General features: G+C 71.7%; 86 protein-coding genes, 8 tRNA genes and 1 pseudogene. 69 read left to right on the top strand and 26 right to left on the bottom strand.

Annotated elements, in window-relative coordinates:
* Positions 1-146: 146 nt before the first annotated feature.
* Complete coding sequence (locus ACZ53K_RS34585) at positions 147-836, bottom strand: DUF4097 family beta strand repeat-containing protein (protein ID WP_468844653.1); 690 nt, start codon at positions 834-836, stop codon at positions 147-149.
* Positions 837-1113: 277 nt separating this feature from the next.
* A complete protein-coding gene (locus tag ACZ53K_RS34580; protein WP_468844650.1) occupies positions 1114-2037 on the bottom strand; it encodes a sigma-70 family RNA polymerase sigma factor in 924 nt (307 codons plus the stop codon).
* A gap of 217 nt (positions 2038-2254) precedes the next feature.
* Here ACZ53K_RS34580 and ACZ53K_RS34575 point away from each other — a divergent pair, with 217 nt between their 5' ends.
* Entirely contained in the window at positions 2255-2698 is a 444-nt protein-coding gene (locus ACZ53K_RS34575) for a carboxymuconolactone decarboxylase family protein (RefSeq protein WP_468844669.1), read from the top strand.
* 66 nt (positions 2699-2764) lie between these two features.
* On the opposite strand, the gene ACZ53K_RS34570 is transcribed toward ACZ53K_RS34575, so the two are convergent.
* Positions 2765-4003, bottom strand: a complete 1239-nt coding sequence (locus tag ACZ53K_RS34570; protein ID WP_468844647.1) for an MFS transporter — start codon at positions 4001-4003, stop codon at positions 2765-2767.
* A 398-nt stretch (positions 4004-4401) separates the two neighbouring features.
* Here ACZ53K_RS34570 and ACZ53K_RS34565 point away from each other — a divergent pair, with 398 nt between their 5' ends.
* Positions 4402-4845, top strand: coding sequence for a CGNR zinc finger domain-containing protein (locus tag ACZ53K_RS34565; RefSeq protein ID WP_468844644.1), 444 nt, complete (start codon positions 4402-4404; stop codon positions 4843-4845).
* 111 nt (positions 4846-4956) lie between these two features.
* On the opposite strand, the gene ACZ53K_RS34560 is transcribed toward ACZ53K_RS34565, so the two are convergent.
* Positions 4957-6180 carry a beta-ketoacyl-[acyl-carrier-protein] synthase family protein gene (locus tag ACZ53K_RS34560; protein ID WP_468844641.1) on the bottom strand — a complete coding sequence of 408 codons (1224 nt, stop codon included), beginning with the start codon at positions 6178-6180 and terminating at the stop codon, positions 4957-4959.
* A 406-nt stretch (positions 6181-6586) separates the two neighbouring features.
* Here ACZ53K_RS34560 and ACZ53K_RS34555 point away from each other — a divergent pair, with 406 nt between their 5' ends.
* The 3 genes from ACZ53K_RS34555 to ACZ53K_RS34545 all read left to right on the top strand — a co-directional run bounded on the left by ACZ53K_RS34555 (position 6587) and on the right by ACZ53K_RS34545 (position 11166).
* Positions 6587-8809: an NADP-dependent isocitrate dehydrogenase gene (locus ACZ53K_RS34555; RefSeq protein WP_468844639.1), complete on the top strand. Its 2223-nt coding sequence runs from the start codon at positions 6587-6589 to the stop codon at positions 8807-8809.
* 330 nt (positions 8810-9139) lie between these two features.
* Positions 9140-10498, top strand: coding sequence for a sensor histidine kinase (locus ACZ53K_RS34550; RefSeq protein WP_468844667.1), 1359 nt, complete (start codon positions 9140-9142; stop codon positions 10496-10498).
* Entirely contained in the window at positions 10495-11166 is a 672-nt protein-coding gene (locus ACZ53K_RS34545; RefSeq protein ID WP_468844637.1) for a response regulator, read from the top strand. Before ACZ53K_RS34550 ends, ACZ53K_RS34545 begins: the two co-directional genes overlap by 4 nt.
* A gap of 31 nt (positions 11167-11197) precedes the next feature.
* On the opposite strand, the gene ACZ53K_RS34540 is transcribed toward ACZ53K_RS34545, so the two are convergent.
* Positions 11198-12331 (bottom strand): FAD-dependent oxidoreductase, encoded by a 1134-nt coding sequence (locus tag ACZ53K_RS34540; protein WP_468844635.1) that lies wholly within the window; start codon positions 12329-12331, stop codon positions 11198-11200.
* Positions 12332-12463: 132 nt separating this feature from the next.
* On the opposite strand from ACZ53K_RS34540, the gene ACZ53K_RS34535 reads away from it, so the two are divergent.
* A complete protein-coding gene (locus ACZ53K_RS34535; protein ID WP_468844632.1) occupies positions 12464-13090 on the top strand; it encodes a TetR/AcrR family transcriptional regulator in 627 nt (208 codons plus the stop codon).
* A gap of 4 nt (positions 13091-13094) precedes the next feature.
* On the opposite strand, the gene ACZ53K_RS34530 is transcribed toward ACZ53K_RS34535, so the two are convergent.
* The gene (locus tag ACZ53K_RS34530) at positions 13095-13865 is read right to left on the bottom strand and encodes a LysR family transcriptional regulator substrate-binding protein (protein WP_468844630.1); all 771 of its coding nucleotides are present in this window, start codon (positions 13863-13865) and stop codon (positions 13095-13097) included.
* A gap of 58 nt (positions 13866-13923) precedes the next feature.
* Between ACZ53K_RS34530 and ACZ53K_RS34525 the strand changes: the two genes are divergently transcribed.
* Complete coding sequence (locus ACZ53K_RS34525) at positions 13924-14328, top strand: DUF5997 family protein (protein ID WP_468844628.1); 405 nt, start codon at positions 13924-13926, stop codon at positions 14326-14328.
* 142 nt (positions 14329-14470) lie between these two features.
* On the opposite strand, the gene ACZ53K_RS34520 is transcribed toward ACZ53K_RS34525, so the two are convergent.
* Positions 14471-15475: a MerR family transcriptional regulator gene (locus tag ACZ53K_RS34520; RefSeq protein WP_468844625.1), complete on the bottom strand. Its 1005-nt coding sequence runs from the start codon at positions 15473-15475 to the stop codon at positions 14471-14473.
* Positions 15476-15481: 6 nt separating this feature from the next.
* Positions 15482-16150 carry a HEAT repeat domain-containing protein gene (locus tag ACZ53K_RS34515; protein ID WP_468844623.1) on the bottom strand — a complete coding sequence of 223 codons (669 nt, stop codon included), beginning with the start codon at positions 16148-16150 and terminating at the stop codon, positions 15482-15484.
* Between the two features lie 274 nt (positions 16151-16424).
* On the opposite strand from ACZ53K_RS34515, the gene ACZ53K_RS34510 reads away from it, so the two are divergent.
* From ACZ53K_RS34510 to ACZ53K_RS34475, 8 genes are all read left to right on the top strand, one after another.
* Positions 16425-17663 (top strand): DUF6801 domain-containing protein, encoded by a 1239-nt coding sequence (locus ACZ53K_RS34510; RefSeq protein WP_468844621.1) that lies wholly within the window; start codon positions 16425-16427, stop codon positions 17661-17663.
* A gap of 123 nt (positions 17664-17786) precedes the next feature.
* Positions 17787-20549 (top strand): NACHT domain-containing protein, encoded by a 2763-nt coding sequence (locus tag ACZ53K_RS34505; protein ID WP_468844618.1) that lies wholly within the window; start codon positions 17787-17789, stop codon positions 20547-20549.
* Positions 20550-20675: 126 nt separating this feature from the next.
* Positions 20676-21704 carry an N-acetyl-gamma-glutamyl-phosphate reductase gene (gene argC / locus ACZ53K_RS34500; RefSeq protein ID WP_468844616.1) on the top strand — a complete coding sequence of 343 codons (1029 nt, stop codon included), beginning with the start codon at positions 20676-20678 and terminating at the stop codon, positions 21702-21704.
* On the top strand, positions 21701-22855 hold the full coding sequence (gene argJ, locus ACZ53K_RS34495) for a bifunctional glutamate N-acetyltransferase/amino-acid acetyltransferase ArgJ (RefSeq protein WP_468844614.1): 1155 nt from the start codon (positions 21701-21703) through the stop codon (positions 22853-22855). Before argC ends, argJ begins: the two co-directional genes overlap by 4 nt.
* Entirely contained in the window at positions 22852-23802 is a 951-nt protein-coding gene (argB, locus tag ACZ53K_RS34490; protein WP_468844612.1) for an acetylglutamate kinase, read from the top strand. The genes argJ and argB overlap by 4 nt, the downstream gene beginning before the upstream one ends.
* Positions 23799-25040: an acetylornithine transaminase gene (locus tag ACZ53K_RS34485; protein ID WP_468844609.1), complete on the top strand. Its 1242-nt coding sequence runs from the start codon at positions 23799-23801 to the stop codon at positions 25038-25040. The genes argB and ACZ53K_RS34485 overlap by 4 nt, the downstream gene beginning before the upstream one ends.
* An 8-nt stretch (positions 25041-25048) precedes the next feature.
* Positions 25049-25591: an arginine repressor gene (locus ACZ53K_RS34480; protein WP_030999552.1), complete on the top strand. Its 543-nt coding sequence runs from the start codon at positions 25049-25051 to the stop codon at positions 25589-25591.
* Positions 25592-25681: 90 nt separating this feature from the next.
* Positions 25682-26851, top strand: coding sequence for an amidohydrolase family protein (locus ACZ53K_RS34475; protein ID WP_468844606.1), 1170 nt, complete (start codon positions 25682-25684; stop codon positions 26849-26851).
* 382 nt (positions 26852-27233) lie between these two features.
* Here ACZ53K_RS34475 and ACZ53K_RS34470 read toward each other — a convergent pair whose 3' ends face one another.
* On the bottom strand, positions 27234-27644 hold the full coding sequence (locus ACZ53K_RS34470) for an ATP-binding protein (protein WP_468844603.1): 411 nt from the start codon (positions 27642-27644) through the stop codon (positions 27234-27236).
* Positions 27645-27807: 163 nt separating this feature from the next.
* Here ACZ53K_RS34470 and ACZ53K_RS34465 point away from each other — a divergent pair, with 163 nt between their 5' ends.
* Positions 27808-28893, top strand: a complete 1086-nt coding sequence (locus ACZ53K_RS34465) for an XRE family transcriptional regulator (RefSeq protein ID WP_468844600.1) — start codon at positions 27808-27810, stop codon at positions 28891-28893.
* A gap of 180 nt (positions 28894-29073) precedes the next feature.
* Entirely contained in the window at positions 29074-29601 is a 528-nt protein-coding gene (locus ACZ53K_RS34460; RefSeq protein ID WP_468844598.1) for a GNAT family N-acetyltransferase, read from the top strand.
* A gap of 71 nt (positions 29602-29672) precedes the next feature.
* On the opposite strand, the gene ACZ53K_RS34455 is transcribed toward ACZ53K_RS34460, so the two are convergent.
* A tRNA-Pro gene (locus ACZ53K_RS34455) sits at positions 29673-29746 on the bottom strand.
* 161 nt (positions 29747-29907) lie between these two features.
* Here ACZ53K_RS34455 and ACZ53K_RS34450 point away from each other — a divergent pair.
* From ACZ53K_RS34450 to ACZ53K_RS34425, 6 genes are all read left to right on the top strand, one after another.
* A complete protein-coding gene (locus ACZ53K_RS34450) occupies positions 29908-30279 on the top strand; it encodes a DUF488 domain-containing protein (protein WP_468844596.1) in 372 nt (123 codons plus the stop codon).
* A 145-nt stretch (positions 30280-30424) separates the two neighbouring features.
* Positions 30425-31618, top strand: coding sequence for an argininosuccinate synthase (locus ACZ53K_RS34445; RefSeq protein ID WP_468844593.1), 1194 nt, complete (start codon positions 30425-30427; stop codon positions 31616-31618).
* A 105-nt stretch (positions 31619-31723) separates the two neighbouring features.
* Positions 31724-33151 (top strand): argininosuccinate lyase, encoded by a 1428-nt coding sequence (argH, locus tag ACZ53K_RS34440; RefSeq protein WP_468844591.1) that lies wholly within the window; start codon positions 31724-31726, stop codon positions 33149-33151.
* A gap of 166 nt (positions 33152-33317) precedes the next feature.
* A complete protein-coding gene (locus tag ACZ53K_RS34435; protein ID WP_468844588.1) occupies positions 33318-33869 on the top strand; it encodes a TetR/AcrR family transcriptional regulator in 552 nt (183 codons plus the stop codon).
* Positions 33866-35452 (top strand): MFS transporter, encoded by a 1587-nt coding sequence (locus ACZ53K_RS34430; RefSeq protein ID WP_468844585.1) that lies wholly within the window; start codon positions 33866-33868, stop codon positions 35450-35452. The genes ACZ53K_RS34435 and ACZ53K_RS34430 overlap by 4 nt, the downstream gene beginning before the upstream one ends.
* A 218-nt stretch (positions 35453-35670) precedes the next feature.
* Positions 35671-37602 (top strand): bifunctional metallophosphatase/5'-nucleotidase, encoded by a 1932-nt coding sequence (locus ACZ53K_RS34425; protein ID WP_468844664.1) that lies wholly within the window; start codon positions 35671-35673, stop codon positions 37600-37602.
* A gap of 93 nt (positions 37603-37695) precedes the next feature.
* Here ACZ53K_RS34425 and ACZ53K_RS34420 read toward each other — a convergent pair whose 3' ends face one another.
* Entirely contained in the window at positions 37696-38364 is a 669-nt protein-coding gene (locus ACZ53K_RS34420) for a lysophospholipid acyltransferase family protein (RefSeq protein ID WP_468844582.1), read from the bottom strand.
* Positions 38365-38615: 251 nt separating this feature from the next.
* Here ACZ53K_RS34420 and ACZ53K_RS34415 point away from each other — a divergent pair, with 251 nt between their 5' ends.
* The 3 genes and pseudogenes from ACZ53K_RS34415 to ACZ53K_RS34405 all read left to right on the top strand — a co-directional run bounded on the left by ACZ53K_RS34415 (position 38616) and on the right by ACZ53K_RS34405 (position 41067).
* Positions 38616-39755, top strand: coding sequence for a glycerophosphodiester phosphodiesterase (locus ACZ53K_RS34415; protein WP_468844580.1), 1140 nt, complete (start codon positions 38616-38618; stop codon positions 39753-39755).
* A 117-nt stretch (positions 39756-39872) separates the two neighbouring features.
* Positions 39873-40394 (top strand): annotated as a pseudogene (locus ACZ53K_RS34410) (sigma-70 family RNA polymerase sigma factor); the annotation flags it as partial.
* Positions 40395-40536: 142 nt separating this feature from the next.
* On the top strand, positions 40537-41067 hold the full coding sequence (locus ACZ53K_RS34405) for a GNAT family N-acetyltransferase (protein WP_468844578.1): 531 nt from the start codon (positions 40537-40539) through the stop codon (positions 41065-41067).
* Positions 41068-41107: 40 nt separating this feature from the next.
* Here ACZ53K_RS34405 and ACZ53K_RS34400 read toward each other — a convergent pair whose 3' ends face one another.
* Both ACZ53K_RS34400 and ACZ53K_RS34395 read right to left on the bottom strand, forming a co-directional pair.
* On the bottom strand, positions 41108-41560 hold the full coding sequence (locus ACZ53K_RS34400) for a hypothetical protein (RefSeq protein WP_468844575.1): 453 nt from the start codon (positions 41558-41560) through the stop codon (positions 41108-41110).
* A complete protein-coding gene (locus ACZ53K_RS34395; protein ID WP_468844572.1) occupies positions 41553-41921 on the bottom strand; it encodes a hypothetical protein in 369 nt (122 codons plus the stop codon). Before ACZ53K_RS34395 ends, ACZ53K_RS34400 begins: the two co-directional genes overlap by 8 nt.
* Positions 41922-42094: 173 nt before the next feature.
* Between ACZ53K_RS34395 and ACZ53K_RS34390 the strand changes: the two genes are divergently transcribed.
* The 9 genes from ACZ53K_RS34390 (at position 42095) to ACZ53K_RS34350 (ending at position 54767) form a co-directional block, all read left to right on the top strand.
* Positions 42095-42742, top strand: coding sequence for an HAD family hydrolase (locus tag ACZ53K_RS34390; protein WP_468844569.1), 648 nt, complete (start codon positions 42095-42097; stop codon positions 42740-42742).
* A 386-nt stretch (positions 42743-43128) separates the two neighbouring features.
* Positions 43129-44190 carry a methionine ABC transporter ATP-binding protein gene (locus tag ACZ53K_RS34385; RefSeq protein WP_468844567.1) on the top strand — a complete coding sequence of 354 codons (1062 nt, stop codon included), beginning with the start codon at positions 43129-43131 and terminating at the stop codon, positions 44188-44190.
* Positions 44187-44960 carry a methionine ABC transporter permease gene (locus tag ACZ53K_RS34380; protein WP_468844565.1) on the top strand — a complete coding sequence of 258 codons (774 nt, stop codon included), beginning with the start codon at positions 44187-44189 and terminating at the stop codon, positions 44958-44960. The genes ACZ53K_RS34385 and ACZ53K_RS34380 overlap by 4 nt, the downstream gene beginning before the upstream one ends.
* A gap of 102 nt (positions 44961-45062) precedes the next feature.
* On the top strand, positions 45063-45923 hold the full coding sequence (locus tag ACZ53K_RS34375) for a MetQ/NlpA family ABC transporter substrate-binding protein (protein WP_468844562.1): 861 nt from the start codon (positions 45063-45065) through the stop codon (positions 45921-45923).
* A 193-nt stretch (positions 45924-46116) separates the two neighbouring features.
* Positions 46117-46752 carry a GNAT family N-acetyltransferase gene (locus ACZ53K_RS34370; protein ID WP_468844559.1) on the top strand — a complete coding sequence of 212 codons (636 nt, stop codon included), beginning with the start codon at positions 46117-46119 and terminating at the stop codon, positions 46750-46752.
* Positions 46753-46980: 228 nt separating this feature from the next.
* A complete protein-coding gene (gene cbiE / locus ACZ53K_RS34365; RefSeq protein WP_468844554.1) occupies positions 46981-48195 on the top strand; it encodes a precorrin-6y C5,15-methyltransferase (decarboxylating) subunit CbiE in 1215 nt (404 codons plus the stop codon).
* Between the two features lie 237 nt (positions 48196-48432).
* Positions 48433-52431 (top strand): nicotinate-nucleotide--dimethylbenzimidazole phosphoribosyltransferase, encoded by a 3999-nt coding sequence (gene cobT, locus ACZ53K_RS34360; RefSeq protein WP_468844551.1) that lies wholly within the window; start codon positions 48433-48435, stop codon positions 52429-52431.
* A gap of 217 nt (positions 52432-52648) precedes the next feature.
* Positions 52649-53872: a uroporphyrinogen-III C-methyltransferase gene (gene cobA / locus ACZ53K_RS34355; RefSeq protein WP_468844549.1), complete on the top strand. Its 1224-nt coding sequence runs from the start codon at positions 52649-52651 to the stop codon at positions 53870-53872.
* A 55-nt stretch (positions 53873-53927) separates the two neighbouring features.
* Positions 53928-54767: a TrmH family RNA methyltransferase gene (locus tag ACZ53K_RS34350; protein WP_468844546.1), complete on the top strand. Its 840-nt coding sequence runs from the start codon at positions 53928-53930 to the stop codon at positions 54765-54767.
* A 25-nt stretch (positions 54768-54792) separates the two neighbouring features.
* Here ACZ53K_RS34350 and ACZ53K_RS34345 read toward each other — a convergent pair whose 3' ends face one another.
* Positions 54793-55212, bottom strand: a complete 420-nt coding sequence (locus tag ACZ53K_RS34345) for a nuclear transport factor 2 family protein (protein WP_468844543.1) — start codon at positions 55210-55212, stop codon at positions 54793-54795.
* A gap of 117 nt (positions 55213-55329) precedes the next feature.
* Positions 55330-56787, bottom strand: coding sequence for a serine/threonine-protein kinase (locus tag ACZ53K_RS34340; RefSeq protein WP_468844541.1), 1458 nt, complete (start codon positions 56785-56787; stop codon positions 55330-55332).
* A 203-nt stretch (positions 56788-56990) separates the two neighbouring features.
* On the opposite strand from ACZ53K_RS34340, the gene ACZ53K_RS34335 reads away from it, so the two are divergent.
* The 4 genes from ACZ53K_RS34335 to ACZ53K_RS34320 all read left to right on the top strand — a co-directional run bounded on the left by ACZ53K_RS34335 (position 56991) and on the right by ACZ53K_RS34320 (position 59322).
* Complete coding sequence (locus tag ACZ53K_RS34335) at positions 56991-57251, top strand: hypothetical protein (RefSeq protein ID WP_468844539.1); 261 nt, start codon at positions 56991-56993, stop codon at positions 57249-57251.
* 202 nt (positions 57252-57453) lie between these two features.
* Complete coding sequence (locus ACZ53K_RS34330; protein WP_468844536.1) at positions 57454-57660, top strand: hypothetical protein; 207 nt, start codon at positions 57454-57456, stop codon at positions 57658-57660.
* 195 nt (positions 57661-57855) lie between these two features.
* Positions 57856-58971 carry a phosphotransferase gene (locus tag ACZ53K_RS34325; RefSeq protein ID WP_468844533.1) on the top strand — a complete coding sequence of 372 codons (1116 nt, stop codon included), beginning with the start codon at positions 57856-57858 and terminating at the stop codon, positions 58969-58971.
* Between the two features lie 63 nt (positions 58972-59034).
* Positions 59035-59322 (top strand): TFIIB-type zinc ribbon-containing protein, encoded by a 288-nt coding sequence (locus tag ACZ53K_RS34320; RefSeq protein ID WP_468844661.1) that lies wholly within the window; start codon positions 59035-59037, stop codon positions 59320-59322.
* Between the two features lie 78 nt (positions 59323-59400).
* Here ACZ53K_RS34320 and ACZ53K_RS34315 read toward each other — a convergent pair.
* The 5 genes from ACZ53K_RS34315 to ACZ53K_RS34295 form a co-directional block, all read right to left on the bottom strand.
* A tRNA-Val gene (locus ACZ53K_RS34315) sits at positions 59401-59472 on the bottom strand.
* A gap of 34 nt (positions 59473-59506) precedes the next feature.
* A tRNA-Val gene (locus ACZ53K_RS34310) sits at positions 59507-59578 on the bottom strand.
* A 48-nt stretch (positions 59579-59626) separates the two neighbouring features.
* Positions 59627-59698: transfer RNA gene (locus ACZ53K_RS34305), tRNA-Val, on the bottom strand.
* Position 59699: 1 nt separating this feature from the next.
* Positions 59700-59773, bottom strand: a tRNA-Cys gene (locus ACZ53K_RS34300).
* 34 nt (positions 59774-59807) lie between these two features.
* A tRNA-Gly gene (locus tag ACZ53K_RS34295) sits at positions 59808-59880 on the bottom strand.
* Between the two features lie 177 nt (positions 59881-60057).
* On the opposite strand from ACZ53K_RS34295, the gene ACZ53K_RS34290 reads away from it, so the two are divergent.
* From ACZ53K_RS34290 to ACZ53K_RS34280, 3 genes are read left to right on the top strand one after another with little or no spacing between them, the layout of a single operon-like run.
* Positions 60058-61128, top strand: a complete 1071-nt coding sequence (locus tag ACZ53K_RS34290; protein ID WP_468844530.1) for a chorismate-binding protein — start codon at positions 60058-60060, stop codon at positions 61126-61128.
* The gene (locus tag ACZ53K_RS34285; protein ID WP_468844528.1) at positions 61125-61949 is read left to right on the top strand and encodes an aminotransferase class IV; all 825 of its coding nucleotides are present in this window, start codon (positions 61125-61127) and stop codon (positions 61947-61949) included. Before ACZ53K_RS34290 ends, ACZ53K_RS34285 begins: the two co-directional genes overlap by 4 nt.
* A 35-nt stretch (positions 61950-61984) precedes the next feature.
* Complete coding sequence (locus tag ACZ53K_RS34280) at positions 61985-62815, top strand: GNAT family N-acetyltransferase (RefSeq protein WP_468844525.1); 831 nt, start codon at positions 61985-61987, stop codon at positions 62813-62815.
* Between the two features lie 31 nt (positions 62816-62846).
* Here the strand turns inward: ACZ53K_RS34280 and ACZ53K_RS34275 are convergent, their stop codons facing one another.
* Positions 62847-63371: a DsbA family protein gene (locus tag ACZ53K_RS34275; RefSeq protein ID WP_468844523.1), complete on the bottom strand. Its 525-nt coding sequence runs from the start codon at positions 63369-63371 to the stop codon at positions 62847-62849.
* A 259-nt stretch (positions 63372-63630) separates the two neighbouring features.
* Here ACZ53K_RS34275 and ACZ53K_RS34270 point away from each other — a divergent pair, with 259 nt between their 5' ends.
* Together ACZ53K_RS34270 and ACZ53K_RS34265 are read left to right on the top strand one after the other, a co-directional pair.
* A complete protein-coding gene (locus tag ACZ53K_RS34270; RefSeq protein WP_468844520.1) occupies positions 63631-64107 on the top strand; it encodes a hypothetical protein in 477 nt (158 codons plus the stop codon).
* Between the two features lie 216 nt (positions 64108-64323).
* On the top strand, positions 64324-64497 hold the full coding sequence (locus ACZ53K_RS34265; protein WP_468844517.1) for a hypothetical protein: 174 nt from the start codon (positions 64324-64326) through the stop codon (positions 64495-64497).
* 45 nt (positions 64498-64542) lie between these two features.
* Here ACZ53K_RS34265 and ACZ53K_RS34260 read toward each other — a convergent pair whose 3' ends face one another.
* Together ACZ53K_RS34260 and ACZ53K_RS34255 are read right to left on the bottom strand one after the other, a co-directional pair.
* The gene (locus ACZ53K_RS34260; RefSeq protein ID WP_468844514.1) at positions 64543-65109 is read right to left on the bottom strand and encodes a CGNR zinc finger domain-containing protein; all 567 of its coding nucleotides are present in this window, start codon (positions 65107-65109) and stop codon (positions 64543-64545) included.
* Positions 65110-65345: 236 nt separating this feature from the next.
* Positions 65346-65759 (bottom strand): SsgA family sporulation/cell division regulator, encoded by a 414-nt coding sequence (locus tag ACZ53K_RS34255; protein ID WP_003987206.1) that lies wholly within the window; start codon positions 65757-65759, stop codon positions 65346-65348.
* 190 nt (positions 65760-65949) lie between these two features.
* On the opposite strand from ACZ53K_RS34255, the gene ACZ53K_RS34250 reads away from it, so the two are divergent.
* The 4 genes from ACZ53K_RS34250 (at position 65950) to ACZ53K_RS34235 (ending at position 67329) form a co-directional block, all read left to right on the top strand.
* A complete protein-coding gene (locus ACZ53K_RS34250; RefSeq protein ID WP_468844510.1) occupies positions 65950-66417 on the top strand; it encodes a TIGR02611 family protein in 468 nt (155 codons plus the stop codon).
* Positions 66418-66491: 74 nt separating this feature from the next.
* Positions 66492-66563, top strand: a tRNA-Val gene (locus ACZ53K_RS34245).
* Between the two features lie 87 nt (positions 66564-66650).
* The gene (locus ACZ53K_RS34240) at positions 66651-67112 is read left to right on the top strand and encodes an SRPBCC family protein (RefSeq protein WP_468844507.1); all 462 of its coding nucleotides are present in this window, start codon (positions 66651-66653) and stop codon (positions 67110-67112) included.
* A 145-nt stretch (positions 67113-67257) separates the two neighbouring features.
* Positions 67258-67329 (top strand) — tRNA-Val (locus ACZ53K_RS34235).
* Positions 67330-67419: 90 nt separating this feature from the next.
* On the opposite strand, the gene ACZ53K_RS34230 is transcribed toward ACZ53K_RS34235, so the two are convergent.
* Positions 67420-68145: an exonuclease domain-containing protein gene (locus ACZ53K_RS34230; RefSeq protein WP_468844505.1), complete on the bottom strand. Its 726-nt coding sequence runs from the start codon at positions 68143-68145 to the stop codon at positions 67420-67422.
* Between the two features lie 186 nt (positions 68146-68331).
* On the opposite strand from ACZ53K_RS34230, the gene ACZ53K_RS34225 reads away from it, so the two are divergent.
* The 6 genes from ACZ53K_RS34225 to ACZ53K_RS34200 all read left to right on the top strand — a co-directional run bounded on the left by ACZ53K_RS34225 (position 68332) and on the right by ACZ53K_RS34200 (position 74999).
* The gene (locus tag ACZ53K_RS34225; RefSeq protein ID WP_468844502.1) at positions 68332-68898 is read left to right on the top strand and encodes a DUF4365 domain-containing protein; all 567 of its coding nucleotides are present in this window, start codon (positions 68332-68334) and stop codon (positions 68896-68898) included.
* Entirely contained in the window at positions 68898-70088 is a 1191-nt protein-coding gene (locus ACZ53K_RS34220; RefSeq protein WP_468844500.1) for a hypothetical protein, read from the top strand. The genes ACZ53K_RS34225 and ACZ53K_RS34220 overlap by 1 nt, the downstream gene beginning before the upstream one ends.
* Before the next feature lie 177 nt (positions 70089-70265).
* Positions 70266-72245, top strand: coding sequence for a threonine--tRNA ligase (thrS, locus tag ACZ53K_RS34215; protein ID WP_468844498.1), 1980 nt, complete (start codon positions 70266-70268; stop codon positions 72243-72245).
* A gap of 76 nt (positions 72246-72321) precedes the next feature.
* On the top strand, positions 72322-72879 hold the full coding sequence (locus tag ACZ53K_RS34210; RefSeq protein WP_468844496.1) for an HIT family protein: 558 nt from the start codon (positions 72322-72324) through the stop codon (positions 72877-72879).
* Positions 72880-72966: 87 nt separating this feature from the next.
* The gene (locus ACZ53K_RS34205; protein WP_468844494.1) at positions 72967-73791 is read left to right on the top strand and encodes a polysaccharide deacetylase family protein; all 825 of its coding nucleotides are present in this window, start codon (positions 72967-72969) and stop codon (positions 73789-73791) included.
* Positions 73791-74999, top strand: coding sequence for a YncE family protein (locus ACZ53K_RS34200; RefSeq protein WP_468844492.1), 1209 nt, complete (start codon positions 73791-73793; stop codon positions 74997-74999). The genes ACZ53K_RS34205 and ACZ53K_RS34200 overlap by 1 nt, the downstream gene beginning before the upstream one ends.
* Positions 75000-75062: 63 nt before the next feature.
* On the opposite strand, the gene ACZ53K_RS34195 is transcribed toward ACZ53K_RS34200, so the two are convergent.
* Together ACZ53K_RS34195 and ACZ53K_RS34190 are read right to left on the bottom strand one after the other, a co-directional pair.
* Positions 75063-76733, bottom strand: a complete 1671-nt coding sequence (locus ACZ53K_RS34195; protein ID WP_468844489.1) for a hypothetical protein — start codon at positions 76731-76733, stop codon at positions 75063-75065.
* Between the two features lie 131 nt (positions 76734-76864).
* Positions 76865-79066, bottom strand: coding sequence for an elongation factor G-like protein EF-G2 (locus ACZ53K_RS34190; RefSeq protein WP_468844487.1), 2202 nt, complete (start codon positions 79064-79066; stop codon positions 76865-76867).
* A gap of 219 nt (positions 79067-79285) precedes the next feature.
* On the opposite strand from ACZ53K_RS34190, the gene pgsA reads away from it, so the two are divergent.
* The 15 genes from pgsA to ACZ53K_RS34115 all read left to right on the top strand — a co-directional run bounded on the left by pgsA (position 79286) and on the right by ACZ53K_RS34115 (position 95621).
* Entirely contained in the window at positions 79286-79999 is a 714-nt protein-coding gene (gene pgsA, locus ACZ53K_RS34185; RefSeq protein ID WP_468844484.1) for a phosphatidylinositol phosphate synthase, read from the top strand.
* A 5-nt stretch (positions 80000-80004) separates the two neighbouring features.
* A complete protein-coding gene (locus ACZ53K_RS34180; protein ID WP_468844659.1) occupies positions 80005-81036 on the top strand; it encodes a phosphatidylinositol mannoside acyltransferase in 1032 nt (343 codons plus the stop codon).
* Positions 81033-82193, top strand: coding sequence for a glycosyltransferase family 4 protein (locus ACZ53K_RS34175; protein ID WP_468844481.1), 1161 nt, complete (start codon positions 81033-81035; stop codon positions 82191-82193). Before ACZ53K_RS34180 ends, ACZ53K_RS34175 begins: the two co-directional genes overlap by 4 nt.
* Positions 82194-82844: 651 nt before the next feature.
* Positions 82845-83390 (top strand): hypothetical protein, encoded by a 546-nt coding sequence (locus ACZ53K_RS34170; RefSeq protein ID WP_468844479.1) that lies wholly within the window; start codon positions 82845-82847, stop codon positions 83388-83390.
* Positions 83391-83538: 148 nt separating this feature from the next.
* Positions 83539-84468, top strand: a complete 930-nt coding sequence (gene pdxS, locus ACZ53K_RS34165) for a pyridoxal 5'-phosphate synthase lyase subunit PdxS (RefSeq protein WP_468844477.1) — start codon at positions 83539-83541, stop codon at positions 84466-84468.
* A 26-nt stretch (positions 84469-84494) separates the two neighbouring features.
* Entirely contained in the window at positions 84495-85085 is a 591-nt protein-coding gene (pdxT, locus tag ACZ53K_RS34160; RefSeq protein WP_468844475.1) for a pyridoxal 5'-phosphate synthase glutaminase subunit PdxT, read from the top strand.
* A 104-nt stretch (positions 85086-85189) separates the two neighbouring features.
* On the top strand, positions 85190-85942 hold the full coding sequence (locus tag ACZ53K_RS34155; protein WP_468844472.1) for a YebC/PmpR family DNA-binding transcriptional regulator: 753 nt from the start codon (positions 85190-85192) through the stop codon (positions 85940-85942).
* A gap of 146 nt (positions 85943-86088) precedes the next feature.
* Positions 86089-86712, top strand: a complete 624-nt coding sequence (ruvC, locus tag ACZ53K_RS34150; protein ID WP_468844470.1) for a crossover junction endodeoxyribonuclease RuvC — start codon at positions 86089-86091, stop codon at positions 86710-86712.
* The gene (ruvA, locus tag ACZ53K_RS34145; RefSeq protein WP_468844468.1) at positions 86709-87329 is read left to right on the top strand and encodes a Holliday junction branch migration protein RuvA; all 621 of its coding nucleotides are present in this window, start codon (positions 86709-86711) and stop codon (positions 87327-87329) included. The genes ruvC and ruvA overlap by 4 nt, the downstream gene beginning before the upstream one ends.
* 112 nt (positions 87330-87441) lie before the next feature.
* Positions 87442-88542: a Holliday junction branch migration DNA helicase RuvB gene (gene ruvB, locus ACZ53K_RS34140; protein WP_468844656.1), complete on the top strand. Its 1101-nt coding sequence runs from the start codon at positions 87442-87444 to the stop codon at positions 88540-88542.
* Between the two features lie 162 nt (positions 88543-88704).
* Positions 88705-89268, top strand: coding sequence for a preprotein translocase subunit YajC (yajC, locus tag ACZ53K_RS34135; protein ID WP_468844466.1), 564 nt, complete (start codon positions 88705-88707; stop codon positions 89266-89268).
* Positions 89269-89417: 149 nt separating this feature from the next.
* A complete protein-coding gene (secD, locus tag ACZ53K_RS34130; protein WP_468844463.1) occupies positions 89418-91181 on the top strand; it encodes a protein translocase subunit SecD in 1764 nt (587 codons plus the stop codon).
* 1 nt (position 91182) lies between these two features.
* Positions 91183-92340, top strand: coding sequence for a protein translocase subunit SecF (gene secF / locus ACZ53K_RS34125; protein ID WP_468844461.1), 1158 nt, complete (start codon positions 91183-91185; stop codon positions 92338-92340).
* Positions 92337-92885 carry an adenine phosphoribosyltransferase gene (locus tag ACZ53K_RS34120; RefSeq protein WP_468844459.1) on the top strand — a complete coding sequence of 183 codons (549 nt, stop codon included), beginning with the start codon at positions 92337-92339 and terminating at the stop codon, positions 92883-92885. Before secF ends, ACZ53K_RS34120 begins: the two co-directional genes overlap by 4 nt.
* A 219-nt stretch (positions 92886-93104) precedes the next feature.
* Entirely contained in the window at positions 93105-95621 is a 2517-nt protein-coding gene (locus ACZ53K_RS34115; protein ID WP_468844457.1) for a RelA/SpoT family protein, read from the top strand.
* The last annotated feature ends 128 nt before the right edge of the window (positions 95622-95749 follow it).

The raw sequence follows: 95749 nt of genomic DNA, 5'->3' as shown, positions 1-95749 counted from the left end.
CTTGTAGTTTGTTGTCTGGGGGGGGGAGGCTCGGTGTGCTGTTTTTTTTTTTTTTTTTTCCCCCCCCCCCCCCCCCCCCCCCCCCCCCCCCCCCCCCACGACGGCACCGTGACCCGTGTCCGGTGACCGGTGTCCCGTGCCCCGTCTCAGCCCTGCTTGACCGTGATGGCGCCGTTCGACGTGGTGAGGTCGAGCCGGTACGTACCGGCCGGATCGTTGGGAACGCCGAGACTCTTGTGACCGTTGTCGGTCTCGGCCGATATTCGGTAGCGATCGCGCTGCCCGCCCGGAACGGCGAGGGTGATCGCACCGTTCGACGTCTCGGCCCGGACGTTCTGCGGCGTTTCCGTGGCGAGGTCGACGGCGCCGTTGCTGGTGTGTGCCCGTATCCCGTCCCCCTTCAGACCGCGCCCGTGGATCCGGCCGTTGGACGTACGGACGTCCACCGTGCCGGACACGTCCTTCAGATTCACCGCGCCGGAACTGGTGGTCACTCGTACCGCGCCGACCCCCGAGAGATTCACCGCACCGGCCGAGGTCTGGCCGTTCACGGCAAGGCCCGCCGGCACATCGACCGTGTAGTGCACGGAGCAGTCGCTCCCGCAGCCGCCGAGCACCAGCACACCCTTCTCCACGTGGTGGCTCGCCTTTTCGGGCCGGTCGCCCCGATACCGCAGCTCGCGGTGGACCGACACCGCGCCGAGGGACTTCTTGCCGCGCAGGATGAGGCCGCCGGAACCGCTGTCCAGGCGTACGGACTTGATGTCGGCGGAGAGTTTGGCGTCGTCCTCGTACGTGGAGCGGCCCATCAGCCCGCACGCGCCGAGCCCGCTCACGGCGACACCGGTCAGCGCAACGGCCGCGAGGACACGGAGACGGACTCGGGGACGGACACGGACACGGAGATGACGACGCACGGTTCCCCCTGGTGCAGTGCATGGTGCGCCGCGCACGGGTCGCTTGCGCGGTGCGGTTCGCCGCGCCTTCCGGTGCGGTGATCTTTAGATTAGAGCGGCGTCCACGGCCGCGACATGGGGAAAACCCCACCTTTCACCTGCGGAACACCACAGCGCCCTCGGCAGACGCCGAGGCAGCCGCAGACAACCGGTCACCTCAAGGGCGGGCCGTCAGATCCAGTTTCCGCAGCCGCTCGGGATCGGCGAGGATGTCGATCGCGACGATCTTCCCGCCCGTGACCGTCAGCCCCATCACGGACACCGGCACCCCGTCGGCGACCGTGACGACGCCCGCGGCCCCGTTCACCAGCGCATGCCGGGCGCCATGCGCGAAGCGGCGGAAAGCGAGGGCCCGTTCGGCCACCTCGCGCGCCCCGCGGACCGTCCTGGGCAGGCCGGGGAAGCCGGCGCCGGTGTCGGCACGGAGCACCACGTCCGGATCGAGCACCGCGAGCAGCCCCTCGAAGTCACCACCGCGTGAAGCGGCGAGGAACGCGTCGACCACCTCCCGCTGCCGGGCGAGGTCGGTGTCCGGCGCGGCGGCCGTGCTCCGCACCCGGCGGCGGGCCCGGCTGGCGAGTTGCCGGGCCGCGGCCGGCGTACGCCCGACGACGGGCCCGATCTCGTCGAACGGCACCGCGAACATGTCGTGCAGGACGAACGCGAGACGTTCGGCGGGCGCCAGCGTCTGGAGCACCACCAGCAGGGCGAGGCCGACCGAGTCGGCCAGCAGGGCCTGGTGCTCCGGATCGGCCCCGTCCGCGCCGCTGCCGCTGCCGTAGCCGTGGTCGTTGCCGATGAGGGGGTCGGGTACCCGTACGTCGGACACGTGTACATCGAGGGGCTCCTCGCCACGCGCCGTACGTGTCCGCAGCGCATCCAGGCACACCCGGCCGACGACGGTCGTCAGCCAGCCGCCGAGGTTGCCGACGCCGCTGACGTCGGAGCGGCTGAGCCGCAGCCAGGCTTCCTGTACGGCGTCCTCCGCCTCGCTCAGTGAACCGAGCATCCGGTACGCCACCGCCCGCAGATGCGCCCGGTGCTCCTCGAAGCACTCTGCCAGGAAATCTTTCTCGTCCACGTGTCACATTCTCCCGTCGCGTTCCGTCAGTACGTTGACGAACCGTTTCCCCGGAATGTGACAGGGCGGGGCGATGTGACAGGCCGGCCCGATAGGCGACAGGAGCCCCACCATGCAGAAAGCGGATATCGCGAATAACGCGGACAATGCAGGCAACACGGATAGCACGGACAGGGTGGAAGAAGCGCAGGCCACCCACTCCTCCGTACAAGCACGCATGCAGAACCCGGCGCTGCTCCTCCCCGGCGTCATGGACCCGGTCCTCGCCGTCCTCAAGGCGGTCAAGAAGGCCGGAGTCCCGCAGACGACACTCGACCTGGTTCACCTGCGGGCGAGCCAGATCAACGGATGCAGCTACTGCGTGCACGCCGGCACCGTCCAGGCCCGGAAGGCCGGCGAGCGCGACGAGCGGCTGCACACCGTGGCGGCCTGGGCCGACGCCCCCTTCTTCACCCCGGCCGAGCGCGCCGCGCTGGCGCTCGCCGAGGCCGCCACCCGGCTCAGCGACCGTACCGATCCGGTTCCGGACGCGGTCTGGAACGAGGCGGCGGCGCACTACGACGAGCAGCAACTCGCCGCCCTGGTCCTCATGATCGGTATGACGAACCTCTTCAACCGCATCAACGTCCCCACCCGGCAGGTCGCGGGCCTGACCTGGTGACGCCCCGGCCCGGCCGGGTCGGTCGAAGCGGAAGCGGAAGCGGAAGCGGAAGCGCTGCACACTCGTTCACGTACGACGCGGGCGCGTCCGGCACTCCCTGCGCGCCCGGCTCCGCGTACGACCTCGCCGGTACGTCATCAGCGTGCATCCGGTGAAGAGCAGACCGGCGAGGATCTGCAGCCCGGCGGCCGTCACGAGGGCGCCGGGCAGCGAACGGGCGGCGACCGGCCCGGCGAGGCCCGCGCCGAGGGCGAAGCCGGTGATCTTCAGGCTCGCGCCGGTGGTGAAGACCTGGCCGCGCAGCTGCTCCGGCGCCTCCCGGTGGCGTACCGCGAACAGCGCTGTGAGCTGCGGGCCTTCGCCCAGCCCCACGAGGACGGCGGCAGCGGTGAGCAGGGCGGGCGGGCCGGTGGCAGCCGTCAGCAGGAGCGCGACGGCGAGTACGGCGGTGCTGCACCCGAGCACGGTGTCCGGGCGCAGCAGCGTGGGGCGGCGGGCGAGGAACGCGTTGGCCGCGAGGGCGGAGGCCGCGATGACGGAGAGCAGGAGGACGCCGTGCCGGGCGTCGCCGAAGGCGCGCGCCCCGAGCAGCGGGCTGCATGCGGTCAGCACGCCCTGGCCCGTACAGGAGACCACCGAGGTCACGGTCGCACGGGCCAGGGGAGGGGTGTGGCGGACAGCCCGTAGCCCGGCCGCGAGAGTGGCCACGATCGACGCGGAAACCGGCTCCCGGCGCGCGCTTGGCGGCACCGTGGGCAGCGCGTACGCGGACGGCACCGCGAGGCAGATCAGCACGCCGGACATGAGCACGGCGGCTGCCGCCCCGGCCGCGCCCGCGACGAGCCCGGCCAGGGCGGGGCCCGCCAGCGCGGCGGCGTTGAACGTCATCGCGTCGAACGCGGTGACCCGCGGCAGAAGTCCGGGCGGTGCGACACGCGGCAGCTGCGCGGTCCAGCCGCCGGACAGGGCCGGCCCCAGCAGCCCGGCACCGACCGCGACGAGCACCGTGACCACGAGCGGTACGCGCCCCAGGCTCAGCAGGACGACGGCCAGAGCCGCCGCGTACCCGGCGAGCGCGCCCGCCAGCAGATGGCCTGGCCTCCCGGAACGGTCCAACAGCACGCCGAAGAGCGGGCCGCCGACCGCCGCCGCGACCGTGATCCCTGCCAGCAGCGCCGGTCCTGTGGCCGCCGAGCCGGTGAACGCCGGCCCGGCCACCAGCAGGGCGGGCCCCGACATCTCGTCGCCCGCGCGCGCCAAGGACGCGCCGGCCAGGGCGGACCCCACCGCGAAACGTTTCCGCATGGGCGTCACGCTAGGTACGTAACGGAAACCTTGGCCAGATGCGTTACATGCGGGCGGCGCCCGCACTAACGTCGACACCCATGCAGCCCGCTCAGCCCGCTCAGCCCGCCGGGTCCGCCCGATCCGCTCAGCCTGCCGGGTCCGCCCGATCCGCTCAGCCCGCCGGGTCCGCCCGATCCGCTCAGCCCGCCGGGTCCGCCCGATCCGCTCAGCCCGCCGGGTCCGCCCGGCCCGCCCGGTTTGCCCAGCCTCCACAACCCGCGCGGCCCGAACGATCTCCGCAGGCCGCCCACCGTGAACGGCTCACCCGCCATTCGGTACAGGCCACCGCCCGTCGTACCGCCGCTCTCGTCAACGCCTTGGCCGGCGAGGCGCCGTCGCCTGAAACGATCGCAGCAGTGCTGCACGAACACGGCGAGCCCGACACCGTGGCCGATGGCGGGCTGTCCGCCGCCGACGTCGCGGAGATGCGCTCCGCTGCCCTGCTGCTGCGCGAGGTCTTCGCGGCCGACGGCACCGACCGTGCCGTGGAAGCGCTGAACCGTCTCCTCCGGCGGACCGCCGGTGCTCTCCGCCTCACCTCGCACGACGGTGAGAGTCCCTGGCATCCGCATCTGGACGGTGCCGACGACGCCCCGTGGGGCGAGTGGTTCCTCGCCTCGTCGTGCCTGTGCCTGATGGCGCTGATCTGGAACCATCAGCGCCCGCCCGGCGGCGTCTGCGCCTCGCCCACCTGCGGCAACGTCTACCTCGCCGTGGGCAGCGGCCTTCCGCGCCGCTACTGTTCCCGGCGCTGTGCGACCCGGGAGCGGGTGGCGGCGCACCGGCGCGCACGGGCGTGATCGGCGCTCACGGGCGTGACCCGAAAGCGCCCTCCGGCCCGTGACGATCACCGTGCTCACTCTCCGCGCCCCGTCTCCCCGCTCGGCCTCCGCGCGAGTCCCGCCAGCCCCTCAAGGCGCCGCCGTGAAGACAAGACACGCATTGTGCCCACCAAAACCGAAGGAGTTCGTGAGGGCGGCGGTCAGCGCGCCCTTCCGCGGCTCGCCCGTGACGACGTCGAGGCCGATTTCCGGGTCGAGGGTGTCGACGTTCCGCGTCGCGGGCACGATGCCGTCGCGTACGGCGAGGAGCGCCGCGAGTGCGCCGGCCGCTCCGGCCGCGCCGAAGAGGTGGCCGGTCATCGACTTGGTGGCGGTGACGGACGGGTGGCTGCCGATGGCCTCCGTGATCGACCGGGCCTCCGCCCGGTCGCCCGTGGGGGTGGACGTCGCGTGGGCGTGTACGTGCTCGATCTCGTGCGGGGACAGCCCGGCGGCGGACAGGGCCATGCGCATCGCGCGGACCTGGCCCTCGGGGTGGGCGGCCGTGATGTGGTGGGCATCCGAGGTGACGCCCGCGCCCGCGAGGGTGGCGTGTGCCCGGGCCGCGCGGGCGGCGGCGAAGCCGGCGCGTTCCAGTACGACCAGGGTCGATCCTTCGCCGATCACGAACCCGTCCCGGTCGACATCGAACGGGCGCGACGCCAGCTGCGGCTCGTCGTTGCGCGTGGAATGGGCCTTGGCCTGGGCGAAGCCCGCCATCGGCAGCGGGTGGATGCACGCCTCGGCGCCGCCCGCCACGACCACGTCCGCCCGCCCGAGGCGGATCAGATCCAGGCCCATGGCTATCGCCTCGGCCCCGGAGGCGCAGGCGCTGACCGGGGTGTGGGCGCCGCCGCGTGCTCCCAGCTCGATGCTGACCCAGGCTGCGGGGCCGTTCGCCATCAGCATCGGGACGGTGTGCGGGGACACCTTCCGTACGCCGGAGGCTTCGAGGACGTCGTCCTGGCCGAGCAGGGTGAGCGCGCCGCCCGTACCCGTACCGATCACCACGGCCAGCCGCTCCGGATCGACCTCCGGCGCGCCCGCGTCGGCCCACGCCTCGCGGGCCGCGACGAGCGCGACCTGCTCGCACCGGTCCATGCGGCGGGCCTGTACCCGGTCCAGCACCTCGCCGGGCTCGACCGCGAGCCGCCCCGCGATCCGTGCGGGCAGGCCGGCCGCCCACTCCTCCTCGATGGCGCTGATGCCGGACCGCCCGGCCAGCATGGCGTCCCAGGTCGAGGCGGCGTCCCCGCCCAGCGGCGTCGTGGCCCCGAGTCCGGTGACCACCACAGCGTCGGTGACAGCATGCACGGGATGAACCCCCTTTGTCGTTCTTTTGTCGTGGAGGGACAATGCCCTGAGCGGTGTACGGTCGGGATCTTGTCGCCTCGCTGCCCACTCTGTCAGGGGATTTACGGGGGTACAGGTGGCAGCCTCCACGGAGTTTGGGGGCTCAGGTTTGTAGGTTCCCTGCAACCTTGTGTGGGTCGTACGTGCGCCCGGCCCGGCCGGTCCGCCGCCCGGCGGTCCAGCGGCCCGCCCTCCCGCCCGAACCCTCCCGCAGCCGCCCCGGCAGGGAACCGGGCGCAAACCTCGGCGCAAACCCCGGTACGAACCCCGGCAAGCAACCCCGACAGGCCAGGGCCCTTCCTGGAAGGACCCGATCACGAGATATCTTGATGTCGAGCAATGTTGCAGACGTGGAGCGGAGCACCCGGTGACTGACTCGACCATCATCTACACACACACTGACGAGGCCCCGGCCCTGGCGACGTATTCGTTCCTGCCGGTGATCGAGGCCTACGCCTCGACGGCCGGGGTCGCGGTGGAGAGCCGTGACATCTCCCTGGCGGGCCGCATCATCGCCGGTTTCCCGGAGTGGCTCCAGGAGGAACAGCGCATCGACGACGCCCTCGCCGAGCTCGGTGAGCTGGCGAAGACGCCCGAGGCCAACATCATCAAGCTGCCGAACATCTCGGCTTCCATCCCGCAGCTGAAGGCGGCCGTCGCCGAGCTGCAGGAGCAGGGTTACGCGCTGCCGGACTACCCGGACGACCCCAAGACCGACGAGGAGCGCGACATCCGCGCCCGCTACGACAAGGTCAAGGGCAGTGCCGTCAACCCGGTGCTGCGCGAGGGCAACTCCGACCGCCGCGCCCCCGCCTCGGTGAAGAACTACGCCAAGGCCAACCCGCACCGGATGGGCGCCTGGTCGGCCGACTCGAAGACCGAGGTCGCGCACATGAGCGGCGACGACTTCCGCTCCACCGAGAAGTCCGCGGTCATCGCCGAGGGCGGCACGCTGCGCATCGAGCTGGCCGGTGACGACGGCTCCACCACCGTGCTGCGCGAGTCGGTACCGGTGCTCGCGGGCGAGGTCGTGGACGCCTCCGTGCTGCGCGTCGCCGTGCTGCGCGAGTTCCTCAAGGAGCAGGTCGCCCGCGCCAAGGCCGAGGGCGTGCTGTTCTCGGTGCACCTCAAGGCCACGATGATGAAGGTCTCCGACCCGATCATCTTCGGTCACGTGGTGCGCGCCTTCTTCCCGAAGACCTTCGCCGCGTACGGTGACGTGCTCGCCAAGGCCGGCCTGACCCCGAACGACGGCCTCGGCGGCATCTGGAAGGGCCTGGAGTCGCTGCCCCAGGGCGAGGAGATCAAGGCGTCCTTCGACGCGGAGCTGGCCGAGGGCCCGGACCTGGCCATGGTCGACTCCCACCGGGGCATCACCAACCTGCACGTCCCCAGCGACGTCATCGTGGACGCCTCCATGCCGGCCATGATCCGTACCTCCGGCCACATGTGGAACAAGGACGACCAGGAGCAGGACGCCCTCGCCGTCATCCCGGACAGCAGCTACGCCGGCGTCTACCAGGCCGTCATCGAGGACTGCAAGGCCAACGGCGCGTACGACCCGTCGACCATGGGCTCGGTGCCGAACGTCGGTCTGATGGCGCAGAAGGCCGAGGAGTACGGCAGCCACGACAAGACCTTCGAGATCGCCACCACCGGCACGGTGCGGGTCCTCGACCAGGACGGCAACGCCGTACTGGAGCAGACGGTCGCCACCGGCGACATCTTCCGCATGTGCCAGACCAAGGACGTGCCGATCCGCGACTGGGTCAAGCTGGCCGTCAGCCGCGCCCGCGCGACCGGCGACCCGGCCGTGTTCTGGCTGGACGAGGGCCGCGCGCACGACGCCAACCTCATCGCCAAGGTCAAGCAGTACCTCCCGGAGCACGACACCGAGGGCCTGCAGATCGAGATCATGTCCCCCGTCGAGGCGACGAAGTTCTCGGTGGAGCGCATCCGCCGCGGCGAGAACACCATCTCCGTCACCGGCAACGTGCTGCGTGACTACCTCACCGACCTGTTCCCGATCCTGGAGCTCGGCACGAGCGCCAAGATGCTGTCGGTGGTGCCGCTCATCAACGGCGGTGGCCTCTTCGAGACCGGCGCCGGCGGCTCCGCGCCCAAGCACGTCCAGCAGCTGGTCAAGGAGAACTACCTGCGCTGGGACAGCCTGGGCGAGTTCCTCGCGCTCGCGGTGAGCTTCGAGCACCTCGCGCAGAAGACGGGCAACGCGCGCGCCCAGGTGCTCGCCGACACCCTCGACCGCGCGACCGGCACCTTCCTCGCCGAGAACAAGTCGCCCAGCCGCAAGCTCGGCGGTATCGACAACCGCGGCAGCCACTTCTACCTCGCCCTGTACTGGGCCCAGGAGCTGGCCAAGCAGACCGAGGACAAGCAGCTGGCGGAGTCCTTCGCGGCGCTCGCGGCGACGCTGGCCGAGCAGGAGCAGACGATCATCGACGAGCTGATCGCCGTCCAGGGCTCGCCGGCCGACATCGGCGGCTACTACCAGCCCGTGGTGGCCAAGGCCGCGGTCGTCATGCGTCCGTCGAACACGTTCAACCAGGCGCTGGCGACCCTCGGCAGCTGATCCGGCGACGGCGGGCGGGATACTCCCCGTCCGCCGCGCCGCGCATGCGTGACGGGTCCGCCCCGGCCGGCACTTCTGCCCGGCCGGGGCGGATGCGTTTGCGGCCAGTGCACCCCTTACCCGTAGTACTCCGGAGCTACGCGGCTGATGCGCTCCACGGAGGGACGCCGGCCACACACCGCGACTCGTAACTTCCGTACCGAAGCGCGCGCTTCATTCGGAATGGAAGACCCTCCCGGTAGGAGATCGTGGACGGTGCTTAGAGTGCAGCATGTGGGGGAGAACGGGGTGGGTGCTCGAACGGGGCCTGCACAGGGGCTGTTGACGGCAGTGCGGGAGGTTCCGCGCGCGCTGTACGGCGTGCCGCGCGCGCTGCGTGAGGACCTGGTGAGCGGGGCCGTCCGGCCCCTGCCGCTGGGGGAGCGGCCCGGCTGGCTGATCTGGCAGCCGCTCATCGTGCTCATGCTGGGGTTCTCCGCCGTGCTCATCAGCGTGTTCAGCATCAACCACCTCGCCTTCGCCCCGGAATACCGTTTCGCCATGGGGTACGCCGTACTCCTCGGCGGCGGCCAGTCGCTGGCCCTCGTCGTGGCGGCGTTCCGGCCGGTGGCGGCTTGGTGGGCGTCGACGGCCGTCACGATCGTCATCGCTGTGGCGATGGACCCCTCGTACCCGGGGGACGGGCCGTACCCCTGGCTGGGACCCGGGCTCGCCGTACAGGCCGGGGTGCTGTTCCTGCTCGCGTTGCGGCACCGTCTCCGCGCGGCAGCCGGAGCGCTGATCCTCACGGTGCTCACGGTGCTGGCGTGCAGCATCGGCGCCGGCCCGCTCCGGCCTTTTCCCCTCGGCGGCGCCATGGCCGTCCTCGTCGGTGCCGTCCTCGTCGGCGCAGCCCTCCGCGGCCGCCAGGTGGCCCGTACCGAACTCGTCGTACAGGAGGAGATCACCAGCGAGGAGCGGGCCCGCCGCACGCTCCTGGAGGAGCGCAACCGGATCGCCCGTGAACTGCACGACGTGGTCGCCCACCACATGTCGGTGATCTCCATCCAGGCGCAGGTCGCCCCGCACCTGGCCGAGAATCCGTCCGCCGAGCTGCGGGAGAACCTCGCGGGCATCCGTACGAACGCGGTGGAGGCGCTGACCGAACTGCGCCGCGTGCTGGGTGTGTTGCGGTCCGAGGACGCCCCGGGCGGCGGGACCACTGCCGTACCGCACGCCCCGCAGCCCACTCTGGACCGTCTCGACGAACTGGTCGCCAACGTCCGCAGCGCAGGGCTGACGGTCACCACCACATACACCGGGGAGCGGCGCCCGCTGTCACCAGGTATCGAACTGTCCGCGTTCCGCATCGTGCAGGAAGCACTCAGCAACGCAATGCGTCACGCGCCCGGCGCGCGCGTCGCGGTGACGGTCGCCCACCGCCCAGCCGCACTCACCGTACGCGTCACCAACTCCGCGCCGGACCGCGCTGTCGCCGCCTCTCCGGGCGCCGGCCACGGCCTGCTCGGCATGCGTGAACGTGCCGCCATGCTGGGCGGCGACCTCGCCGCCGGGCCGACCTCCGACGGTGGCTACGAAGTCACCGCAGTCCTGCCCGTAGGCACCGACCCGCAGCCCACCACCCCCGCCCGGCCCACCCATTCCACCGACCCCACCCATTGCACCGATCCCGCCGAGGAAACCCCATGACACCCATCCGCGTGCTCATCGCCGACGACCAGGTCATGGTCCGCCAGGGATTCACGGTGCTGCTCAACGCCGAGCCCGGCATCGAGGTCGTGGGCCAGGCCTTGGACGGCCTCGACGCCCTCGCCAAGGCCGCCGAACTCGCGCCCGACGTCGTGCTGATGGACATCCGGATGCCCGGCCTGGACGGCATCGAGGCCACCCGCCGCCTCACCGAGGCCGCCGGTGCCGACGTCAAGGTCCTCGTCCTGACCACCTTCGACCTGGACGAGTACGTGTACGAGGCGCTGCGCGCCGGTGCGTCCGGGTTCCTGCTCAAGGACGCGTCGGCCGCCGACCTCGCCCAGGCCGTGCGGGTGGTCGCGGCCGGCGACGCGCTGCTCGCCCCCAACATCACCAAGCGCCTGATCGCCGAGTTCTCCCGGATGACGGGACAGCCCCGCGCGCCCCTCAAGGACCGCGTCGGCGACCTGACGGAACGCGAGACCGAGGTCCTCTCCCTGGTCGCCCAAGGGCTGTCGAACGCGGAGATCGCCGCCCGCCTGGTGCTGGCCGAGCAGACCGTGAAGACCCACGTGAGCCGCATCCTGGTGAAGCTGGGCGTCCGCGACCGCACCCAGGCGGCGGTCTTCGCGTACGAGACGGGCCTGGTCCGCCCGTCCGGATACTGATCGCCCGGCCGTCCGGTCACTGTCCGTCCGGCTACCGGCCGTCCGCCTCCACGGGCGGAATCAGGTGGTTGAGCCCCTCCGCGCACCTCTTGGCCAGTTCGGCCGACCGGGGCAGCATCAGGCTCTCGTACGCGCGTACGGCGTCATCCGTCCGCTGCTCGCCGAGCAGCGCCTCGGCCAGGTCGGTGCCGTCGAGCAGCGCGTGGTTGACGCCCACGCCGAGCGGCGGCATCAGGTGCGCGGCGTCCCCCAGCAGGGTCACGCCCGGGACGTGCTCCCAGATGTGCGGTACGGGCAGGGCGAAGAGGGGCCGGTGGGCGAAGCCGCTGTCGCCGTTGAGTATCGCGTAGCGCAGCACCTCGTCCCATCCGTCGAGCATCTCCGAGAAATACGCCCGCACCGCCGCCGCGTCGCCCAGATCCACCCCGGCGGCCGTGTGCCAGTCCTGCGGAGCCCGGAAGGCCAGGTAGGCGCGGATGTGGCCGTTGCTGTTGCGCTGGGCAAACAGGCCCATGGGCCCGGTCTTCGCCACCATGGTCCCGGGGCCGACCAGCCGCGCCAGGGCGGGGTGGCGTACGTCGGAGTCGTCGAAGCCGGTCTCGACGAAGGTGACGCCGGTGTACTCGGGCCGGGCGTCCGAGACGGCGGGGCGGACCCGTGACCATGCGCCGTCGGCGCCGACGACCAGGTCGAAGTCCTCGGTGGTGCCGTCCTCGAACTCCAGGCGGCAGGTGCCGTCGCCGAGCGGGGTGGTCGCGCTGACGCCGTGCCCCCACCGGACCGTCCCGGGAGCGAGCGAGTCCAGCAGCAGCCCTCGCAGGTCTCCGCGGTCGATCTCCGGCCGGTACTCCTCGCCGGCGCCCTCGTCCCCGTCGGGCCACTCGTGCTCCAGGGCGGCCGCGGTGGCGTGGTCCAGCGCTCGCCACTCCTGGCCCTCGGGGCGGGACAGCTCGTGGAACCGGTCGAGCACCCCCGCCGTGCGCAGGGCGGCCTGGCCCGTGTCCGGGTGCAGGTCGAGACTGCCGCCCTGCGAACGGGCGTCCGCGGACGCCTCGCGTTCGAAGACGGTGACGGCACGGCCGTGACGCTGCAGCACACGGGCACAGGCCAGGCCGCCGGGGCCGGCGCCGACGATCGCGACGCGGGCCGCACGGGTGGAATTCATGGGTCCCCCTCCAGGGATGCACGGAGCGCCGGACCGCACGTCCGGCGCCTCCCTCACTAAAAAAGCACACCCACTAAAAAAGCGCAACGACTAAACCTTTTGACTCGCTACACCATCAGCTAGACTGCACCCGTGACCGGACCCGTCCCCCACATCGAGCCCCCGCCGCCCTCCCAGGGCGCCGCTCCCGCCGGCCGCCGTGAACGCAAGAAGGCCCAGACCCGCCAGGCGCTGGCCGACGCCGCCCTGCGGCTCTTCCTGGAGCGTGGCTACGAGCAGGTCGGCGTCAAGGAGATCGCCGACGCCGCCGACGTGTCGGTGACGACCCTGTTCAAGCACTTCGCCGGCAAGGAAGCGCTCGTCTTCGACCAGGAGGACGACATCGAGGCCGCCCTCGTCGCCGCCGTACGCGACCGGGCCCCCGGCCAGTCGGTCCTGCGGGCCCTGCGCGAGTACGTCCTGCTCTCCGAGAAGGACACCGCGCACCCGGAAATCGCCGCGTTCGTCCGCCTGGTGGCCGACACCCCGGCGCTACGCGACTACGCCCAGCGCATGTGGATGCGCCACGAATCGGCCCTGGCCCGGGCCATCGCCGAGGAGGTCGGCGCCCCCGAGGACGACGTCACCTGCGCCGCCCTGGCCCACTTCGCCCTCGCCTCCCGCACCCTCAACGGCCAGTACCCCGCTCCCCGCCGGGCCACCGAAGAGATCTTCGACCTGCTGGAGCGGGGCTGGGAGGCGGTCCGTCCGGGAAGCTGACCGGTCAGCGGCGGGGCTTGCCCCGCTTGGCGCCCTTCGGTGCGCCGGAGCCGCCGCGCGTGCCGTGGAAGCCCTTGCCGGCGGGCTTGCGGGCGGTGGGCTTCTGGCGGGCGCCGGCCTTGGCCGGCTGCTGGGTCTTCGACTTGGCCGGGGCCGGGGCCGGGGTACGGCCGCGGGTGCTGTTGACGGTCCGGCCGCGGACGATGCCGATGAAGTCCTCCACCCGGTCGGTGGTCCGCTCCTCCGGCCAGGCCAGCGCGATCTGGGACTGGGGGGCGTCCGTCAGCGTCCGGTACTTGAGGTCCTTGCGGTGGTGCAGCCGGGCCAGTGACTGCGGGGCGACGAGCAGGCCGATGCCCGCCGCCACCAGCTCGATGGCGTCCGCCGTCGTCGAGGGCCGCTCGAAAGCGGGCTGCCCCGGCGGGCGCTCCCAGCCGAGGGTGTCGTCGAGGGGGTGCAGCACGATCTCGTCGGCCAGATCCTCGACGGAGATCTCGTCGGCCGCCGTGAAGAGGTGGTCCTTCGGGACCACGACCACCGTCGTCTCCGTGTAGAGGGGAATCGCGCTGAAGTACGTCCGGTCGACCGGCAGCCGTACGAAACCGGCGTCGGCGCCGCCGTCCCGCAGCACGTCGTACGCCTCGGCGGGGGGCGTCGCGATGAGCTCCAGCGGGACGTCGGGCAGCCGCTCGTTCCAGATCCGCACCCACTTGGTGGGCGTCACCCCCGGGACGTAAGCGAGCCGGAACGAGAGGGTTTCTTCCGAGCCTGTCACTCCGCCAGGTTACCGGTCGTGGTCAGCGGTAGCGCACACGATCGATACCCTTGACATCATGACGTCGCACCAGAACACCCAGACGATGAAGCCCGCGACCGCGGCGAAGAAGCTGGGTGTGTACCTCGAAGCCACCCCCGCCGCATTCCAGGAGGGGGTCGTCTCGCGCGCCGAGCTGGCCGCGCTGCAGACCGATCCGCCCGAGTGGCTCCGGGAGCTGCGGCGCGACGGCCCGCACCCGCGTCCCGTCGTCGCCTCGAAGCTGGGCATCTCCATCTCCGGCCTCGCGCGTGGCGGAATCACCGAAGCGCTCACCACGGAGCAGATCGAGGCGCTGAAGACCGAGTCCCCCGAGTGGCTGCAGAAGGAACGCGCCACCCAGGCCGAGGTCCGCAAGGAAACCGTGCGGATCAAGGAGAAGAACAAGGAGAAGCAGGCCAAGCAGGAGCAGCAGGAGAAGTGACCGAGGGGCGCGGGGCGGGGCAGGGGCGCGGTCCGCGTTCCTGACGCCGTCCGGGCCCTGTCGGCGGTCGCTGCGGGTCGGGGAGCGGGCCGTATGAGCGCCGCGCTCCGCCCCGTCGGCCGGGTGCCTCAGAACAGATCCGTCACCGTGCGTCGCGCAGCCGAAGAAGGTACGTCGCGGTCAGTGCAACGGCGCGGTCCTCGTCATGCGACAGCTCCCGCAGCGCACGTGACGCCGTCGGCCCCGGAAGGCCCGCCAGCGCCTGGGTCAGCCGTCCGCGTGCGGGCGCCGGAGTGCCGGCCTGGGCCAGGCGGTCGACGAGCCCGGTCGCGATCCGATCCGCCGCCGCGGCGTCGCTCGCCAGCACGCCCAGGGCGTCGGCTGCGTCGGTGTCGTTCCTTCCCTCCATGATCATGTCGATGAGCGTCGGGACCGCATCGGCCGCTCCTCGCGCCCCGAGCGCCAGCGCCGCGTACCCGCGGACCACGACGTCGGGGTGCGCGAGAGCGTCCCGCAGCCGCGCGGCAGCCTCCTCGCCGGGTATCTCGGCGAGAGACTGAACGGCACGCTCCCGCACCGCGGCCACCGGTGCGCCGAGTCCCTCCGCCAGCAGCGCCGGGCCGCCGTCGCCCGCCCGCGCCAGCGCCCAGCGAAGGGCCCCGGCGACGTTCGGCTCCGTCTCGCTCAGTGCCGCCTCGACCAGGGCCTCCACCGGCACCGGAACCTCGTCGCCCGAGGAGAGGGCCGCGCGCTGGCGCGCGTCGGGGCTCTTCGCCCCCAGGCCCTGGAGGAGCGCGACGACCTGGAGGACGCCTTCCCAGCCGGCGGGGTCCGCGGCGTCGATCCGGCGCAGCCGCGTGAGCAGCTCGGTCTCGGCCGCGATGCGGTCGCGTGTCCGGCGGATGAGGTCGTCGACGAGCGCCGAGGGCGCGAAGCCGGGATCGTCGAGCGCGCGCCCGATCTCGCGCAGCGACAGCCCCAGCGACCGCAGGCTCTCGATGTGGAAGATCCGCCGTACGTCCTCGCCGGAGTACTCCCGATAGCCGGAGCCCGTACGCCCCGAAGGGCGTACCAGGCCTAGCGACTCGTAATGCCGGAGCATGCGGGCACTGACCCCGGACCGCCGCGCCACCTCACCGATCAGCACGTCTCATCATCCCCCGTGGCCGGACCCGCCGAGGGCCACCACGCGCTTCGCCTCCTCGATCGCGAACTCGAATCCGGCCTCCGGGTCGCGCAGCAGCCGTTGGGTGGCGAGCGCGTGCGCGCGCACGCGCGGGTCGGGGGCCGTCGTCGCGGCACGCAGCGCCGGCACCGTCACGTCACCCAGCGCGATCAGCGCCCGGCTGAGGCTCAGCTGCGTCTCCCGCCCACCGCGCCCGAGCTGCGTCGCCAGCGCCGTGGCCAGGGCGGACTCCTCGCCCTCCGGGACGAGCACGACCGCGGTCCGCCAGGCGCTCCGCGCCACCTCGTCGTCGGCGTCGGACAGCAGCTCCCGGGTGATCGCCGGCCACGCCTGCCGGTCCCCGATCTTGGACAGCGTGTGCAGCGCCTGGCTCCGCGCCTGCGCCCGCTCCGAGCGGAGCTCGCGCAGCAGCCCGGGGAGCGTCATGGACACCGGGTGGCGGGTGAGCGCCCAGGTCAGCATGTCGCGGACGAAGAACTCGGGCTCGACCGCGCAGCGCTCGATCAGCTTGTCGACAAAGCCCGGGTCGGGCGTCGCGCCGACCGCCAGAGCGGCCCGCAGCCGCACGGACGAGCGGTAGTCCGCCAGCCCTTGGAGGGCTCGCACCGCGTCCGTGCCCGGTTTCGTGATGATCATCGGGATCACCTCCTTGGCAAGCAGTGAAGACCTTGTCATCGTGTCAAGGTCAAACGGGGGCCCGCCGCGATCCGAACCGCGGAGGCGCGGCTTCTGATGTCCGGTCAGTCGGGGAGGGGATTACGGGAAGGGATTTACTGAAGTGCGCCGCAGATCCGGTACGGGGCACACGCGATCTGAGTAACATGCTGAGCTTCGGGAATCGTTGTTCCGATCGCACACCTGAACAGTAGGCGGGGGCCAGCTCATGAACATCAGGTGCGGCAGGGTAAGAATGCGGGGCATCCTCGCGGTCGTCACGGCATCGGCAGCGGCAAGCGGACTGGTGGGCGTCATCGGAGCCGGTACGGCTGTCGCGCGACCGATTTCGCGCACGTTCGGCTATACGTGCTCGGCTCCCTTGATCGGTGATCAGTCATTCACGGCAGAGATCGGCTCGGACATCCCGCATGCGGTCGCGGTCGGCACGCCCAGCAAGATTGTTTCCGTCCACGCGGTGGCGACGGTGGGCGCGGGTTTCACCCAGTTGCTCGCCAGGGCCGGCATGAAGACCCTCGGGGGCACGGTGGACGCGAGGGTCCATGTGGCCGCGCCGCACCATGATTTCGACATCACGGTCCGCTTCCACATGGCCACGACCGACATCCCGGCATCCGGCCCCTTCAAAGTCGCCGCGACCGCCAGCGCGACCACGCGCACTTTCCGCCACCCGGGCAGGGGGACAGTCACCGCCGGCGGCCTCACCCTCCACCTCCTCGCGAAGAACGCGGCCGGCAACCTGGCACTCCAGGGCGACGCACCGTGCGCCCTGAACGCCGGTCAGAGCAATGTCGTGACGTCCTTCGACGTCACCAAGCCGAGTCCGGCGTCCGCTGCCACTCCGACGCCGACGACTGGATCGGCGGCCCCCGCGACCCCGACGCCGACGACCGGGTCGGTGGGCGCTGCCAACCCGAGGCCAACGACCGGATCGCTGGGCGCTGCCGTTCAGAAACCGACGATGTCAGAGGGCGCCGGCCCCACATCCCCCAGCGCGACCACGTCCGGCCCCCCGAGCCCTGGGGCTTCCAGCACTCCAACAGCGACGAGCCCCACCCGTGCGACGCCGAGGGCGACCGGATCCGGGACCCCGGCCGCCGGACAGGACACCAGGGACCTCGTCCTCCCGGCCGTGGGCGTGCTCGCCGCGTGCGCCGCCGCCTTCGGCCTCGGCGTACGGCTGAGAAACCACCGCCGCACCGGTGGCGACGGAGGTGACCGGCGGTACATCGCCCCGAAGCACGGCTTGCCCACCGAAGGTGTCAAGGGCGGAAGGACCGACGCCGGTTGCCGTAGGAAGGGCTCGAATGCTGCTGCTCTCCAGCGTCGAGGATGTGGCGGTAGGGCGACATCGCGCGGCAGCACGGACGGGAGCGGCATGGAGGGCAGGAACCTGCTGATGCCGCGTCACATTCCTCATCAACCTGGTCATCAGGCCAGCCATTGCGAAGGGGGAGGTGCTTCGGTTGGCTGAGCTCGACACTTCGCCCGGTCAGGTCCTGCCTGCGGTTGAGGCCCCCGGGGCCCGCAGTGTCTCCGTCACGGACCCTGCCGAAAACATCTCCATCGGCGACGGCACGACGAACATCCCGTACCGGTGAACGTCGCGCCGGATCCGCAGGAGTCAGGGCCTGCCCCTCGTACTCCTGACCAGTCGGCCGGTGAACGGTCGATCACGGTCGGAGACGTCTCGGGCATTGTCAGTATCGGTGACCACACGGTCAACATCAATGTGCTCTTCGCCGACGGGCTCTCCGCCGAGGGCGCCCTGACCGAGTTGGTCAAACAACTCGTGCATGCGGTGCGCGCAGAGCGCCGCTCCGTCGATGACGGCCTGGCCGACAAAGCCGATCTGCTCGCGGACGAGGTCCACGCGCGCCTGCGGTACGAGGAGGAACAACTGCGGCTACGGGACCGGGACCTGCCCGTGCACTGGCAACCGGTGCCGGAACCGGTGCCGGAAAACGCGCTCCGCCGCGAAGACCTCCGCGATGCCGGGGCCGGGGCAACGGACTTTCCCCCGCTGGACCCGGCCGGTCAAGGAGGCGATCTCACGGCCGTCCTTGAGCAGGCGAAGTCCCGGTGGCTGCTGATCCTGGGGCGGGAAGGCTCGGGTAAGAGCGTCCTGGCCCTGCGTTTCGCACTGACCCGTCTGCAGGAACCTTCGCGCGCCCGCGGAGCGCCGGTGCCGGTGCTCTTCAGCCTCGGGTCATGGAATCCCGGTACCACGCCGCTGCGGAACTGGTTGATCGGCCGGTTGGAGCGGGATCAGCCCTTTCTCGCCGAGGCGAGCCCCAGCGGTAAGACGTGGGCCGCCGCGCTGGTGGGCGCTGACTACGTGCTGCCGATCCTGGACGGGTTCGACGAGATCGCCACCGGTTTGCGCAAAGACGCGCTGATAGCACTCAACAGCTGCACCTTGCCGCTGCTCGTGACCAGTCGCCGCGCCGAAATCGAAGCCGCCAGACAAGAAACCAAGGTGGTGCCCTTTGCCGCCGCCATCGAATTGCTCGACCTCAACCTGGACGACTCCGTCAATTACCTGCGGAAGGCCACCGGCACGGCTCTTCCCGGCAGCGCGGACTCCGCGACCCGGACCGGCTGGGCTTATGTCCTGAGTGAGTTGCGCCGCCGTCCCCATACACAGGCCGGTGCCCATCTCGCCGCTGCACTGACCACCCCTTTGATGGTCACCCTTGCCCGCTTCGTCTATGAGTCCGAACTTGACCCGTCGGACCTGCTGAAATCCGAGAAGTTCGGCACTCGGGAAGCTCTGGAAAGACACCTTCTGGACACCTTCATCCCCACCGCCTACAAGCGTTTTCTCGGCAACGAGCCCGCGCGGCGCCGGGACGCCGAACGCGCGCAGGGCTGGCTCGGCTACCTCGCCGCGCATCTGACGGAGCTCAGTACGCCCGACATCGAATGGTGGCGGCTGGGGACCACCGTGCGGCTGCGCTGGCTCATGCTGCGGGTCGGGGTCACGGTCGGCATCGCGTCCGGGCTCGTCGCCGGGCTCGTTTACGGGGTCGAGGGCGGGCTCTTGTACGGGCCCGCGTACGGGCTGATGGCGGCATGCGTCACCGGCCCGGCGAACGGGCTCGCGATGGGTCTGACCTTCGCTCTGATGCACGGGTTCGTCACGAAGATGAAGGTCGGCGGCCCGCTGTTCGAACCGTCGCTCATGGAGATCAGACTTCAGGACTGGACGAAGACGAGACTGCGGGAGAGCTTCCGCCCCAGAGTCACGGGCGGGCTCGCCGGCGGTCTCCTGTTCGGAATCCTGTGGGCGCTCGGAAGCGCGGCCTTCACGGCCCTCCTGGGCCATCCCGGGCCCGTGATCGTGCGGAATGCGGGGGTGCTGTTCGCGGCGGGGGCCGGCCTGGGGCTCGTGATGGGGCTGATCGCCGCGCTCGGGGCCGGGTTCGAGACGGCCATCCCGAGAGAGAAACGCGCCCTCCCGTCGGACCTGTTGAAGACGAACCGCGCCACCGTACTCAAGCAGGTGCTCACCATCGGGCTCGTGATCGGACCCGGGTACGGGATCATGTTCGGGACCACGTCGAACAGTGCCCTGGCCGGACTCGGGGCCGCGCTGGTGGCCGGGTCCATGACGGCGCTCGGGATCGGCACCATGACCGCCTGGGGGCGTTGGGTGGTCCTGGCCCGAATCTGGCTGCCCCTGACGGGATGGCTGCCGAGAGACCTGGACGCCTTCCTGCGGGACGCCTGCGAGCGAGAGGTCCTGCGCCAGGTCGGTACGGTCTACCAGTTCCGCCATGCCCAGCTTCGAGACCATCTGTGCGCGACCGCCGGCACCCCGCCTGAGCGCGTCCTTCGCCGCACCGGCAACCTGGACCGCCTGTTCGACGTGGCCGACACCGATGGTGACGGCTATGTCGACGGGGCCGATTACCGGCGGATCGTCGATCGCTACCGCTCCGCCTACGGGCTCGCCGCGGACGCCCCCGAGGCGCAGGCTCTGGCGTTCTTCTACCAGGAGTACTGGGCCGGGCTGCAGCGCCACGCGAAGATCGACGGCCGCCTTTCCCGCGAACGGCATCGCACCGCTGCCGGCGCGATCACCGCAGACCCGGCTCTGCGCGAGCCGGTCGCGGTCTTCGGGGCGACGGTGTTCGAGGTCATCGACACGGATCACGACGGCTGTATCGGAGAGAAGGAACTGACGCGGTACCTCGACATGTGGGACCTCGCCGAAGACGCCTCGCGCGTCCTGGGCCGACTGGACACCGACGATGACGGCCGTATCGGCAAGGACGACCTGAGCCGCGCGATCAACGCGTACTTCTGCTCCCCCCACCTGGGAGGACCGGGCAGTGTGTTCTTCGGCGTCGCGTAAGCCTCGGCCCGCGCCGGGGCCCATCGTGTGCCACGTCGTCCGCTGAACACCCGGGCGGGAGGGTCCACCCCCCTTTGCATAAAACTGCCTCCATCCGTATAGTCATGCCTCCAAGGAGGAGGATCCATGCCAGTACGAGCAGCAGTGGCCGGAGCGAGCGGATACGCCGGGGGAGAAGTTCTGCGGCTGCTTCTGGGGCACCCGGAGGTCGAGATCGGCGCGGTGACCGCGCACGGCAACGCCGGGCAGCGCCTCGGTGCGGTGCAGCCGCACCTGGTGCCGCTGGCCGGGCGGGAGCTGGTGGCCACCACGGCCGAGGCGCTGGCCGGGCACGACGTCGTGTTCCTCGCGCTGCCGCACGGGCAGTCCGCCGCGGTGGCCGAGGCGCTGGGGCCCGAGGTGCTGGTCGTGGACTGCGGGGCCGACTTCCGGCTGGCGGACGCCGGTGACTGGGAGAAGTTCTACGGTTCGCCGCACGCTGGCACCTGGCCGTACGGGCTGCCCGAGCTGCCGGGAGCACGGGAGGCGCTGCGCGGGGCGCGGCGTATCGCGGTGCCCGGCTGCTATCCGACGGCCGTCTCGCTGGCCCTCTTCCCGGCGTACGCGGCGGGGCTCGCCGAGCCGGAGGCCGTCGTGGTCGCCGCCTCGGGTGCCTCCGGCGCGGGCAAGGCGCCCAAGCCGCACCTGCTGGGCAGCGAGGTGATGGGCTCGATGAGCCCGTACGGCGTGGGCGGGGTGCACCGGCACACGCCGGAGATGGCGCAGAACCTGAGCGCCGCGGCGGGGGAGCCGGTCACGGTCTCCTTCACGCCGACGCTGGCGCCCATGTCCCGCGGCATCCTCGCCACCTGCTCCGCCAAGGCCAGGCCCGGCGTGGACGGCGCGGACCTGCGGGCCGCGTACGAGAAGGCGCTGGGGGGCGAGCCGTTCGCCCGGCTGCTCCCGGAGGGGCAGTGGCCGTCCACCGCGGCCGTGTACGGGTCGAACACCGCGCTGGTGCAGGTCGCCCACGACGCGGCGGCCGGCCGGATCGTCGTGGTCAGCGCCATCGACAACCTGACGAAGGGCACCGCCGGCGGCGCGGTGCAGAGCATGAACATCGCCCTGGGCCTCGACGAGGCCACCGGGCTCTCTACGATCGGAGTCGCACCGTGAGCGTCACGGCAGCCAAGGGTTTCTCGGCGGCGGGCATCGCCGCCGGGATCAAGGAGAACGGGAACCCGGACCTCGCCCTGGTGGTGAACAACGGTCCGCGACTGGCCGCCGCCGGCGTCTTCACCGCCAACCGCGTCAAGGCCGCCCCGGTGCTCTGGTCCGAGCGGGTCCTCAAGGGCGGCCGGGTCTCGGCCGTCGTCCTCAACTCCGGCGGCGCCAACGCCTGCACGGGCCCCGAGGGCTTCCAGGACACCCACGCCACCGCTGAGCAGGCCGCCGAGGTCCTCAAGGGGCACAGCGCGGGCGAGGTCGCCATCGCCTCGACGGGGCTCATCGGCGTACGGCTGCCGATGGACAAGCTGCTGCCGGGGATCGCGAAGGCCGCCGTCGACCTCAGCGTGCACGGCGGCGAGAAGGCGGCGATCGCGATCAAGACCACCGACAGTGTGCACAAGACCGCCGTGGCGAGCGGGGACGGCTGGACGGTCGGCGGCATGGCCAAGGGCGCGGGCATGCTCGCGCCGGGCCTGGCCACCATGCTCGTCGTGCTGACCACCGACGCCGACCTGGACGCGCCGGTCCTGGACCGGGCGCTGCGCGACGCGACCCGCACCACCTTCGACCGGGTCGACTCCGACGGCTGCATGTCCACCAACGACACGGTGCTGCTGCTGGCCTCGGGGGCGTCCGGGAAGGTTCCGGAGTACGACGCGTTCGCGGACGCGGTCCGCACGGTCTGCGACGACCTGGCGCGGCAGCTCATCGGGGACGCGGAGGGCGCCAGCAAGGACATCCGCATCGAGGTCGTCGGCGCGGCGAGCGAGGACGACGCGGTCGAGGTCGGCCGGTCCATCGCCCGGAACAATCTGCTCAAGTGCGCCATTCACGGTGAGGACCCGAACTGGGGGCGGGTGCTGTCCGCCATCGGCACCACCTCCGCCGTCTTCGACCCGGACCGGCTGAACGTCGCCATCAACGACGTCTGGGTGTGCAAGAACGGTTCGGTGGGCGAGGACCGGGACCTGGTCGACATGCGCTACCGGGAGGTGCGGATCACCGCCGACCTCAGCGCGGGCACCGAGTCCGCGGTGATCTGGGCCAACGACCTCACCGCCGATTACGTCCACGAGAACAGCGCGTACTCCTCATGAGCACCCGCAAGCACACCGCGCTGCCCAAGGCCCGCACGCTCATCGAGGCGCTGCCCTGGCTGACCCGCCACCACGGCAAGACCGTCGTCATCAAGTTCGGCGGCAACGCCATGGTCGACGAGGAACTGAAGGCCGCCTTCGCGCAGGACGTCGTCTTCCTGCGGCATGCCGGGCTGCGGCCGGTCGTCGTACACGGCGGCGGCCCGCAGATCAGTGCCCAGCTGGACCGGCTGGGCCTGGAGTCGGAGTTCAAGGCGGGCCTGCGGGTCACCACGCCCGAGGCGATGGACGTCGTACGGATGGTGCTCGCCGGACAGGTGCAGCGCGAACTGGTCGGGCTGCTCAACCAGCACGGACCGCTCGCCGTCGGCATGACCGGCGAGGACGCCCACCTGATGACCGCCACCCGGCACTACGCCGAGGTGGACGGGGAACTGGTGGACATCGGGCGGGTCGGTGAGGTCACCGCGATCGACCCCGGCGCCGTACGGGCCCTGCTGGACGACGGCCGCATTCCGGTCATCTCCTCCGTCGCCCGCAGCGCCGACGAGGGCGACGAAACCGGCGTCTTCAACGTCAACGCCGACACCGCGGCGGCGGCCCTGGCCGCGGCCCTCGGCGCCGAGACGCTGATGGTCCTCACCGACGTGGAGGGCCTGTACGAGGACTGGCCGCACAGCGACGAGGTGATCTCCCGGCTCACCGCCACCGAGCTGGAGAAGCTGCTGCCCGACCTGGCCAGCGGCATGGTGCCGAAGATGCGCGGCTGCCTGCACGCCGTACGCAACGGGGTGCACACCGCCCGGGTCATCGACGGCCGGGTCCAGCACTCGATCCTGCTGGAGATCTTCACCGACGAGGGCATCGGCACGATGGTCGTGCCGGACGGGCCCGCGGACATCGGCGCGGCGAACACGGGCGAGAGCGAGAAGGCGGGAGCGGCATGAGTGACACAGCCACGGAAACCACGTGCGGCGCGGCGTCCAACTCGGCACTCACCGAGCGCTGGCAGGGCGCGATGATGGACAACTTCGGCACGCCCCGCGTCCCCCTCGTACGCGGCGAAGGGGCCCGGGTCTGGGACGCCGACGGCAACGACTACCTCGATTACCTCGGCGGCATCGCCGTCAACGCCCTCGGCCACGCCCACCCCGCCGTCGTCCGCGCGGTCTCCGAGCAGATCGCCACCCTCGGGCACGTCTCCAACTTCTTCGTCGCCGAACCGACCGTCGCGCTGGCCGAACGGCTGCTGCGGATCGCCGGCCGCCCCGGCCGGGTCTACTTCTCCAACTCCGGCGCCGAGGCCAACGAGGCCGCGTTCAAGATCGGCCGGCTGACCGGGCGTACCCACATGGTCGCCACGACCGGCGGCTTCCACGGCCGCACCATGGGCGCCCTCGCGCTCACCGGCCAGCCCGCCAAGCAGGACCCGTTCCGGCCGCTCCCCGGCGACGTCGACTTCGTCCCGTACGGGGACGCCGAAGCCCTGCGCGCGGCCGTCACCACCGACACCGCCCTCGTGATCATCGAACCGATCCAGGGCGAGAACGGCGTCGTCGTACCGCCCCCCGGCTACCTCGCCGCCGCCCGCGAGATCACCGCCGCCACCGGCACCCTGCTCGTCCTGGACGAGATCCAGACCGGCATCGGACGCACCGGACACTGGCTGCACTCGCAGTCCCAGGGCGTCGAGGCCGACGTGATCACGCTCGCCAAGGGCCTCGGCGGCGGCCTGCCCATCGGCGCCACCCTCGCCTTCGGCCCGGCCGCCGGCCTGCTCACCCCCGGCTCGCACGGCTCGACGTTCAGCGGCAACCCCGTCGTGTGCGCGGGCGCGCTCGCCGTCCTGGACACCATCGAGGCCGACGGCCTCCTCGACCACGTCAAGCGGGTGGGCGAGCGGCTGCGTGGCGGGATCGAGGCGTCGGCGCACCCGCTCGTCGGCCAGGTCCGCGGCGCGGGACTCCTCCTGGGTATGGTCTTGTCCGAGCCCGTCGCACCGCAGGTGCAGCGAGCGGCCCAGGACGCGGGCCTCCTGGTGAACGCGGTCGCGCCGGACGTCATCCGGCTCGCCCCGCCGCTGATCGTCTCGGACGATGAAGCGGATACGTTCCTCCGGAAGCTCCCCGCCGTCCTCGACGCGGCCCTCGCAGGGGCACACGGGGAACAACGATCCGGAGACTGACGACAACGATGACCGAGGCGCAGGACAACGAGACGCTGCACGGGGGACCTGCCGTACCGCAGACCCGCACCGCCCGCCACCGCCGGATCGTGGACATCCTCAACCGGCAGGCCGTCCGCTCCCAGAGCCAGCTCGCCAAGCTGCTCGCCGACGACGGGCTGTCCGTCACCCAGGCCACACTCTCCCGTGACCTGGACGAACTGGGCGCGGTGAAGATCCGCAACACCGGCGGCGAGCTGATCTACGCGGTACCGAGCGAGGGCGGCGACCGCAAGCCGCGGGCGCCGCTGGGGGAGTCCGCCAAGGAGGAGCGGATGCGCCGGCTCTCCGGCGAACTCCTCATCTCGGCCGAGGCGTCCGCCAACCTCGTGGTCCTGCGCACCCCGCCCGGCGCCGCCCAGTTCCTCGCCTCCGCCATCGACCAGGCCGAACTGCACGACATTCTCGGCACCATCGCCGGCGACGACACGCTGATGCTCATCAGCCGCGACCCGGCCGGCGGCCAGGCCCTCGCCGACCACCTGCTGAACCTGGCGCAAAAGGCCCGCTGAACCGCCCGGACCGCGCCCCGTGACCCGCCCGCCCGCTGTGTACTGGGAGCCCCGCCCCGGCCGCCGCGGCCGGGCGGCACGGGAGGACCGATGCTGGCTGTACGCGCACGAGCGCTGTTCGACGGGGTGGGACCAGGACTGATCGAGCGGCCCACCGTACTGATCGAAAACGGCCGGATCGCCGCCGTCCACCCTGGCGGGCTACCGCTCATCGGCACCGAAATCCTCGACCTGGGCGCCGCCACCCTCCTCCCCGGCTTCATCGACACCCACACCCACCTCGCCTTCGACGCGAGCGACGACGTCGTAGGCGGGCTCACCGACGCCGACGACGCCACCCTCCTCGACCGCATCAGGACCGCCGCGCGGGCCTCGCTCGCCGCCGGGGTGACGACCGTACGAGACCTCGGCGACCGCGCCTACCTCACCCTCCGCCTCCGCACGGAAACCGCACGGGACCCGGCCGCCGGTCCGCACGTCATCGCCTCCGGCCCGCCCCTCACCACCACCCGCGGTCACTGCTGGTTCCTCGGCGGGCGGGCGGAGGGCGTCGACGGCGTCCGCGCGGCCGTACGGGAACGGGCCGAGCGCGGCACGGACCTCGTCAAAGTCATGGTCACCGGCGGCGACCTCACCCCCGGCTCCGACCCGTACAGCGTCCAGTACAGCCGCGACGAACTGCGCGCCATCGCCGACGAGGCCCACCACCACGGCCTCCCGGCCACCGCCCACGCGCACGCCGTCACCGGCATCCGCGAAGCCGTCGCGGCCGGCTTCGACACCATCGAACACTGCTTCTTCCTCACCGAAACCGGCGTCGACTTCGACCGTCAGGTAATCGAGGACATGGCCCGCCGAGGCGTCACCGCCTCCCTCACTCTCGGCGCCCTCCCCGGCGGCCCACCCCCACCGCCCCACATCACCCGCCGCATTCCACCCCTCATCACCGGCCTCGCCACCCTCCGCGAAACCGGCGTGACCATGTCCCTCGGCAGCGACTCCGGCATCTTCCCGGTGAAGGCGCATGGCAGCTACCCGTACGGCGTGACGGCCATGGTCGATTTCGGGTTCTCCCCGGCAGAGGCCCTCCGAGCCGCGACCTCGACGGCGGCGCTGGTATGCGGCCTGGGCGGCCGCAAGGGGCGGATCGCGGCGGGGTTCGACGCGGATCTGGTCGCGGTGGGCGGGGATCCGGTGGCGGACGTGGGGGCTGTGTGCGATGTGGTGGCGGTGATCAGAGAGGGGCGGCGGGTGGCGTGAGGGAGATTGGGACGCATTACCGCTTATTCAGGGTGCCGGAGCCTTGTTAGGCGGCCGCGAAATTACTTCGGGTAGCTCTCGTTGACCGTGCCTGGCCCCTTTTGTCACTGGCGCACAGCGGGACGCACAAACCCCAGTCGACGACAGTCCAGCCACGACGACCGGTGTGTCGTCTGACCAAGCCCGAGCATGTCTCATCTGCACTCTCGGCGCATGACCACAGTTAGACGGTCGGGGTGACGGGAGGTCCACTGTCCCTGTCCCCACTCCGGCCGCAGCACTCAGATGGTGTCCCCGTGCACGTCCGTGACGATCCCACGCCGGTGGGCGTCCTCGTCATGAATGAGGTCGCCCACCCACGGGCTCTGTTCGCCGCTCATCGTCAGCCCTTCCCGCGCAACTCTGCCCAGACCTGCTTGCCCCATGGCAGCGGATCGGTGCCCCAGCCCGGCGCCAGGCCGGCTACGAGCGTCAGGCCGCGCCCGCTCTCGTTTCCCTGGTCTGGCTCCTGCAGTTCCGGGAGCTTCATCGATCTGTCCACGACACTGATACGTACTCGGGCCACTCCCGGCCGGGTGACCGAGACCCGAATGGAACGGCTCCGCGCGTGCTGGACGGCGTTGGACACAAGCTCAGACACGATCAGGGCGCCGTCATCGGTCAGCTCCTCCAATCGCCAGGCAGAAAGGGCTACGCGCACCAGACGTCTGGCGATTGCCGCGCTATGGGGGGCGCGGGGCAGGGTTTCGCTGTAGCCCGGAGGCCCGGTCGGGCGGGATGTGGTCACGATCATGAGGACCCTCGTTCGTGAGCTGGTGCCATAGTGGCCTGCCACTCAGTGAACGCCGCATCGTGACGGAGCGTGAGGAAAAGTCGCCTCGCTGTGCCGGGCGGGCAACCGGAAATTTCGCGGCTGCTCCGCTGCCGAGATTGTTCATCCTGGCTACCTTGAAGATGTGGAGGCGAACTGGCGCTTGGCGCTCACGCTTGACCAAGCTGGGTTGACTCAAGTCGGGTTGGCGGAGGTGGTGAACGATTACCTGCGGTCCCTCGGCCGAGAGGGGACGGTCAGCGATCGCACCGTGCGGCACTGGCTGACTGAAAAGACCCGCTGGCCACACCCTCGGCAGCGCGAGGCCCTGGAAACAGTTTTCGGTTGTACTGCCGAGGGACTGGGCTTTGCTCCACCAGCGGGCAGACGGAGCCACATCAGCGCTACGGAGGCGCCAGTGCGGCGACGGAACTTCATCATGGCCACCTCCACGATGACGGCAGCAGCGGCCATGCCCCTGACCGCCGCTCGGCCATACGCGGTCGGTACTACGGATGTGATCCGGCTCCGTAGTGGGCTGGACGCTCTCACAGACCTCGACGCCACGCGAGGCGGACACGAAGCCCTGGAGCAAGCTGCGTTGGCGGGTGCCGCCGAGGCGCTGGAGTTGCAGAAGCGGGCAGCCTCACAGCGCATTCGCCAGCGACTCTTCAGCTTGGCCGCCAACTACACAGCCGCCGCCGCTTGGTCGGCCGTGGACGCGCGCCAAAGCGATCGAGCGCAGGGGCACCTGAACCGGGCCCTGTATTTGGCGGGATTGGGCAAGGACTCAGTCGCCGAGCTGCGCGTATGGAATGCGCACGCCATACTTTCACGCCACCGAGGAGAGTTCTCGCAGGCGGTGGGGGCGGGCATGGCCGCACAGGCCACAGCTGTGACTCGCCGGGACCCTGAGTACGCCTCGCTCGCCCACGCGCGCACGGCGGTCGGATATTCCACCCTCGGACAGCGGCAGGCTGCGCTGCGCTCCTTGGGCCGAGCCGAGGATGCGTTGGCCAAGGCTGCCCCCGACGAGCCCCGCCCGTCTTGGGTGGCGTTTTACGGTGCTGCCGAACTCCTGGCTATCACCGCGGTCGTACGGGATGACATCGGCGACGCGGCTGGAGCAGAGGCGGCCTCCCACCGTGCATTGGCGGCCATCCCGCAGCAGTTCCGCCGTAACCGGGCACTGATCGCTCCAGCTCGCTTTGTCGCAACTCCATCAGCGTGACGTCGACCAGGCATGCACGACTGCGGGGAAGGTGTTCGTGCTGATGGAGGGCGGCCCTCTGCCGGAGCGGCTGCGTTCGTTCCTTGGCGATTTCTACCGTGACTTGATCTCTGTCGCCCCGGATGCCGGTACCGCGCGCGAGTGGAAGGACCGCTACCGATCAGAATGGAGCCGGGCCCAATGACTGCCACCCTGGAACTGCGCCACTTCTCCCACGACGACCTGCCGGAGATTCGGCAGACCTTGATCGATGTGCATGCCGATGTGCACGCCGCCCGGATGGCAGATGACGAGTTCCGGCGGAAGTTTCCCTGGTTTGTGGACCACTGGGGCGGTAACCCCGGGTTCTCCTGCGTGATCGCGTACGACGGCGGCGAGGCTGTGGGCTTCGCGTACGGGGCTCCCGGCGCGCCGGGGCGTGAGTGGTGGCGTGGTCATCTGGAGCCCGTGCCCGGGAAGGACCGCACGTTCCACTTCTCCGAGCTGATGGTGCGCGAGCGCTGGCGGAAGACGGGTACGGCCGAGCGGCTGCACCGGGCATTGATGGAGGGCAGAAATGAAGCCCTCGCCGCCCTGCTGGTGGATGTCACTCACCCGAGAGTGCTGGCCCTGTACGAGACCTGGGGATACCGGAAGATCGGTGAGGACCAGCCGTTCCCGGACTCGCCGGCGTACGCGGTCATGATCTCGGACCTGCCGCCGGCGTAAACAGGACGGAAACGATCAAGAGGCCGTCCCGGATTCCTCCGATACGGCCTCTGACCTGCGACTCTCACGAGTCGGGACGACAGGATTTGAACCTGCGACCCCTTGACCCCCAGTCAAGTGCGCTACCAAGCTGCGCCACGTCCCGGTGCTCGCTTCGGCCGGGTTTTCCCGGTCGCGGCGTGCACAAGAAAAATACCCTGTTCGGGCCTCGGAATCCAAAGCGGGGTCCTCGTGGGGGTGCAGAACGGCTGAAAAGGGGCGAGATGGTGCCGCGCGGGTCGGGTAGGGGCGTGCTTGCATGGCGCCATGGGTGATCGGCAGGGGCAGGGAGGGGTCCGGCAGCGGCGTGTGTACGAGGCGCCTGAGGCCGGGGACGGGGTGCGGGTGCTCGTGGATCGGTTGTGGCCACGGGGGGTGGCGAAGGATGCGGCGCGGCTGGACGAGTGGTGCAAGGACGTGGCGCCGTCGAAGGAGCTGCGTACCTGGTACGGGCATCGGGCCGAGCGGTATGAGGAGTTTGCCGAGCGGTATCGGGCCGAGCTGGCGGCTTCGCCGGCCATGGAGGCGTTGGAGCGGCTGCGGGGCTATGCGGCGGCCGGGCCGCTGACGCTGCTTACCGCGACCAAGAGCCTGGAGCTGAGCCATGTGACGGTGCTGGTGGAGGTGCTGGGGGAGTAGGGGGCTGGGCCGTCGGGCCGCACGTGACCTGCGGTGATGCCCTGATCGGGCTGGGTGGCTGGGCCATTCGAATGAAGCGCGTTGACGAATCATGCGGTGGAGTGCATAGTTATACCCATCAGCGAATGCACGTTAGGAGAAACCCGTGACCGAGCGCGTCGTACTCGCCTATTCGGGCGGCCTGGACACCTCCGTCGCCATCGGCTGGATCGCCGAGGAGACGGGCGCCGAGGTCATCGCCGTGGCTGTGGATGTCGGCCAGGGCGGTGAAGACCTGGACGTCATCCGTAAGCGCGCGCTCGCCTGTGGCGCGGTCGAGGCGGAGGTCGCGGACGCCAAGGACGAGTTCGCCGACGAGTACTGCCTGCCGGCGATCAAGGCCAACGCGCTGTACATGGACCGGTACCCGCTGGTCTCCGCGCTGTCCCGGCCGACGATCGTCAAGCACCTGGTCGCCGCGGCCAAGAAGCACGGCGCCGGCACCGTGGCGCACGGCTGCACCGGCAAGGGGAACGACCAGGTGCGGTTCGAGGCCGGGATCTCGTCCCTGGCGCCGGACCTGAAGTGCATCGCTCCGGTGCGGGACTACGCGATGACGCGGGACAAGGCGATCGCGTTCTGCGAGAGCAAGAACCTGCCGATCACGACGACCAAGAAGTCGCCGTACTCGATCGACCAGAACGTCTTCGGGCGGGCCGTGGAGACCGGCTTCCTGGAGGACATCTGGAACGCGCCGATCGAGGACGTGTACGAGTACACGCAGACCCCGGCGCTGCCCCGGGAGGCCGACGAGGTCGTCATCACCTTCAAGGCGGGGGTGCCGGTCGCGATCGACGGCAAGCCCGTGTCGGTGCTGCAGGCCGTTCAGCAGCTGAACGAGCGGGCCGGGGCGCACGGCATCGGCCGGATCGACATGGTCGAGGACCGGCTGGTCGGCATCAAGTCGCGTGAGGTCTACGAGGCGCCCGGCGCGATCGCGCTGATCACCGCCCACCAGGAGCTGGAGGCCGTCACCGTCGAGCGTGAGCTGGCCCGGTACAAGCGGCAGGTCGAGCAGCGCTGGGGCGAGCTGGTCTACGACGGTCTGTGGTTCTCGCCGCTGAAGCGGGCGCTGGACGGGTTCATCGAGGAGGCCAACCAGGCGGTCTCCGGCGATGTCCGGATGACGCTGCACGGGGGGCGCGCGGTGGTCACCGGACGGCGGTCCGAGCAGTCGCTGTACGACTTCAACCTGGCGACGTACGACACGGGCGACACCTTCGACCAGTCGCTGTCGAAGGGCTTCATCGAGATCTTCGGGATGTCGTCGAAGATCGCCGCCAAGCGGGATCTGGCGTAGGCGGGGCCGGGGGCCGTCCCCGGCAAGGCGCCACTCCGTCCCCGGCGGCCGGTTCGTCCGGCCGCCGGGGACCGTACATCTCACCATCCACGAGGAGCTGAGCAAGTGAGCAGCAACAGCGGTGACGTCCGGCTCTGGGGCGGCCGGTTCGCCGACGGGCCCGCCGAGGCCCTGGCGAAGCTGTCCGCCTCCGTCCACTTCGACTGGCGGCTGGCGCCGTACGACATCGCGGGTTCCCGTGCCCACGCGCGCGTGCTGCGCAAGGCGGGGCTGCTCACCGAGGACGAGCTGACGCGGATGCTGGGCGGGCTGGACCGGCTGGAGAGCGATGTCGCCGACGGCAGTTTCGTCGGCACCATCGCCGACGAGGACGTGCACACCGCGCTGGAGCGGGGGCTGCTGGAGCGGCTCGGGCCGGACCTCGGCGGCAAGCTGCGGGCCGGGCGGTCCCGTAACGACCAGGTCGCCACGCTCTTCCGGATGTATCTGCGGGATCACGCCCGGATCATCGGGGGCCTGATCGCGGATCTCCAGGAGGCGCTGGTCGGGCTGGCGGAGGCGCATCCGGATGTCGCGATGCCGGGGCGTACGCATCTTCAGCACGCGCAGCCGGTGCTGTTCGCGCACCACGTCCTCGCGCACGTCCAGGCGCTGTCGCGGAACGCTGAGCGGCTGCGGCAGTGGGACGAGCGGACGGCTGTCTCGCCGTACGGGTCGGGCGCGCTGGCGGGCTCGTCGCTCGGGCTGGACCCGGAGGCGGTCGCCGCCGATCTCGGATTCGAGGGCGGGAGTGCGGCCAACTCCATCGACGGGACGGCGTCCCGGGACTTCGTCGCCGAGTTCGCGTTCATTACGGCGATGACCGGCGTCGACCTGTCCCGGATCGCCGAGGAGATCATTATCTTCAACACGAAGGAGTTCTCCTTCGTGACCTTGCACGACGCGTTCTCCACCGGCTCCTCGATCATGCCGCAGAAGAAGAACCCGGACATCGCCGAGCTGGCGCGTGGCAAGTCCGGGCGGCTGATCGGCAATCTGACCGGCCTGCTGGCCACGCTGAAGGCGCTGCCGCTCGCCTACAACCGCGATCTCCAGGAGGACAAGGAGCCGGTCTTCGACTCCTGTGACCAGCTGGAGATCCTGCTGCCGGCGTTCACCGGGATGATGGCGACGCTGACCGTCAACCGGGAGCGGATGGCGGAGCTGGCCCCGGCCGGGTTCTCGCTGGCCACGGACATCGCCGAGTGGCTCGTACGGCAGGGGGTGCCGTTCCGGGTGGCGCACGAGGTCGCGGGGGAGTGCGTCAAGGAGTGCGAGCGGCTCGGCATCGAACTGGACGAGCTGAGCGATGAGCAGTTCGCCGCGATCTCGCCGCATCTGACACCGGAGGTCCGTACGGTCCTGAACGTGCCCGGCGCGCTCGCCTCGCGCAGCGGCCGCGGCGGCACGGCCCCGTCCGCCGTCGCCGTCCAGCTCGCGGAGGTCAAGGCGGACCTGGCGACGCAGCGGGCGTGGGCGGACGCCAAGCGCTGAGCCTGATCCGCCCGTCACGGGATGGCGGGGCGAGCGCCGGACGGCGGTGCTCGCCCTCGGGCCGCGGCCCCCTCGGAGGTTTTCGAGGGGGCCGCGGCTGTGGTGTGCGGGTTGCGTGGTTCTTTTTCTTGAGACATTGGTGTCTCATTCGGGTATTCTCTGTCTCATGGCCGTTGACCGGAAACACGTACTCAAGGAAGCCGCCGGCCTGCTCACCCGCAAGGCGACCGCCGGCATGGACGAGATCGCCAAGGCCGCCGGCATCAGCCGTGCCACCCTCCACCGCCACTTCGCGGGCCGCGACGCCCTGATCAAGGCGCTGGAGGAACTGGGCATCGAGCAGTTCGGCGGGGCGCTGGACGCGGCCCGCCTCGACGAGGACGACGCGGTCACGGCACTGCGCCGGCTGATCGCCGAGGCCGAGCCGGTCGCGGGCTTCCTCGCCTTCCTCTACACGGAGAACCAGCTCTTCGAGGGCGAGGAGACCAACGACGGCTGGGACCGGCTGGACGCCCGCATCCACGCGCTGTTCCGGCGCGGCCAGGAGGAGGGCGACTTCCGTATCGACCTGACCCCCGTCTGGCTCACCGAGGCGCTGTACGGACTGATCGGCGCCGGCGCGTGGGCCGTGCACGAGGGGCGCGTCGCCCGCAGGGAACTCAACCATTCGATCGCCGAGCTGCTGCTCGGCGGCATCCGACGGAGCATGGAGAAATGACCAAGCCCGCCAAGGAGACCGCGGACCACACCGGCGCCACCGCGGAGCACCAGCCCGGCGCCGGGCGCTGGCTCGCGCTCGCCGTCCTCGTCCTCGCCGTCCTGCTGGTCGGCGTGGACGCCACCGTCCTGGGCCTCGCCACCCCCTTCCTCAGCGAGGACCTGCGGCCGTCCGGCACGCAGTTGCTGTGGATCGGCGACGTCTACTCGTTCGTCATCGCCGGCCTGCTGGTCTCCATGGGCAGCCTCGGCGACCGCATCGGACGCAAGAAACTGCTGCTGACCGGCTCGGTCGCGTTCGGCGCCATGTCGGTGCTCGCCGCGTACGCGGGCACACCGGCCATGATGATCGTGGCGCGGGCGCTGCTCGGGGTGGCGGGCGCGACGCTGATGCCGTCCACCCTCGCCCTGATCCGCAACCTGTTCCACGACCCCAAGGAACGCAGTCTGGCCATCGGCATCTGGGGTGCCATGGCCTCGGCGGGCGCGGCCGTCGGCCCGGTGCTCGGCGGCTTCCTGCTCGGCCACTTCTGGTGGGGCTCGGTCTTTTTGATCAACCTGCCCGTGATGGCCCTGCTGGTGATCATCGGCGCCAAGGTGCTGCCGGAGTCCCGCAACCCGAACCCGGGGCCGTGGGACCTGCCCAGCGTGGGCCTGTCCCTCGTGGGCATGGTCGGCATCGTCTACGCGGTCAAGGAAGCGTCGGTGCACGGCTTCCGCTGGGACATCGCGGCGGCCGGCGTCCTCGGCGTGCTCGCGCTAGTCACCTTCGTCCGCCGGCAGCAGACCCTGGCCTCGCCCCTGCTGGACATGAAGCTCTTCCAGCACCGCGGCTTCTCCGGCGCCGTACTGGCCGACCTGCTGACCATCCTGGGCCTGTCCGGACTGGTCTTCTTCCTCTCGCAGTTCCTCCAGATGGTGCAGCTGCGCTCGCCGCTCAACGCGGGCCTGGTCGAACTGCCCGCGGCGATCGGCGCGGTGGGCGCGGGACTGGCCGCCGGATACGTCGCCAGAAGGCTGTCCGTACGGCTCGTGGTCGCCGGCGGCCTGGGCGTCGTCGGCCTGGCCCTGGCCGGCTGCATCGGCCTGGACCAGAACACCAGCACCCTGACCCTCGGCACGATCCTGTTCGTCGTCGGCGTCGGCGCGGGCTTCGCCTTCACCGTCACCGCGGACGTGATCCTCTCCAGCGTGCCCAAGGAGCAGGCGGGCGCCGCGTCCGCGGTCTCGGAGACGGCGTACGAACTGGGCGCCGCCCTCGGCATCGCGCTGCTCGGCTCCATCGTCACCGGCATCTACCGGGACTTCGCGACCCCGGCGGGCGTGCCCGAGGCGTCCGCGAACGCCGCGCGGGAGTCGCTGGGCGGCGCCGTCGAGGCGTCCGGAAACCTCCCGGCCGACGCCGGGACCGGCCTGCTGAAGGCCGCTCAGCACGCCTTCGTCGACGGCCTGGACACCGCGGCCGGGGCCGGCGCGGCCGTCCTGATCGCCGCCGCCTGCGCCGCGTGGTTCCTGCTGCGCGGCCAGCGGCTGGAGGACGGCTCCGCCGCGGCGGAGACCGAGCCGGAGGCCGTGCACCACTGAACCGGCGGGCACGCGTGGCGCCGACACGAAAGCCGCGTGTCACCGATACGAGTGATCCGTAGTACCGGGCGGGGGACCGAAGCTGTCCTCCGCCCGTTCACATTCCGGCCGCCTCGTGTGGGCCGGAAGGCTCCCATGGCTCGTTTGACTCTCCAGTCGTTCCCCCGCACTCGGGCACTCTCAGGAGGGTGACGACCTTGGCAGAGCTCGGCAGACGCATGTTCTTCACCGCGGCGGGGGCTCTGGCCACCGCCACCGCGGTCGGCACCCACGCCTTCGCCTCCGGCCACGCGCGCGACGCGCGGTCCGCCGACGAGTACGTGGACGTGCAACTGCTCAACATCACCGACCTCCACGGGTACCTCCAGGCGGCCCCGGGCAGCAGCTCGGTCATCACCGGCGCCGGTGGCAAGAAGTACACCGTGGGCGGCGTGGCCTACATGGCCGCGCACCTCGAACGGCTGCGGGCCGGCCGTGCCAACTCCCTCTTCTTCGCGCCCGGTGACCTCTTCTCCGGCTGGGAGTTCCCCGCCGAGTCGCTCGCCGACGAACCGACCATCGAAGCCCTGAACCGGATGGGCATGGACTTCGCCTCGGCCGGAAACCACGAGTTCGACAAGTCGCCCGCCTTCCTGTCCCAGCACATGGTGGACGGCATCTCCTACCCGACGGTCGACTGGGACAACTCCTTCGTCGACTCCTCGGGACAGCGCTTCCACGGCGCCGACTTCGCTTACTACGGTGCCAACACGGTGTGGGCCGCCACCGGCGAGCGGGTCCTGCCGCCGTACAACATCGAGTGGGTGGACGCCGGAAAGGGGCGGCGGCTGCCGATCGGCTTCATCCACCTGACCGCCATCGGCACCGAGACCATGCCCGCCTCCTACCAGCCGGGGCTGCGCACCCTCGACCAGCTGACCACCGCCAACCGCTGTGCCGCCGAACTCAAGTCCCGCGGCGTCAACGCGATCGTGCTCAGCATGCACGACGGCGCGGTGGCCGGCGGCGACTTCAACAGCGGCACGAACCCCTCGGGCCCCGCCTACGAACTGGCGCTGCGCTGCTCGCCGGACATCGACGCCATCGTCTGCGGCCACTGGCACACCGCCTTCAACATGATGGTCCCCGACCCCGACGGCGTACCCCGTCCGTTCGTGGAGGCCGGCTGCCACGGCCAGATCATCAACGAGATCGGCCTCCGGCTGGACCCGAGCACCGGCAAAGTCGTCCGCGCGCTGACCACCTCCACCAACCACCCCAACACCCGCGACGTGGCACCCCACCCGGAGCTGGCCGAGGTCGTCAAGTACTGGGCCGGGTACGGCACCCGGCGTGCCGCCGTCCCCCTCGGCAAGCAGACCGCCTCCTTCACCCGGACCCGCAACGCGGCGGGCGAGTCCACCATGGGCGACCTGGTGGCCGACTGGGCACTGTGGGCCGGGCAGCAGCCGCAGGGCCCGATGAACGACGCCAACCTCGACCCCGCGACCCCCGCCGACCTGGCCCTCATCGCCATCGCGCCGCGCATCGGACAGGCCATCATCGCCGGGGACCTGCTGTACGACTCGGCGTCGGACGGCACGGTCGCCTTCGGCAAGGCGTGGAACGCGGTCGGCTTCGGCGACCCGATCGTCACGGCCACCGTCACCGGGCAGCAGCTCCACGACGCGCTGGAACAGCAGTGGACCGTGCCGGCGGGCGGCGGTCTGAAGTACGCGCCGCTGGCCGTCTCCGCGAACGTCCGCTACAGCTTCGACGCCACCGGCGCGGCGGGCGACCGGGTCGATCCGGCCGACGTGTTCATCGACGGCACCGCGCTGGACGTGACCCGCACGTACCGGGTCGCGGCGCCCTCGTACACCCTGCTCAACCAGGACGGGTATCCGGCGTTCACCGGCTTCACCCGCCCCTTCCGGCACAACCGCGACTTCGAGAGCTTCGTCACGTACATCAAGGAACGGCAGCGGGTCGAGCCCGCGCCGCTGAACCGGGTGACGGTGAAGAACGGCAGCGCCCCGCAGGCGCGGGTCGGCGAGACCACGGTCCCGCCGCGGCTGCGCAGCGCGGACGGCACGGTGCTGCCCCGGGCGGAGGCCGCGGCGCTTGCCGCGGGGCGGCCGACGGCGGAAGGATTCCGCGTGCCCTGCTGAGCGGTACGGCGCACCGCCGCACGCCGGTACGGCAACGCGCAGGGCCCCGCCCGGAACCGGACGGGGCCCTGCGCACGGCGGGTGCGGCGGCGGTCAGGCCGCGCGTGCCTTGGTGGCGTACATGTCGACGTACTCCTGGCCGGACAGCTGCATGACGTCGCTCATCACCTCGTCGGTGACGGCGCGCAGCACGTAGCGGTCCCGGTCCATGCCCTCGTAGCGGGAGAAGTCCAGCGGCTCACCGAAGCGGCAGGTCACCGGCGCCAGGTGCGGACGGCCCTTGCCGCCGGGCTGCACCTTGTCGGTGCCGATCATCGCGAACGGCACGACCGGCGCGCCGGTCATCAGGGCGAGGCGGGCGATGCCGGTACGGCCGCGGTACAGGCGGCCGTCGGGGGAGCGGGTGCCCTCGGGGTAGATGCCGAAGATCTTGCCCTCCTCCAGGATGCGGCGGCCGGTCATCAGCGCGGCGACGCCGCCGTGCCCGCCGTCCCGGTCCACCGGGATCATGCCGGCGGTGGTGAAGAACCAGGCCATCAGGCGGCCCTTGATCCCCTTGCCGTTGACGTACTCGTCCTTGCCGATGAAGAACACCTGGCGCTTGACGATGAGGGAGAGGAAGAGCGAGTCGATGAAGGTGACGTGGTTGCCGGCCAGGATCACCGGCCCACTGCCCGGGATGCGCTCCATGCCCTCGACCTTCGGGCGGAACAGGACACGCATGACGAATCCGAGAAACGCCTTCAGCAGAATGCGGGACAACGGGCCCTCCGGTCGTGGGTGGTCCGCGGCGGTCGCCGCGAGCGTGCAAGAGTATGCAGCCCAGGACGATACTCGTCGGCGGTCCTCGATCGCACATCGGGTTCATGGGACCGATACGCAGAGTTGACGTGGGTTTCCCGCGCGTTGGGGGCCAGGTCTCCCGTTCGAAAGCTGTACGTGCCTAGGATCGCCCCGACCCATTGACAGGTGCCGGACATCCTCACCGGTGCCGTGGAACGAGGAGCGCGATCATGCAGGAACGGCAGCAGCCGGGACGACGGACGCTACTGGGTGCGGCGGCCCTCGGCGCGGGCGCGGCGGTCTGGGGCGGTACCGGCACGGCGAGCGCGGCCGGTTCCCGCGGGCGCGGCCACGACGGGCTGCCCGTACCGCTGATCGTGGGCCACCGCGGCGCCAGCGGCTACCGCCCCGAGCACACCTTCGGCTCGTACCAGCTCGCGCTGGACATGGGCGCCGACATCATCGAGCAGGACGTCGTACCCACCAAGGACGGTCACCTCGTCTGCCGGCACGAGAACGACATCACGGCCACCACGGACGTTTCGGTGCACCCGGAGTTCGCGGCCCGCAAGACGACGAAGACCGTTGACGGGGTCAAGCTCACCGGCTGGTTCACCGAGGACTTCACCCTCGCCGAGCTGAAGACGCTCCGGGCGAAGGAGCGCATTCCGGGCACCCGGCAGCACAACACCCTTTATGACGGAGTGTGGGACGTACCCACCTTCGAAGAGGTGCTGAAGTGGGCCGACCGCGAAGGCCGCAAGCGCGGCCGCCGCATCTGGCTGCACATCGAGACCAAGCACCCCACCTACTTCCGCAAGCTCGGCCTGGGCCTGGAGGAACGTCTCGCCCGGCTGCTGCGCAAGTACGGCCGCCACAAGAAGCACGCGCCCAACTTCCTGCAGTCCTTCGAACCCAGCAGCCTCCAGCGGCTCGGCAAGCTCGTCGACTGCCCCAAGGTCCTCCTGCTCGGCACCCTCAAGGACCGCCCCTGGGACCTCCAGGAGGCGGGCGACCCGCGCACCACCGCCGACTTGGTCAAGCCCGCGGGCCTGAAGTGGGTCGCCGGCTTCGCGCAGGGCATCGGCCCGGACCTGACCGTCATCCTCCCGCGCACCAAGGACGACAAGCTGGGCAAGCCCACCTCCGTCGTCAAGGACGCGCACGCCGCCGGACTGGTCCTGCACCCCTACACCGGCCGCAACGAGAACACCTTCCTGCCCGCCGACTTCCGCCGCGGCACCGACCCCAACGCCTACGGCGACGCGCTGGGCTACTTCAAGAAGTGCCTGGCCACCGGCATCGACGGGCTCTTCTCCGACAACTGCGACACGGCGCTGCTGGCCGCCGCGGAGTTCCGTAAGAGCTGATTTTGGCGGACGCCGGGCGATGCCGCGGAGCGTCAATCCGGCACCGCCGGCGCCACGGACGAATGAGGCCGTGGCGCCGGCGAAACCGCCCGGCCACGCCGCCACGTCTCGCAGGCCATGCGGCACGCCACCACGGACCACGACCTCATTCGTACGCTGCGCCCCCTGCTGACCGCGGAAGTCGCGGCCGAGGCGGCCGCCGCGGGAGCCGATGCCGAAGACCTCGAACAGGGCGTGTGGACCCGGCTGCTGGAACACACCCGGGAGGCCGGGCCGCCCGCCGAACCCGCCCGCTGGCTGCGCCGCGCGGTCCGCGCCGAAGCCCGCGGCGCGCGGCGGCTGGCGCTGCGCGAGATCCCGTACGACCCCACCGGACCGCAGCCCGTGATCGCCGCCGTCGCCGAACGCGAGGCACTGGAGACCGAGGAGCGGCGGGCGCTGCTCGCCGCCGTCGAACGGCTCCCCGGACGCTGCCCCGCCCTGGTGCGCGCCCTGTTGTCGCGCTCCGACCTCACCTACCGCGAGATCTCATCTGAGTTGGGAATGTCACAGGGGAGCTTGGGGCCGGTCCGTTCCCGTTGCCTGGGATGCCTGCGCAGAATGCTCACGGCGGAGGTTGCCGCTGCCCGAAACCGGGGAGTCCGGAAGCAGCAGCGTCAGCCACGCCACGACGGCGGCGTGCACCACACGGCTCCGTCGGTCAGGGCAACCGGTCCGGGCGTACCCTCGCACCCTCTGCACGCCCGGGCGCACCGAACCGAATAAGGGGAGGCACTCGCGCATGGGTATGAGCGTGACCATCTCTGCGGCGACCGACCAGGACGCCGAGCAGATCCTCAAACTCCAGTACCTCTGCTACCAGCCGGAGGCCGCGCTGTACGACGATTACTCGATTGAGCCGCTCACCCAGACCCTGGATGACCTGCGTGCCGAACTGGGCGACGCCTGCGTGGTGGTGGCCCGGCTCGGCACGGAGGTCGTCGGGGCGGTGCGCGGCACGGTCGGCGCGGACGGCACCGCAGCCATCGGCAAACTCGTCGTCCACCCGCGGATGCAGCGCCACGGCCTCGGCGGCCGGCTGCTCACCGCCGTCGAGGAGCGGCTGACCGCGGAGCGCTCGGCCAAGCGCTACCGCCTGACCGCCGGCCACCGCAGCGAGGGCAACCTGCGTCTGTACCGCAGCCACGGCTACGCGTCCGTCGGCACCGAGCAGCTGAGCCCCCGGCTCAGCCTGGTCACGCTGGAGAAGGAGGCGGCCGCCGCCAAGCCCGCCGCGGACGGCACGCCGCAGGACTACGTGGCGAGCGCCTGACCGGCCGGACCCGCGCAGCGGGGGCCCGCCGGGGAACGCGTCACGCCCGGCGGGCCCGCCGCAGCCACAGCAGGCCGGTCACCGGCAGGAAGATCGGGATGAAGAGGTAGCCCATCCCGAAGTTCGACCAGACGGTGGCGTCCGGGAAGGCGGAGCGGTCCACCAGCGTCCACGTACCGACGCCGAGCACGCCGGCCAGCTCCAGCGCGCAGCACACGACCGCGGCCCGGCGGGCTCCCTCGCCGCCGCGCACCAGCGAGAACAGGATGAAGGCGTAGACCACCGCGGAGACCGCGGACAGGAGGTACGCCAGCGGTGCCCGGTCGAACTGCGCGATCAGCTGGTAGGCCGCGCGGGACGCGGCGGCGACGGTGAAGACGCCGTACAGGGCGACCAGCAGCCGCCCCGGGCCGGTGCCCAGCGAGCGCCGCTTCCCGGCGGCGCCGTCCGGCCGGGCCTCGGGGGAGCGGGCTCCCGCGGATGTCTCAGGCATGGCCGCCTCCCCAGATGTCGAACAGCCGCACTTCCAGTACGGCGAGGACCACCGCGCCCGCCGCGACGGTCGCCGAGCCCCAGCGCGTCCGCTCCGAGAGCGATATGAAGCCGGTGGCCGGTACGCAGGCCGCCGCCCCGATCAGATAGGCGACGAAGATCGCCGTACCGTCCCGCGGTGTCTGGCCGCCCCCCAACTGCACCAGCCCGACGATCAGTTGGACCACACCCAGCAGCGAGACCACGGCCATGCCGATGAAGTGCCAGTCCTTCGTCGGCTCGTCGCGGTACGCGGCGAAGCCGCACCAGGCGGCCAGGACGAGAGCGGTCACGCCGATCGCGACCGTCAGCGCGTCGATCACCGGGACCTCCGCGCGGCGCGGCTGCGCGCAGTGGAGAAAAGGGGCATGAGGCGACTCTAATCGGCGGCCGGGGGAGGGGTGCGCGCGGCCCCGCCGGTCGTGCGCGCGCGGTTCCGGCCGGTCACCCGCCGTCGCTCCCGGCCGTCACCCCGCGTCACGTACGCTGGCGCAGCATGAAGATCTCCGCGGCCGCGCTCCTTTTCGACAACGACGGCACCCTCGTCTCCTCCATGGACTCGGTGTACCGCTGCTGGGCCCGGTGGGCCGAGGAGTACGGGATCACGCCCGAGGACTTCGCCCGCGTCGAGCTGCACGGGCGCCCGGCCGCCGAGATCATCGGCGATCTGCTGCCCGCCGCCCGCATACCGGAGGCGCTGGCCCGTATCGAGCAGCTGGAGGTCGAGGACGTCGCGGGCGGCGTGGTCGCGCTGCCCGGCACCCTCGCGCTGCTGTCGCAGCTGCCGCCGGAGCGCTGGGCGGTGGTCACCTCCGCCACGTCCCGCCTGGCGGAGGCCCGGCTCGCCGAGGTCGGCATCCACCCGAAGACCCTGATAGCGGCCGACGACATCACCCGCGGCAAGCCGGACCCCGAACCGTTCCTGCTGGCCGCCCGGCGGCTGGGTGTGGACCCGGCCGACTGCGTGGTCTTCGAGGACGCGCCCGCGGGGCTGCGGTCCGGCCGCGCGGCGGGCATGACCACCGTGGCGTTGACCACAACGCACCGGGCCGGCGAGCTGTCCGCCGACGTGCTCGTCGAGGACCTGTCGGCGGTGTCCGTGCAGGCCACGGCGGACAGCGTGGAGATCACGACCGCGGACTGACCCGCCGTCCACACAGTGGTCGGGCCTGTCCGCCATCCGGACAGGCTTGATCGGTCCGTACGCCTGTCTGGTTTACTGGCGAACATGACCACGACGAGCAACCGCACCCCTGCGACCGAGGCGACCATGACGCCCGGTGCTCGTTGCATGTGTCGAATGTGTGACCGCTGAGGGCCCCCGCCGAGCCTCGCGCCCCGAAGCGAGACCCGCCGCCTTGCGCCGTGCGAACCGTACGCCCGTCCGTACGCCACGGCCCCGGCCGCCCCGCGTCACCGGACCCCGAAGCCGGGCCACCGTGCCCTCCGGGTCCCCATGCCGCACTCCGCAATGAATGCCCCGTGCCCGGCGGGCGAGCCGCCCGGCACACGACAGTGACGGAATTCCCTGTGATCACCACAACGGGCCTGACCAAGGTCTACCGCTCAGGAGACCGCGAAGTCACCGCCCTGGACGGCGTCGATCTGCACGTCCGCGAGGGCGAGGTGTACGGCGTCATCGGCCAGAGCGGCGCCGGCAAATCCACCCTCATCCGCTGCGTCAACCTCCTGGAGCGCCCCACCTCCGGCACGGTCACCGTCGCCGGACAGGAGCTGACCTCGCTGGCCGGCAAGGGACAGCGCGCCAGCGCGGAGCTGCGCGCGGCGCGCAGCCACATCGGCATGGTCTTCCAGCACTTCAACCTGCTGTCCTCGCGCACCGTCCAGGACAACATCGAGCTGCCGCTGGAGATCCTCAAGGTCGACCGCCGCGAGCGCTCCCGCAAGGCGCTGGAACTGCTCGACCTGGTCGGCCTCGCCGACAAGGCCAAGGCGTACCCCGCCCAGCTCTCCGGCGGCCAGAAGCAGCGCGTCGGCATCGCCCGCGCCCTGGCCGGCGACCCCAAGGTGCTGCTCTCCGACGAGGCCACCAGCGCCCTGGACCCGGAGACCACCCGCTCCATCCTCCAGCTGCTGCGCGACCTCAACCGCCAGCTCGGCCTGACCGTGCTGCTGATCACGCACGAGATGGACGTCGTCAAGACGATCTGCGACTCGGCCGCGCTGATGAAGAACGGCCGCGTCGTCGAGCAGGGCACCGTCTCGGAACTGCTCGCCACCCCCGGCTCCGAACTGGCCCGCGAGCTGTTCCCGGTCGGCGGCGAGCCCTCCGGCCCGGACCGTACGGTCGTGGACGTCACCTTCCACGGCGAGGCCGCCACCCGCCCGGTGATCTCCGAGCTGTCCCGTACGTACAACGTGGACATCTCCATCCTCGGCGCCGCCATGGACACCGTCGGCGGCAAGCAGATCGGCCGGATGCGCATCGAGCTGCCCGGCCGCTTCGAGGAGAACGTCGTGCCCATCGGCTTCCTGCGCGAGCAGGGCCTCCAGGTGGACGTGGCCGGCGAGCCGGCCGACCCCGTGACGACGGCGCCCGCCGGCGCGCTGGTGAAGGAAGGTGCCAAGTGACCTGGTCGCAGATGCAGCCACTGCTGTACAACAACACGCTCGACACGCTCTTCATGGTGTGGTGGTCGGCGTTCTACGCCGTCCTGCTCGGCATTCCGCTCGGCGTCCTGCTGATCCTGACCGACCGCGGCGGCGTCCTGCAGAACGTCGTGGTCAACAAGGTCATCGGCGCGGTGGTGAACATCGGCCGGTCCTTCCCCTTCCTGATCCTGATGGTCGCGCTGATCCCCTTCACGCGCCTGGTCGTCGGCGTCTCCATCGGTCCCACCGGCGCGGTCGTCCCGCTGGTCGTCGCCGCCATCCCGTTCTTCGCCCGGCTCGTCGAGGCCGCGCTGCGCGAGGTCGACCACGGCCTGATCGAGGCCGCCCAGTCCATGGGTGGCGGCACCTGGACCATCGTCTTCAAGGTCCTGCTGCCGCAGGCCCTGCCCGCGCTGGTCGCGGCCGTCACCACCACCGTCATCACGCTGATCGGCTACTCCGCCATCGCCGGCGCGGTCGGCGGCGGCGGCCTGGGCAACCTGGCGTACACCTACGGCTACCTCCAGTACGAGACCAATCTGATGGTCATCACGATCGTGCTGCTGATCGTCCTGGTCGTCCTCGTCCAGCTGCTCGGCGACCTGATTGTGCGCCGACTGGCCGGCCGCGGCAGCCGCGGCTCCTCCGTACGGGTCGGACTGCGCAAGGCGCCCGCCCCGGCCACCGCCGCCGGACAGCCCGCCGAGGCCGCATCCGCCGACGCCCCGAAGGAGCGGGCCGGCGCCTGAGACCGGGTCCGCAGCGGACCCTCTGGAGCCCGGACCCTTTGCCGGGCGCACCCGGGACCTTCGGTGCCGGGTGACCGAGAAACCGAGATAGGGGCACTCTTCGTGCGTACCACCCGCAACATCACCGTGGCCGCCGTCGCCGCGGCAGCCGTCGCCCTCGGCGCGAGCGCCTGCAGCGCGCCCTCCGACGTGTCCTCCTCCGGAGGCAAGAAGGCGGACAGCAGCGCGCCGCTGACCGTCGCCGCCAGCCCCACCCCGCACGGGGCGATCCTCAACTTCGTCCGCGACAAGCTCGCGGCGAAGGAAGGGCTCAAGCTGGAGGTGAAGGAGTTCAACGACTACAACCTGCCGAACAAGGTCACCGAGGACGGCCAGGTCGACGCGAACTTCTTCCAGCACAAGCCGTTCCTGGACACCTACAACGAGAAGAACGGCACCCACGTCGTGCCGGTCGTCAACGTCGCGATCGAGCCGCTCGGCGTGTACTCGAAGAAGGTCGAGAAGCTCTCCGAGCTGACGGCCGGCAACACCGTGTCCGTTCCCAACGACCCGTCCAACGAGGGCCGCGCGCTCAAGCTGCTTGCCGACAACGGCGTCATCACCCTGAAGAAGGGCGTCGGCTCGGACGCGAAGCTGACCGACGTCGAGGACAACAAGGGCATCAAGCTCACCGAGCTGGAGGCCGGCCAGGTCGCGCCGCGGCTCGCCGACGTGGACGCCGCCGTGATCAACGGCAACTTCGCCATCGGCGCCCAGCTCAAGCCCTCCACCGACGCGCTCGCCCTGGAGAAGGCCGACGGCAACCCGTACGCCAACTTCCTGGCCGTCAAGAAGGGCAACGAGGACGACCCGCGGATCAAGAAGCTGGCGAAGTTGCTGAACTCGCCCGAGGTCAAGAAGTTCATCGAGGACAAGTACACGGACGGCTCGGTCATCCCCGCCTTCGGCGCCCCCCAGAGCTGATCCCCGACACCGCAGGTCAGCACCGTACGGACGGCTGAGCCGGGCAAACGACGGGCCCCGGGCGCGCACCTCGCGCCACCGGGGCCCGCGTGCGTGGCACATCCCCGGTCGGATGCTGCATCCTGGTGCACTCAAGACGGTCAACAGGGCCCGAACTTCGGAGCAGCACGGTCAACGGCGTTGGAGCAGCGGCATGACATCCACCTTTCCGGACATCTCCATCAGCACGGATCGGTTGGTGCTTCGCCCATTCGAAGAGGCCGACGTGCCCGCGCTCACCGAGATGATGAACGACGAGCTGACCGCGGCCTGGACCGCGCGGCCACACCCGTACACCACCGAAACCGCCCGTGACTGGGCCACCCGCCGGTCCGGCGCGGTCCGCACCGAAGGCCGCGGCATCGTCCTGGCCGTCACCGAGTTCCTCACCCAGCGGCTGGTCGGCACGATCGAACTCGACCACACCGACTGGCGCATCCTGAGCACCGAGATCGCCTACGTCACCGCCCCCTGGGCACGCGGCGAGGGCTACGCCTCCGAATCCGTCCTCGCGGTCGCGCAGTGGCTCTTCCGGGACCAGAAGTTCGAACGGGTCGAGCTGCGCACCGCCGCCGACAACACCGCCGCCCAGCAGGTGGCACAGAAGGTCGGCTGCATCAGCGAGGGCGTGCTGCGCAACGCCTGGATAGCGCGCTCCCGCACCGAGGACGGCGGCTGGACGGACATCCGTACGGACCTCATCGTCTGGAGCCTGCTCCCCGAGGACCTCGACGGCGTACCGGGCCGGATGGCCGACGCCAACGGCTTCGCCTATCCCGAGTGGAACTGAGAACGCGCCCGGCGGCACCGGCCGGACGCCGGCGGGCACGGCCGGGAAGCACCGGCCCGCCTCGCCGTGGTCCGGACCTCTCGGGGTAGTCTCGGCCTGCCCACAGCACTCCGTGACCGGCTGACCGCTGCCGCGTGAGCCGTCCGGCACGTGCCCCGCGTGTTCCACGGCTGTGTCCCGTATTGCCCAGTCCTGTTCCGTCCAGCGAAGCCCAGGAGACTGACGACGATGGCCGACCGGGTCACGGTGATCGGGTGGGACGGTTCGCCGTTGACCACCGCCGCCCGCTCCGCCCTCGGCGCGGCGACCCTCGTGGCCGGCGCCGCCCACCACCTCGCGCTCCCCGAAGTCCCCCCGCACGCCGAACACATCCGGCTGGGCAGCGTGGGCCTGGCCGCCCGCCGCATCGCCCAGCACCGCGGCACCGCCGTGGTGCTCGCCGACGGCGACCCCGGGTTCTTCGGCGTCGTACGGACCCTGCGCGCACCCGAGCACGGCCTGGAGGTCGAGGTGGTGCCCGCCGTCTCGTCCGTCGCGACGGCCTTCGCCCGCGCCGGTATGCCCTGGGACGACGCCCAGGTCGTCGTCGCCCACAGCCGCGACCTGCGGCGGGCCGTGAACATCTGCCGCGCGCACACCAAGGTCGCGGTGCTCACCGCACCCGGCGCCGGACCCGCCGAACTGGCCCTGCTGCTGGACGGCGTCCACCGCACCTTCGTCATCTGCGAGGAACTGGGCACCGGCCGCGAGCAGGTGACGGTCCTCACCTCCGACAAGGCCGCCGACCACGTCTGGCGCGACCCCAATGTCGTCATCGTCGTCGGCGGGGCCAACGCCGCCACCCAGGGCAGCGGCTGGCTGGCGGGGCGCGACGTCGCCTACCCGTCGGCGCCGCGCGGCTGGGGGCTGCCCGCACAGGCGTACGGCGGCGTCCTGGACGAAGGGGAGTCCGTCCAGCTGCGCACCGCCCAGCTGGCCCGCCTCGGGCCCCGGCCCGGTGACCTCGTCTGGGACATCGGCGCGGGCAGCGGCGCCGCCGCCGTCGAGGCCGCGCGCTTCGGGGCCGCCGTCATCGCCGTCGACGCCGACCCGGACGCCTGCGGGCGCACCGCCGCGGTCGCCCGCCGGTACGGCGTACAGCTCCAGGTCGTCCAGGGCCGCGCGCCCCAGGTGCTGGAGGACCTGCCGGAACCGGACGTCGTACGGGTCGGCGGCGGGGGAGCGGCGGTGGTCACCGCCTGCGCCGCCCGCCGGCCGGAGCGCATCGTGACGCATGCGTCGACCCGCGACGAGGCCGAGGCGATCGGCCGCGCGCTGGCCGACGGCGGGTACGAGACCGAGTGCGCGCTGCTCCAGTCCGTCGAACTGGACACCTCCGCCTGGGTCGAGCGGGAACGCGCCGTCGTCTTCCTGCTCAGCGGCTACCGGGTTGCTCACCCGTGACCGGGCCCGCCACCGGCGCGGGGTAGGCTGGCGGATCGTTGCGCCGCCGTCCCGCGTTCGGTTTCGTACGCCAATATCCGGAAGATGCCGTGGTTTTGGCCGTAAATGGAGCTCTCAAGGGCGGACGTGCCGCGAGGCGCGCTCGCTCGTTCTAGCTATAGGGGCGGTCGGCGCGCCGCGGTGGAGCGCGTCGCACGAGCGGTTGGAAGGAGCACTACCAATGGGCGAGGGGTACGCATGACCGACACCGGCCAGGTCCCGGGCGAGGGACTGCCGGAGAACGCAGGCGGACAGCCCGGACAGCCGCAGCCGGCGGCCGTTCCCTCCCCTGCCGAGGCCGGCCCGACGCAGCCGCCGGGGATGCCCCAGGCGCCCGACGCGTACACCTTCCTGGACCCCGCGGACGCGGGCGCCGAGGACGACGACCTGCTGTTGATGCCGGGGGCGCGGGGCGCGTGGGGCAGCGAGCAGCAGCACCACCAGCCGCAGAACCCGCAGCAGACCCAGCCGTCGCAGGCGCCGCCCCAGCCGACCGTGCCCGAGCAGGCCGGCCCCTACGACTCCGCGCCGCTCGGCGCCATGGCGTACGAGCCGATGCCGCCGGAGGCCGGCGACCACGAGAGCGGCGGCCGCGACTCGGCCTCCGTCGACCTGGACGGCGTACGCGTCCCGCCGCCCGCCGCGCCGCAGCAGGCTCCCACGCCGCCGCGCCGCCCCCTCCACATGGGCCCGCCGGTCCCCGACGCGACCGGCGGCGTGGTCCGCTCGCTCGCCGACCGCGGCCCGGCCGGCGCGCCGCCGGGCACCCCGGTGCGCGGCACCCCCGGCCCGCCGACGACCGGCCCCGAATACCTGGACGTGGAGGAGGGCGGGCAGCAAGCGGGAGTTTCCGCTGCCGTCCCCGCTGCCGTCCCTGCCCAGCAGGCACCCGTCGCCCAGCAGGCGGCCGCCGAGGCGTACGGAGCACCCGGCGCGGCATCGCTGCCCGGGCCGCAGCTCGGTGAGATCCCCGCGCAGATGCCCGCCCAGGCTCCGTCGTGGGACAGCGCTCCGGCGCAGGCGGCGCCGGTGGCGCCGGTTGCCGCGCAGGCCGCTGCGGGTGTTCAGGCGGCTCCGGCTGCTCCGGAGGCGACTGCTGCTGCTGAGACGGCCGGGGCTCCCGGCGTGGCCTCGGACACGGACGTGGCCCCGGGTACGGAGGCGGCTCCGGTTGCAGAAACGGTCGATCGCGGTGCTGAGGAGGCTGCGGTGACTGATGTGACGGCTGAGACGGCAGAGGCAGCCGAAGTGGCTGAGGTGGCGGAGACGGCTGAGGCTCAGGCCGAGGCTGCCGAGGGCGCTGCCCCCGCGGCCCAGCCGGAGCCCGCGCCGGAAGACGCCGAGGGCATGCCGGAGGCCACCCAGGAGGGGGCCGTCCCGCAGGCGGACGCCGACGGTACCGAGCAGGCGGCGGAGCCCGCTACGGAGCCCGCGGCGGTGGAGCAGCAGTCGGCACCCGCCGACCGGGCCGTGCCCGCCCAGCAGCCGGCCCCCGAAGCCGAGGGCGTACAGCCGGTGGAGCCGGTGGAGCCGGTCCAGGACGTGGCCGGCGCCGGTGAGACGACGCACGCCACCGGCACGGCCGAAGGCACGCAGCCCGCGGAACCGGCCCAGGTGCCGCAGCCCATACAGGTCGCCGAGGAGGCACCGGCCGCCCCGGCCGGTACGCCCGCGGCAGCCCAGGAGACGGCAGCCCCGGCCGCAGGGCCGGAGGAAGGCGCCGCCGAGGCGCAGGAAGCCCCGGCCGAGACCGCCCCCGGCACGGAACAGCCAGTGGCCCCCGTGGCGGCCGAGGCCGCACCGCAGCCGGACCAGGCCACCGCGCCCGCGACCGGCGTACCGCAGGCGGCCGTCACCCCGGCCGAGCAGCCGCAGCCCCAGGCAGCCGACGTGGCTCCGGCCGCGCCGGAGGCGGGCGCCGGGCAGCCGCAGCCGGTCGACGCCCCCGAGGCGGCTCCGGCCGCCGACGCGCAGGAACCGGTCGCCGAGGCCCCGCCCGCGGCCGACGAGCAGGCCGCCGGCCCGGTTGCCCCGGAGCAGGAGCCCGCCGAGGCCGACGGCACCCCGCCGACGCAGACCGCCGAGGCTCCGGCCGCCGACGAGACGGCCCCGGCCGCCCCGGTGACCGAGGAAGCCCAGGCACCCGCCGCAGCGGCCGTCCAGGTTGCGGCGCCGGAAGACGCCGAGCAGCCGGCCCCTGAGCAGGACGCCTCCGAACTCGTCCAGCTCGGTGACGCCCCGGACGGACCGGACACCCCGGACACCGTGCCCGCCCCGGCGGAGGCCTCCCAGAAGGAGACCGCTCCGGACCCGGCCGCGGACGCCGCCCATGAGGAGCCCACCGGAGAGCCCATGACGCAATCCGCCACGGAACCTGCCACAGAGCCCGAGCCCGTCGCCGAACCGGCCGACGCCGTGGCCGAACCAGTCGGCCCCGCCGCCGTACCGGCCGTACCCACCACCCCTCCGGCCACCGGCTACGACGACTCGGAGCGCGCCGCCGTACACCGCGTGATGCGCGAGCGCCGTGACATCCGCAACGGCTTCCGCCCCGACCCCATCCCCAACGAGGTGCTGCTGCGCGTCCTGGAGGCGGCCCACACCGCCCCCAGCGTCGGCCACTCCCAGCCCTGGGACTTCGTCGTCATCCGCTCGCAGGAGACCCGGGAGCGGATGCACCAGCTGGCCACGGCGCAGCGCGACGCGTACGCGAAGTCGCTGCCCAAGGCCCGTGCCAAGCAGTTCCGCGAGCTGAAGATCGAGGCCATCCTCGAAACGCCGGTCAACATCGTGGTGACCGCCGACTCGACCCGCGGCGGCCGGCACACCCTCGGCCGGCACACCCAGCCCCAGATGGCCCCGTACAGCTCCGCCCTCGCGGTGGAGAACCTGTGGCTGGCGGCCCGCGCCGAGGGCCTGGGCGTCGGCTGGGTGAGCTTCTTCGACGAGCGGGAGATGGTCCGTGAGCTGGGCTTGCCCGACCACCTGGAGGTCGTCGCGTACCTCTGCGTCGGGTACGTCGACGAGTTCCCCGACGAGCCCGAGCTGATGCAGGCCGGCTGGGCCAAGCGCCGCCCGCTGTCCTGGGTGGTCCACGAGGAGACGTACGGCCGCCGCGCCCTGCCCGGCGAGGCGCCCGCCGACCTCCTCCAGGAGACCCTCCAGGGCATCCGCCCGCTGGACGCCAAGGCGCTCGGCGAGGCGTGGGAGCGCCAGAAGCGGATGACCAAGCCCGCGGGCGCCCTCGGCATGCTGGAGATCATCTCCGCGCAGCTGTGCGGGCTGTCCCGCAAGTGCCCGCCGCCCATCCCGGAGCCGGCCGCCGTCGCGGTCTTCGCGGGTGACCACGGCGTGCACGCCCAGGGCGTCACCCCCTGGCCCCAGGAGGTCACCGCGCAGATGGTCGCCAACTTCCTGGGCGGCGGCGCGGTCTGCAACGCCTTCGCCAACCAGGTGGGCGCCGAGGTCTGCGTCGTGGACGTGGGCGTGGCCGCCGACCTGCCGGCCACCCCCGGCCTGCTGCCCCGCAAGATCCGGCCGGGCACCGCCGACTTCACCGTCGGCCCCGCGATGAGCCACGAGGAGGTGCTGCGCGCCATCGAGGTGGGCATCGAGACCGCCCGTGACCTGGTGGCCGCCGGGAACAAGGCGCTGATCACCGGCGAGATGGGCATCGCCAACACCACCACCTCGGCCGCCCTGATCTCCGTCTACACCGACGCCGACCCCGTCGAGGTCACCGGCCGCGGCACCGGCATCAACGACGAGACGCACGCCCGCAAGGTCGACGTCGTCCGCCGCGCCCTGGAACTGCACCGCCCCGACCCGGCCGACCCCATCGGCGTCCTCGCCGCGGTCGGCGGCCTGGAGCACGCGGCGATGGCCGGCCTGATCCTCGGCGGCGCCTCGCTGCGTACGCCGGTCATCCTGGACGGCGTCAGCGCCGGAGCGGCCGCCCTGGTGGCCCGCGCCATCGCCCCCGAGGCGCTGGCCGCCTGCATCGCCGGCCACCGCAGTGCCGAGCCGGGCCATGTCGCCGCGCTCAACAAGCTCGGGCTGCGCCCGCTGGTCGACCTCGACCTGCGGCTCGGCGAGGGCACCGGCGCCCTGCTGGCGCTGCCCGTCGTGCAGAGCGCCGCCCGCGCCATGCACGAGGTCGCCACGTTCGACTCCGCCGGAGTCACCGAGAAGAGCTGACCACCTGGCCACCGGCCCTGCGCATGACCCCCGGCCCACAGCCACATAGGCTGTGGGCCGGGGCCGTACCCTCTCACCAGGTACGGACCTCCGGCGCGGCAGCCGCCCCGCCCTCACCAGCCGCTCCAGCGCCGCAGCGGCGAACGCGTCCCCGTTCCCCCCGCCCGCCGGCGCTGCCCGCACGCACAGCGCCACCCGTACAAGGAGCCGTACCGCCATGGCCGAGCACGCCGAACACGCCGCCTACCCCGTCGGACTGCGCCTGTCCGGCCGCCGCGTGGTCGTCCTCGGCGGCGGCCAGGTCGCCCAGCGCCGTCTGCCCTCCCTGGTCGCCGCCGGCGCCGACGTCCTGCTGATCTCCCCGTCCGCCAAGCCGTCCGTCGAGGCCATGGCCGACACCGGCGAGATCCGCTGGGAGCGCCGCCGGTACGCCCCCGGCGACCTCGCGGACGCCTGGTACGCGCTGATCTCCACCGACGACCCCGAGGCCAACACGGCCGCCTCCCAGGAGGCCGAGGCCCGCCGCGTGTGGTGCGTACGCTCCGACGACGCCGAGGCCGCCACCGCCTGGACCCCGGCCACCGGCCGCAGCGACGGCGTCACCGTCGCGGTCCTCACCGGCCGCGACCCGCGCCGCTCCGCCGCCGTACGGGACGCCATCGTCGAGGGCCTGCGCGACGGCACCCTCGCAGCGCCGCACCACCGCGCCCGCGCCACCGGCGTCGCCCTGGTCGGCGGCGGCCCCGGCGACCCCGACCTGATCACCGTGCGCGGCCGCCGGCTGCTCGCCGAGGCCGACGTGGTCATCGCCGACCGGCTCGGCCCCCGCGACCTGCTCGCCGAACTCCCGCCGCACGTCGAGGTCATCGACGCCGCGAAGATCCCGTACGGCCGGTTCATGGCCCAGGAGGCCATCAACAACGCCCTGATCGAGCACGCCCGCGCCGGCAAGTCCGTGGTCCGCCTCAAGGGCGGCGACCCGTACGTCTTCGGCCGCGGCATGGAGGAACTCCAGGCGCTCGCCGAGGCCGGCATCCCCTGCACCGTCGTGCCGGGCATCTCCAGCTCCATCAGCGTGCCCTCCGCCGCCGGCATCCCCGTCACCCACCGCGGCGTCGCCCAGGAGTTCACCGTCGTCAGCGGCCATGTCGCCCCCGACGACGAGCGCTCCACCGTCGACTGGTCCGCCCTGGCCCGCCTGCGCGGCACCCTCGTCGTGCTGATGGGCGTCGAGAACAGCGGCGCCATCGCCGCCACGCTCATCGCCCACGGGCGCGGTGCCGACACCCCCGTGGCCGTCGTCCAGGAAGGCACCACCGCGGCCCAGCGCCGGGTGGACGCCACCCTCGCCACCCTCGGCGAGACGGTACGGGCCGAAGGCGTCCGCCCGCCGGCCGTCATCGTCATCGGCGACGTCGTGGCCGTGCACCGGACGCACTGACCCCACCGACCCCACTGACCCCATCGCGACCCTTCACCGACAAGGCACCCACCCCGTGGCTGACATCATCACCGTCGACGACCCGGACGACCCCCGCCTGAGCGACTACACGGGCCTGACCGACGTCGAACTGCGCCGCCGCCGCGAACCGGCCGAGGGCCTGTTCATCGCGGAGGGCGAGAAGGTCATCCGGCGCGCCCGGCACGCCGGTTACGCGATGCGCTCGATGCTTCTGTCGGCCAAGTGGGTCGACGTCATGCGCGACGTCATCGACGAGGCCGAGGCCCCGGTGTACGTGGTCGACCCCGCCCTCGCCGAACGCGTGACGGGCTATCACGTGCACCGCGGCGCCCTGGCGTCGATGGCCCGCAAGCCCCTGCCGACGGCCGCCGAACTTCTGGCCCGACCCGGCACCCGCCGCATCGCGGTCATGGAAGCCGTAAATGATCACACCAATATCGGCGCCATATTTCGCAGCGCAGCCGCCCTCGGCATGGACGCCGTGCTGCTCTCCCCGGACTGCGCCGACCCCCTCTACCGCCGCTCGGTGAAGGTCTCCATGGGTGCGGTCTTCGCTGTCCCGTACGCCCGTCTGGAGAGCTGGCCCCGCGATCTGGAGACCGTCCGCGAGGCGGGCTTCCCCCTCCTGGCTCTGACCCCCGACGCCAAGGCCGTCCCCCTGGACGACGTGGCGCCGCACCGCATGGACCGCGCGGCGCTGATGCTCGGCGCGGAAGGCGACGGCCTGTCCCCGCAGGCCCTGCGCGCCGCCGACACCTGGGTCCGCATCCCGATGGCCCACGACGTCGACTCCCTCAACGTGGGGGCCGCGGCGGCGGTGGCGTTCTACGCGGTGACGGCGGGCCGGGGGGACGAGGGTCCGGCCACCGGCTGAGCGCGGGCCCGGACGGCGGCTTCGGTCAGGGCTCGTCGTACCAGGCGAAGGCGGCGATCCGCCAGCCCTCCGGGGTGCGGACGAACTGGAAGGACTTGCTGCCTTCGCCCTCGTACGGCGCGCCGTCCAGGAACCCGGACTTGCGGTACGTGCCGAACCGCGACGCAATATCGCCTGCGATCTCGGTCCGCTCGGAGGTCTCCCATTCGGCGAACTCGACCAGCCGGCCCTCGGTCAGCAGCCGCTGCCGGGGCTCGATGAACGACTCGACGGAATAGACCGTGAACTGCGGGCCGGTGACGGTGATCGTGCCGTCCGGCAGCATCAGCCGGCGGATCCGGGCGACATCGGGGGACCGGCCGCCCCGGTTGTCGAAGGCGCCGAAGAACTCGGTGGTCAGCGCGTCGATCTCGGACTTGGCCGCGGCTTTATCGATCTTGGACACGGCGCGACGCTAGCACCCTGCGGACATCAGGTGGCCAGGAATGCCGGACTCCGCCTCCATGGCCCCGGGCCGTAGGGCATCAGGCGGCCGGTCGCGGCAGGCTCGGTCCCGTCCGGCTCAGCCGTGTCCGGCTTCCGGCGGCAGAGCGGACGACGAGGAGTACACCGACTGCTCGGCCCCCAGCCCCCGGGCCGGGCCCTGGCACCCCTGTGCCGCCGCGATGCCCAACGCGACCAGCAGCGTCACCGTGATGAACACGATGATCCGCTGGCGCAGCAACCGCCGGTCGGGGCCGGGCCTGCGCCCGCCGGGCGAGGTACGCGGCCCCGTGCGCGGCGCTCGCGCCGGGCGCGAACCGTTTCGCCCTGAGGTGCGTGCTCCGGGTACGGACGGCCGCCTGCCGCCACGGGACTTCGGCGCGGCCTCCCCGGAAGCTCCCGCGTTCGAGGCCCCCGGCGCCTGCTGCGGCCGCCCCGGCGCGCTCCCGCGTCCCACCGCACTCCCACGCGGCGCCTGCGGCCGCGGCGTCGGCGTGCTGGCCGACCGCCGCTCCGTCCGCTGCCGCGCGTACTCCTCCGCACGCTTCCCGGTGGGCCGGTCCGCCTGCGGTCGTACGGACCTGGCCCGGGCCGGCGTGCTCCGCTCCGACGAAGCTCCCCGTTCGGCAGCCGGCCCACGCCCGGCCCGCCCCCGCCCGGGCGCCGCCTCGGCGGAACCACCGTTCCCGCCGGCCCCACCCGGCAACGACAACCCCTGCGCCTCCCGCGCCGCGATCTCCTTCAGCCGCAGCGACAGCGACAGCGTGGAGGGGCGGTCGGCCGGATCCTTCGCCAGGCAGGCCGCCAGCAGCGGCGCCAACGCGTCCGGCACCCCGGCCAGGTGCGCCTCCTCGTGGACGACGCGGTAGAGCATGACCTCCGAACTGCCCTGGCCGAAGGGCGAGTCCGCCGTACAGGCGTACGCGAGCGTCGCGCCGAGCGCGAAGATGTCCGTCGCCGGCGTCACGGCCGCGCCGCGCACCTGCTCCGGCGCGAGGAACCCGGGCGAGCCCACCGCCGTACCGACGTGTGTGAGCGTGCTCGCGCCGGTGGCCCACGCGATGCCGAAGTCGATGATGCGCGGGCCCTTGGGGGAGAGCAGGATGTTGGACGGCTTCAGGTCGCGGTGGACCACACCCGCGTCGTGCACCGCGAGCAGGCCCTCGGAGAGCGCGGCGCCGATCGAGGCGACCTGCGCCGGGTACAGCGGTCCCTCGTCGTTGACCTTGTCGTGCAGCGAGGGCCCGGGGACGTACTGCGTGGCGAACCACGGCCGGTCCGCGTCCAGGTCGGCGGCCACCAGCCGCGCCGTACAGCCGCCGCGGATGCGCCGCGCGGCCGACACCTCGCGCGCGAACCGGGAGCGGAATTCCTGGTCCTCGGCCAGGTCGGGCCGGATGACCTTCAGGGCCACCCGCTGCCCGCGCTTGTCGGAGCCGAGGTAGACCACGCCCATCCCGCCCGCGCCGAGCCGCCGGTGCAGCCGGTACGAACCGACGACACGCGGGTCCTCGCGCCGGAGCCGCATCATCGCCATGTCCATCCCCGCTGCCCGGTCCCGTCTGACGTGGCACAGCTTACGGATTGACGGCTCGCTGTGCTGATAGGCCGCGCATGAGTCGGCAGCCGGATTGTCAGTGCCGGGTGGGATCCTGAAGAAGCGGGAGGAATCCGGGCGCGGCGCGGCCCGGCCTGCCGCGCGTGCTCCCAATGATCCGCCGCGGAAGGGGGATTGACGCGGTGAAGGGTGACCGAGTCGAGATCGTCGTGGATGCCGGGGACACGACCCGGACGTACGAAGTGGTGGCGAGCAGGGCGGGCCGCAGGGTCGAGACGGCGGTGCGCAGGGGAGTGGTGGAAGTGAGCGAAGTCACCCGGAGCGGCTCGGTGGTGCGTACGGCCCGCTTCATGGCCAGCCGGGTGCTGGCCCTGGTCGAGCATCCCGTGCCGCGGACCGAGGAGTCCGAGGCGGCCGCCGGGCGCCCGTCCCCTCCGGGATGACCCCAGGTCCGCAGGGGGGTCTCTCCACCCAGGGGAGTACGCGCGGCGGCGTACCGTCATCCTCCCGGAGGCCGTCCAATCGGTACGACGGCATGACGCCCGGAGCCCGCCGGTTACCTAATGTGGGATGCAAGCGGCGGGCGAACGCACTCGTCCCCCGAGGTCAGACGCCCGCCGCCCCAGAGTCGACGGGAGCGGGGCGATGGCAGACATCTTTGGGCGCACGGCCGTCCGTACGCAAGGGCGCAGGGCCGCCTCGGCGTTCGGCGGGCAGCGCTCGGGTACCCGCCATCCGCTCGTCGCGGTGGCGATGGTGCTGCCGCTGGCGGTCCTGCTCGCCGTGGTGTTCGGCGGCTGGGAAGCCGTCATGACACAGGCGTCGTCCGTGGTCGGAATGCTGGGGCGCTGAGGCGCCCCGGTCCTGGGAGAGCGGCCCGGGACGGGGGAAGTTCCGGCCGGAAACCCCGTGGGGACGGGGGTGCGGCGGACGGCACGAGTGGCCGGGCATCTGGGGAGATGCCCGGCCATCGGCCTGTCCGGGGCCCGGCCGCTCCCGGCGGCGTACGATCCCGGCGAACCGCTCCGACCCGGGGGAGACGAGACGATGTCCTTACCGGAGCAGTCCGGGGCCGGCGCTCCGGAACCGACGCCTGCCGGGACTCCGGGGCCACCCCCGCATCCGGGCGCGACCGCGGCACGCATCGGCCGCCTGGTCACTCTGGCGGCCGGTCCCGGCCCCAGCCCCGCCCTCCTCGCCGACCGCCCCGACGCCACCCTCGTCCGCTGCGGGCGTGTCGTGGCCAAGGCCCACGCTCCCGACTGCGACCCGGACCGGCTGGCCGTCCGGCTCCGCGTCGCCGCACATCCCGCCCTGCACGGCATCGTGCTTCCGCCGCTGCCGGTCACCGGCTCCGGCGGCTTTCTCACCCTGCTCGACGACGGCCGCCCCGCGACCCGCTGGCCGTACGGCAGGCCCGTCTCCCCGGACGATCCGGATGCCGCCCCCTGGGAGGAGACGGCCCGGCTGCTCGCCCGCCTGCACGCCGTCGCGCCCGCGCGGCTGCCCGGCCCGGTGCCGCCGATGCGCGGCCCGGCCAAGGCCGCCCGCGCCCTGGCCCGTATGCGTACCGCAATCACCGCACCGGGCCCCGAAGCCGTAGCAAGGCGCACCGCGCCAAACCCCGAAGCCACCTCGGCCCCCGCCCCGCTCCCCACCCTGTTACCCGCTCTCCTCCAAGCCGCCACCACCATCGAACGCGCCTGGTCCCTCCTGCCCCCATGGGCCCGCGACGAGGCCCCGTCGCCCCGCGCCACCGCCCTCTGCCACGGCGACCTCCACCTCGGACAGCTCGTCAGACACCCGGCCGACGACGGGCCCTGGCTCCTCATCGACATCGACGACCTGGGCCTCGGCGAACCGGCGTGGGACCTGGCACGCCCCGCGGCCTGGTTCGCCACCGGGCTGCTGGCCCCCGCCGTCTGGTCCCGTTTCCTCGGCGCCTACCGGGCGGCCGGCGGACCCGCCGTACGCCCGTACGGCGATCCCTGGCCGGAACTGGACGTCCCGGCCCGTGCCCTGACGGTCCAGACCGCGGCGCTGGCCGTCGCCAAGGCCGCGACGGCGGGCCGGCCACTGGACGAGGACGAGCGGGCCGTCGTGGACGCCTGTGGCCGGATGGCTTGCGCAGGACCGGAGTTGGCGGCCCGGGCGGAGCCGTAGGGTGAATCCGTCACCACCGGACGGCCGTTCCGGGGGCCGCCCTCCCGACAGGAGATGAGCGAGATGCACTGTCCCAAGTGCCAGGCACCGATGCAGACGTACAACCGCAACGGCGTGCAGATCGAGCAGTGCGCCGGCTGCCGGGGGATCTTCCTGGACTACGGGGAACTGGAGGCGCTGTCCCGCCTGGAGACGCAGTGGGCCCAGCACGCCCCGCCGCCCCCGCCCGGCCCCCAGGCGTACCCGTCCGCCCCCGCGTGGGGCGCCCCGCACCAAGGTCACTACGGCCACCATGGACACCACGGCCATCACGGGAACCGCGGCTTCGGCCGGATGCTGTTCTCCTCCTGAGCCGTGTACCCGGCCTCATCCCGGCCACCACAACGACCGAGGGCCGGAGCAAAGTGCTCCGGCCCTCGGTCTGCGATGTGGACGATACTGGGATTGAACCAGTGACCTCTTCCGTGTCAGGGAAGCGCTCTCCCGCTGAGCTAATCGTCCTCGGGACCGCGGCCAGGGGCCGCGGGGTGCTGCGTGCGCGATACTGGGATTGAACCAGTGACCTCTTCCGTGTCAGGGAAGCGCTCTCCCGCTGAGCTAATCGCGCGGGGTTCCGCCCTGCCCGAAGGCCGGGGGATCGGTCCTTGCGGACCAGTGGACGATACTGGGATTGAACCAGTGACCTCTTCCGTGTCAGGGAAGCGCTCTCCCGCTGAGCTAATCGTCCTTGGAGGTGGAGACGGGATTTGAACCCGTGTAGACGGCTTTGCAGGCCGTTGCCTCGCCTCTCGGCCACTCCACCAGGAGTGCGGGGGTCGGGAAGATCCCCCACTTCGAGCGGACGACGAGACTCGAACTCGCGACATCCACCTTGGCAAGGTGGTGCTCTACCAACTGAGCTACGTCCGCAGGTGCCTTTCCGGACCAGGTCCGGGGAGGAACCCCGTCTCCGTTTCGCTTCCGCGTCCCGGCGACGTGTTGAACTCTAGCGGATTCCCGGGCCAGTACAAAAACGCGTTTGTGCAGCGTGCTGCGCTGCTCGCCCGATCGGGGCGGCCGCCGTGGCCCAGCCATAGACTCGATGGCGTGAACGACCTCCCTCCGCTGGCCCGTTTCGGCGGCCGCACAGCCACTGACCTGCGCGATGTCACCCGTGATCCGGAGGCCCTGGACTCGGCGGGCTGGTGGGCCGTCGTCGCCGATTACGAGGGCGGTCTGCTCTGCGCGCGCTTCGGGGACGTACGGGAGACCGGGGCCGTACCCCCGCCCGACCCCGCCCGCTGGCGGGGCCCGGCCCCCGGGGCCTGGCGCAGTTCCCTGGACCGCGCCGCCTATACCGAGGGCGTACGGCGCATACGTGCCCACATCGCCGCAGGCGACGTCTACCAGGTGAACCTCTGCCGGATTCTCAGCGCACCGCTCCCGGACGCCGCGCGCGCCGACGTCGACGCGCTGTCCGCTGTCCTGGCCCGCGGCAACCCGGCCCCGTACGCGGGCACGGTCCGCCTGCCCGCACACGGCACCGAGGTCGCCACCGCCTCTCCCGAACTGTTCCTGCGCCGCTCCGGCCGCACCGTCGAGTCCGGCCCGATCAAGGGCACCGGCCGGGTGCCCGAGGACCTGCGGGACAAGGACCGCGCGGAGAACGTGATGATCGTGGACCTGGTCCGCAACGACCTGGGACAGGTCTGCCGCACCGGCTCCGTCACCGTCCCGGCACTCTGCGCGACCGAGGCGCACCCGGGCCTGGTCCACCTCGTCTCCACGGTGCGCGGGGAACTGGCCGACGAGCACGAGAAGACCGGCTGGGCGGACCTCTTCGGCGCCACCTTCCCGGCGGGCTCCATCACCGGAGCGCCGAAACTCGCGTCGCAGCGCATCATCGAGGAACTGGAGACCGCGCCCCGCGGCCCCTACTGCGGCGGCATCGGCTGGGTGGACGCCGACCGCGGCACCGGCGAGCTGGCGGTGGGCATCCGTACGTTCTGGATCGACCGGGACACCCCCGAGGGACCGGTACTGCGCTTCGGCGCCGGAGCGGGCATCACCTGGGGCTCGGACCCCGCGGGGGAGTGGGACGAGACCGAGCTCAAGGCCCGCCGACTGCTCGCGGTAGCGTCGGGCGTGCACGAGCCGAGCGGAGGGAAACGACCATGAAGATCTGGCTCGACGGGGAGCTGCGCGACGCCGACGGCGCCCGGGTCTCGGTCCTCGACCACGGCCTGACGGTGGGCGACGGCATCTTCGAGACGCTCCGGACCGTCGACGGGCGGGCCTTCGCCCTCACCCGCCACCTGGACCGGCTCACCTTCTGCGCCCGCGGCCTGGGCCTGCCCGATCCCGACCTCGACGAGGTCCGGCGTGCCTGTTCCGCCGTCCTGGAGGCCAACCCGGTCGCGCTCGGCCGGCTGCGGATCACCTACACCGGCGGCCTCTCGCCGCTCGGCTCGGACCGCGGTGAGGCGGCTCCCACCCTGGTCGTCGCACTCGGCGAGGCCCCGCGCCGCCCGGACACCGCCGCGGTCGTCACCGTCCCCTGGACCCGTAACGAGCGCAGCGCGCTGGCGGGGCTGAAGAGCACGTCGTACGGGGAGAATGTCATCGCGCTGGCCCGGGCCCGCGCGCAGGGCGCCTCCGAAGCGCTCTTCGGCAACACCGTCGGCCGGCTCTGCGAGGGCACCGGTTCCAACGTCTTCGTCGCCCTGGACGGCGTACTGCACACCCCGCCGCTGTCCTCCGGCTGCCTGGCGGGCATCACCCGCGCCCTGACCGTCGAGTGGACCGGCGCCAAGGAGACCGACCTGCCGCTGGACGTCCTGGAACACGCCGACGAGGTCTTCCTGACGTCCACCCTGCGCGACGTGCAGGCCGTCACCCGTGTCGACGAGCGCCAACTGGGTGACACCCCTGGACCGTTGACGGCCGAGGCCATGCGGGTCTTCGCGGAGCGCGCCGCCGCAGACTTCGACCCGCGCTGATGACGTACGTACGGAAAACCGGGTAGAAAGCCAGCGTGACCACTACGCTGCGCCCCGCCGGACCCGAGGAACGACGCGCCGACGGCGGCCGGGCCCGTACGTACGAAGTCTGCGTCAACAGCCGCCCGGTGGGCCGGATAAGCCTGACGACGGACGCCCGGCTGGGCCTGTCCGCCGGGCGCATCGCGGACCTGCGCATCGACGAACGCGACCGGCACCGCGGCCGCGGCACCGTCGCGGCGCTCGCCGCCGAAGAGGTGCTGCGCGGCTGGGGCTGCCGGCGGGTCTCGGTGGACGTGCGGGCCGACGCGGAGGCGGCACTGCAGCTGGCCACCGCCCTCGGCTACACCGAACACAGCCGTCGCATGCTCAAGGAACTGACCTCGCCGCCCGGCCTCCCCGCGGGCAGCGCCGACCGGCCGCTCGGGGCGCAGGAGTACCCGGCCTGGCTGGCCGCGGCGCACACCCACTTCACCGAGGCGCAGGTCTCCAACGGGATGCCGCGCGAGCGTGCGGAGCGCCGGGCGGAGCAGGAGCACGCGACGCTGCTCCCGGACGGGCCGGCCACCCCGCACCAGTCGCTGCGCGTGCTGGCCCACGAGGGGGCGGACGTCGGGACCGTCTGGACCACGACGTACCACCCGGACCGGCCCGGCGGCTATGTCATGGACGTGCGGGTGACGCCCGCGTACCGCGGGCTCGGCCACGGCCGCACGCTCATGCTCGTCGCCGAGCGGGTGACCCTCGAAGCGGGCCGTACCGTCCTGGGACTCAACGTCTTCGTGGACAACCCGCGGGCCCGCGCCCTCTACGAGACCCTGGGCTACCGGCCGACCGATTACTCCCTGCACAAACTCCTGCTCTGAGCGGACGGGCCGGCCGGCGGGCCGGGGCGCGTCAGGCCTGCTCGGCCAGCAGCCGGTCGGCGATCTCCGCGATGCGCTCGCGCAGGCCGTCCTGGCTCTTGCTGCCGTCCAGCAGCTCTCCGCCGATCGTGTACGCGGGAGTGCCGGTCACGCCGATCGCCTTGCCCTCCGCCTGGTCGGCGTCGACGGCCAGCAGATGCCGGCCGTCGATCAGCGCGGTGTCCATCTCCTCGGCGTCCAGGCCCAGTTCACCGGCGACCGAGAGCAGCAGCTTCTCGCCCTTGGCGCCCAGCTCCTCCGTACGGGCCAGCACGGCTTCCGCGTACGGCCAGCCCTGGCCCTGTTCCGCGGCCTCCTCGGCGGCCTGGGCCGCGGCGTAGGCGTGCTTGTGCTTGGCCAGCGGGAAGTGGCGCAGCCGGATGTCCAGCCGGTCCCCGAAGCGCTCGCGCAGGGCCCGCAGGTCGTCCAGCGCGGCGGTGCAGTCCGGGCACTGCAGCTCGCACCACACGTCGAGGACGACGGGGCGGGCGGAACCGGAGGTCGTGGCGTCGTTCATGCGCCCAGTCTCCCAGCCCGCGGCACCCCGCCCGAACCGGGACCCGCGCCAGAGCCGAGGGGGCTACGCCCGTACCGGCACCTGGGGAGGACACCGACCCCTAGATGTCCCTGACCCCGCCCCTATTCATGGCACCGGACGCCCCGCACAAGGCAGGATGGAGGCAGAGCAGGACAAGAGGGGGCGTCGCGCTGCCGTCCCGCGGGTGAGCGGGCCGGGTGCGGCGGACGACGAGAACCGATCGGCAGGAGGACCGGGGATGCTGAGCTCGACCGTCTGTACCGTGGTGTCGGTGGCGGGCCTGGGCATCGCCGCGCTGACCGCCTACCGCAAGCGCTTCCTCGCCGCGACCCGCATCGCGGCGATCTCGCTGGTCCCGGTGGGACTGGCGATGACCGGTGTGATCGACTGGCTCACCGGCGTGGTCTTCAAGCCGGTGGTCTGGGCGGGCTTCGGAGTGCTGGCGCTCTCCGTCGTCCTGTTCATGATCGCGCGGCTGGCCGAGCGGCACTCCCTCAAGGCCGGCGGCAGCCGCAAGGAGCGGCGCGCCGCGGCCCGGCAGCAGGGGCCGGCGGCGGTGGCCCCGAAGGCCTCCGCGCCGTCGCTGGGCGCGGGTGCAGGAGCCGGTGCGCGGGCCGGGCAGCCCGCGGCCCAGCCCAAGGGGCGGAGCAAGGGCGGCGCGCCGGGCGAGGACTTTTCCGACATTGAGGCCATCCTGAAGAAGCACGGCATCTGACGACCGCCGGAGCGAGCCGCCGTACGGTCGCGCCGTGAGACCGGCTCCGCGCACGCCGTACGAGGGCCCGGTCCCGTGCGAACGCCGTGCGGCCCGCGTGGGTGACGTCTCGGACACCGTAGCGATCACGGAAGTGCACGGGAATTGATGAACTCCCGTCGCTGAGGGGTGATCCGGTCCTTCCCGCCTGATCAGCTGCGCCATCATCGGCGCGAGATGAACGACGAGTGCGCCCTTCCCCGGGACCCCGCCGTCACAGCGGCGGACCCCCCGGCCCCCGAACCGCGTGGCTGCCTTTTCGCGTTGTCCCAGCCGCCGCTGATGCTCTTCCTCACCGTCATCGCCGTCCTCCTGCTCATGGGCGCCCTGCACGACCTCCTCCTGTTGTGAGGCCGCCGGGTGGGAGGGCGGCGGGGCCGGGCGCCGGCCGCGCCGTCAGCGGGTGGCTTCGCGGCGGCGTGCCCGGTACGCGGCGACGTGCAGCCGGTTGCCGCACGTACGGCTGTCGCAGTAGCGGCGCGAGCGGTTGCGGGACAGGTCCACGAACGCGAACCGGCAGTCCGGCGCCTCGCAGTGCCGCAGCCGCTCCCGCTCCCCGGCGACGACCAGGAACGCCAGCGCCATACCGCCGTCCGCCGCCAGGTGCTCGGCGACCGAGGCGCCCGGCGCGAAGTAGTGCACGTGCCAGTCGTAACCGTCGTGGTCGGTCAGCCGCGGCGTGGTGCCGGCTGCCGCCACCAGGTCGTTGAGCCGCTCGGCGGCCGTGCGGTCGTCCGGCGCCGCGAAGACCTCGGCGAACCGCGCCCGCACGGCCCGCACGGACGCCAGGTCGCGGTCGCCGAGCGTGCCCACGTCGCTGATCGCGTTGCGCGCGACGAACGCCTGGAGCGCCGGGAGGTCGGCCAGGCTGTCGGGGGCACCGGGGGCCTCGCCCTCCGGAGCGGAGTTCAACAGGTCGACGACCGCGTCGAGCGCGCACCGGGTGTCGTGGGTGATCATCACGGTTTCGCTCCCTGGCCGGGTGGGGTCGGCGGCGCCGCCCCGGTGTCCTTGCCGAATGGTCGCCGACTCTAGCGCGTCCAACAAGCCTCGGCGCCGTCTCCGCGGTGGGTCCGCGGCGACAGCGCCGGCTCGTGCCGTATGAACTTGTCGGTCCTGTGCCGTCGCCCCGAGTCGGACGGTGCAGGTGGGTGCGGTTCGGTGCGGTGGATGGCTGCGATGGGCTGCTGCGCCGCCTTTCAGTTCTCCGCGAGGATGTGGGAGAGCTCAGTGTCGAGATCGAAGTGCCGGTGTTCGGTGCCCGGTGGTACCGCCGCGTCGGTCCTCTTGAGGAACGACTCCAGGGCCCGCGCCGGGGCCTCCAGAAGGGCCTCGCCCTCCGGGGAGCTCAAGGCGATGCAGACAACGCCCTGTCCGTGACTCCGGGACGGCCATACGCGGACGTCTCCGGTGCCCGTGGGCCGGTGCAGGCCCTCGGCGAGGAGGTCGCGGGCGAAGACCCACTCGACGGTCTCCTCGGCTCCGGTGTGGAAGGTCGCGTGCACGGCATACGGATCGGCCGTGTCATACCGCAGGCCCGCCGGTACAGGCAGTGACGACTCGCTCGACACAACGAGGCGCAGGTGCAGCTCGCAGCTGACCGTGGTGTTCATAAGCGCCAGGGCCTTTCGCTCAGTGTGCGCTCGGGGATTCGCACGTCGGCGAAATCGACATGCCACCTACGGTGCCGTTGTAAACCCCTCTGAGGGTTTTGGGTGGCTTCCGGTACCTCTTACGGCGGAGTTGCCAATCCTCCTCGGCGGCCATTCCGGTGACCGTCATCCGTCGGGTAGGTTGGGCCGTATGAATACGGAGAGTAACGGGGGAGTCGGGATCACCGCCGCGGCGGCGGCCCCGGCTGCGGAAGAGGGCGCCGCGGGAGAGACTGCGAAGGTGGAACAGCGACTCGGTTCCCGGGCGCCGCATTTCATCAAGCGCTCCCGGCCCCTGCATCTGAGCTGGCAGGTCGGCATCTTCATCGTCGGCCTCGCCGTGGTCGTCGGCGGCATCATCATGCTGCCGCTGCCCGGGCCGGGCTGGCTGGTGATCTTCGCCGGTATGGCGATCTGGGCGACCGAGTTCGTCTGGGCACAGCTGGTGCTGCGCTGGACCAAGCGCAAGGTCACCGAGGCCACGCAGAAGGCCCTGGACCCGAGGGTGCGACGCCGCAACATCATCCTGACCAGCATCGGCGCCGTGATCATCGTGGCCGGGCTGGCGGTCTACCTGTGGAAGTTCGGCTTCGTGCTGCCGTGGAACACCGGTGAGTGAGGGCTCTCCCGCCGCCCGCCCCCGCAGGTGGTCACGTGACCCCTCCGACGTGCGGTAATGTTGGCGATGCGCCCGGGCGATTAGCTCAGCGGGAGAGCGCTTCGTTCACACCGAAGAGGTCACTGGTTCGAACCCAGTATCGCCCACACCGTATGACGGCCCGGAGGTCCCAGACCTCCGGGCCTTCGTCGTTTCCCGCACCCCGGCGGCGCCGTGGCGGCAGACTGGGGGCCATGGGCGACTGGCAGCACATCTTGCACCGGTACCGCTTCCGCAGCGAATGGCGGCTGCCCGCGCCGCCCCCGGCGGTCTTCGCCGTCCTGGAGGATGCAGAAACGTATCCTCAGTGGTGGCCCCAGGTCCGCCGGGTGAGCCGCGTCGACGAGCGCAGCGGCACCGCGTACTTCCGGTCCCTGCTCCCTTACGTGCTCACCGTCACCGCGACCGCGACGCGCCGCGACCCGGACGCCGGTGTCCTGGAGATCAGGATGCGCGGCGACCTGGAGGGCTTCGCACGCTGGACGCTGGGTGCCTCCGGCGGCGGGACGCGCGCCCTCTTCGAGCAGGAGGTCGAGGTGCGCAAGCCGTCGCTGCGCCGCCTCGCGCTGCCGGGGCGGCCGTTCTTCCTCGCCAACCACACCCTGATGATGCGCGCCGGGCGCCGGGGGCTGACCTCCCGGCTGGCTCGCAGGTGAGTCGTACGGACCGGGATCGGTGGTTCCGGAAGGCGGCCGGAAAGAGGAACGGGGATGCGCGGGCAGGAAATTTGATGGAAAGGCGCGACGGCCTGTATTGTTCAGGTCGTTCGCGGGGGAAACTCCGGGAGCGGGAAAGACACCCGGGCGATTAGCTCAGTGGGAGAGCGCTTCGTTCACACCGAAGAGGTCACTGGTTCGAACCCAGTATCGCCCACCGGGACCGAGGGCCGGGCTGCCAACAGGCAGCCCGGCCCTCGGCGTTGGCACACCGATGCCCGGCAGTCCTGCCGTCCGCCGTCGTCGCTCAGGCCGCGGCCGGCAGCTCCGGACGCACCGGCCAGTGCGGATCCACCGCCTCCTCCGTGCCGTTGCGCGCGAACCACGCCTCCAGACCCCGCGCCTGCGCCGCGTGCCACACGGCCTGCCGGGTGTGCAGCTGCGCCGGGCTCAGCGGCTCCAGCCGCTCCGCGTACCGCCGCCCCAGCGCACGTACGACCTGGAGCGCGGCGAGCGCGTCCGCCGCGGCCTCGTGGGCGCCGGTCAGCTCGACCTCGTACTCCGCGCACAGGTCCGTGAGCGTACGGCGGCCCTTGCGGTAGCGGTCCAGGTGCTTGTCCAGCACCCGCGGGTCCAGCACGGACAGCGGGTGGGCGCCCAGGTAGTGGGTGAGCGAGGCGGCGCGGTGCCGCCGCAGCTCGCGGTCCAGCAGCGTCAGGTCGAACGGCGCGTTCATCACGATCAGCGGCCGTCCGGCGAGCGACTGGTCGGTCAGCGCACGGGCCATCTCCTCCATCACGGGCGACGGCCAGCGGCCGTGCAGGGCCAGGTGGTCGGCCGTCAGGCCGTGCACGGCGGTGGCCGCTTCGGGGACCGGCACCCCCGGGTTGACCAGCCACCGGGTGACGCGGGGGACGCTGCGCGGGGTTTCCTGGACGACCAGGGCGGCGGACACGATGCGATCTCGCTCCACGTCGATCCCGGTCGTCTCGGTGTCGAAGGAGGCCAGCGGACCGTCGTACCAGCACGGCATCTTCACAACTCCTCGCGCTCGTGCGGCGGGTGGCCGACGCGGCCACCCGACCAGGTGATACCCGAGGCTTCCGGTTGTCGAACCGTCCTGGTTTGTTGACCACTTGGGACGGACAAGAACATCACAACGGGCCGTCGCCACGGGGGCGGCCCCTTCGAACGACCCGGCCCGGAAGGCACTTGAGCGATGACGCTCGCGCAGCCCGATCCGGGGGGACTGGTGCCCGCGCACAGGGCTTCACCGCGCGGCGCGCTCGCCACCACGGCCTGTATGGAGACGCTCCAGGTGGGCTATCTTCACGCGGTGGCCGCCGCGTCGGGCTGCTCGCTGGCCCAGCCCTTCCCGGACAACGGCATCGACTGGCACGTCAGCCACGGCGCGCCCGGCCATGCCGTCGACGACGAAGTGACCATCAAGGTGCAGTTGAAATGCACGTACCAGATCGGCCCCCGGCCGCCCGGCGCGAGTTTCGCCTTCACCCTGGACAACGCCCATCTGGTGAAGCTCGCGCGGACGCCCGTGGCGGTGCACAAGATCCTGGTCGTGATGCTGGTGCCGCGGACCCAGGAGGACTGGCTGCGGGCGGACCACGACCGGCTGGCGCTGCGGCACAGCTGCTACTGGACCAACCTGGCCGGCCATGAGGTGACCGGCCGGCGCAGGACCAACGTGCGGATCCCGACCACGCGGATCTTCGACGACCGCGCGCTCTGCGAGATCATGACGCGGGTCGGGGCGGGAGGGAGACCCTGATGCACCGGCCGACCGACGAGTACGCGTTCCGGCTTCCGGACCCGGCGCAACTGGATCCGGCGGTGCTCGGCGCCCTGCTGGCGCGGCACGGCTGGCGGCGGCGGGGAGGCGCCGCCGGCCACTACGCCCGTTGGACGCCGCCCGGCGGCGCCGCCGGGGGCACCAGCCTGCTCGTACCGCAGACCCGGACGTTTCCGGACAGTACCGACCTCATCGCGGAGGCGCTGGCCGCCCTCGCGCACAGCGCCGCGCCGTCCGCGCGCGAGGTCCTGGCCGCGCTCGCGGTGCCCAGCGACGAGGTGCGCTGGGAGCGCGAGGTCCCCGAGGACGGCATCGGCGGCACGCCGTGGGTGGCACAGGAACAGCTGCGGACGGCGGCCCGCTCGATGCTGATGGCCGGAGTGCTCGGCACCCACGGACGGGCGGGCTTCTACGGTGCCCGGCACAAGCGCAAGGCCGAGGCCTTCATGGCGGACGTGCTGGTCGGGCCCGCGCCGGCCGGGCGGCGGCTGACCGCGTACGTGCCGGTGGCGGCTGGCCGCGCGGCCGTCGCCGGGCTGCAGCGCGCGCTGCACGCCACCCGCGATGCCACCGACTACCAGCGGGCGACCGGTGGCATGGAGGCGTTCGACGCCGCCGTGGAGCTGGGCGTGTGCCACGAGCTGGCGGAGGCGCTGATCTCGCTGGTGCGGGACGCGGAGGGGGTACGGATCTCGGTGGAGTGGTCGCCGGGGGCCGGCCCGCCGGCCGGTTTCGCGGCCCGGCCCGAGCCGGTCGAGTTCTCGCCCGGTGACCTGCCCGCGCTCCAGCAGGCCGCCCAGCGCTACGTCCGCGACGAGCCGTCGCTGCCGGTGCGGGTGACCGGCGCGGTGGTGCGGCTGCGGCGCGAGCGGCCCGGCGGCCCCGGCGTGGTGCGGCTGCGGGTGCTGTCCGGGGCCGATGTGCTCCAGGTACGGGTCGCACTCGACGAGGAGGACTACCGCATCGCCGGCCACGCCCACCTGGTCGGCCTGCCGATCCGGGTCAGCGGGCGGCTGGAGAGCCGGGGCGGCTTCCGCCGCATCACCGGCGCGTCGGACGTCACACCCGTCCAGGTGGACGAGGCGGAACGGGACCGGCTCCTGAAGTCGCTCCAGGAGAACCTGGACTTCTTCGAGGAGGCGTGCGGAGGGCCGCTGCCGGGCGAGTGACGGACGGCGGGCGCACGCGGGGCGGGACCCCGGCCGTGCGCCCGCCGCTTCCGTACGGGGCCGGGGAACGGCCGAGGCGCGGGGACCGGCATAACCGTTTCGCGAGGAAGACCGGTGGCTCGGTACGATTCGCCTGCGCAGCAAACGCTGTCGCGCCCGAGAAGTCAGGAGAGACCGGTGTCAGACGTCCGTGTGACCATCCCACGCGATTCCGAGCGGGAAGAACGCGTGGTGACCACGGGCACTACGGCCGCCGACCTCTTCCAGGGCGAGCGCTCCGTCGTCGCCGCCCGCGTCGCCGGGCAGCTCAAGGACCTGGCGTACGAGCTCGCCGACGGTGACGAGGTCGAGCCCGTCGACATCACCAGCGAGGACGGCCTGAACATCCTGCGCCACTCCACCGCGCACGTGATGGCGCAGGCCGTGCAGGAACTGTTCCCCGACGCGAAGCTGGGCATCGGCCCGCCCATCAAGGACGGCTTCTACTACGACTTCGACGTCGAGACCCCGTTCACCCCCGAGGACCTCAAGCGCATCGAGAAGAAGATGCAGGAGATCCAGAAGCGCGGGCAGAAGTTCGCCCGGCGCGCGGTGAGCGACGACGACGCCCGCGAGGAGCTGGCCGACGAGCCGTACAAGCTGGAGCTGATCGGCCTCAAGGGCTCCGCCGCCGAGGCCGCCGAGGGCGCGTCCGCCGAGGTCGGCGCCGGTGAGCTGACCATCTACGACAACCTCGACGCCAAGAGCGGCGACCTGTGCTGGAAGGACCTGTGCCGCGGCCCGCACCTGCCCAGCACCCGGGTCATCCCGGCCTTCAAGCTGATGCGCTCGGCCGCCGCGTACTGGCGCGGCAACGAGAAGAACAAGCAGCTCCAGCGCATCTACGGCACCGCCTGGCCGACCAAGGACGAGCTCAAGGCGTACCTGGAGTTCCTCGCCGAGGCCGAGAAGCGCGACCACCGCAAGCTGGGCGCGGAGCTGGACCTGTTCTCCATCCCGGAGGACATCGGCTCGGGCCTGGCGGTCTTCCACCCCAAGGGCGGCATCATCCGCCGGGTCATGGAGGACTACTCGCGGCGGCGCCACGAGGAGGCGGACTACGAGTTCGTCTACACCCCGCACGCCACCAAGGGGAAGCTGTTCGAGAAGTCGGGCCACCTGGACTGGTACGCCGACGGCATGTACCCGCCCATGCAGCTCGACGAGGGCGTGGATTACTACCTCAAGCCCATGAACTGCCCGATGCACAACCTGATCTTCGACGCGCGCGGCCGCTCGTACCGCGAACTGCCGCTGCGTCTGTTCGAGTTCGGGACCGTGTACCGGTACGAGAAGTCCGGCGTGGTGCACGGCCTGACCCGCGCCCGCGGCTTCACCCAGGACGACGCGCACATCTACTGCACCAAGGAGCAGATGGCGGACGAGCTGGACGCCACGCTCACCTTCGTCCTGGACCTGCTGCGCGACTACGGCCTGACCGACTTCTATCTGGAGCTGTCCACCAAGGACCCGGAGAAGTTCGTCGGCTCGGACGAGGTCTGGGAAGAGGCCACCGAGACGCTGCGCAAGGTCGCCGAGAAGCAGGGGCTGCCGCTGGTCCCGGACCCGGGCGGCGCCGCGTTCTACGGCCCGAAGATCTCGGTGCAGACCAAGGACGCCATCGGCCGTACCTGGCAGATGTCGACCGTCCAGCTGGACTTCAACCTGCCGGAGCGCTTCGACCTGGAGTACACCGCTCCGGACGGCTCCAAGCAGCGCCCGGTCATGATCCACCGCGCGCTGTTCGGCTCCATCGAGCGGTTCTTCGCGGTGCTGCTGGAGCACTACGCGGGCGCCTTCCCGGTGTGGCTGGCCCCCGTGCAGGCGACCGGCATCCCGATCGGCGACGACCACGTGCCGTACCTCCAGGAGTTCGCCGCCGAGGCGAAGAAGCGGGGGCTGCGGATCGACGTGGACGCGTCCTCGGACCGGATGCAGAAGAAGATCCGGAACGCGCAGCGCAGCAAGGTCCCGTACATGATCATCGCGGGTGACGAGGACGTGGCCAACGGCGCGGTGTCCTTCCGCTACCGCGACGGGTCGCAGAAGAACGGCATCCCGAAGGCGCAGGCGATCGCCGAGATCCTTGACGCGGTGGAGCGCCGCATCCAGGTGTGAGGTTCACGCGCTGAACGAGGGGCGGTCCCGGACTCCGGGGCCGCCCCTCGCCGCGTTCCCGCGCGGGCCGGGGAATATGCTGGCCCGCATGACGAGTGAGCCGGAGCAGCAGATCGGAGTCGGGACACAGGACGCCTTCCAGCGACTGTGGACGCCCCACCGGATGGCGTACATCCAGGGGGAGAACAAACCGTCCGGACCGGGCGCCGAGGACGGCTGCCCCTTCTGCACGATTCCGGCCAAGTCGGACGAGGACGGGCTGGTGATCGCCCGCGGCGAGCAGGTGTACGCGGTGCTCAACCTCTACCCGTACAACGGCGGCCATCTGATGTCGGTGCCCTACCGCCATGTGGCCGACTACACCGAGCTGGACCGGGCCGAGACCCTGGAGCTGGCCGAGTTCACCAAGCGGGCGATGACCACCCTGCGGGCCGCCTCCGGGGCGCACGGCTTCAACATCGGCCTCAACCAGGGTGCCGTCGCCGGTGCCGGTATCGCCGCCCACCTGCACCAGCACGTCGTGCCGCGCTGGGGCGGCGACACCAACTTCATGCCCGTGGTGGGCCAGACGAAGGTGCTGCCGCAGCTGCTCGCCGACACCCGCAAGATGCTGGCCGACGCCTGGCCGCAGTAGCCCGGACGTCGCAGCGCCGGCCGGGACACGCGCTGTGGAAAATCCGATAAAGCGACAAATGCGGACAGGTTGCCCTCTAATGGTGAGGTGACTTCCCTGCATCGTCGCTCCGTGCTGCGTACCGCCACGGCCGCGGCCGCCGGTGCGCTCGCGCCGGGGTGCGCGACGGCCCGTACGGACACCGCGTCCGTACGGGCCTCCGGCTCCCCACCGCCGGGCGGCACCGGCCCGCCGGGCCCCGCGGCACGCCCCTCGGCGACGGCCGCCTCGGGCAGCGCCCGTGCCGCCCGCCCGCCGACCCGCGCGTCCGGCCTCCCCGTACAGATTCAGCACGGCCCCCCGCGCGGCAACGCCGTCGCCCTCACCTTCCACGGCCAGGGCGACGCGAAGACGGCCACCGCACTGCTCCACGAAGCCGAACGGGCCGGTGCCCGGGTGACCGTACTGGCCGTCGGCAGCTGGCTCGACGAAGAGCCCCTGATGGCCCGCCGCATCCTCGACGGCGGACACGAACTGGGCAACCACACCCAGCGCCACCTCGACATCTGCGCCCTCCCGGCGGACCGGGCGTACGCCGAGATCATCGGGTGCGCGGACCGGCTGCGGAAGCTGACCGGCACGATCGGCAGCTGGTTCCGCCCCTCCCGCACGCAGTACGCCACCGAACTGGTGACCCGGCTGGCCCGCAAGGCCGGTTACCCGCACGTCCTCTCCTACGACGTCGACTCCCTCGACGCCGACGACCCCGGCGCCCCCGCCGTCCGGCGCACCGTGCTGGACCGGGCCCGCGCGGGATCCATCGTGAGCCTCCACCTCGGGCACGCCGGCACGGTTGCCGCGCTGCCCCCGATCCTCGACGGCCTGCACCGGCGCGGACTGCGTGCGGTGACGACAACGGAGCTTGTGACCTGATGGCTGACCGGACCCCCACCCAAGAACAGAAACGTGCCCGGGCCGGCCGGCGAGCCGCGCTGTCGGCCGTCGCCTGCGCACTGCTGGCGGCGGGGTGCGGCGGTGGCGGCGACACGCGGGCCGCCGACAGCAGCCCCGGGGCGTCGACCCCGGCCTCGCCCGCGCAGGCCGCCAAGTCGCTGCTGCCGGGCATGCCGCCGCCGCTGGACGAGCGCGACGTGTACGCGGCGGACCGCCCGAACAGGCTCGCACCGCAGGTCAAGAACTTCCCCTCCCGCGTGTACGTGCCCAACACCGGCTCGGACACGGTGAGCGTCATCGACCCCAAGACGTACAAGGTCATCGAGACCATCCCGGTCGGGGTGCAGCCGCAGCACGTCGTCCCGTCCTGGGACATGAAGACGCTGTGGGTGAACAACAACCGCGGGCACGACCTGACACCGATCGACCCGGCGACCGGCAGGTCCGGCGGCCCGGTGGACGTACACGACCCGTACAACCTCTACTTCACGCCGAACGGCAAGTACGCGGTCGTGATGGCCTCGATGGACAAGGAACTGGTCTTCCGCGACCCGAAGTCGATGGAGGTGCGCAAGACCGTCCCCGTCACCTGCGCGGGCGTCAACCACGCGGACTTCTCCGCGGACGGCAGGTACTTCATCGTCTCCTGCGAGTTCTCCGGTGAACTGCTGAAGGTCGACACCGAGCAGATGAAGGTCGTCGGGCAGCGGAAACTGCCGTTCCGGGGCGCCATGCCGCAGGACGTGAAGATGTCACCGGACGGCAGGACCTGGTACGTCGCGGACATGATGGCCGACGGGATGTGGGTGCTGGACGGCGACAGGTTCCAGGAGCCGAAGCTGATGCCGACCGGCAAGGGCACCCACGGCCTCTACGTCAGCCGCGACTCCAAGAAGATGTACATCTCCAACCGGGGCGAGGGCTCCGTGTCGCTGCTCGACTTCAAGAGCGGCAAGCTCGTGGACAAGTGGCACATCCCCGGCGGCGGCAGCCCCGACATGGGCGGAGTGTCCGCCGACGGCAACGTGCTGTGGCTCTCCGGCCGCTACAACTCCGAGGTCTACGCGATGGACACCCGGACCGGAAAGACCCTCGCCAAGATCCCGGTGGGCGAGGGGCCGCACGGACTGGCGGTCTATCCGCAGCCGGGGCGGTACTCGCTGGGGCATACGGGGATCTTCCGGTAGCCATGGTGCGCCGAGGGGTCCGGCCGCACGGCCGGCCCTTCGGCAGACCGCCGCAATGGGCGGCTACGCGTTGTACTCGTCGGCCTTCCGCGGCTCGGCGGCCTGCACCTGGCCGCTGAGCACCAGCGAGCGGCTGTCGAAGCGCGCGATGTCCACGCCGTTCTCCTTGAGCACGCTCAGCGCGGCGGAGTGCACCACCCGCAGCACCGGGGTCGCCGCGCGCAGCGCGTCATCGGCCATGAAGCGGTGCCGCCACGGCTTGTCGGCCCAGGCGTGCCGCAGGCCGAACGGCTCCGGCAGGGTCAGCTTCCCGCCCAGGAACTCCAGGAACCCGGGGAACCACGTCAGCGGAGCGCGGGCGGCGAGCCGTACCACCTCGCTCGCGTCGACGAGCGGCAGACTCACGGACTTGGTCTCCCAGAACTTCACCGTCTTGGAGACGCTCTTGCTCTTCGGCGCGGGCTTGGAGGTGAACAGCGGGTTCACCGGGCCCAGCGCGTGGCCGGTGACCTCCACGCGCAGCGTCTCGTGCAGCACGGTGACCGTGATCAGCAGGGTTATCACCAGCTGGCCGTCCCACAGCACGAACTGCACACCGAGGTAGTGCCGGCTGCCGCTGCCGAACTGCTGCTCGTTGCAGATCCGCTCTATCTCGTGGCCCCGCACCTGGAAGGCCTCCACCTCGGTGCCCTCGGGACGGGAGACGGAGCCGGCCTTCTCGCCGACCGGCACCACGACCCAGTGGCGTACGGAGGGGGCGTTCTTGAAGCCGCCGGTGTGCAGCGGGCTGCGCTCCAGCAGGCGCAGCCGGTCGTGGATGACGCGGATGACGTCATAGCTGCGGAACGGGTTGATCTCGCCGCCCTCCTCGGCGGGCCGCAGCTCCTCGGCCATCTGCCAGCTGCCCCAGCGGGTGCCCATGCCCAGTATGCCGTTGGGGCCCGCGTAGAAGGCGACGTTGCTGTGCTGTTCGGCGGTGAGCTTGGCCAGGCTCTGCCGCATCTGCTCGGCAGCGGTCTCGTTCGGGTCCTTGGGGACCGCCTCGGGGATCTTGGCGCCCACGCCGCCGCCTTCGAGCAGGCCCTTCCAGGCCTCCCGCAGGTCCTTCGCGGTGGCCTCGCTGATCCGCTTCGCCCACCACCAGCCGATCACCGGCACCACCACCATGGCGCGCAGATACACCGACCAGAAGCCGGTGAACGGCAGCTTGACCAGGAACAGCACCGCGATGGCACCGATCGCGAGCATCAGCGCGACACCGAGCGCCGAGGTGCCGGTGCCCTGCGCCCTCGACAGCAGCTTCTTGAGCTGGAAGGCGCCCAGCCACAGCAGTACGCCGGGCAGGAAGAGCAGCCCGAAGCCCACCATCAGCAGGGTCAGCTTCACATCGCGGATCTTGCGGATGCGGAGGGCGGCCAGGCAGTGCTCGACGACCGTCTGCGGTTCGATGCCGAAGGACTGGATGAGCGCGCCGCGGCCGCCGCCGAGCATCCGCAGTTGCAGGGCGCGGGAGAACGCCTCTCCCAGATTCGGCTCGAACAAGGAGAGTTTGGGCGGTTTGATCCCCGACTTCGTGGTGGCGGAGTCGGCCTTGGCGATGTCGGAAAGCGGATTGTCCCGGTACGCCGCCGAGGCCAACGCCTGGGTGGCCGCGGTCTGTCCGGCGCCACCGGACAACGGGACCTGCGCCCCGGGACTGAAGTCGAAGCCGTCTGCTGCCACTGCCGCCCCCATCGCCCGCACGCATCCGCTGCTGCGGCCTTCTTCCCAACTACCGCCGTTCGCACACCTTCTGAGCTGCGATCACAGCGTACCGCCGACGTCCACCCCGGGGGATGCCGAGGTGGACGACCGGCAAGGGGACGTCATGACGAGCCGTTCTCCTCCTGCTCGCGGAGTTTCGCGGCGAGCTGCGGCGGCATCGGCTCGTGCCGCGTGTAGGAGCGGTGGAAACGCCCGGTGCCGTGCGAGAGGGAGCGCAGGTCCACCGCGTACCGGCTGATCTCGATCTCCGGCACCTCGGCCCGCACGAGGGTGCGCCCGTGCCCGGCCTGCTCGGTGCCCACCACACGGCCGCGCCGCCCGGACAGATCGCTCATCGCCGCGCCGACGAAATCGTCCGGAACCAGTACGGTCACCTCGGCCACCGGCTCCAGCAGATGGATACGGGCGTCACCGGCGGCCTCCCGCAGCGCCAGGGCGCCCGCCGTCTGGAACGCGGCATCGGAGGAGTCCACCGAGTGGGCCTTGCCGTCCAGCAGCGTGACCCGCACGTCGACCAGCGGATACCCGGCCGCGACACCACGCGCCGCCTGCGCCCGCACCCCTTTCTCGACGGACGGGATGAACTGCCGGGGCACCGCGCCGCCCACGACCTTGTCCACGAACTCGATGCCGCTGCCGCCCGGCAGCGGTTCCACCTCGATCTCGCAGATCGCGTACTGGCCGTGGCCGCCGGACTGCTTCACATGCCGCCCGCGGCCCGCCGCCCGGCCGCCGAAGGTCTCCCGCAGCGACACCTTGTACGGCACGGTGTCGACCTGCACGCCGTACCGGGACCGCAGCCGCTCCAGCGCCACGTCGACGTGCGCCTCGCCCAGACACCACAGCACCACCTGATGGGTGCCCTGGTTGTGCTCCAGACGCATCGTCGGGTCCTCGGCCACGAGACGGGACAGGCCCTGGGAGAGCTTGTCCTCGTCCGCCTTGCTGTGTGCCTGGATGGCGACCGGCAGCAGCGGGTCCGGCATGGTCCACGGCTCCATCAGGAGCGGCGCGTCCTTGTCGGAGAGAGTGTCGCCGGTCTCCGCGCGGGTCAGCTTCGCCACACAGGCCAGATCCCCGGCGATCGCCTTGGACAGCGAGCGCTGGACCTTGCCGAACGGGGCGGACAGCGCGCCGATCCGCTCGTCCACGTCGTGGTCCTCGTGGCCGCGGTCCTGCAGCCCGTGCCCGGACACGTGCACCGTCTCGTCCGGGCGCAGGGTGCCGGAGAAGACGCGCACCAGCGAGAGCCGGCCCACATACGGGTCGGAGGACGTCTTGACCACCTCCGCGACCAGCGGGCCCGCCGGGTCGCAGGTCAGCGCCGGGCGGGGCTTGCCGTCGGGGGTGGTGACCGCGGGCGCCTCGCGCTCGGCGGGGGTGGGGAAACCGCGGGCGATCAGATCCAGCAGCTCGACGGTGCCCAGCCCCTGCCGGGCGCCCTCCGCGGCCGGCGCCGCGGCCAGCACGGGGTGGAAGGTGCCGCGCGCCACCGCCGTCTCCAGGTCACCGATGAGCGTTTTCACGTCGATGTCCTCACCGGCGAGATATCGGTCCATGAGGGACTCGTCCTCGCTCTCGGCGATGATGCCCTCGATGAGCCGGTTACGGGCCTCCTCGATCATCGGCAGCTCACCGGGCTCCGGCGCGCGCTCCACGCGTTCGCCGGACGAGTAGTCGAAGACCCGCTGCGTGAGCAGGCCGATCAGACCGTGTACCGGCGCGTGGCCGTCGGCGCCCGCCGCGCCGTACAGCGGCAGGTACAGGGGGAGCACGGCATCCGGGTCGTCACCGCCCAGCGTGACACCGCACAGCCGCGTCATCTGGTGGAAGTCGGCGCGCGCCGCCTCCAGGTGCGTGATGACCAGCGCGCGCGGCATCCGGACCGCGGCGCACTCGTCCCAGACCATGCGCGTCGCGCCGTCCACGCCGTCCGCCGCCGAAACGACGAAGAGGGCCGCGTCCGCTGCCCGCAGACCGGCCCTCAACTCCCCGACGAAGTCGGCGTACCCGGGTGTGTCCAGTACGTTGATCTTGACCCCGCCCCAGTCGACGGGGACCAGGGACAGCTGCACCGACCGCTGCTGCCGGTGCTCGATCTCGTCGTAGTCCGACAGGCAGCCGCCGTCCTCGACCCGGCCCGCCCGGTTGACCGCGCCGGTCGCCAGCGCGAGCGCCTCCACCAGCGTCGTCTTCCCCGCACCACTGTGGCCGACCAGCACCACATTCCTCAGGGACGTGGGCTGGTCGGCCGATGTCGCCCTGCCGGCGGCTCCCGGATGTGTCCTCGTCTTCTCGCCCATGTGTCTCGCCTCCCGGTCGACACTTTGCGGTGGTTCGAGCTTTCCACCCTGGTCATGGCACGTCCATACATCGCACAAGGGACGATCAGGGATCTTGTGGGACGCCCCGTGGCACGGGCCGGCACGGGGGTGACGGCTGCTGCGCCGACGTCCTGGCCGGTCACGGGTCGCGCCGCGGGCCGTGGTGCGTTCGCGGTACGCGGGTGCCGCCTGGCTACGATGGGCCAGCCGGTGGCCCCATTGACCGCGCGGCCCGTATCGACCTCCGGGAAGGCCATGCTGAACACGTACGCGCGTGCTTTCTTCACGCGTGTCCTCACGCCATTCGCCGCCCTGCTCATCCGCCTCGGGGTCAGCCCGGACGCGGTCACCCTCGTCGGCACGGGGGGTGTGGTGGCGGGTGCCCTGGTCTTCTTCCCGCTCGGCGAGTTCTTCTGGGGCACGATCGTCATCACGCTGTTCGTGTTCTCGGACCTGGTGGACGGCAACATGGCACGGCAGCTGGGCCGGTCCAGCCGCTGGGGGGCCTTCCTCGACTCCACCCTCGACCGGGTCGCCGACTCGGCGATCTTCGGCGGACTGGCGCTCTGGTACGCCGGGGCCGGCGACAGCCTCTGGCTCTGCGCGGTGGCGATCTTCTGCCTGGCCAGCGGGCAGGTGGTCTCGTACACCAAGGCCAGGGGCGAGAGCATCGGGCTGCCGGTGAACGTCAACGGACTGGTGGAACGGGCCGAGCGGCTCGTCATCACCCTGGTCGCCGCCGGCCTCGCCGGACTGCACGCCTTCGGGGTGCCGGGAGTGCAGTACCTGCTGCCCGTCGCGCTGTGGGTGGTCGCCGTCGGCAGCGCGGTCACCCTCGGCCAGCGCGTGGTGACCGTACGCCGGGAGTCCGCCGAGGCCGACGCCATCGCACAAGGGGGGAACAGCGCGTGAAGCGCATGACTCGTACGGTCATCGACCGTACTCGCACGGTCATCGACCGCGAGAAGCTGACCGACGGGGCGTATGCCCTGGGCTGGAGCGCGGTGAAGAGACTGCCCGAACCGGCCGCGAAGGCGCTGGGCCGGCGGGTTGCCGATGCCGTGTGGAAGCGGCGCGGCAAGGGCGTGCTGCGCCTGGAGGCGAATCTTGCCCGGGTGGTGCCGGATGCCACGCCGCAGCGTCTCGCCCAGCTGTCCCGGGCCGGAATGCGCTCCTACCTGCGCTACTGGATGGAGTCCTTCCGGCTGCCCGCCTGGAGCAAGGAGCGGATAAGGGGCGGCTTCGCGCCGGCGGACGTGCACCACCTGGTGGACGGCCTCAAGAGCGGCCGCGGCGTGGTCCTCGCGCTGCCCCACATGGGCAACTACGACCTCGCGGGCGCCTGGGTCACCACCAAGCTGGGCGTGCCCTTCACCACCGTCGCCGAACGCCTCAAGCCCGAATCGCTCTACGACCGGTTCGTCGCCTACCGCGAGGGCCTGGGCATGGAGGTGCTGCCGCACACCGGCGGCGCCGCGTTCGGCACCCTCGCCCGGCGGCTGCGGGCCGGCGGCCTGGTCTGCCTCGTCGCCGACCGGGACCTGTCCGCCTCCGGCATCGAGGTGAAGTTCTTCGGCGAAGCGGCCAAGATGCCGGCCGGACCGGCGATGCTCGCGGTGCAGACCGGGGCGATGCTCCTGCCGGTCACCCTGTGGTACGACGAAAGCTCCGTCATGCGCGGGCGGGTGCACCCGGAGATCGAGGTGCCCCAGACCGGCACCCGCGCCGAGAAGGCCGCCACGATGACGCAGGAGATGGCCGACGCCTTCGCCTCCGGCATCGCCGACCATCCGGAGGACTGGCACATGCTGCAACGGCTTTGGCTGGGAGATCTGGAACCGCGGGGGGACGTGGGGCGGGATTCTGCGGGGCGCGGGGGCGCCGCGGAGGCCGACGGGGCGCGGGCCGATGAGGCGCGTGGCGACGGCCGGCGGACGGAGCGGTCTTGAGAATCGGGATTGTCTGCCCGTATTCGTGGGACGTCCCGGGCGGCGTCCAGTTCCACATCCGGGACCTGGCCGAGCACCTGATCCGGCTCGGCCACGAAGTCTCCGTACTCGCTCCGGCGGACGACGAGACACCGCTGCCGCCGTACGTCGTCTCCGCCGGACGTGCCGTCCCCGTGCCGTACAACGGTTCGGTTGCCCGGCTCAACTTCGGCTTCCTGTCGGCCGCCCGCGTCCGCCGCTGGCTGCACGACGGCGCCTTCGACGTCATCCACATCCACGAACCCGGCACCCCGTCGGTCGGCCTGCTCGCCTGCTGGGCGGCGCAGGGCCCGATCGTCGCCACCTTCCACACCTCCAACCCGCGCTCCCGGGTCATGATCGCGGCGTACCCGATCCTGCAGCCCGCGCTGGAGAAGATCAGCGCCCGGATCGCGGTCAGCGAGTACGCCCGGCGCACCCTGGTCGAACACCTCGGCGGCGACGCGGTGGTCATCCCCAACGGCGTCGACGTCGGCTTCTTCGCCGAGGCCACGCCCAAGGAGGAGTGGCAGGGCCGCACCATCGGCTTCATCGGGCGCATCGACGAACCCCGCAAGGGACTGCCCGTCCTGATGCGGGCCCTGCCGGAGATCCTCGCCGCGGTCCCCGACGCCCGGCTGCTGGTCGCGGGCCGGGGCGACGAGGAGGAAGCCGTCGCGGAGCTGCCCGCCGAACTGCGTTCGCGGGTGGAGTTCCTCGGCATGGTCAGCGACGAGGACAAGGCGCGGCTGCTGCGCAGCGTGGACCTGTACGTCGCCCCCAACACCGGCGGCGAGTCCTTCGGCATCATCCTCGTCGAGGCGATGTCGGCCGGGGCGCCGGTGCTGGCCAGCGACCTCGACGCGTTTGCGCAGGTGCTGGACCAGGGAGAGGCGGGCGAGCTGTTCGCCAACGAGGACGCGGGGGCGCTCGCCGCTGCGGCCGTACGGCTTCTCGGCGATCCGGGACGGCTGGCCGAACTGCGGGAGCGGGGGAGCCGGCATGTGCGGCGGTTCGACTGGTCGACCGTCGGAGCCGACATTCTCGCCGTGTACGAGACGGTTACCGCGGGGGCGGCGATGGTGGCCACGGACGAGCGGGTGGGGTTGCGGGCGCGGTGGGGGTTGGCCCGGGACTGAGGCGGCCTTTGGCCGCCGAAGGGCCGGGGGGCCTCTGCGCTTCGCGCGAGGATTTTGCGCTGTCGCGCCGGGTTCGCAGGGGTTGGTTTTTGGGTGCGGGTGCGCGCAGGGGGCCAACTCTCCCCCAGCCTCCGGCCGGGGGTGCCCCCACGGCACCGTGCACGGCGTCGTCGAGGGTCGTTGTGAACCCAGAGATCCGGCTGCCTGCGGGGATGGCCCCCTACGCGCCCCCTCCCGTGGTTCTGCGACTTCCGGCCGGTGGGGGGAGGGGGAAAGACGGTGACTCTGGTTGGGCGCCCGCCCTGTGAGGAGGCTCTCGGGGTTGAGGGCGCTGGGGGACCTGGGGGGCTGGTCAGGTGGGGTTGGCTGCCGCCTCATATCGCCGTGAGGGTGCGCAGGCCGTGGCGTAGGGCGGGGGAGCCGTGGTCGCGGCGCCGGCGGGGCTGGGCCATGGGGCAGCCTCCTGGCTGGTGCGTTGGGGGTGTTCGCCGGGCCGGACGACCGGCGTGGTTGGTGCCGGAAACGCTGGGGTCGGGGGCTGCCGGGCGGATCGGAGAACGGGGTGGTTCCCGGGCTGTGGTCTCCACTCCTGCGTCCGGCGCCGTCATCCACCCCACGGGTTGATCCGGGCGGCCGGTACTGTGACCCGGCGTGACCACTTTGATCTGGATCGCGGCCGCCCTCGTCGTCATCGGCGTCTACCTGAGCTGGACCGCGGGGCGGCTGGACCGTCTGCATGCGCGCATCGACGCGGCCCGTGCGGCGCTGGACGCGCAGCTTCTGCGCCGGGCTTCGGTGGCCCAGGAGCTGGGGACGTCCGGGGTTCTCGATCCGGCCGCGTCGATCGTGCTGTACGAGGTGGCGCACGAGGCTCGGCAGGCGGCCGAGGAGCAGCGGGAGGTCGCCGAGAGCGGGCTGAGCCAGACGCTGCGGGCGGTCTTCGACGACGAGGGGCAGCTCGAAGTCCTGCGGGAGGCGCCCGGTGGTGAGCAGACGGTCGCCGAGCTGACGGCCGCGGTGCGCCGGGTGCCGATGGCGCGGCGGTTCCACAACGACTCCGTACGGGCGGCCCGTGCCGTGCGCCGCCATCGGGTGGTGCGCTGGTTCCGCCTCGCGGGGCACGCGCCGTTCCCGATGGCGTTCGAGATGGATGACGAGCCGCCGGCGGTTCTGGACGACCGGGGCGCTGTTCGCTGAGGGGTGTTTGACGGGTGGTGTGACGGGTTCCGCCGGGCCGTCGGCGTCGTGACGAGCCACTGCCTTTCGATTGGCCCTTTTCAGCGGTGTGGGGCGAACGGTTGTGTGGGCGGCGGAGTCCATCCGCCCGCACTTAGTGAGGTCTACCGTGTCCAGCACGCCCAACGCCACGTCTGCCACCGCTCCCGCCGGGAACCCCGAGACCGGTACCGCCCGCGTCAAGCGCGGTATGGCCGAGCAGCTCAAGGGCGGCGTGATCATGGATGTCGTCACGCCGGAGGAGGCGAAGATCGCCGAGGACGCCGGTGCCGTCGCGGTCATGGCCCTGGAGCGGGTCCCCGCGGACATCCGCAAGGACGGCGGGGTGGCCCGCATGTCCGACCCGGACATGATCGACGGGATCATCGACGCGGTCTCCATCCCGGTCATGGCCAAGTCCCGGATCGGCCACTTCGTCGAGGCGCAGGTGCTGCAGTCGCTCGGCGTCGACTACATCGACGAGTCCGAGGTCCTCACCCCGGCCGACGAGGTCAACCACTCCGACAAGTGGGCGTTCACCACCCCGTTCGTGTGCGGCGCGACCAACCTGGGCGAGGCGCTGCGCCGTATCGCCGAGGGCGCGGCCATGATCCGTTCCAAGGGCGAGGCGGGCACCGGCAACGTCGTCGAGGCGGTGCGTCACCTGCGTCAGATCAAGGGCGAGATCGCCAAGCTGCGCGGCTGTGACAACAACGAGCTGTTCGCCGCCGCCAAGGAGCTGCGCGCCCCGTACGAGCTGGTCAAGGAAGTCGCCGAGCTGGGCAAGCTGCCGGTCGTGCTGTTCTCCGCCGGTGGCGTGGCCACCCCGGCCGACGCCGCGCTGATGCGCCAGCTCGGTGCCGAGGGCGTCTTCGTGGGCTCCGGCATCTTCAAGTCCGGCGACCCGGCCAAGCGTGCCGCCGCCATCGTCAAGGCCACCACCTTCTACGACGACCCGAAGGTCGTCGCGGACGTCTCCCGCAACCTGGGCGAGGCCATGGTCGGCATCAACTGCGACACCCTCCCCGAGGCGGAGCGCTACGCCAACCGCGGCTGGTGAGCCAGGGAACGGCGAGCGGGAGAGCGATGAGTAACCCCACCATCGGCGTGCTGGCCCTTCAGGGCGATGTGCGCGAGCATCTGACGGCGCTGGCCACCGCGGACGCCCTGGCCCGGCCGGTGCGCCGGCCCGAGGAACTGGACGGCGTGGACGGCCTGGTCATTCCGGGCGGCGAGTCGACGACCATGTCGAAGCTGGCGGTCGTCTTCGGGATGCTGGAGCCGCTGCGGGAGTTCGTGTGCTCCGGCAAGCCGGTCTACGGCACCTGCGCGGGCATGATCATGCTGGCCGACAAGCTGCTGGACGGCCGGGCCGACCAGGAGACGCTGGGCGGCATCGACATGATCGTGCGCCGTAACGCCTTCGGGCGGCAGAACGAGTCCTTCGAGGCGGCCGTCGAGATGGCCGGTGTCGCGGGCGGACCGGTCGAGGGTGTCTTCATCCGGGCGCCCTGGGTGGAGTCGACGGGCGCCGCCGTCGAGGTACTGGCGTCGTACGACGGGCACACGGTGGCGGTCCGGCAGGGTAACGTCCTCGCCACGTCCTTCCATCCGGAGCTCACCGGCGACCACCGGGTGCACGCGTACTTCGTGGACATGGTGCGCGGCGACGCCTGACGGTCCGCCGGGGGCCGGGCGCCGTGTGTGCGGTGGCCCGACCCCGTCCCGGTAGGATCTGTGACGTTCGTTTCTCAACCTGGTTACGCGAAGGAGACAGGCGGATGTCCGGCCACTCTAAATGGGCTACGACGAAGCACAAGAAGGCCGTGATCGATGCCAAGCGCGGCAAGCTCTTCGCGAAGCTGATCAAGAACATCGAGGTCGCGGCGCGCACCGGCGGCGCCGACGTCGAGGGCAACCCGACCCTCTTCGACGCCATTCAGAAGGCGAAGAAGAGCTCGGTGCCGAACAAGAACATCGACAGCGCGGTCAAGCGCGGCGCGGGTCTTGAGGCCGGCGGCGCCGACTACGAGACGATCATGTACGAGGGGTACGGCCCCAACGGTGTCGCGGTGCTCATCGAGTGCCTCACCGACAACCGCAACCGCGCCGCCTCGGACGTCCGGGTCGCCATGACCCGCAACGGCGGCTCGATGGCCGACCCGGGTTCGGTCTCCTACCTGTTCAACCGCAAGGGCGTGGTGATCGTCCCCAAGGGTGAGCTGAGCGAGGACGACGTGCTCGGCGCGGTCCTGGACGCCGGTGCCGAAGAGGTCAACGACCTCGGCGAGTCCTTCGAGGTGCTCAGCGAGGCCACCGACCTGGTCGCGGTCCGCACCGCTCTCCAGAAGGAGGGCATCGACTACGACTCGGCCGACACCAACTTCGTGCCGACCATGCAGGTCGAGCTGGAGGAAGAGGGCGCCCGCAAGATCTTCAAGCTGATCGACGCGCTGGAGGACAGCGACGACGTGCAGAACGTCTTCGCCAACTTCGACGTGTCCGACGAGGTCATGGCGAAGGTCGACGCCTGACGGGCGGTCAGCTGCGCGGCGACGGGCCGGCGGGGACACACCCCGCCGGCCCGTCCTGCGTTGTCAGTGGCAGCCGATACTGTGCTGATCAGCGGGTCGAGGCCCGCGCGAAGGGTTCGGCCAAGGGGAGAAGTGGGGGAGCGGCGATGAAGGTGCTGGGGGTGGACCCGGGGCTGACCCGCTGCGGGGTCGGCGTGGTCGACGGCGTCGCGGGCCGCCCGCTGACGATGGCCGGCGTCGGCGTCGTCCGCACGCCCGCCGACGCGGACATCGCCCACCGCCTGGTGCTCATCGAGCGCGGCATCGAGGAGTGGCTCGACGAGCAGCGGCCCGACTGCGTCGCCGTCGAGCGGGTCTTCAGCCAGCACAACGTCCGTACGGTCATGGGCACCGCCCAGGCCAGCGCGGTCGCCATGCTGTGCGCCGCGCGCCGCGGCCTGCCCGTCGCCCTGCACACCCCCAGCGAGGTCAAGGCCGCCGTGACCGGATCGGGCCGCGCCGACAAGGCGCAGGTCGGCGCGATGGTCACCCGGCTGCTGCGGCTGGACGCCCCGCCCAAGCCGGCGGACGCGGCGGACGCGCTGGCGCTGGCCATCTGCCACATCTGGCGCGCCCCCGCCGTCAACCGTCTCCAGCAGGCGCACGCGGCCAACCGCCTCCAGCAGGCGCAGGCCGCTGCCCGTGCCCGCCCGGCGCCCGCCCCCGTCCGACGTACTCCCGCACGCGCTCCCGGACCGCGGTCCGAGGCACCCCAGAAGGGCACCCGATGATCGCCTTCGTCTCCGGCCCGGTCGCGGCCCTGGCCCCGGACACCGCCGTCGTGGAGGTCGGCGGCATCGGCATGGCCGTGCAGTGCACGCCGGGCACCCTATCCGGGCTGCGCATCGGCCAGCAGGCCAAGCTGGCCACCTCCCTCGTCGTACGGGAGGACTCGCTCACCCTGTACGGCTTCGCCGACGACGACGAGCGGCAGACGTTCGAACTGCTGCAGACCGCCAGCGGGGTGGGGCCGCGGCTGGCGCAGGCCATGCTCGCGGTGCACTCCCCGGACACGCTGCGGCTCGCCGTCGCCAACGGTGACGAGAAGACGCTGACGGCCGTGCCCGGCATCGGCAAGAAGGGCGCCCAGAAGCTGCTGCTGGAGCTGAAGGACCGGCTCGGCGCGCCCGTCGGCCGCGGCGGTGCGGGCATCGGCAGCGCCGTGACGGCCGGCTGGAGCGACCAGCTGCACGCCGCGCTGATCGGCCTCGGGTACGCCACCCGGGAGGCCGACGAGGCGGTGTCCGCCGTCGCGCCGCAGGCCGAGGCGGCGGTCTCCGAGGGCGGCACGCCGCAGGTGTCGCAGCTGCTCAAGGCCGCCCTCCAGACGTTGAACCGGGCGCGGTGAGCCCGGTGCGGGACGGCCGGGCGGCTCGGGCCCGTACGATCGCCCACCCCCGTAAGAAGCGCGACGCGAAGCCGGTCCACCGGGCCGGTACGACCACGTGAGGCAGGACGCAGTGAACTGGGACGAGCCCACCGAGACCGCGGCCGGCCCGCTCCAGGGCGGTACGGCCGAGGGGCCCGACCGGCTGGTGGGGGCCGACGCGGACGGCGAGGACACCGCGGTCGAGGCCGCGCTGCGCCCCAAGGACCTGGAGGAGTTCGTGGGGCAGGAGCGGGTGCGCGAGCAGCTCGACCTGGTCCTGCGCGCGGCCCGCGCCCGGGGTGCGACCGCCGACCACGTACTGCTCTCCGGCGCCCCCGGCCTGGGCAAGACCACCCTCTCCATGATCATCGCCGCCGAGATGGGCGCCCCGATCCGCATCACCTCGGGCCCCGCCATCCAGCACGCCGGCGACCTGGCCGCGATCCTGTCCTCTCTCCAGGAGGGCGAGGTGCTCTTCCTCGACGAGATCCACCGGATGTCCCGGCCCGCCGAGGAGATGCTCTACATGGCCATGGAGGACTTCCGCGTCGACGTCATCGTCGGCAAGGGCCCCGGCGCCACCGCCATTCCCCTGGAGCTGCCGCCCTTCACCCTGGTCGGCGCCACCACCCGGGCCGGTCTGCTGCCCCCGCCGCTGCGCGACCGCTTCGGCTTCACCGGTCACATGGAGTTCTACGCCCCCGGTGAACTGGAACGGGTCATCCACCGCTCCGCCGGGCTGCTCGACGTGCACATAGAGGCCGAGGGCGCCGCGGAGATCGCCGGGCGCTCCCGCGGCACCCCGCGCATCGCCAACCGGCTGCTGCGCCGCGTCCGCGACTACGCGCAGGTCAAGGCGGACGGTGTGATCACCCGGGAGATCGCCGCACAGGCCCTGGACGTGTACGAGGTCGACGGCCGCGGCCTGGACCGCCTGGACCGAGCGGTGCTCACCGCGCTGCTCAAGCTGTTCGGCGGCGGCCCGGTGGGCCTGTCCACCCTGGCGGTGGCGGTGGGCGAGGAGCGTGAGACGGTCGAGGAGGTCGCCGAACCGTTCCTCGTGCGGGAGGGCCTGCTCGCCCGTACGCCCCGTGGCCGGATCGCCACCCCCGCCGCATGGGCCCACCTGGGCCTGACCCCGCCTCAGCAGCAGGCGGGGGGAACCGGACAGCAGGGCCTGTTCGGGACGTGACGGCGCGGGGACTCGCCGGGTCAGGAACTGCGGTGCCATGCTGGGCGTTGTTCCACCGGTGCGGACTCGCTTAGACTCCGCCGATGCCGACCGTATGGTCCGGCATATCCACCCCCGTATATCAGACCGCGGACGTGCGGTCGTGCGAAGGATTTCCGTCCCGTGAGTATCGTGACTCTCCTCCCCTTCATCGTCCTCATCGGGGCCATGTTCCTGATGACCCGGTCCGCCAAGAAGAAGCAGCAGGCGGCCGCGCAGATGCGCGATGAGATGCAGCCCGGCACCGGCATCCGGACGATTGGGGGCATGTACGCCACCGTCAAGGAGATCCACGACGACAGCGTCCTCCTTGAGGTGGCCCCCGGCGTGCACGCCCTCTACGCCAAGAACGCGGTCGGCGCGGTCCTCCCGGACGAGGAGTACAACCGCATCCTCGACGGCGCCGAGGTGGGCAAGGACGGCGCGGTCGTGCCGGACGACGCCTCCTCGCTGACCGACGGCACCCCGGCCGTGACCGCCGCCGACGACCAGGCCGACGCCGGCGACAAGCCCGCGAACCTGGACAAGTCGCCGAAGGCCGACCTTGCCAAGAGCGAGCCCGCCGCCGACGCGAAGGACGCCGGGAAGGCCGAGGACGCGACCGGTGCCGAGGCCGCCGAGGGTGCCAAGAGCGGCGCGCAGGCCGACAAGGCCGACAAGAAGGACGGCGGCGCCGACGCGAAGTAGCCCCGCCCCGACGGAACCGCGGAGCACCCCTCGAACGGTGCACCGCGGTTCCGGGACGGTTTAGGCTCCGGCGGGGGCACGTCCCCACTACACTTCGTGGCCGCTCGGCAGGCACCGAGCCGGGCGGTTGGACAGGGAGATACGAGAAGGTGGCAGCACCGAAAAAGGGCCGCAGGTCTCCTGGGGGCCAGGGAAGGCCGGGGCGCACCCTGGTCCTGATCTTGATCGCCATGGCGGCGCTGGTCGGCGGGATGTTCATCTCCGGCACCTCGACGCCCCGGCTGGGCATCGACCTCGCGGGCGGTACGAGCTTCACGCTGGAGGCGCGTAACCAGCCCGGCAAGCCCGACGCGATCAACGAGACCAACATGAAAACCGCCCAGAGCATCATGGAGCGGCGTGTCAACGGTCTCGGTGTGTCCGAGGCCGAGGTCCAGACCCAGGGCACCAACCACATCGTCGTCAACATCCCCAAGGGGACCGACGCGAAACAGGCCCGCAAGCAGGTCGGTACCACCGCTCAGCTCGGCTTCCGGCCGGTGCTGACCGCCACCGCCGGTACGAAGACGCCGCCGGCCAGCCCCAGCCCCACCCCCTCCGCGGGTGGCAAGGGTGAGGACGGCAAGAAGGACGACGGCAAGCAGGACGGCAAGTCCACCGCGAAGCCGACGGCCACCGCCACGACCCAGGGCCGCGCCGTGACCAGCGCCCTCAAGAAGGGCCCGACCGACCCGCCGAAGGCCTCCGGCAGCGCCTCGCCCAAGCCGGGCGACACCCCGCAGCCGTCCACCGGCGCCGACGGGATCCCGGCCGCGCTGCAGAAGCAGCTCGCGGAGCTGGACTGCTCCACCAAGCAGTCGCGCGCCGCGGCCAGTGAGCAGGCCGCCGGCGTCAAGCCGGGCGACCCGGTCGTGGCCTGCAAGGACGACGGCTCGCAGAAGTACGTGCTGGGCCCGGTCGCCGTCGAGGGCACCGACGTCAAGGACGCCTCCGCGGTCTTCGACAGCCAGCAGGGCCAGGGCTGGATCGTCCAGATGGACTTCACCGGCGCCGGCGGCAAGAAGTTCGCCGACATCACCGGCAAGCTGGCCACCAAGACCCAGCCGCAGAACCAGTTCGCCATCGCCCTGGACGGCGCGGTCGTCTCCGACCCGCGGGTGAGCCAGCAGCTCAACGGCGGCAGCGCCACCATCTCCGGCAGCTTCAACCAGCAGAGCGCCCAGGACCTGGCGAACATGCTGTCCTACGGTGCTCTGCCGCTCTCCTTCAAGATCGCCGACGAGACCACGGTCACCGCGGCGCTCGGCGGCGAGCAGCTCCAGGCGGGCCTGATCGCGGGCGCCATCGGCCTCGCGCTGGTCATCGTCTACCTGGTCGCCTACTACCGGGGTCTGGCGCTGGTCGCGCTGGCGAGCCTCGCGGTCTCGGCGGTCCTCACCTACGCCATCATGACGTTGCTGGGCCCGGCCATCGGCTTCGCGCTGAACCTGCCGGCCGTCTGCGGCGCCATCGTCGCCATCGGTATCACGGCCGACTCCTTCATCGTCTACTTCGAACGCATCCGGGACGAGATCCGCGAGGGCCGCACCCTGCGCCCGGCCGTCGAACGCGGCTGGCCGCGCGCCAGGCGCACGATCCTGGTCTCCGACTTCGTGTCGTTCCTGGCCGCGTTCGTGCTGTTCATCGTCACCGTCGGCAAGGTGAAGGGCTTCGCGTTCACGCTGGGCCTGACCACGCTGCTCGACGTCGTGGTGGTCTTCTTCTTCACCAAGCCGCTGATGACGCTGCTGGCCCGGCGCAAGTTCTTCGCCAACGGCCACCCGTGGTCCGGCCTGGACCCCAAGCGTCTGGGTGCCAAGCCGCCGCTGCGCCGCCGCCGCACCACCGCCCCCACCGAGACGAAGGAGGCGTGAGATGTCGAAGCTCGGCAACATCGGCGCCCGGCTCTACCGCGGTGAGGTCGGTTACGACTTCATCGGCAAGCGGAAGATCTGGTACGGCATCTCGATCCTGATCACCATCACGGCCATCGTCGGCCTGGCGGTGCGCGGCCTGAACATGGGCATCGAGTTCTCCGGCGGCGCGGTCTTCACCACCCCGAAGACGAGCGTCTCCGCGACGGAGGCGGAGCACCGGGCCGAGGCCGCGGCGGAGGGCCACCAGGCCACCGTCCAGAAGCTCGGCAACGGCGGCCTGCGCATCCAGATCAGCGAGCTGGACACCCAGCAGTCGCTGCCGGTCCAGGAGGCCCTGGCCAAGGACCTGAACGTCCCGGTCAAGGACATCAACACCCAGCTCGTCGGCCCCAGCTGGGGTGAGGAGATCGCCAACAAGGCCTGGCTGGGCCTGGGGATCTTCATGATCCTGGTGGTGATCTATCTCGCCATCGCCTTCGAGTGGCGGATGGCGCTGGCGGCCCTGATCGCGCTGATCCACGACCTCACGATCACGGTCGGCGTGTACGCGCTGGTCGGCTTCGAGGTCACCCCGGGCACCGTCATCGGTCTGCTGACGATCCTCGGTTACTCCCTCTACGACACCGTCGTGGTCTTCGACAGCCTCAAGGAAGCGTCGAAGGACATCGGGAAGCAGACCCGCTTCACCTACGGGGAGCTGGCCAACCGCAGTATCAACTCGACCCTGGTGCGCTCCATCAACACCACGATCGTGGCGCTGCTGCCGGTCGCCGGTCTGCTCTTCGTCGGTGGCGGTGTGCTCGGTGCCGGGATGCTCAACGACATCTCGCTCGCCCTGTTCGTCGGCCTCGCGGCCGGCGCGTACTCCTCGATCTTCATCGCGACCCCGCTGGTCGCCGACTTCAAGGAGCGCGAGCCGGCGATGAAGGCGCTGGCCAAGCGGGTGCGTGCGAAGCGCGCCGCGGCCGCCGCCAAGGCCGAGGCGCCGGGGCAGCAGGACGCCGCCGCGCAGGACGCCGGGGACGCGGCCGAGCCGCTGGACGCGGAGGACGCCGAGAACGCCGAGAACGCCGAGAACGAGGCCATGGCCGGTCAGCGCCGGCAGCCTGCGTCCCGCGGCCGTGGCCGTGGCCGTCCGTCGGGCAAGCGCCGATGAGCGCCCCCGACGGCCTGCGGGAACTGCTGCTCAGCCGGATCGCCGATGTGCCGGACTATCCGAAGCCGGGGGTGGTCTTCAAGGACATCACGCCGCTGCTGGCGGACCCGGCCGCCTTCGGCGCGCTGACCGACGCGTTCGTCGCCCTGTGCGAGCGGTACGAGGCCGACAAGGTCGTGGGCCTGGAGGCGCGCGGCTTCATCCTGGCCGCTCCGGTGGCCGTACGGGCCGGTATCGGTTTCGTGCCCGTACGCAAGGCGGGCAAGCTGCCCGGTGCGACGCTCCGCCAGGCGTACGACCTGGAGTACGGCGCGGCGGAGATCGAGATACACGCGGACGCCGTCGCGCCCGGCGACCGGGTGCTGGTGATCGACGACGTGCTGGCCACCGGCGGTACGGCCGAGGCGTCGCTGGAACTGGTCCGGCGGGCCGGGGCCGAGGTCGCCGGGGTGGCGGTGCTGCTGGAGCTGGGTTTCCTGGCCGGGCGGCAGCGGCTGGAGCAGGGCCTCAAGGGCGCTCCGCTGGAGTCGCTGATCACGGTCTGACGGGCCTGCGGGCCGTCCGTACGGCGGTGGCCGTGCCACCCCCGTACGAACGAAATTCCGCAAAAAGTGAGCAAAAGGGCATCCGGAACAAACCCGGGTGCCCTTTTGCTGTCATGTACGGACCCGGCGGCCGCGGAAGAGCCCGAGCGCCGAGGTCGATACCATGGCAGCCCGACCCGTTCGTGGTCTTGTGGTCCGGACCCCCTTTGAGGAGTGCTCTTGCCAGACGAGGCCCAGCCGCTTTCTCCCGGACTCCGCCCGGGGGCGTCGCAGTCCGCCCACCCGGACCAGCCCGGCCCCGCGGACGCGGCTGCCTCGGGTGCGCAGAACTCGGGTGCGCAGAAGAACAGCGAGGGCTCCGGCGTGCCGAAGTCCCAGCCGCCCGCCGTCCGGCCCGCCGCGTCGCCCGTACCGGCCGCCAAGCCCACACCACCGGTCTACACCGGCCGTACCGGCTCCTCCAACCGGGTACGGGCCCGCCTGGCGCGCCTGGGCGTGCAGCGGCAGAGCCCGTACAACCCGGTCCTCGAACCGCTGCTGCGGATCGTGCGCAGCAACGACCCGAAGATCGAGGCCGCCACCCTGCGGCAGGTCGAACGCGCCTACCAGGTCGCCGAGCGCTGGCACCGCGGCCAGAAGCGCAAGAGCGGCGACCCGTACATCACCCACCCCCTCGCGGTGACCACGATCCTCGCCGAGCTGGGCATGGACCCGGCCACCCTGATGGCGGGCCTGCTGCACGACACCGTCGAGGACACCGAGTACGGCCTGGACACCCTGCGCCGCGACTTCGGCGACCAGGTCGCCCTGCTCGTCGACGGCGTCACCAAGCTGGACAAGGTCAAGTTCGGCGAGGCCGCGCAGGCCGAGACCGTGCGCAAGATGGTCGTGGCGATGGCCAAGGACCCGCGCGTCCTGGTCATCAAGCTCGCCGACCGCCTGCACAACATGCGCACCATGCGCTACCTCAAGCGCGAGAAGCAGGAGAAGAAGGCCCGCGAGACGCTGGAGATCTACGCTCCGCTGGCGCACCGCCTGGGCATGAACACCATCAAATGGGAGCTGGAGGACCTCGCCTTCGCGATCCTCTACCCCAAGATGTACGACGAGATCGTGCGGCTCGTCGCCGAGCGCGCCCCCAAGCGGGACGAGTACCTGGCCATAGTGACCGACGAGGTCCAGGCCGACCTGCGCGCGGCGCGCATCAAGGCCACCGTCACCGGCCGGCCCAAGCACTACTACAGCGTCTACCAGAAGATGATCGTGCGAGGCCGCGACTTCGCCGAGATCTACGACCTGGTGGGCATCCGCGTCCTCGTCGACACCGTCCGCGACTGCTACGCGGCGCTCGGCACCGTCCACGCCCGGTGGAACCCGGTCCCGGGGCGGTTCAAGGACTACATCGCGATGCCCAAGTTCAACATGTACCAGTCGCTGCACACGACCGTGATCGGTCCCAGCGGCAAGCCGGTCGAGCTGCAGATCCGTACGTTCGACATGCACCGGCGCGCGGAGTACGGCATCGCCGCGCACTGGAAGTACAAGCAGGAGGCCGTGGCCGGCGCGTCCAAGGTGCGGACCGACGTGCCGAAGAACAAGGACGATGCCGTCAACGACATGGCGTGGCTGCGCCAGTTGCTGGACTGGCAGAAGGAGACCGAGGACCCGGGCGAGTTCCTGGAGTCGCTGCGCTTCGACCTGTCCCGCAACGAGGTCTTCGTCTTCACGCCGAAGGGCGACGTGATAGCGCTGCCGGCCGGTGCCACGCCCGTGGACTTCGCCTACGCGGTCCACACCGAGGTCGGCCACCGGACCATAGGCGCCCGCGTCAACGGACGGCTCGTGCCGCTCGAATCGACCCTCGACAACGGCGACCTCGTGGAGGTCTTCACCTCCAAGGCGCCCGGTGCCGGACCCTCCCGGGACTGGCTGGGCTTCGTGAAGTCGCCGCGCGCCCGCAACAAGATCCGCGCCTGGTTCTCCAAGGAGCGCCGCGACGAGGCCATCGAGCAGGGCAAGGACGCCATCGCCCGGGCGATGCGCAAACAGAACCTGCCGATCCAGCGCATCCTCACCGGCGACTCGCTGGTCACCCTCGCCCACGAGATGCGCTACCCGGACATCTCGTCCCTGTACGCCGCCATCGGCGAGGGCCACGTCACCGCGCAGAGCGTCGTACAGAAGCTGGTCCAGGCGCTCGGCGGGCAGGACGAGGCGACCGAGGACATCGCCGAATCCACCCCGATCCGGCCGCGCTCCAAGCGGCGCTCCAGCGCCGACCCGGGCGTGGTGGTCAAGGGCGTCGACGACGTGTGGGTCAAGCTGGCCCGCTGCTGTACGCCGGTGCCGGGCGACCCGATCATCGGCTTCGTCACCCGCGGCAACGGCGTCTCGGTGCACCGCGCCGACTGCGTCAACGTCGACTCGCTGTCCAAGCAGCCGGAGCGCATCCTGGACGTCGAGTGGGCGCCCACCCAGTCCTCGGTCTTCCTGGTCGCCATCCAGGTCGAGGCGCTGGACCGGTCCCGGCTGCTGTCGGACGTCACCCGCATCCTGTCCGACCAGCACGTCAACATCCTGTCCGCGGCCGTCCAGACGTCCCGCGACCGGGTGGCGACCTCCCGCTTCACCTTCGAGATGGGCGACCCGAAGCATCTTGGGCACGTTCTGAAGGCGGTACGGAGCGTGGAGGGCGTGTACGACGTGTACCGGGTGACCTCGGCACGCAGGCCGTGACGCACACGTAGGAGGGCCCCGGTACGGATCTCCGACGCTGTTGGTTAATCGGGGTGTTGATCACTTCGCCTCGCCGAGTAGTTCGGCGGGGCGAAGTGCTGCGAAGTGGCTGGTGCGGGTGCGGGCTC

It is taken from the genome of Streptomyces sp. NPDC033221 (genome assembly GCF_055577005.1).
The sequence above is the reverse complement of the archived record's forward strand: the minus strand, read 5'-3'. Positions and strand labels throughout refer to the sequence as shown.

What these genes read in the sequence shown, in the direction of transcription:
- ACZ53K_RS34425 (WP_468844664.1), top strand. Translation starts at nt 35,671, where the DNA reads ATGTTCTTCACCGCGGCGGGGGCTCTGGCCACCGCCACCGCGGTCGGC.
- cbiE (WP_468844554.1), top strand. Translation starts at nt 46,981, where the DNA reads ATGGCCGACCGGGTCACGGTGATCGGGTGGGACGGTTCGCCGTTGACC.
- ACZ53K_RS34430 (WP_468844585.1), top strand. Translation starts at nt 33,866, where the DNA reads ATGACCAAGCCCGCCAAGGAGACCGCGGACCACACCGGCGCCACCGCG.
- ACZ53K_RS34195 (WP_468844489.1), bottom strand. Translation starts at nt 76,733, where the DNA reads ATGGGGGCGGCAGTGGCAGCAGACGGCTTCGACTTCAGTCCCGGGGCG.
- ACZ53K_RS34390 (WP_468844569.1), top strand. Translation starts at nt 42,095, where the DNA reads ATGAAGATCTCCGCGGCCGCGCTCCTTTTCGACAACGACGGCACCCTC.
- ACZ53K_RS34265 (WP_468844517.1), top strand. Translation starts at nt 64,324, where the DNA reads ATGAACGACGAGTGCGCCCTTCCCCGGGACCCCGCCGTCACAGCGGCG.
- ACZ53K_RS34415 (WP_468844580.1), top strand. Translation starts at nt 38,616, where the DNA reads ATGCAGGAACGGCAGCAGCCGGGACGACGGACGCTACTGGGTGCGGCG.
- ACZ53K_RS34225 (WP_468844502.1), top strand. Translation starts at nt 68,332, where the DNA reads ATGACGCTCGCGCAGCCCGATCCGGGGGGACTGGTGCCCGCGCACAGG.
- ruvA (WP_468844468.1), top strand. Translation starts at nt 86,709, where the DNA reads ATGATCGCCTTCGTCTCCGGCCCGGTCGCGGCCCTGGCCCCGGACACC.
- argC (WP_468844616.1), top strand. Translation starts at nt 20,676, where the DNA reads ATGCCAGTACGAGCAGCAGTGGCCGGAGCGAGCGGATACGCCGGGGGA.
- cobT (WP_468844551.1), top strand. Translation starts at nt 48,433, where the DNA reads ATGACCGACACCGGCCAGGTCCCGGGCGAGGGACTGCCGGAGAACGCA.
- ACZ53K_RS34370 (WP_468844559.1), top strand. Translation starts at nt 46,117, where the DNA reads ATGACATCCACCTTTCCGGACATCTCCATCAGCACGGATCGGTTGGTG.
- ACZ53K_RS34510 (WP_468844621.1), top strand. Translation starts at nt 16,425, where the DNA reads ATGCGGGGCATCCTCGCGGTCGTCACGGCATCGGCAGCGGCAAGCGGA.
- ACZ53K_RS34255 (WP_003987206.1), bottom strand. Translation starts at nt 65,759, where the DNA reads ATGAACACCACGGTCAGCTGCGAGCTGCACCTGCGCCTCGTTGTGTCG.
- ACZ53K_RS34120 (WP_468844459.1), top strand. Translation starts at nt 92,337, where the DNA reads ATGAGCGCCCCCGACGGCCTGCGGGAACTGCTGCTCAGCCGGATCGCC.
- ACZ53K_RS34275 (WP_468844523.1), bottom strand. Translation starts at nt 63,371, where the DNA reads ATGAACGACGCCACGACCTCCGGTTCCGCCCGCCCCGTCGTCCTCGAC.
- ACZ53K_RS34475 (WP_468844606.1), top strand. Translation starts at nt 25,682, where the DNA reads ATGCTGGCTGTACGCGCACGAGCGCTGTTCGACGGGGTGGGACCAGGA.
- ACZ53K_RS34180 (WP_468844659.1), top strand. Translation starts at nt 80,005, where the DNA reads ATGACTCGTACGGTCATCGACCGTACTCGCACGGTCATCGACCGCGAG.
- ACZ53K_RS34480 (WP_030999552.1), top strand. Translation starts at nt 25,049, where the DNA reads ATGACCGAGGCGCAGGACAACGAGACGCTGCACGGGGGACCTGCCGTA.
- ACZ53K_RS34570 (WP_468844647.1), bottom strand. Translation starts at nt 4,003, where the DNA reads ATGCGGAAACGTTTCGCGGTGGGGTCCGCCCTGGCCGGCGCGTCCTTG.
- ACZ53K_RS34325 (WP_468844533.1), top strand. Translation starts at nt 57,856, where the DNA reads ATGTCCTTACCGGAGCAGTCCGGGGCCGGCGCTCCGGAACCGACGCCT.
- ACZ53K_RS34285 (WP_468844528.1), top strand. Translation starts at nt 61,125, where the DNA reads ATGAAGATCTGGCTCGACGGGGAGCTGCGCGACGCCGACGGCGCCCGG.
- ACZ53K_RS34525 (WP_468844628.1), top strand. Translation starts at nt 13,924, where the DNA reads ATGACGTCGCACCAGAACACCCAGACGATGAAGCCCGCGACCGCGGCG.
- ACZ53K_RS34470 (WP_468844603.1), bottom strand. Translation starts at nt 27,644, where the DNA reads ATGATCGTGACCACATCCCGCCCGACCGGGCCTCCGGGCTACAGCGAA.
- ACZ53K_RS34200 (WP_468844492.1), top strand. Translation starts at nt 73,791, where the DNA reads ATGGCTGACCGGACCCCCACCCAAGAACAGAAACGTGCCCGGGCCGGC.
- ACZ53K_RS34515 (WP_468844623.1), bottom strand. Translation starts at nt 16,150, where the DNA reads ATGATCATCACGAAACCGGGCACGGACGCGGTGCGAGCCCTCCAAGGG.
- ACZ53K_RS34240 (WP_468844507.1), top strand. Translation starts at nt 66,651, where the DNA reads ATGGGCGACTGGCAGCACATCTTGCACCGGTACCGCTTCCGCAGCGAA.
- ACZ53K_RS34330 (WP_468844536.1), top strand. Translation starts at nt 57,454, where the DNA reads ATGGCAGACATCTTTGGGCGCACGGCCGTCCGTACGCAAGGGCGCAGG.
- ACZ53K_RS34575 (WP_468844669.1), top strand. Translation starts at nt 2,255, where the DNA reads ATGCAGAACCCGGCGCTGCTCCTCCCCGGCGTCATGGACCCGGTCCTC.
- ACZ53K_RS34340 (WP_468844541.1), bottom strand. Translation starts at nt 56,787, where the DNA reads ATGGCGATGATGCGGCTCCGGCGCGAGGACCCGCGTGTCGTCGGTTCG.
- ACZ53K_RS34220 (WP_468844500.1), top strand. Translation starts at nt 68,898, where the DNA reads ATGCACCGGCCGACCGACGAGTACGCGTTCCGGCTTCCGGACCCGGCG.
- ACZ53K_RS34460 (WP_468844598.1), top strand. Translation starts at nt 29,074, where the DNA reads ATGACTGCCACCCTGGAACTGCGCCACTTCTCCCACGACGACCTGCCG.
- cobA (WP_468844549.1), top strand. Translation starts at nt 52,649, where the DNA reads ATGGCCGAGCACGCCGAACACGCCGCCTACCCCGTCGGACTGCGCCTG.
- ACZ53K_RS34400 (WP_468844575.1), bottom strand. Translation starts at nt 41,560, where the DNA reads ATGCCTGAGACATCCGCGGGAGCCCGCTCCCCCGAGGCCCGGCCGGAC.
- ACZ53K_RS34545 (WP_468844637.1), top strand. Translation starts at nt 10,495, where the DNA reads ATGACACCCATCCGCGTGCTCATCGCCGACGACCAGGTCATGGTCCGC.
- secF (WP_468844461.1), top strand. Translation starts at nt 91,183, where the DNA reads ATGTCGAAGCTCGGCAACATCGGCGCCCGGCTCTACCGCGGTGAGGTC.
- ACZ53K_RS34450 (WP_468844596.1), top strand. Translation starts at nt 29,908, where the DNA reads ATGGGTGATCGGCAGGGGCAGGGAGGGGTCCGGCAGCGGCGTGTGTAC.
- ruvC (WP_468844470.1), top strand. Translation starts at nt 86,089, where the DNA reads ATGAAGGTGCTGGGGGTGGACCCGGGGCTGACCCGCTGCGGGGTCGGC.
- ACZ53K_RS34320 (WP_468844661.1), top strand. Translation starts at nt 59,035, where the DNA reads ATGCACTGTCCCAAGTGCCAGGCACCGATGCAGACGTACAACCGCAAC.
- ACZ53K_RS34155 (WP_468844472.1), top strand. Translation starts at nt 85,190, where the DNA reads ATGTCCGGCCACTCTAAATGGGCTACGACGAAGCACAAGAAGGCCGTG.
- pgsA (WP_468844484.1), top strand. Translation starts at nt 79,286, where the DNA reads ATGGGCCAGCCGGTGGCCCCATTGACCGCGCGGCCCGTATCGACCTCC.
- ACZ53K_RS34405 (WP_468844578.1), top strand. Translation starts at nt 40,537, where the DNA reads ATGGGTATGAGCGTGACCATCTCTGCGGCGACCGACCAGGACGCCGAG.
- pdxT (WP_468844475.1), top strand. Translation starts at nt 84,495, where the DNA reads ATGAGTAACCCCACCATCGGCGTGCTGGCCCTTCAGGGCGATGTGCGC.
- ACZ53K_RS34230 (WP_468844505.1), bottom strand. Translation starts at nt 68,145, where the DNA reads ATGCCGTGCTGGTACGACGGTCCGCTGGCCTCCTTCGACACCGAGACG.
- ACZ53K_RS34210 (WP_468844496.1), top strand. Translation starts at nt 72,322, where the DNA reads ATGCTGGCCCGCATGACGAGTGAGCCGGAGCAGCAGATCGGAGTCGGG.
- ACZ53K_RS34485 (WP_468844609.1), top strand. Translation starts at nt 23,799, where the DNA reads ATGAGTGACACAGCCACGGAAACCACGTGCGGCGCGGCGTCCAACTCG.
- ACZ53K_RS34540 (WP_468844635.1), bottom strand. Translation starts at nt 12,331, where the DNA reads ATGAATTCCACCCGTGCGGCCCGCGTCGCGATCGTCGGCGCCGGCCCC.
- ACZ53K_RS34270 (WP_468844520.1), top strand. Translation starts at nt 63,631, where the DNA reads ATGCTGAGCTCGACCGTCTGTACCGTGGTGTCGGTGGCGGGCCTGGGC.
- ACZ53K_RS34435 (WP_468844588.1), top strand. Translation starts at nt 33,318, where the DNA reads ATGGCCGTTGACCGGAAACACGTACTCAAGGAAGCCGCCGGCCTGCTC.
- ACZ53K_RS34190 (WP_468844487.1), bottom strand. Translation starts at nt 79,066, where the DNA reads ATGGGCGAGAAGACGAGGACACATCCGGGAGCCGCCGGCAGGGCGACA.
- argB (WP_468844612.1), top strand. Translation starts at nt 22,852, where the DNA reads ATGAGCACCCGCAAGCACACCGCGCTGCCCAAGGCCCGCACGCTCATC.
- ACZ53K_RS34250 (WP_468844510.1), top strand. Translation starts at nt 65,950, where the DNA reads ATGAATACGGAGAGTAACGGGGGAGTCGGGATCACCGCCGCGGCGGCG.